The sequence below is a fragment of the Paenibacillus sp. Y859 genome, from assembly GCF_056786405.1.
In genome coordinates this window covers 57,672-146,477 of sequence record NZ_JBXCIZ010000010.1, presented here as the reverse complement: position 1 = coordinate 146,477, position 88,806 = coordinate 57,672, and the positions used below count along the sequence as shown (strand labels likewise).

Annotated in this window: 78 protein-coding genes, 1 tRNA gene, 1 rRNA gene and 1 pseudogene (1 of these 81 cut by a window edge); 69 read left to right on the top strand and 12 right to left on the bottom strand. The window is 41.4% G+C overall.

Annotated elements, in window-relative coordinates; translation table 11 throughout:
* Nucleotide 1: 1 nt before the first annotated feature.
* From rrf to purD, 18 genes are all read left to right on the top strand, one after another.
* Nucleotides 2–118 (top strand): 5S ribosomal RNA (gene rrf, locus AC1TO8_RS18355).
* Between the two features lie 176 nt (nucleotides 119–294).
* Nucleotides 295–1,518 (top strand): MFS transporter, encoded by a 1,224-nt coding sequence (locus AC1TO8_RS18350; RefSeq protein ID WP_482057073.1) that lies wholly within the window; start codon nucleotides 295–297, stop codon nucleotides 1,516–1,518.
* 12 nt (nucleotides 1,519–1,530) lie between these two features.
* Nucleotides 1,531–2,259 (top strand): acyl-[acyl-carrier-protein] thioesterase, encoded by a 729-nt coding sequence (locus AC1TO8_RS18345; RefSeq protein ID WP_482057072.1) that lies wholly within the window; start codon nucleotides 1,531–1,533, stop codon nucleotides 2,257–2,259.
* Between the two features lie 24 nt (nucleotides 2,260–2,283).
* Nucleotides 2,284–4,416 (top strand): DNA topoisomerase III, encoded by a 2,133-nt coding sequence (locus tag AC1TO8_RS18340; protein WP_482057071.1) that lies wholly within the window; start codon nucleotides 2,284–2,286, stop codon nucleotides 4,414–4,416.
* Nucleotides 4,417–4,530: 114 nt separating this feature from the next.
* Complete coding sequence (locus tag AC1TO8_RS18335) at nucleotides 4,531–4,794, top strand: DUF1294 domain-containing protein (RefSeq protein WP_482057070.1); 264 nt, start codon at nucleotides 4,531–4,533, stop codon at nucleotides 4,792–4,794.
* A 42-nt stretch (nucleotides 4,795–4,836) separates the two neighbouring features.
* Nucleotides 4,837–5,271 carry a universal stress protein gene (locus tag AC1TO8_RS18330; protein WP_482057069.1) on the top strand — a complete coding sequence of 145 codons (435 nt, stop codon included), beginning with the start codon at nucleotides 4,837–4,839 and terminating at the stop codon, nucleotides 5,269–5,271.
* A 255-nt stretch (nucleotides 5,272–5,526) separates the two neighbouring features.
* Nucleotides 5,527–6,012, top strand: a complete 486-nt coding sequence (purE, locus tag AC1TO8_RS18325; protein ID WP_482057068.1) for a 5-(carboxyamino)imidazole ribonucleotide mutase — start codon at nucleotides 5,527–5,529, stop codon at nucleotides 6,010–6,012.
* Nucleotides 6,009–7,196, top strand: a complete 1,188-nt coding sequence (gene purK, locus AC1TO8_RS18320) for a 5-(carboxyamino)imidazole ribonucleotide synthase (protein WP_482057067.1) — start codon at nucleotides 6,009–6,011, stop codon at nucleotides 7,194–7,196. Before purE ends, purK begins: the two co-directional genes overlap by 4 nt.
* A gap of 4 nt (nucleotides 7,197–7,200) precedes the next feature.
* Nucleotides 7,201–8,496, top strand: coding sequence for an adenylosuccinate lyase (gene purB, locus AC1TO8_RS18315; RefSeq protein ID WP_482057066.1), 1,296 nt, complete (start codon nucleotides 7,201–7,203; stop codon nucleotides 8,494–8,496).
* Nucleotides 8,497–8,537: 41 nt separating this feature from the next.
* Nucleotides 8,538–9,425 (top strand): phosphoribosylaminoimidazolesuccinocarboxamide synthase, encoded by an 888-nt coding sequence (locus AC1TO8_RS18310; protein ID WP_482057065.1) that lies wholly within the window; start codon nucleotides 8,538–8,540, stop codon nucleotides 9,423–9,425.
* Between the two features lie 33 nt (nucleotides 9,426–9,458).
* The gene (gene purS, locus AC1TO8_RS18305; protein ID WP_482057064.1) at nucleotides 9,459–9,704 is read left to right on the top strand and encodes a phosphoribosylformylglycinamidine synthase subunit PurS; all 246 of its coding nucleotides are present in this window, start codon (nucleotides 9,459–9,461) and stop codon (nucleotides 9,702–9,704) included.
* A 4-nt stretch (nucleotides 9,705–9,708) separates the two neighbouring features.
* The gene (gene purQ, locus AC1TO8_RS18300) at nucleotides 9,709–10,398 is read left to right on the top strand and encodes a phosphoribosylformylglycinamidine synthase subunit PurQ (RefSeq protein ID WP_482057063.1); all 690 of its coding nucleotides are present in this window, start codon (nucleotides 9,709–9,711) and stop codon (nucleotides 10,396–10,398) included.
* Nucleotides 10,376–12,619, top strand: a complete 2,244-nt coding sequence (gene purL, locus AC1TO8_RS18295; protein WP_482057062.1) for a phosphoribosylformylglycinamidine synthase subunit PurL — start codon at nucleotides 10,376–10,378, stop codon at nucleotides 12,617–12,619. Before purQ ends, purL begins: the two co-directional genes overlap by 23 nt.
* Nucleotides 12,604–14,112 (top strand): amidophosphoribosyltransferase, encoded by a 1,509-nt coding sequence (gene purF / locus AC1TO8_RS18290; protein ID WP_482057061.1) that lies wholly within the window; start codon nucleotides 12,604–12,606, stop codon nucleotides 14,110–14,112. The genes purL and purF overlap by 16 nt, the downstream gene beginning before the upstream one ends.
* Nucleotides 14,113–14,417: 305 nt before the next feature.
* Nucleotides 14,418–15,458 (top strand): phosphoribosylformylglycinamidine cyclo-ligase, encoded by a 1,041-nt coding sequence (gene purM / locus AC1TO8_RS18285; RefSeq protein ID WP_482057060.1) that lies wholly within the window; start codon nucleotides 14,418–14,420, stop codon nucleotides 15,456–15,458.
* Nucleotides 15,458–16,078 (top strand): phosphoribosylglycinamide formyltransferase, encoded by a 621-nt coding sequence (purN, locus tag AC1TO8_RS18280; protein WP_482057059.1) that lies wholly within the window; start codon nucleotides 15,458–15,460, stop codon nucleotides 16,076–16,078. Before purM ends, purN begins: the two co-directional genes overlap by 1 nt.
* Before the next feature lie 93 nt (nucleotides 16,079–16,171).
* Nucleotides 16,172–17,719 (top strand): bifunctional phosphoribosylaminoimidazolecarboxamide formyltransferase/IMP cyclohydrolase, encoded by a 1,548-nt coding sequence (gene purH / locus AC1TO8_RS18275; protein ID WP_482057058.1) that lies wholly within the window; start codon nucleotides 16,172–16,174, stop codon nucleotides 17,717–17,719.
* A gap of 91 nt (nucleotides 17,720–17,810) precedes the next feature.
* Entirely contained in the window at nucleotides 17,811–19,076 is a 1,266-nt protein-coding gene (gene purD / locus AC1TO8_RS18270; protein WP_482057057.1) for a phosphoribosylamine--glycine ligase, read from the top strand.
* An 812-nt stretch (nucleotides 19,077–19,888) separates the two neighbouring features.
* On the opposite strand, the gene AC1TO8_RS18265 is transcribed toward purD, so the two are convergent.
* Nucleotides 19,889–20,725 carry a YitT family protein gene (locus AC1TO8_RS18265; protein WP_482057056.1) on the bottom strand — a complete coding sequence of 279 codons (837 nt, stop codon included), beginning with the start codon at nucleotides 20,723–20,725 and terminating at the stop codon, nucleotides 19,889–19,891.
* A gap of 258 nt (nucleotides 20,726–20,983) precedes the next feature.
* Here AC1TO8_RS18265 and AC1TO8_RS18260 point away from each other — a divergent pair, with 258 nt between their 5' ends.
* Nucleotides 20,984–21,589, top strand: coding sequence for an alpha/beta hydrolase (locus AC1TO8_RS18260; protein WP_482057055.1), 606 nt, complete (start codon nucleotides 20,984–20,986; stop codon nucleotides 21,587–21,589).
* A 117-nt stretch (nucleotides 21,590–21,706) separates the two neighbouring features.
* Nucleotides 21,707–22,981, top strand: coding sequence for a threonine ammonia-lyase IlvA (ilvA, locus tag AC1TO8_RS18255; protein ID WP_482057054.1), 1,275 nt, complete (start codon nucleotides 21,707–21,709; stop codon nucleotides 22,979–22,981).
* A gap of 107 nt (nucleotides 22,982–23,088) precedes the next feature.
* On the opposite strand, the gene AC1TO8_RS18250 is transcribed toward ilvA, so the two are convergent.
* Nucleotides 23,089–24,594, bottom strand: coding sequence for an aminotransferase class V-fold PLP-dependent enzyme (locus AC1TO8_RS18250; protein ID WP_482057053.1), 1,506 nt, complete (start codon nucleotides 24,592–24,594; stop codon nucleotides 23,089–23,091).
* Nucleotides 24,595–24,893: 299 nt separating this feature from the next.
* Between AC1TO8_RS18250 and uxaC the strand changes: the two genes are divergently transcribed.
* The 5 genes from uxaC (at nucleotide 24,894) to AC1TO8_RS18225 (ending at nucleotide 31,535) form a co-directional block, all read left to right on the top strand.
* The gene (gene uxaC / locus AC1TO8_RS18245) at nucleotides 24,894–26,282 is read left to right on the top strand and encodes a glucuronate isomerase (protein ID WP_482057052.1); all 1,389 of its coding nucleotides are present in this window, start codon (nucleotides 24,894–24,896) and stop codon (nucleotides 26,280–26,282) included.
* A 67-nt stretch (nucleotides 26,283–26,349) separates the two neighbouring features.
* The gene (locus AC1TO8_RS18240) at nucleotides 26,350–27,348 is read left to right on the top strand and encodes a LacI family DNA-binding transcriptional regulator (protein WP_482057051.1); all 999 of its coding nucleotides are present in this window, start codon (nucleotides 26,350–26,352) and stop codon (nucleotides 27,346–27,348) included.
* A 223-nt stretch (nucleotides 27,349–27,571) separates the two neighbouring features.
* Nucleotides 27,572–29,035: a tagaturonate reductase gene (locus tag AC1TO8_RS18235; protein WP_482057050.1), complete on the top strand. Its 1,464-nt coding sequence runs from the start codon at nucleotides 27,572–27,574 to the stop codon at nucleotides 29,033–29,035.
* A gap of 13 nt (nucleotides 29,036–29,048) precedes the next feature.
* A complete protein-coding gene (locus AC1TO8_RS18230) occupies nucleotides 29,049–30,539 on the top strand; it encodes a UxaA family hydrolase (RefSeq protein ID WP_482057049.1) in 1,491 nt (496 codons plus the stop codon).
* Nucleotides 30,540–30,641: 102 nt separating this feature from the next.
* A complete protein-coding gene (locus tag AC1TO8_RS18225) occupies nucleotides 30,642–31,535 on the top strand; it encodes a DMT family transporter (protein WP_482057048.1) in 894 nt (297 codons plus the stop codon).
* Between the two features lie 183 nt (nucleotides 31,536–31,718).
* Here AC1TO8_RS18225 and AC1TO8_RS18220 read toward each other — a convergent pair whose 3' ends face one another.
* Both AC1TO8_RS18220 and AC1TO8_RS18215 read right to left on the bottom strand, forming a co-directional pair.
* Nucleotides 31,719–32,684 (bottom strand): hypothetical protein, encoded by a 966-nt coding sequence (locus tag AC1TO8_RS18220; protein ID WP_482057047.1) that lies wholly within the window; start codon nucleotides 32,682–32,684, stop codon nucleotides 31,719–31,721.
* Nucleotides 32,685–32,691: 7 nt separating this feature from the next.
* Nucleotides 32,692–33,354, bottom strand: a complete 663-nt coding sequence (locus AC1TO8_RS18215; RefSeq protein WP_482057046.1) for a DUF1129 family protein — start codon at nucleotides 33,352–33,354, stop codon at nucleotides 32,692–32,694.
* A 177-nt stretch (nucleotides 33,355–33,531) separates the two neighbouring features.
* Here AC1TO8_RS18215 and mgtE point away from each other — a divergent pair, with 177 nt between their 5' ends.
* From mgtE to AC1TO8_RS18200, 3 genes are all read left to right on the top strand, one after another.
* Nucleotides 33,532–34,866: a magnesium transporter gene (gene mgtE, locus AC1TO8_RS18210; RefSeq protein ID WP_482057045.1), complete on the top strand. Its 1,335-nt coding sequence runs from the start codon at nucleotides 33,532–33,534 to the stop codon at nucleotides 34,864–34,866.
* 98 nt (nucleotides 34,867–34,964) lie between these two features.
* Nucleotides 34,965–35,795 (top strand): alpha/beta hydrolase, encoded by an 831-nt coding sequence (locus AC1TO8_RS18205; RefSeq protein ID WP_482057044.1) that lies wholly within the window; start codon nucleotides 34,965–34,967, stop codon nucleotides 35,793–35,795.
* A 91-nt stretch (nucleotides 35,796–35,886) separates the two neighbouring features.
* Entirely contained in the window at nucleotides 35,887–36,678 is a 792-nt protein-coding gene (locus tag AC1TO8_RS18200; protein ID WP_482057043.1) for a DODA-type extradiol aromatic ring-opening family dioxygenase, read from the top strand.
* Between the two features lie 83 nt (nucleotides 36,679–36,761).
* On the opposite strand, the gene AC1TO8_RS18195 is transcribed toward AC1TO8_RS18200, so the two are convergent.
* Nucleotides 36,762–37,292, bottom strand: a complete 531-nt coding sequence (locus tag AC1TO8_RS18195; RefSeq protein ID WP_482057042.1) for a DoxX family protein — start codon at nucleotides 37,290–37,292, stop codon at nucleotides 36,762–36,764.
* A 248-nt stretch (nucleotides 37,293–37,540) separates the two neighbouring features.
* On the opposite strand from AC1TO8_RS18195, the gene AC1TO8_RS18190 reads away from it, so the two are divergent.
* The 4 genes from AC1TO8_RS18190 (at nucleotide 37,541) to corA (ending at nucleotide 41,466) form a co-directional block, all read left to right on the top strand.
* Nucleotides 37,541–38,614 (top strand): DUF3048 domain-containing protein, encoded by a 1,074-nt coding sequence (locus tag AC1TO8_RS18190; RefSeq protein WP_482057041.1) that lies wholly within the window; start codon nucleotides 37,541–37,543, stop codon nucleotides 38,612–38,614.
* A gap of 198 nt (nucleotides 38,615–38,812) precedes the next feature.
* Nucleotides 38,813–39,427: a DUF47 domain-containing protein gene (locus AC1TO8_RS18185; protein ID WP_482057040.1), complete on the top strand. Its 615-nt coding sequence runs from the start codon at nucleotides 38,813–38,815 to the stop codon at nucleotides 39,425–39,427.
* 13 nt (nucleotides 39,428–39,440) lie between these two features.
* Nucleotides 39,441–40,430, top strand: a complete 990-nt coding sequence (locus AC1TO8_RS18180; protein ID WP_482057039.1) for an inorganic phosphate transporter — start codon at nucleotides 39,441–39,443, stop codon at nucleotides 40,428–40,430.
* 76 nt (nucleotides 40,431–40,506) lie between these two features.
* Complete coding sequence (corA, locus tag AC1TO8_RS18175; RefSeq protein ID WP_482057079.1) at nucleotides 40,507–41,466, top strand: magnesium/cobalt transporter CorA; 960 nt, start codon at nucleotides 40,507–40,509, stop codon at nucleotides 41,464–41,466.
* A 72-nt stretch (nucleotides 41,467–41,538) separates the two neighbouring features.
* Here corA and AC1TO8_RS18170 read toward each other — a convergent pair whose 3' ends face one another.
* On the bottom strand, nucleotides 41,539–42,120 hold the full coding sequence (locus AC1TO8_RS18170) for a tyrosine protein kinase (RefSeq protein WP_482057038.1): 582 nt from the start codon (nucleotides 42,118–42,120) through the stop codon (nucleotides 41,539–41,541).
* Nucleotides 42,121–42,375: 255 nt separating this feature from the next.
* Here AC1TO8_RS18170 and AC1TO8_RS18165 point away from each other — a divergent pair, with 255 nt between their 5' ends.
* The 8 genes from AC1TO8_RS18165 (at nucleotide 42,376) to AC1TO8_RS18130 (ending at nucleotide 51,191) form a co-directional block, all read left to right on the top strand.
* Complete coding sequence (locus AC1TO8_RS18165) at nucleotides 42,376–42,666, top strand: YerC/YecD family TrpR-related protein (RefSeq protein ID WP_482057037.1); 291 nt, start codon at nucleotides 42,376–42,378, stop codon at nucleotides 42,664–42,666.
* A gap of 4 nt (nucleotides 42,667–42,670) precedes the next feature.
* On the top strand, nucleotides 42,671–43,441 hold the full coding sequence (locus tag AC1TO8_RS18160; protein WP_482057036.1) for a sirohydrochlorin chelatase: 771 nt from the start codon (nucleotides 42,671–42,673) through the stop codon (nucleotides 43,439–43,441).
* An 18-nt stretch (nucleotides 43,442–43,459) separates the two neighbouring features.
* Entirely contained in the window at nucleotides 43,460–44,347 is an 888-nt protein-coding gene (locus tag AC1TO8_RS18155; protein WP_482057035.1) for a diacylglycerol kinase, read from the top strand.
* A 27-nt stretch (nucleotides 44,348–44,374) separates the two neighbouring features.
* Entirely contained in the window at nucleotides 44,375–45,874 is a 1,500-nt protein-coding gene (gene rlmD / locus AC1TO8_RS18150; protein WP_482057034.1) for a 23S rRNA (uracil(1939)-C(5))-methyltransferase RlmD, read from the top strand.
* Between the two features lie 155 nt (nucleotides 45,875–46,029).
* On the top strand, nucleotides 46,030–46,449 hold the full coding sequence (locus AC1TO8_RS18145; protein ID WP_482057033.1) for a hypothetical protein: 420 nt from the start codon (nucleotides 46,030–46,032) through the stop codon (nucleotides 46,447–46,449).
* 219 nt (nucleotides 46,450–46,668) lie between these two features.
* Nucleotides 46,669–47,583 carry a phosphotransferase gene (locus AC1TO8_RS18140; protein ID WP_482057078.1) on the top strand — a complete coding sequence of 305 codons (915 nt, stop codon included), beginning with the start codon at nucleotides 46,669–46,671 and terminating at the stop codon, nucleotides 47,581–47,583.
* 219 nt (nucleotides 47,584–47,802) lie between these two features.
* A complete protein-coding gene (locus tag AC1TO8_RS18135; protein WP_482057032.1) occupies nucleotides 47,803–49,377 on the top strand; it encodes a hypothetical protein in 1,575 nt (524 codons plus the stop codon).
* A gap of 302 nt (nucleotides 49,378–49,679) precedes the next feature.
* Entirely contained in the window at nucleotides 49,680–51,191 is a 1,512-nt protein-coding gene (locus AC1TO8_RS18130; RefSeq protein ID WP_482057031.1) for a serine/threonine protein kinase, read from the top strand.
* Between the two features lie 255 nt (nucleotides 51,192–51,446).
* Here the strand turns inward: AC1TO8_RS18130 and AC1TO8_RS18125 are convergent, their stop codons facing one another.
* The gene (locus AC1TO8_RS18125; protein WP_482057077.1) at nucleotides 51,447–51,908 is read right to left on the bottom strand and encodes a CcdC family protein; all 462 of its coding nucleotides are present in this window, start codon (nucleotides 51,906–51,908) and stop codon (nucleotides 51,447–51,449) included.
* 280 nt (nucleotides 51,909–52,188) lie between these two features.
* Here AC1TO8_RS18125 and AC1TO8_RS18120 point away from each other — a divergent pair.
* Nucleotides 52,189–52,259 (top strand) — tRNA-Ala (locus AC1TO8_RS18120).
* Nucleotides 52,260–52,337: 78 nt separating this feature from the next.
* Here the strand turns inward: AC1TO8_RS18120 and AC1TO8_RS18115 are convergent.
* The 3 genes from AC1TO8_RS18115 to AC1TO8_RS18105 form a co-directional block, all read right to left on the bottom strand.
* The gene (locus AC1TO8_RS18115) at nucleotides 52,338–52,904 is read right to left on the bottom strand and encodes an HXXEE domain-containing protein (RefSeq protein ID WP_482057030.1); all 567 of its coding nucleotides are present in this window, start codon (nucleotides 52,902–52,904) and stop codon (nucleotides 52,338–52,340) included.
* Nucleotides 52,885–53,700: an SDR family NAD(P)-dependent oxidoreductase gene (locus AC1TO8_RS18110; RefSeq protein ID WP_482057029.1), complete on the bottom strand. Its 816-nt coding sequence runs from the start codon at nucleotides 53,698–53,700 to the stop codon at nucleotides 52,885–52,887. Before AC1TO8_RS18110 ends, AC1TO8_RS18115 begins: the two co-directional genes overlap by 20 nt.
* A gap of 112 nt (nucleotides 53,701–53,812) precedes the next feature.
* Nucleotides 53,813–54,415 (bottom strand): TetR/AcrR family transcriptional regulator, encoded by a 603-nt coding sequence (locus tag AC1TO8_RS18105; protein WP_482057028.1) that lies wholly within the window; start codon nucleotides 54,413–54,415, stop codon nucleotides 53,813–53,815.
* 108 nt (nucleotides 54,416–54,523) lie between these two features.
* Between AC1TO8_RS18105 and AC1TO8_RS18100 the strand changes: the two are divergent.
* The 18 genes and pseudogenes from AC1TO8_RS18100 to AC1TO8_RS18015 form a co-directional block, all read left to right on the top strand.
* Nucleotides 54,524–54,876, top strand: a pseudogene (locus AC1TO8_RS18100) (MFS transporter); the annotation flags it as partial.
* A 188-nt stretch (nucleotides 54,877–55,064) separates the two neighbouring features.
* The gene (locus AC1TO8_RS18095) at nucleotides 55,065–55,247 is read left to right on the top strand and encodes a hypothetical protein (protein WP_482057027.1); all 183 of its coding nucleotides are present in this window, start codon (nucleotides 55,065–55,067) and stop codon (nucleotides 55,245–55,247) included.
* A 1,709-nt stretch (nucleotides 55,248–56,956) separates the two neighbouring features.
* Nucleotides 56,957–57,301, top strand: a complete 345-nt coding sequence (locus tag AC1TO8_RS18090) for an LbetaH domain-containing protein (RefSeq protein WP_482057026.1) — start codon at nucleotides 56,957–56,959, stop codon at nucleotides 57,299–57,301.
* A 17-nt stretch (nucleotides 57,302–57,318) separates the two neighbouring features.
* Entirely contained in the window at nucleotides 57,319–58,056 is a 738-nt protein-coding gene (locus AC1TO8_RS18085) for a GntR family transcriptional regulator (RefSeq protein ID WP_482057025.1), read from the top strand.
* Nucleotides 58,057–58,132: 76 nt separating this feature from the next.
* On the top strand, nucleotides 58,133–58,576 hold the full coding sequence (gene phnG / locus AC1TO8_RS18080; protein ID WP_482057024.1) for a phosphonate C-P lyase system protein PhnG: 444 nt from the start codon (nucleotides 58,133–58,135) through the stop codon (nucleotides 58,574–58,576).
* Nucleotides 58,557–59,207, top strand: a complete 651-nt coding sequence (gene phnH, locus AC1TO8_RS18075; RefSeq protein WP_482057023.1) for a phosphonate C-P lyase system protein PhnH — start codon at nucleotides 58,557–58,559, stop codon at nucleotides 59,205–59,207. The genes phnG and phnH overlap by 20 nt, the downstream gene beginning before the upstream one ends.
* Nucleotides 59,195–60,352, top strand: coding sequence for a carbon-phosphorus lyase complex subunit PhnI (locus AC1TO8_RS18070; RefSeq protein ID WP_482057022.1), 1,158 nt, complete (start codon nucleotides 59,195–59,197; stop codon nucleotides 60,350–60,352). Before phnH ends, AC1TO8_RS18070 begins: the two co-directional genes overlap by 13 nt.
* Complete coding sequence (locus tag AC1TO8_RS18065; protein ID WP_482057021.1) at nucleotides 60,309–61,187, top strand: alpha-D-ribose 1-methylphosphonate 5-phosphate C-P-lyase PhnJ; 879 nt, start codon at nucleotides 60,309–60,311, stop codon at nucleotides 61,185–61,187. Before AC1TO8_RS18070 ends, AC1TO8_RS18065 begins: the two co-directional genes overlap by 44 nt.
* A complete protein-coding gene (locus AC1TO8_RS18060) occupies nucleotides 61,187–62,068 on the top strand; it encodes an ATP-binding cassette domain-containing protein (RefSeq protein WP_482057020.1) in 882 nt (293 codons plus the stop codon). Before AC1TO8_RS18065 ends, AC1TO8_RS18060 begins: the two co-directional genes overlap by 1 nt.
* Nucleotides 62,069–62,094: 26 nt before the next feature.
* The gene (phnL, locus tag AC1TO8_RS18055) at nucleotides 62,095–62,790 is read left to right on the top strand and encodes a phosphonate C-P lyase system protein PhnL (protein WP_482057019.1); all 696 of its coding nucleotides are present in this window, start codon (nucleotides 62,095–62,097) and stop codon (nucleotides 62,788–62,790) included.
* A gap of 29 nt (nucleotides 62,791–62,819) precedes the next feature.
* Entirely contained in the window at nucleotides 62,820–63,746 is a 927-nt protein-coding gene (locus AC1TO8_RS18050; RefSeq protein ID WP_482057018.1) for a sugar phosphate isomerase/epimerase family protein, read from the top strand.
* 32 nt (nucleotides 63,747–63,778) lie between these two features.
* Nucleotides 63,779–64,981: an alpha-D-ribose 1-methylphosphonate 5-triphosphate diphosphatase gene (locus AC1TO8_RS18045; RefSeq protein WP_482057017.1), complete on the top strand. Its 1,203-nt coding sequence runs from the start codon at nucleotides 63,779–63,781 to the stop codon at nucleotides 64,979–64,981.
* A complete protein-coding gene (locus AC1TO8_RS18040; protein WP_482057016.1) occupies nucleotides 64,974–65,825 on the top strand; it encodes a PHP domain-containing protein in 852 nt (283 codons plus the stop codon). Before AC1TO8_RS18045 ends, AC1TO8_RS18040 begins: the two co-directional genes overlap by 8 nt.
* 89 nt (nucleotides 65,826–65,914) lie before the next feature.
* Nucleotides 65,915–66,940: a PhnD/SsuA/transferrin family substrate-binding protein gene (locus tag AC1TO8_RS18035; RefSeq protein WP_482057015.1), complete on the top strand. Its 1,026-nt coding sequence runs from the start codon at nucleotides 65,915–65,917 to the stop codon at nucleotides 66,938–66,940.
* Between the two features lie 86 nt (nucleotides 66,941–67,026).
* Nucleotides 67,027–67,815 (top strand): phosphonate ABC transporter ATP-binding protein, encoded by a 789-nt coding sequence (gene phnC / locus AC1TO8_RS18030; RefSeq protein ID WP_482057014.1) that lies wholly within the window; start codon nucleotides 67,027–67,029, stop codon nucleotides 67,813–67,815.
* Nucleotides 67,805–68,590 carry a PhnE/PtxC family ABC transporter permease gene (locus AC1TO8_RS18025; RefSeq protein WP_482057013.1) on the top strand — a complete coding sequence of 262 codons (786 nt, stop codon included), beginning with the start codon at nucleotides 67,805–67,807 and terminating at the stop codon, nucleotides 68,588–68,590. Before phnC ends, AC1TO8_RS18025 begins: the two co-directional genes overlap by 11 nt.
* Complete coding sequence (locus AC1TO8_RS18020) at nucleotides 68,590–69,432, top strand: PhnE/PtxC family ABC transporter permease (protein WP_482057012.1); 843 nt, start codon at nucleotides 68,590–68,592, stop codon at nucleotides 69,430–69,432. The genes AC1TO8_RS18025 and AC1TO8_RS18020 overlap by 1 nt, the downstream gene beginning before the upstream one ends.
* 360 nt (nucleotides 69,433–69,792) lie before the next feature.
* Nucleotides 69,793–75,456, top strand: coding sequence for a choice-of-anchor I family protein (locus AC1TO8_RS18015; RefSeq protein ID WP_482057011.1), 5,664 nt, complete (start codon nucleotides 69,793–69,795; stop codon nucleotides 75,454–75,456).
* Between the two features lie 285 nt (nucleotides 75,457–75,741).
* Here AC1TO8_RS18015 and AC1TO8_RS18010 read toward each other — a convergent pair whose 3' ends face one another.
* A complete protein-coding gene (locus AC1TO8_RS18010; protein ID WP_482057010.1) occupies nucleotides 75,742–76,293 on the bottom strand; it encodes a TetR/AcrR family transcriptional regulator in 552 nt (183 codons plus the stop codon).
* 149 nt (nucleotides 76,294–76,442) lie between these two features.
* On the opposite strand from AC1TO8_RS18010, the gene AC1TO8_RS18005 reads away from it, so the two are divergent.
* The 5 genes from AC1TO8_RS18005 (at nucleotide 76,443) to AC1TO8_RS17985 (ending at nucleotide 82,446) form a co-directional block, all read left to right on the top strand.
* Nucleotides 76,443–77,366: a ketopantoate reductase family protein gene (locus AC1TO8_RS18005; protein WP_482057009.1), complete on the top strand. Its 924-nt coding sequence runs from the start codon at nucleotides 76,443–76,445 to the stop codon at nucleotides 77,364–77,366.
* 852 nt (nucleotides 77,367–78,218) lie between these two features.
* Nucleotides 78,219–78,455: a CD3324 family protein gene (locus AC1TO8_RS18000; RefSeq protein ID WP_482057008.1), complete on the top strand. Its 237-nt coding sequence runs from the start codon at nucleotides 78,219–78,221 to the stop codon at nucleotides 78,453–78,455.
* A 34-nt stretch (nucleotides 78,456–78,489) separates the two neighbouring features.
* Entirely contained in the window at nucleotides 78,490–79,422 is a 933-nt protein-coding gene (locus AC1TO8_RS17995; protein ID WP_482057007.1) for a GNAT family N-acetyltransferase, read from the top strand.
* Between the two features lie 567 nt (nucleotides 79,423–79,989).
* Nucleotides 79,990–81,072: an SAVED domain-containing protein gene (locus AC1TO8_RS17990; RefSeq protein WP_482057006.1), complete on the top strand. Its 1,083-nt coding sequence runs from the start codon at nucleotides 79,990–79,992 to the stop codon at nucleotides 81,070–81,072.
* Nucleotides 81,073–81,090: 18 nt separating this feature from the next.
* A complete protein-coding gene (locus tag AC1TO8_RS17985; protein WP_482057005.1) occupies nucleotides 81,091–82,446 on the top strand; it encodes a nucleotide-binding domain-containing protein in 1,356 nt (451 codons plus the stop codon).
* 364 nt (nucleotides 82,447–82,810) lie between these two features.
* On the opposite strand, the gene AC1TO8_RS17980 is transcribed toward AC1TO8_RS17985, so the two are convergent.
* Complete coding sequence (locus AC1TO8_RS17980) at nucleotides 82,811–83,293, bottom strand: VanZ family protein (protein WP_482057004.1); 483 nt, start codon at nucleotides 83,291–83,293, stop codon at nucleotides 82,811–82,813.
* A gap of 275 nt (nucleotides 83,294–83,568) precedes the next feature.
* On the opposite strand from AC1TO8_RS17980, the gene AC1TO8_RS17975 reads away from it, so the two are divergent.
* From AC1TO8_RS17975 to yaaA, 5 genes are all read left to right on the top strand, one after another.
* Nucleotides 83,569–84,537 carry a tRNA dihydrouridine synthase gene (locus AC1TO8_RS17975; RefSeq protein WP_482057003.1) on the top strand — a complete coding sequence of 323 codons (969 nt, stop codon included), beginning with the start codon at nucleotides 83,569–83,571 and terminating at the stop codon, nucleotides 84,535–84,537.
* 244 nt (nucleotides 84,538–84,781) lie between these two features.
* Nucleotides 84,782–85,945, top strand: a complete 1,164-nt coding sequence (locus AC1TO8_RS17970) for a cobalamin-independent methionine synthase II family protein (protein ID WP_482057002.1) — start codon at nucleotides 84,782–84,784, stop codon at nucleotides 85,943–85,945.
* A 183-nt stretch (nucleotides 85,946–86,128) separates the two neighbouring features.
* A complete protein-coding gene (locus tag AC1TO8_RS17965; protein WP_482057001.1) occupies nucleotides 86,129–87,298 on the top strand; it encodes a DUF4317 domain-containing protein in 1,170 nt (389 codons plus the stop codon).
* Nucleotides 87,299–87,463: 165 nt separating this feature from the next.
* Nucleotides 87,464–88,033 carry an SF0329 family protein gene (locus AC1TO8_RS17960; protein ID WP_482057000.1) on the top strand — a complete coding sequence of 190 codons (570 nt, stop codon included), beginning with the start codon at nucleotides 87,464–87,466 and terminating at the stop codon, nucleotides 88,031–88,033.
* A gap of 128 nt (nucleotides 88,034–88,161) precedes the next feature.
* A protein-coding gene (gene yaaA / locus AC1TO8_RS17955) for a peroxide stress protein YaaA (RefSeq protein WP_482056999.1) crosses the window boundary here: on the top strand, nucleotides 88,162–88,806 show its 5' portion. It continues 108 nt past the right edge of the window; 645 of the gene's 753 nt are visible here — the first part of the coding sequence; it begins with the start codon at nucleotides 88,162–88,164; the stop codon falls past the right edge of the window.

The window sequence follows — 88,806 nt, the reverse complement described above, 5'->3', positions numbered from 1 at the left end:
GTTTGGTGGCGATAGCGGAGGGGTTCCACACGTACCCATCCCGAACACGACCGTTAAGCCCTCCAGCGCCGATGGTACTTGGACCGCAGGGTCCTGGGAGAGTAGGACGTCGCCAAGCAACAATAATAACACTACCAATCATTTGGTAGTGTTATTTTGATATTTATAGATATAATCATATAATCAGTGTGTGTTCAACCTGTTGAATTTTCGTTGTTGAATACGCTTCTTGATATACTTTGTGATCATAAGATGATTTTTTTAATAACTCCTGACAGTAGGGTAGGTGGTACATTGACGACTAGATCATACATACAGAAGATGGAGGATACGTCTGTTAAGCGGAAAAATAAACAGGGTGCTAACGGACAACAAAGGTTTTTCTTCATCATCATCGTATTTCTATATTGGTTCTCTTCATACATATATGTCCCGATATTATCGCCTTATATTGAACATTTGGGCGCATCCTATACTCTCTTAGGCATGATTCTAGGTGTATATGGTCTAGTACAGATTGTATGTAGGCTGCCTTTGGGAATAGGCTCTGATTATTTGAAGAAACGTAAACCGTTTATCATGCTTGGTATTGTGGCCAGTGGGGTTAGTTGCTTTGGTTTCGCTCTAACGGATCAACTGGGATGGACATTTGCAGCTAGAGCAGTCGCAGGAGTTGCAGCTTCTACATGGGTTGTATTCACTGTGGGATTCTCAACCTTTTATCCTAAAAATGAAGTGACCAAGGCAATGAGTATTATGCAATTCACGACGGTTATTGCTCAGCTTTCTAGTATGATGGTTAGTGGGTACTTAGTGGAAACGTATAGTTGGAAGGTCCCTTTTATGCTTGGAGGAGTAGTAGCGCTGATCGCTTTAGTGCTGTCATTTTTTCTCAAAGAAATTCAAGAGGATGAAACTCGTGCACCGATGTCGGTAAAGGATATAGTGCCTGTGATGCGGGATTCTATGCTGTTTAAGGTATCCTTTTTGTCCATATTAGCGCACTGTGTATTGTTTATTACGATGTTCGGATATACACCTAATCAGGCATTGGGTTTGGGAGCTAGTAAGAATGATCTGGCTTGGTTAACACTTTCGTTCATGGTTCCACATGCATTGGCAACACTTTTTGCAGGAAGGTACTTTTTAACTCGTTTTGGTGAAAAGATAACATTAGTCATCGGTTTTATAGGAAGTGCGGTATTTACGTTGTGTATTCCTATGGCGGATAGTTTCCTGTGGTTATGTATCACACAGATCTTTAATGGGTTTGCCCAAGGGTTGATATTTCCGCTTTTACTTGGGAAGGCTGTAGCTACAATTGAGTATTCAAAGCGTGCGACTGCTATGGGATTTTACCAAGCGGTCTATGCTATTGGTATGTTTATAGGGCCGTTTGTTGCTGGGTGGGCGAATTCGATGTGGGGTTTAGAAGGTGGATTTAGATTGGCGGGAATAGTCGCCCTCTGTGCGAGTGGACTAGCTTTTTATTGGATGGAGAAGAAAGGGAAGGTGTAACGGATGGGATATATGAGGACGGAAGAACATTTGATTTATTCGAATGAAATTGATTATAAAGCCAATTGTCGCTTATCCATCTTATTAAGTCTGATGCAACGTGCTGCAGATGGTGATGTTGAGAATATGGGTGGTTCGCGGGATGACATGGTCGCTTGTAACATGGGCTGGATGTTGACTACGATTAATCTTACATGTGAACGGACACCTATATTTAATGAGCATATTAAAATTACGACATGGAATAAAGGGACAAAGGGTGCTTTATGGTTAAGGGATTTTAGAATATGTGATGGGAATAATCAAGAGATTGCGAAGGCATGTACGTCGTGGGTTTTGGTGGATAGTGTTAAGCGTAAAGTGCTAAGACCATCAGCGTATCCGTTTGATATCCAGTCTAATGAAGAAGATTCGGTTGGACCGGTTCCTGACAAAATAAATATATTAGACGAAATTGAGTTACATGAATCCTATTCTATGACCGTACGTTACAGCGGTATTGATAGCAATGGACATTTGAATAACGCTCGTTATGCCGATTTATGTATGGATGCCTTAACCGTGGACGAATTGGATAGTATGTCTATTCAAGGTTTCAAGATTACGTATCATCATGAAGCACGAATGGGAGAAGTTATTCATATTCTACGTTCAGATGTAACGGATGGGATTATCTATTTCAGAGGGCGGTCACCAGAGGGAATACGTTATTACGATGCTTGTCTGAGATTGATGGAATAGAGGAACATACAAAGGAGTGTCATTATGAAATCTTTAATATTAGCGGAGAAACCTTCCGTTGCTCGTGAAATTGCTCGAGTGATGGGAAGTAAAGAGAAGCATAAAGGTTATTTCGAAGGACCTAAATATATCGTAACTTGGGCACTTGGGCATCTTGTTGGATTGGCGGAGCCTGAGGATTATGATCATAAATTTGCGTCTTGGAATTTGGAAGATCTACCGATTCTTCCGGACAAGATGAAATTGAAAGTGTTGAGAGAGACAAGCCAACAATTCAAAATTGTTCAACATCAGGCTAGACGTCAGGATGTTAGCGGCTTGATTATCGCAACGGATGCTGCGCGTGAAGGTGAATTGCTGGCACGTTGGATCCTACAAATGATGAAGTGGAACAAGCCATTTCAGCGGCTATGGATTTCTTCACAGACGGATAAAGCGATTAAGGAAGGTTTTGCAACATTAAAGCCAGGGAACCAGTATGACAGACTGTATGAATCTGCCCGTTGCCGCGCTGAAGCGGATTGGATGATTGGTTTGAATATTACGCGAGCGTTGACATGTAAATTCGGAGCACAGTTGTCGGCAGGTCGAGTACAGACGCCATCACTCGGTATGATTATGGATCGAGAGAAGGAAATTATTAATTTCCGTTCAGAGGAATATGACACACTTACGGTAGAACTAGGCAACTTCACAGCAACATGGAGGGGCGGTAATGGTGATGCCCGTATGTTTGATCGGAAGCAAGCTGAAGCATTACAGAATAAGCTACAGGGTAAGACTGGGGTTATGGATAAGGTTAAAAAGTCAGAAAAGGTAGAGCCTCATCCTCTTGCGTATGATCTTACTGAACTTCAGCGAGATGCGAACCGACGTTTTGGGTTTTCGGCCAAGCAGACATCTAATGTACTGCAACGTCTCTATGAGCAGTATAAGCTAGTTACTTATCCAAGAACAGATAGTAGACATCTAACCTCAGATATGACAGGAACGTTCAAGGAACGCTTAGAAAGTGTAGCGGTGGGGCCATATGCAACACTTGCTCGCCCATTATTGCGCAAAAATCTAAGTATCACGAAACGAATTGTAGATGATAGTATGGTAAGTGATCATCATGCTATTATTCCTACTGAAGAGACTGTACTACTGAATTTACTTAATACAGAGGAACGGAAGCTGTATGATCTTATCGTTCGTCGTTTCATAAGCTTGTTCTATCCACCTGCTCGTTATGATGATGTTGCCGTTACGGTAAAAGTGGAGAATGAATTTCTTCATGCAAAAGGTACGACTGTGAAGGATATCGGTTGGCGAGAAGTATACGGTGGAGATGTGGAAGATGATACAGATGAAGATGAGTCATCAGACCGGCAAGAGAAAAGATCGGTTCTGCCTGAATTAAAAGAAGGTGATTCTGTTAAAGTACAGCGTTGTAGCGTTCGTCCTGGTCGGACGCTACCACCGAAACGATATACTGAAGCGTTACTACTCTCACAAATGGAGAAGCATGGATTAGGCACGCCAGCTACTCGTGCGGATATTATTGAGAAGCTAGTGTCATCAGATACGATTGAGCGCAAGGATAACATATTGCATCCCACAGGTAAAGGGAAACAATTGATTGAATTAGTATCACCACAGTTACGATCACCTGAGCTGACGGCTAAATGGGAATCGGAGCTTGAGAAGATTGCGAAAGGTCAAGGAAGTTCAGATTTATTCCTAAAAGGAATTCGCAGTATGTCAAAAGAACTGGTGGCAGGGGTTAAGGGGAGCTCAGTTGAGTACAAGCCTCATAACGTGTCTAACAGTCATTGCCCGGAATGCAACACTAGGCTTCTTGAGAAGAAGAATAAACGAGGTACAATGCTTGTCTGCCCGAAAGAAGATTGTGGCTATCGCCGTTCTGATGAGAAAAGAGTATCGAATCGTCGTTGCCCACAATGTCATAAGAAAATGGACATGAAGGAAGGCAAGGCTGGATTATATGTGCAGTGCTTGACATGTGGGATTACCGAGACTGTAAACAAAGACAATAAACATATTAATAAACGTGAAGAACGGAAATTGGTTGATAAATACTCCCAACAGGAGACTGTTGGATCGAATCTAGGCGAGCTTCTAAAAGCGGCATTAGAGCAGAAAAACAAAGGGTAGATGATTTCGTGAATAGTATGAAGGAAGTTTGCTTAATTGTATCCTAAGCCAGATAGACTTATAATAGAGGTGTAAGGAAAATGAAATGTGGATAAAGAGGAGGACATATAACAGATGGGGACTGCACTATGGATTTGGTTTATGTTTATAAACATGGTGGGCTATCTGGTTATGTCTGAAGACAAGAAGAGAGCCCAGAGGAGGCGAGATCGAGTACCGGAGAGAACACTATTCCTACTAGCTGTTATTGGAGGATCATTAGGTGTTATCATTGCGATGTATCGCAAACGGCACAAGACGAAACATGCAAGCTTCCGAATAGGCATACCGATTCTACTCTTTATCAATGCTATAATGTACGGATATTTCATGGTTTAGCTAGTTCATTTTATTCTGATTCTTCAGAAAGAGGTGTAGAACATGCTATTTTCCAATATATTAGTAGCTTATGATGGTTCTAAAGCGTCCAAGAAGGCATTGAATCACGCGATCGCATTATCGAAATTGAGCGTCGATGCCAAGATAACGGTGATTCATGTATTTGGTTTTCCACGTGCATATTTTGGAGAAGCCTATGCTGCGATTCCAGCCTCAGTTTCGAAGGAATACTATGCTTTATCGGAAGAGACGGTTGAGGAAGCCAAGCTAACTCTTGCAGCAGCCAATGTAACGGGAACAGTAGAAATGATTCAAGGTGCTCCTGCTGAAGTCGTTCTTGAGTATACCAAAAAGAATAACATCGATGTTATCGTTATTGGTAGTCGTGGTCTTGGAGGAATTCGTGAATTTGTACTTGGAAGTGTAAGTCATAATGTTGTCCAACACGCTCGAATTCCTGTACTTGTTGTCAAATAAATAATTAACCTATAAAGCCAGCAAACCTTAATGATTAGGGTGAGCTGGCTTTATAGGTTTTAATAAAGAGTGCAAAACGAAAAAACACGAACAATTAAATTTTGAATCCCATAAATGTTCGTGTTTAAGTTGACATTGTGGGAGATACATTGTTAAACTAAGCATGAGTAATAAGAAATCAGAATATCAAAGATTAATTATCTAGTCTGAATATAGAAGAGAAGAAATGATTCCTATGGAAAGTGGGTTGAATGAATGTTACCAGAGGTCGCTGTTATTATGGGCAGTAAATCGGATTGGGAAACGATGCAATTCGCTTGTCAAATGCTAGAGGAACTTCAAATTAGTTATGAGAAAAAAGTAGTCTCGGCTCATCGTACACCTGATCTAATGTTCACCTATGCAGAAGAAGCTGCTGGGCGCGGGATTCGGGTTATTATTGCTGGGGCAGGAGGCGCGGCCCATCTTCCAGGTATGGTGGCTGCGAAGACGATCCTTCCGGTGATTGGGGTTCCAGTTCAATCGAAAGCGTTGAATGGGTTAGATTCATTACTCTCCATTGTACAAATGCCTGGTGGTGTACCTGTGGCAACCGTGGCTATTGGTAAAGCAGGAGCGACTAATGCAGGATTACTCGCCGCTCAGATCATTGGGATATTTCATCCAGAGGTTCAGAAGCGTGTGCAACTCCGTAGGGATGCTATACGGGATGAAGTGTTAGAAAGCAGTGATGATCTATGAGTAAGGAGTTAGAGAAAGGTCATTCTAACGAAATGTCCAAAACTTTGCTACCAGGAAGCACAATTGGTATTCTAGGCGGGGGACAGTTGGGTCGGATGATATCTCTTGCAGGTACAGCGATGGGATATCGATTCGTAACACTGGATCCAACACCACAATCACCAAGTAGTGATGTGGCTCAGCAGATTGTAGCCGAGTATGATGATGTGAATGCCGCGCGCAAATTGGCTCATGCTTCGGATGTGATCACGTATGAGTTCGAGAACGTGGACGCAGGCGTTGCAGAAATACTAGTGAAGGAATCCTATGTTCCTCAAGGAAGTGAGCTATTGTACACGACACAGCATCGTGTACGTGAGAAGAGGGCTATTGAAGCGGCTGGAGTTCCCGTAGCACCCTATCGCGTCATTGAAGGAATGGATAGTCTACGGCAAGCGATAGGAGACTTAGGTTATCCATCCGTGTTGAAGACAACGACAGGCGGGTATGATGGTAAAGGGCAAGTCGTCATTAGAAGTGAGGATCAATTGGAAGGTGCTTATAATGAACTTGCCGCATCTGGCAGAGAATTGGTACTTGAGAAATTCATTGCCTTCCAGTGTGAAATATCAGTCATTGTAGCACGTAGCCCAAATGGTGAAGTAAAGAGCTTTCCGATTTCAGAAAATATTCATATTAACAATATACTGCATGTATCCATTGTGCCTGGTAGAATAACTGCACAGGTACAGAAGGAAGCTAAGCGTCTTGCTGAAGCAGTAGCAATGAACATGGGTGTTGTTGGGCTTCTAGCTGTTGAATTGTTCGTCACAGAGGACGGAACACTGTATGTGAATGAATTAGCCCCACGTCCGCATAACTCAGGACACTATACAATGGAAGCAAGTATGACTTCGCAGTTCGAGCAGCATGTACGTGCTGTATGTAATCTTCCATTGGGAGACACTACGTTAGTGAGTCCGGTAGTCATGGTAAATATTCTCGGTCAACATTTGGACTCGGTTATCGGGAGAGTGGGAGTACGAGATGAGGTAGCGATGGAATTAGGCATTATTCCAAAGCTTCATCTGTATGGTAAGACGGAAAGTAAGGATAATCGTAAAATGGGTCATATCAATTTATTGTGCAAGGATGTACAGGACGGGCTTGATTGGGTGGAACAAACGAATATTTGGGGGAACTAATAACATGATCGAACGTTACAGTAGACCGGAAATGCGAGCCATATGGACCGAAGAGAATAAATTTAAATCTTGGTTAGAAGTAGAACTTTGTGCTTGTGAAGCATGGGCTGAACTGGGAGTTATTCCAAAGGAAGATACTGTACTACTTCGCCAGAATGCAAAGTTTGATATCGAGCGTATCTATGAAATTGAACAGGAAACACGCCATGATGTCATCGCCTTCACCCGCTCTGTGTCTGAAAGTCTTGGACAAGAACGTAAATGGGTCCATTACGGGCTAACTTCTACTGATGTTGTTGATACTGCTCTCGGATATGTGTTACTCCAAGCCAATGAGATACTCGAAAAGGATATAATGAATTTCATAGAAATTCTGAAAGATAAAGCTATAGCTTATAAGGATACGGCGATGATGGGTAGAACCCATGGTGTGCATGCAGAACCAACGACATTTGGTCTGAAGATAGCCTTATGGTACGAGGAAATGAAACGTAATTTAGAACGATTCAAGCATGCGGCTAATGGGGTACAATTTGGTAAGATGTCTGGTGCAGTTGGAACATACGCCAATATTGACCCTTTTGTAGAACAATTTGTATGTGAGAAGCTAGGAACGACTGCAGCGCCGATATCGACGCAAACTTTACAACGTGATCGTCACGCTGAATATATGGCAACACTAGCACTGATCGCTACGTCATTGGACAAGTTCGCTACGGAGATTCGTGCGTTGCAAAAAAGTGAAGTTCGCGAGGTTGAAGAAGCTTTCGCTAAAGGGCAAAAGGGTTCCTCTGCGATGCCACATAAGCGAAATCCGATTGGGTGTGAGAATATTTCAGGTCTTTCCCGTGTTATTCGCGGTCATATGGTGACTGCGTACGAAGATGTAACGCTTTGGCATGAACGAGATATCTCTCACTCCTCAGTAGAACGAATCATTCTTCCGGATGCTACGATGTTGTTGAACTATATGTTGAATCGTTTCGGTAATATAGTGAAGAACTTGACGGTATACCCTGACAATATGAAACGTAATATGGCTCGTACCTTCGGGGTGCCATTCTCAGGGAGAGTGCTAACGAAGCTAATTGACAAAGGCTTTAGCCGGGAACAAGCATATGATACAGTTCAGCCTCGTGCAATGCAGGCATGGGAAGAACAGCGTCAATTCCGTGATATTATCGAATCTACACCAGAAATTACAGAAGTGCTCAGCGTAGAAGATATCGAAGATGCATTCAATCCGAGCTGGCATTTGAAGCATGTAGATACTATTTTCACAAAGCTAGGTTTAGCTTGATTTGATAGATAGGTTAAAGGCTGGAAGTGAGGTGAAAGGACATGACATCAAGGGCTGTATCCACTGCGGTGGAACTTGTTGACGCTCCACTGTTGTATAAAGGCAAGGTGCGTGAACTTTATGATTTGGGGGAACATGTTCTAATCGTAGTGACAGATCGTATATCTGCTTTTGACTATGTTCTTGATCCGCCAATACCTGGCAAAGGGAATATCTTGAATCAGTTAAGTGCTTTCTGGTTTGATCAGACGGCTGAACTTATGAAGAATCATGTCATTCATACGGATGTTGAACAACTTGGTGATATTATCAAGGATAAGGAACAGCTGAGAGATCGTATCATGGTTGTTCGTAAAGCAAAGCGTATCGATATTGAATGCGTTGTGCGTGGATATATTACGGGTGGCGGTTGGCGACAGTATCAAGAGTCTGGTGAGGTTAATGGAATTAAACTTCGGGATGGAATGCGCAAGAATGAAATGCTTGATCAGCCTATCTTCTCACCAGCAGCTAAGAATGATGTCGGTCATGATGAGGATATTTCATTCGATACGATGAAACAATTGGTAGGAGAAGAAATTGCACTTGAATTGCAAGTACAGAGCTTGAAACTATATAATTTCGCTCATGAGTATTGTGATCAACGGGGAATTATTCTAGTAGATTGTAAGTTCGAGTTCGGGCTGTTAGATGGTGAGGTAATCCTTATTGACGAGATCTTTACCCCAGACTGTTCCCGTTTCTGGGCTAAAGACAAGTATGAACTAGATAGTGAGATTGACAGTATGGATAAAGAGCCTGTCCGATCGTATCTAGCATCCTCGTCTTGGGACAAGAATAGTAAGCCTGATCCGCTTCCACACGAAGTGGTTGAAGAGACTACCAGAAGGTATTTGGACATTTATCGCAGATTAACAGAACCACAATAATAGATAAGACATTCTGAGGAGGAATTTTGAATCATGATTAAAGCTACGGTGTATGTGACTGTTAAAAAAGGTGTATTGGATCCGCAAGGGGTTGCTGTTCAAGGGGCACTTCATTCGATCGGCTTCCAAGAAGTCGAAAGTTTACGTATTGGTAAATATATGGAAGTTAATTTAGATACGGATGACCGTGCTGAAGCTGAAGTACGCTTAAAGGCTATGTGCGAGAAGTTACTAGCCAATACGGTAGTCGAGGATTACCGTTACGAATTGGAGGGTTAATATCATGAAATTTGCTGTCTTAGTATTTCCGGGTTCTAACTGTGACATTGACTGTTATAAAGCGGTGGAAGATACAGTTGGTATGTCTGTTGAGTATGTATGGCACACGGCTACAGATCTTTCTGCGTACGATTGTATCATTGTTCCTGGTGGTTTCTCATATGGAGATTACTTACGTTGTGGTGCAATTTCGCGTTTCGCACCTGTTATGGCTGAGGTTGCTAAAGCGGCTGAGCAAGGAAAGTTCATTCTTGGGATATGCAATGGATTCCAGATTCTAACGGAAGCTGGGTTGTTACCAGGCGCACTTCTTCGCAATAAGTCGATGAAATTCCGTTGCCATGATACAGTATTGAAGGTAGTTAATAACGAGACCCCTTTTACACATGGATATAGTAAGAATGAGGACATAGTCGTTCCAATTGCCCATGGTGAAGGGAATTATTACTGTGATGAAGAAACTCTTGAAAAGTTGAAGTTAAATAATCAAATCGTATTTACGTATGGTGATAACCCGAATGGTTCCTTAGCAGATATTGCTGGAATCTGTAATGAACGCGGTAACGTGGTTGGAATGATGCCCCATCCAGAGCGGGCTATAGATACTCTATTAGGTTCAGAGGACGGAAAGCGTATGTTTACATCAATATTAACGTCATGGAGGGATACACATGGTACAGCAAGTGTCCGCTAAGGAACCAACCGTAGAACAAATTGCGGAGCAACAAATATATCATCAAATGGGTGTGTCGGATAGCGAATACGAATTGATCTGTGGATTCATGGGTCGCAAACCGAACTATACCGAAATTGGTGTATTCAGTGTGATGTGGTCAGAGCATTGCGCATATAAGAATTCAAAGCCATTGCTACGTCGTTTCCCAACGACTGGACCACGTGTTCTAATGGGTCCTGGTGAAGGTGCAGGGATCGTAGATATTGGCGATAACCAAGCAGTTGTATTCAAAATTGAGAGCCATAATCACCCTTCAGCCATTGAACCCTATCAAGGAGCTGCAACAGGCGTAGGTGGAATTATACGTGATATATTCTCAATGGGTGCTAGACCAGTAGCTTTGTTGAACTCATTACGTTTCGGAAAATTAGAAAGTGATCGTGTGAAGTATTTATTCGAACATGTCGTTTCGGGAATTGCTGGATATGGTAACTGTATCGGTATTCCAACGGTAGGTGGCGAAGTTGTATTCGATGAGAGTTACGAGGGCAATCCACTTGTAAATGCGATGTGTATTGGACTTATTGATCATGATAAAATCCAGCGTGGCGTGGCAAAGGGTGTAGGTAACCCAGTATTCTACGTAGGTCCTCCAACGGGCCGCGATGGAATTCATGGAGCTACATTCGCATCGATTGAACTTAGTGAAGAATCAGAAGCGAACCGTACGGCAGTTCAAGTAGGCGATCCATTCATGGAGAAGCTGGTGATGGAGTCATGTCTAGAATTGATTAATAGCGGCATCGTGGTCGGTATTCAAGATATGGGAGCTGCAGGATTAACATGTTCAAGTGCGGAGATGGCGAGTAAAGCGGGTAATGGATTAGAACTGTACTTGGATGAAGTGCCACAACGTGAAGAGGGTATGACTCCTTACGAAATGATGCTATCAGAATCACAAGAACGTATGCTATTCGTTGTTGAGCCAAAGGATGAAGCGCAAGCTCTAGAGATATTTGAACGTTGGGGCGTTATTTGTGCCAAAGTGGGGAAGGTAACGGATGATGGACGTCTGAAGCTTATACATCAAGATCAAGTAGTGGGTGATATGCCTGTTACAGCATTGGTAGATGAATGCCCAGTGTATAACAAGCCATCGACTGTACCTGATTATTATGTAAATAGTGATAAAATTGATACCCTTCGATATGACGAAGTCACAGATCTTAGTGGGGCACTGAGCAAGATTCTATCCTCACCAAGTGTGGCAAGCAAAGCGTGGGTATATGAACAATATGATTATATGGTGCGTACGAATACTGCGGTTCGCCCAGGTTCGGATGCTGCAGTTATAACGATTCGCGGTACTCGTAAAGGTCTAGCGATGACAACGGACTGCAATGGTCGATATGTCTATCTTGACCCTGAAGTGGGAGGTAAGATTGCGGTTAGTGAGGCAGCAAGAAATATCGTATGTTCAGGGGCAGAGCCAATCGCAATTACAGATAACTTGAACTTCGGTAACCCAGAGAAACCGGAAATTTTCTGGCAGATGGAACGTGCGGTAGATGGTATTGCAGAAGCTTGCCGTGAATTGAGTACGCCAGTTATCGGTGGGAATGTGAGTCTATATAATGAGAATGCCAATGGATCTATCTATCCAACACCTGTTGTAGGTATGGTTGGTCTAGTGCATGATACCGATCACATTACGACACAAGGATTTAAGAAAGAAGGAGATGTTATTCTACTTCTTGGGGATACTCATGCTGAACTTGGAGGCAGTGAATTCCAAACTATTCTACATGGCGTAGCAGAGGGACGTCCTCCAGCACTTGATCTACAAGTGGAGAAGAAACTACTTGCTTCTGTACTCGGGGGAATTCAGAGTGGATTAGTCCAATCTGCACATGATTTATCCGAAGGTGGATTTGCTGTAGCTATTGCTGAGTCTTGTATTAGTGGAGGACTAGGTGCTCAAGTGAATATCACGACGGACCTTCGATCTGATTTCGCATTATTCAGTGAGAGCCAATCACGTATTCTGTTATCTGCATCTCCTGATAAGGCAGAGCAATTACAGGCTTATATCGAAGGCCACGGTGTTCCAGTGGTGAAGATTGGTACGGTAGAAGGTAGCAACCTAAGTATTGATATTAACGGAGTATCCGCTGTGAATGAATCTGTACAATCCTTTAAGCAGGTTTGGAAGGACGCGATTCCATGTCTCATGAAATAACATCTGCTAAGTTATTGTCCGCACCATCCACTTCCCATCCTCTTTGGACGGGAGACTTTTATAATGAAGGCACGGGCAAGGATGATATTTTTGACACGTTAAAAGAGGAATGTGGGGTCTTCGGAGTATTTAATCATCCGGAGGCTGCTTCACTCTCCTATTATGGTTTACACGCACTACAACATCGTGGGGAAGAAAGTTGCGGAATGTGTGTGGCTGATGGGGAAGAGTTCAACTATCATCGTGGCATGGGACTTGTGAAGGAAGTATTTGATAAAGATAGAATGGCTACATTGACTGGGAAAATGTCAATTGGACATGTGCGTTACGCTACTAGCGGTGATAGTCATTTAACGAATGCACAGCCGCTTGTATTTAAGTACCGTGATGGTGATTTAGCTATAGCAACGAATGGTAATATCGTGAATGCACCACAAATCCGTCATGAGTTAGAACAGAGTGGTTCTATATTTCAGACGACCAGTGATACAGAGGTAGTAGCCCATCTGATTGCACGTTCATCTAAGGATGTAGTCGAGGCTGCTAAAGAAGCATTACAACGTATCGTTGGTGGATACGCATTCCTCATTATGACAAATGACAAACTGATTGTAGCTTCAGATCCGCATGGGCTTCGCCCTGTTACTATGGGACGACTAGGTGAATCTTATATATTTGCTTCGGAGACATGTGCACTTGAGACGATAGGCGCTGAGCTTGTCCGTGATATACAACCGGGTGAATTATTGGTGCTGGATAAGGAAGGGCTTAAGGAAGATCGTTATACTGAACCACAGCGTAAAGCACTATGTGCGATGGAGTATATTTATTTTGCTCGTCCTGACAGTGACCTCAACGGTTCGAATCTACATGCTGCACGTAAAAGAATGGGAAGCCAGATGGCTTTAGAGGCTTTCGTTGATGCTGATCTTGTAACTGGAGTACCAGATTCGAGCATTTCAGCCGCTATTGGATATGCTGAACAGACCGGAATCCCATATGAACTTGGTCTAATCAAGAATAAATATACAGGTCGTACGTTCATTCAGCCGAGTCAAGAACTACGTGAACAAGGCGTCAAGATGAAACTTAGTGCCGTTCGCCGAGTAGTCGAGGGGAAACGCGTCGTTATGATCGATGATTCTATCGTCAGAGGTACGACTTGCCTTCGTATCGTGAACCTGTTGCGTGAAGCGGGGGCTACTGAAGTTCATGTACGGATTACTTCACCACCGTTTAAGAATCCATGCTACTACGGAATAGATACACCTGATCGTAAGGAACTTATTGCTCACGGGAAGACGGTTGAGGAAATCTGTCGTGAAATCAATGCAGATTCATTGGCCTTTTTAAGTGCAGAGAGACTCATTAGCGCCGTAGGCGGAGATAATGCAAGTGATCCGAGTGGTGGGTTATGTCTCGCGTGCTTCAATAACGATTATCCAACGACGTTGGATTTCGGTGGTGAGGAAAAAGGCGGATGTGGATGTTGAATATAAAATGGAGTTCAAAAAGTCGGATTTTCAGCACTAAAGTATAGGCTTACGATGCTGCGTTTCTTCGAAACGCCTCAGAAGATTGGATGAAGCAAGGGAATGAGGAGCGGAGCGTAGGCAGTACCTACGTGAGCACCTGAAATGTTTCCGAAGGAAACATACCTCGAAAGCATATGCTAGGACCGGCTGAATTCAATATTCGATGTCGAATACGCTTCTTGGTATGCTTCGTGATCAAGAGGTGACTTTTTGAACAACCTCTATAAAATGGATTGCTAATTTGGGAAGGAGTGTTATTACAAGTGTCTGAAGCTTACAAAAAAGCAGGGGTAGATATCGCGGCAGGGAACGAAGCGGTAGAACGAATGAAGAAGCATGTGAAGCGCACAATGCGTCCAGAAGTGATGACGGATCTTGGAGGATTCGGCGCTTTATTCAGTCTGAATAAGGATAAATACGAAGAGCCTGTATTAGTATCAGGTACGGATGGTGTCGGTACAAAGTTGAAGATTGCTTTTGCCATGGATAAACATGACACGATTGGGATTGATGCTGTAGCGATGTGTGTGAATGATATCGTTGTACAAGGAGCAGAACCGCTATTCTTCCTCGACTATCTTGCGTGCGATAAAGTGGTGCCTGAGAAGATTGAAGCCATCGTAGCTGGAATCGCTGAAGGATGTCATCAAGCAGGATGTGCATTAACAGGTGGTGAAACTGCAGAAATGCCTGGTATGTATTCAGAAGGTGAATATGACATTGCTGGATTTACAGTAGGTATTGTCGATAAGAAGAATATCATTAATGGTTCTACTATCGCTCCTGGGGACACTGTCATTGGGCTTGCTTCCAGTGGTGTACACAGCAATGGATTCTCCTTAGTACGGAAGCTTCTTCTAGAAGAAGCAGGATATGATCTACATGATGAAATCACTGAACTTGGTGGAAAATTAGGAGATACATTGCTGATACCAACCAAGATTTATGTGAAGTCTTTGCTTGCTTTGATAGAGAAGCTGAAAGTCAAAGGTATGGCTCATATTACGGGTGGTGGATTTATTGAGAACATCCCACGTATGCTACCAGATAACGTAAACGTTGATGTTGACTATGGTTCATGGCCGATCCTACCGATATTTGAATTAATGCAGAATAAAGGAAATATTACGAATCGCGATATGTTTACTACCTTCAATATGGGAATCGGTATGGTAATTATCGTACGCGAAGAAGATGCAGCTGAAGCACTTACTATTTTGAAGAGTAATGGAGAAGACGCATATATTATTGGCCGTGTGAACGAAGGAGAATCCATCGTAACTTTCACTGGGGCTGAGGTGTAATGGATCACTACCGGATTGCTGTATTTGCTTCAGGAGAAGGAAGTAATTTTCAGACGCTTGTAGATGCTAGTAAAGCAGGATTGCTCGGCGGTGCTAAGGTGGAATTGTTAGTGTGCGATAAGCCTGAGGTAAGGGTTGTTAAGCGTGCACGTGATGCGGGGATACCTGTTCACTTATTCATGCCTAAGTCTTATTCTTCACGTGAAGCGTATGAAGCAGAGATCGTGGAGCAGTTAGAAGCGCTGAATATAGAGTTAGTCGTGTTAGCTGGCTATATGCGTCTGTTGACATCTATCATGGTAGACAAATATGCTGGGCGTATTATTAACATTCATCCATCATTACTGCCATCTTTTCCTGGGACGAATGCCATTCAACAAGCACTCACCTATGGTGTAAAAGTGACAGGAGCTACTGTTCATTTCGTAGATGGTGGAATGGATACAGGTTCTATTATCGCTCAACAAAGTGTCGAAATTATGCCAGAGGCAAGTGTGGATTCACTTGCTAAAGAGATACATTCGATAGAGCAGGAGTTGTATCCGCGAGTTGTGTCATGGTTTGCAGAGGGACGTGTACTGCTAAACGACAGACAGGTAACGATATTACCGTATAAATAACGTCGATTCATCAACAGATATGAGTGTGCAAGGCATGTCGATATTTCTCGGGAAATATTACAATCCATCACATATATAAGGAGGATCCAATTCGTGAGTATAAAAAGAGCGTTAGTCAGCGTGTCGGATAAACAGGGCATCGTGGATTTTTGCCGCGAACTGTCTGCATTAGGAGTGGAGATTATTTCGACTGGGGGAACAAGCAGTCTACTTGCAAAAGAAGGCGTTCCAGTCATCGGAATTTCAGAAGTTACGGGGTTCCCGGAAGTTATGGATGGTCGAGTTAAAACATTGCATCCAGCCGTACACAGCGGATTATTGGCTGTACGTGATAACGTGGAACATCAACAACAGATGAAGGAATTGGATCTTGGGTATATCGACCTTGTTGTCGTGAACCTGTATCCTTTTCAAGAAACCATTGCTAAACCAGGCGTATCGTATGAAGAAGCTATTGAGAACATTGACATTGGCGGACCAACTATGCTCCGTTCAGGTGCTAAGAACCATGCCTTTGTTAGTGTAGTTGTCGACTCTAGCGATTATAGTTCAGTGCTTGAGGAAATCCGCAAGGATGGAGATACGACACTGGAAACACGCAAACGGCTTGCGGCAAAAGTGTTCCGCCACACGGCGGCTTACGACGCCCTAATCTCCGATTATTTGTCGAATGTAACTGGAGATCCACTACCAGAACGTCTAACAGTGACATATGAGAAAATACAAGATTTACGCTACGGTGAGAATCCGCATCAAAAAGCAGCGTTTTACCGTAAACCATTAGCTCCACAAGGTACGCTCACGACGGCTGAACAGCTTCATGGTAAGGAATTATCTTATAATAATATTAATGATGCCAATGCTGCCTTGCAAATCGTGAAGGAATTCGATGAGCCAACAGTTGTAGCGGTTAAGCATATGAACCCATGTGGTGTTGGAACGGGAAGTAATGTGTATGAGGCTTATCAAAAAGCTTACAATGCAGATCCGACTTCCATCTTCGGTGGGATTGTAGCAGCGAATCGTACGATTGATGCAGATACAGCGGAACTTCTGAAAGAGATTTTCTTAGAAATTATTATTGCACCTGACTTCACGCCTGAAGCTCTTGAAATTCTAACGAAGAAGAAAAATATTCGTCTGTTAAAAATGGGTGAATTCGGCGCATCTAAAGAGCGTACTGGACAATTCCTATTCACTTCTATTGATGGTGGAATGGTCGTTCAAGAGAGCGATATTCATTCTGTTGATGTATCAGATTTGAAGGTCGTTACAGATCGTCAACCAACCGAGGATGAATTAAAGCAACTGTTGTTCGGATGGAAAATAGTTAAGCATGTGAAGTCTAATGCCATTGTACTTGCAGCGGATAATATGACCGTTGGTGTAGGTGCAGGACAGATGAATCGTGTCGGTTCAGCGAAGATAGCGATTGAGCAGGCTGGAGATAAGGCTAAAGGCTCGGCGCTCGCTTCTGATGCCTTCTTCCCAATGGGAGATACGGTTGAATTTGCGGCTAAAGCCGGAATTACAGCTATTATTCAACCAGGTGGATCGATCAAAGACGAAGAGTCGATTAAAGTTGCGAATGAGTATGGCATTGCGATGGTATTCACAGGAGTACGTCACTTTAAACACTAGATAGTGTGAGTTCAAAAAGTCACTTCTTGATCAAAAGGTGACTTTTTGAATAACCTCTAAATACAAAAAGGTAATCAAAAGGAGTGCGAACATGGATATATTAGTCGTTGGCGGTGGGGGCCGTGAGCATGCCATCATATGGGCGCTTGCGAAGAGCCCGCAGGCTGGACGCATATACTGCGCGCCGGGGAATGCTGGAATAGGAACGTTAGCTGAATGCGTACCTATTGCTGTAAATGAGTTCGACGCTCTGACTGCTTTTGCGAAAGAGAAGAACATTGGATTCGTTGTCATTGGTCCTGATGATCCATTAGTTGATGGTATTGTGGATGCATTTGAAGCGGAGAGTATTCCGGTATTTGGACCACGTAAAAATGCAGCAGCGATTGAAGGAAGTAAAACATTTATGAAGGATTTAATGCATAAATATCATATTCCGACAGCGGCTTATGAGAAGTTCGACAACTACGAGGATGCTAAGGCATACTTACTGACTCAGCAGGTTCCTATCGTGATTAAGGCAGATGGATTGGCAGCAGGCAAAGGTGTTACGGTTGCCTTTGATATGGAGCAAGCCGAAACTGCACTATATGACATTATGGTGAGTAAAGTATTTGGCGATGCAGGAAGTCATGTGGTGATCGAAGAGTTTCTTGCGGGTCAAGAAATGTCGATTCTCGCATTTGTAGATGGAGAAACGGTTCGACCGATGGTTGCCGCTCAAGATCATAAGCAGGTATTCGATAATGATCAAGGGCCTAATACAGGTGGAATGGGAACATATTCTCCACTTCCACATATTGATTCGGCAATTATCGAAGAAGCCATCGAAAAGATCATCAAGCCAACGGCTAAGGCAATGGTTGCCGAAGGACGTTCTTTCCGCGGAATATTGTTCGCGGGGTTGATGATTTCTCCAGATGGAACACCGAAGACGATTGAATTCAATGCTCGTTTTGGAGATCCTGAGACGCAGGTCGTACTACCAAGGTTGAAGAGTGATCTTCTTGCGATCATGATGGCTGCTGTGAACGGAACACTGGCAGACATCGAGATACAATGGAGCGACGAAGCCGCGGTATGTGTGGTGCTTGCATCAGGTGGTTACCCTGCATCATATCCTAAAGGTATCGCTATTCATGGACTAGACGATGTGAAGGATGCACTCGTATTCCATGCGGGTACTGCTAAGAATGCCGCAGGCGAGTGGGTAACGAATGGGGGGCGTGTTCTAGGCGTTGTCGGTCTAGGACAAGACATTGCCAGTGCTCGTGCTAAGGCGTACGAAGAAGCGGCTTATATTGAGTTTGAAGGCAAGCAACTACGTTCGGACATTGCAGCCAAAGCACTTCTGTAGTTGAGAAGGATTAGATAGAGTAACATGTGATGTAATATCGGGGGAACAAGAGCGGATTACCAATATATATAGATCTAATGAATAGATCATAAAAAAAAGAGGCCTTCCTGGTAATAGGAAGGCCTCTTTAGATTTACTTGCGTAGGCATAGCTATGATGACGGATAGTTATTACGATGTCATCGCATGCATCCCATTGAAGTCCATTCATGCGATAGAAAAGCATATAATGGTGAAAGTAGACTCCAAAAATAGGCTTACCTATGACGGAAGACAGAAGTGAGTGGAGCAGTTGTACGAAGTACACTTATTTAGAGAAAAGAGGGAGAGTAGAGAGAAATAGACGCATATATGCAGTTAAAATATGGGGAATAGTTAAAAGTAGGGGATTCACAGTAACTAGATGTCCTTTTTACAACTAAACTGAGGTTAAATGAAAATTGGTCAAATTTAAGTGTACAATTGGCATCTATTAGCGATCCGTTATTTGGTTAATCAACAGGTATGGTTAAGAAGTCCCACCGAAAGCAGGAAGGCCTCTTTAGATATAGAGATTGAGCAAATAGTATAGCTGAAAAACTAGTGATTATTAAACTTGTAATACTTAGCGGAGAGGACGGAATCGTTCTGTAGAAGCGAAGCGCTCGCCTACAAGCTTTCCGTAGGAAAGCTACTTCGAAAGAGTATGCTCAAAATAGGATTTCTACCGCTGATGGTGTATATAATCAAGAAATCCTATTTCAACAGCGATCGTAAGAATGAGCCGTCATCGTAGCGCTTAAGTATACAATTTTATAAGTGCTTTTTCAGTATTTATTTCGAAAGATCAACAAAACCCTCCCCGAATACATCACGTACATCATGAATCGTTACAAAAGCGTTGATATCAATTGCTTTAACAATCTTCTTGAGAGTGGAAACTTCCTGCTTGCTGATAACAATATAAAGAACTTCTTTAGCAGCTTTGGTGTAGTAGCCATGACCCGAGAGAACAGTAACTCCGCGTTCCATGAACAGAGTAACTCTCTCAGCAATTTGGTCTTGTTCTTCTGAGATGATCATAACGGCTTTCTTCGGATTGAGACCTTCAATGATAAAGTCCATGACCTTTGTCGCCACATATAGCATGATAATCGTGAACATCAGACTTTCTGCTCCAATAATGAAGTAAGAAGAGAAAACAACAATTAAATCGAAAAATAATAAAGAGTAGCTTATATTCCAGTCGAGATATTTATTGGTCATTCTTGCAAGAATCGCCGTTCCAGCAGTTGTGCCCCCAACACGTATAATGATTCCGATCCCAGCGCCTGTAAAGATACCTCCGAAGATTGCGTTAACGATTAATTCACTGGAGGAGATATTCCAGCTCTCGGTTAAATGTAGAAAGAGGGAATTGAATAGTACTGCAATAATAGTATAGATCGTCGTTTGTTTGTCCAAAAATTTATAACCAGCGATGAGTAAGAAAGAATTGATAATCAAGTTGACTAATCCAGGGGACCATTGGAAAAGGTAGTAAAAGATAATGGTTAAACCTGTAACCCCACCCTCTCCCAATTCATTCGGGATAACGAACAGATTAACTGCTAACGCGAACAGAAAAGTTCCTAACATAATAAATGCGATATCGATAATTTTCTTTTTCATGTAATAGCCGCCTTTGTTGTATTCAATGTGACTTTCATGTAATAATATTATATTTTACAAGTTGCAAAGAATAAATCGTAACTCTCTATGATACATATGTCAATAATATTTATTGCCTAAGAAGAAGTGAAAAGGGGATCCTCAAATAGTGGTCATGATGGTTGCATTGTATCTCCAACTGATATATTATTAAATTAATAGTCTTAATATTGAAATAATAAAACTAGTGATATGAATATATAATTGGAGGGGTATATAATGAAGCATATTTTTAAACAAGGAAGCGATACATCTGCACCTACACTCGTTTTATTTCATGGTACGGGAGGGACGGAACAGGATTTATTACCGATAGGTGAAATGATATCACCTAAATCATCTATACTCAGTCTTCGTGGTAATGTGTTGGAGAACGGAATGCCACGATTCTTCCGTCGATTGGCGGAAGGAGTATTCGATCTAGAAGATCTCGTCTTACGAACGCGAGAAGTGTATGAATTCTTAAATGAAGCAGCAGAGAAATATGAAGTGGATCGACATAACATGGTAGCTGTGGGCTATTCTAACGGTGCAAACATCGCCGCTAGCTTATTGTTCCATTATGAGGATGCTTTTAAAGGGGCTATTCTGCATCATCCGATGGTTCCTTTGCGTGGTAAGTCACTTCCTAATTTATCAGGGATACCTGTATTCATTGGAGCAGGACGGAATGATCAGATGTGCTCTGCACAAGAGTCTGAAGATCTTCATGCATTATTAACCGAAGCAGGGGCGATCATGGAACTTCACTGGGAGAATAACGGACATCAACTAACCCGAACAGAGATACTTGCCGCTGGCGAATGGTTCGGGGAACATTTCTAATTCTAATGGGTTAAGGTTCGCTTGAGAAATACGTCTGAAAAGAGTACGCTAGAAAGATAAGAAATAGAAAAAGACAGCGTCGGACGTTGCCATATAACCATTGGAGTGAGGAAAAGGATGACAGAATTAATAAATAAGACTAAGCCAAGCCAAGTGATGATGGAAGATATCGTTCGGGCACATCATGTTCTGCGGGAAGTTATTGTTCGTACACCGCTACAGTGGGATGCTGTACTTTCGGCTAAGTATAACTGTAAAGTATATCTGAAAAGAGAGGACTTGCAGGTGGTACGCTCCTTCAAAATTCGTGGTGCTTATAATATGATTCGTAATCTATCAGAGGAAGAATTAGCGAAAGGGATTGTCTGTGCAAGTGCTGGGAATCACGCTCAGGGTGTGGCCTTTTCTTGCAAGACATTAGGCATTCAAGGGAAGATTTATATGCCGAGTACGACACCTAACCAGAAAGTGAAACAGGTGAGACGATTCGGTGGTGAGAATGTTCAAGTAGTACTCACGGGTGATACGTATGATGATGCTTATGCTGCAGCGATGAAGGTATGTGAAGAACATGAGATGACGTTCATACATCCTTTTGACGAACCTCGTATTATTGCAGGAAACGGGACGATTGCTATGGAAGTGATGGAGGACTTAGATACCGCTGCTGACTTTATTTTTGTGACCATAGGTGGTGGTGGACTGGCTGCGGGTATAAGTTCGTATATGAAGGCGGTTAGTCCTCAGACGAAGCTGATTGGGGTAGAGCCACTTGGGGCGGCATCGATGAGTGAGGCACTATTACGTAAGGAAGTTGTGACTTTAGATGAGATTGATAAATTTGTGGATGGTGCTGCGGTTAAACGTGTAGGGGATCTACCCTATGAGATATGTGCTAATTCGCTTGATGATATAGTGAAGGTGCCTGAAGGTAAAGTATGTACAACGATATTAGAACTGTATAATGAGAACGCGATCGTCGTAGAACCAGCAGGAGCATTGACGGTTTCAGCATTAGAGTTATATCGTGAACAAATTATAGGCAAAACAGTTGTCTGTATTATTAGTGGTGGGAATAATGATATTGCTCGAATGCAGGAAATTAAGGAAAGATCGCTTATTTATGAAGGGCTTAAGCATTATTTCATGATTAACTTTCCGCAACGTGCTGGTGCACTTCGAGAATTTCTTGAAGATGTGTTAGGCCCCGGAGATGATATTACAAACTTCGAGTACACGAAGAAGCATAATAAAGAGAATGGTCCAGCGCTTGTAGGGATTGAATTGGATTCTAAAGAAGATTATGGTGCTTTGGTTGAACGCTTAGACCGTAAAGGTTTTGATTATAAGGAACTTAATAAAGATGCGAACTTATTTAATCTATTATTCTAGAGGAAGTTCAAAAAGACGACTTTGTGAACTTGTATTTCTAGTTTTCAATAATCGAATCAATAGCGTGTATGCGGGAAATCCGTGTGCACGCTATTTGGTTATCCTCTCTACAAAGTAAATAGTTCACTCACATCTACTGGAGGGGATGAATATTTATAGTTCCATTCATTGGTGGAGGGGTCATACTGGTAATCTTCTTTCCAACTTGTGATATTGGCAACAATGGAGCGAATGGCAGCGATAATGAGATAAATTTCACGATGGGTCATAATAGGATGAATGGATAATCGAACCCAACCAGGCTTGTAGGTTAGATCGCCCTGATCTAGTAGATTTGAAATGATCTTAGAGGTGTTTTGGCTAATATGAAGTAAGTAGTGTCCATAAGGACCCGCACAGGAGCAACCTCCACGAGCCTGTATTCCAAAACGATCATTAAGTAGCTTAGTGAACAAGTTATAGTGAATGTTAAGGGCAATAAAAGACACAATACCGATACGTTCCATCTGAGAGCTCTCCAATACCAATATTCCAGATATTTGGATTAATTCGTTCATAAGGCGAGAGGTTAAATCACGTTCACGCTGGATAAGTTGTTTATAACCCATACGTTCTTTCAGACGAATACATAATGCCGCTCTAATGGTTTGTAGAATGGGAGGTGTACCTCCATCTTCGCGTGTCTCAATATCCTCAAAAAATTGATGAGCACCCCAAGCATTAGTGAAAGATACAGTCCCACCTCCGGGATGATCAGGAATTCGGTTCTTATACAATGTTGAATTAAAAATGAGGACGCCGCTACTCCCGGGGCCACCCAGAAACTTATGAGGAGAGAAAAATATGCCATCCAATTGATCAGTTGGTAAGGAAGGGTGCATGTTCATTTCGACGTAAGGAGCACTTGCTGAGAAATCAACAAAACATACTCCGCCGAACTCATGCATCTTTCGTGCCAACTCATGATAAGGTGTTTGGATTCCAGTCACATTGGAACATGCTGTGAAGGAACCTATTTTACAAGTACGATGGCGATACTTTAATAATGCTTGTTCTAACTTCATTGGATCCACGTCCCCGTGATCTCCTGGGTCAATACTTACGACATCCCCAATGGTTTCGGACCATGAAAGTTGATTGGAATGATGCTCCATATGACTAACAAAGATAACCGGACGGTTCTCCTCAGATAAGGTGAAATGACCATGAAGCCATTCAGGAGTTTTTAGCCCTAATATGCGTTGTAATTTGTTTACGGCTGATGTCATACCTGCGTCGGTCATGATAAGAATATCATGTTCTCTAGCATTCACGTGTCGTTTAATTATATTCCGTGCTTCCGTGTAGGCACTAGTCATGGTTGTGCTTGTAATATTAGACTTCGTATGTGTATTAGCCATATAGGGTCCGAAACGCTCTGTGATACATGATTCAATAGGTCCGTATAGACGTCCACTTGCAGCCCAATCCGCATAGATGAGTTGCTTTTTCCCATAAGGGGATTGGAAAGAAAGGTCTATCCCTATCATATGATTACGAAATGAATTGAAATGTTGTTCTAATGAGCATGATCTGAATTCCTCGTGGAGATCATTGATATCTAGATTGGGCACTAGTCTTACCTCCATCATATCTTGACATGAATTATTATCAGTATATGTTAGAGGGAAGGTATGGGTTAAAGCCCATCATTACATCCATATCAATATCGCATACAGTATTTGGGAATATGAGTAGTATGACACAAGAAGGATTAACATATGCGAAAATACATATTGAATTTACCTAGTGAAATACGATACACTGTAATTATAAAATGTTAACGTTAACATTTCTGGTATTCAATCTAATCTGTTCATCTTTATGTACACAAATTCATTAAGAAGAGATGGTGAATGTATTGAAAAAGTTTATGGGAGAAGATTTTCTATTAACGACAGAGACTGCGGTCCAATTGTATGAGGATTATGCAAAGGATATGCCGATTATCGACTATCATTGCCATTTAAGCCCACAAGAAATCTATGAGAATAAGAAATTTAGAAATATTACGGAAGCATGGTTGTACGGTGATCACTATAAGTGGAGAGCCATGAGAGCAAACGGCGTTCCAGAACAATATATTACGGGTAACGCTAGTGATTATGACAAGTTTATCTCTTGGGCAAAGACAGTACCAATGCTCATCGGAAATCCACTCTATAACTGGACACATTTAGAATTACAACGTTTCTTTGGAGTTCATGAGGTACTGAACGAACAGAGCGCACCTGCAATATGGGAAAAGGTGAATGCCCAACTGACGGGTGATGGATTTAGTGCTAGAGATTTGATTGTGAAATCGAATGTTACTGTTATCTGTACAACAGATGACCCAGCCGATACATTAGAATATCATCAGCAAATTAAGCAACTAGATGATTTCAATGTAAGCGTTCTACCTAGCTTTAGACCCGATAAGGGACTTGAAATTTGCCGAGAAGGCTTTCTACCATGGGTGGATAAATTGTCTACTACCTACGGATCAGCTATTAGAGATTATGAGACGCTGTTGCAGGCGTTGGAAGCTCGGGTTAGATTCTTCCATTCCACAGGAGGTCGAGTATCTGACCATGCGTTAGATACCGTAGTGTATGAAGAGTCTACGAGAGAAGAAGCTGGTACTATTTTTGCCAAGGCTCTAAAGGGTGAAGTCTTGACACTGGAAGATGAGAGTAAATATAAGACCTATACACTTACGTTCCTCGGTAAGTTATACGCTGAACTCGGTTGGGTAATGCAGTTGCATATGAACGCGCTGAGAAACAATAATACGCGTATGTTAAATGAATTAGGACCTGATACGGGCTATGATTCCATGAATGATAACGATATTGCGAAACCGTTGGCGAAATTCCTAGATGGATTAGAGCAAGCGAATGCATTGCCGAAGACGATTCTATATTCACTGAATCCAAGAGATAACTACGTTATTGCTGGTATTATTGGAAACTTCCAAGGTGGTGGAGTTGCTGGGAAAATTCAATTCGGAACAGCATGGTGGTTCAATGATAATAAAGAAGGTATGCTTGATCAAATGAAAGTATTATCTAACTTGGGCTTATTGAGTCGTTTCGTAGGTATGTTGACGGATTCGCGAAGCTTCCTATCCTATACGCGACATGAATACTTCAGACGTCTAGTATGTCGTTTGATCGGAGAATGGGTCGAAGAAGGAGAAGTACCACATGATATGGCACTATTAGGCTCCATTGTAGAAGGGATTTCATACAAGAACGCGAAGGATTACTTTGCATTCTAATTGTTCTAATAGTGCGTGTTCAAAAAGTCGACTTTTTGAATAACCTCTAATAAAGGAAGGTACTCATATGTCCGTAACGATTAAAGATATAGCCAAACTGGCCAATGTATCGCACACTACTGTATCACGCGCACTCAACGATAGCCCGCTTATTAAAGCAGAAACCAAAAGGAAGATCGTGGACCTTGCGGAGCAGTTGAACTATATTCCCGATTACAATGCCAGAAGTTTGGTTATGCAGAAATCGTACACCGTGGGCGTATTTTTCACCAGTATTACGACGGGGACATCCTCCAGCTTCTTCGCAGATGTAATTCGTGGAGTGAACAGTGTCATCAGTGAGAATTACAATTTGTTCGTACGAGGGATCGATAACTATAAGGATTTCCATTCCATTAACAAAAAAAGATTTGATGGTATTATTCTGATGAGTCAAAGTGAAGTGGATAACGCATTTGTATATCATGTGATGCAGAGTGGAATTCCTTTTGTCGTCCTGAATCGCCAGGTGGAGGACCCTTCGATTATTAATATTGTGCCAAATGATAAAGTAGGCGCGTATGAGGCGGTATCGTATCTGATTACACAGGGACATGAACGGATCGCGATGATTGAAGGGATAGAAGGTTTTAAATCAACTCAGGTTCGGAAAGATGGATATCTGAGTGCTCTCATTGAGCACCGAATTCCGATTCGTCATGAGTATCTGCTACAGGGTAGCTATGATATGGAGAGTGGATATCAAGCACTGGAGCGGTTAATCGAACTAGAGTCACGTCCTACGGCGGTATTCTGTTCTAACGATGATATGGCTATTGGTGCTATGAGGGCAGCTTTTGATCATGGCATTAACATTCCTAATGAACTTTCTATCGTTGGATTCGATGATATTGGATTTGCGCACTATATGACACCTGCATTAACGACAGTGAAGAGACCTATAGAGCAGATTAGCATTGAAGGTGCGAAGAAAATACTTCAGTTGATCAATGAACCGAATAAGCTAGGAGAGCTCATATTTGTCGAGACGGAACTGAAAATCCGCGATTCAGTTAAGAAGAGGTAATCATAGGTGATATCGTGTTAAGGATTAGCAAAAGATAAGTTTTAGTGTGCAGTTTGTAGGAGAGACATCAATTCTGCAAACTGCACCAAGATTGGTTCGAAATGTGAAATAAATCACAACTACGATTGGAGTACAGATCATTGTTAGCTTGATTACAAAAATTGTTAACGTGTGCACATAACTATAAATATATGCAGGTAAATAATTGAATGGAGGAATGAATATGCAAACTATCAATCGAAATACATGGTCTCATAGCGATGGTGCAACTTATCCAACGAAAGTAGTACAGTTCGGCGAAGGTAATTTTCTTAGAGCATTTGTGGATTGGATGGTGGATGTTATGAATCGAGAGGCTGGATTCAATGGAAGCGTCGTTGTCGTCCAGCCATTAGCGGAAGGACTTGTCGATAAGCTGAATGAGCAGGATGGGCTTTATACGCTTTACTTACAAGGGATGAAGGATGGAATAGCTGTGAAGGAATACGATGTTATCAATAGCATCAGTAGGGGAATCAATCCATACACGGATCATTCAGCATATATGGCATTGGCCTCTAGCCCTGAACTTCGATTCATCGTCTCCAATACGACGGAAGCGGGGATTGCCTATGATCCTAACGATAAGCTTACGGATCAACCACAGAACAGTTTTCCTGGAAAGCTGACGGCATTCCTTTATCAACGATATGTTGAATTCAAAGGGAATGAGAGTAAAGGTCTGATCATTATCCCCTGTGAATTGATTGATCGTAACGGAGATAAGCTGAAGAAGATTGTTCTGCAATATGCAGCACTATGGAAGCTTGAGCAAAAGTTCGTGGATTGGATCGAAGAATGCAACACATTCTGTTCAAGTCTAGTGGATCGAATTGTACCTGGATACCCGAAAGATTCAATTGCTGAAATTACGGAAGAGTTAGGGTATGAAGACAGTCTCGTTGTCGTTGGTGAACAATTTCATCTATGGGTTATTGAAGGACCGCAATGGATAAAGGAAGAATTCCCGGCAGAGGCTGCAGGACTAAATGTGCTTGTTGTTGATGATATGGCGCCATATCGGACACGGAAGGTGAGAATACTGAATGGTGCACATACAGGGATGATGCCTGTAGCTTATCTATATGGACTGGACACCGTAGGGGAGTCTATCGATCATGAGGTTGTTGGAGAGTACGTAAGGCAAATGCTTGAGAAGGAGATCATACCGACACTTGATCTACCACGAGAAGAGTTAGAGTCTTTTGCCGAAGCTGTTATTGAAAGATTCCGTAATCCTTTTGTCCAACATTATCTGATGAGTATATCACTTAATTCGATATCTAAATTCAAAACAAGAAACCTACCATCACTTTTAGAGTACGTGAATAGAACCTCTGAAATTCCAGCTAAATTAGCATTCTCGCTCGCAGCTCTCATCATGTTTTATCAAGGAAAAAGAGGGGAAGAGACATATGAAGTGTCAGATGATGCCCCTATTCTAGAATTTTATGAAGCTCTGTGGGGTGCATGGGATGGTTCGATTGTTGGCCTTGAGCAAGTTGTAATGAGCGCACTTGGAAATAAGACACACTGGGAAATGGACCTGAACACCGTTCCTGGATTAAGTCATGCAGTGTGGAGATATGTTGTAAATATGAACCAATTAGGGATGAAAGAATCGTTACTATTACTAATGCAGGAATAAGGGGTGGCCATAGATGAAGGAAACTATGAGAATTAATGTGAATGATAATGTGGCGGTGGCATTGAGAGAATTGCATGAAGGTGAACAGGTTGAGGTCGGCGATCAGATGATTGTTGTGAAAGAAAAAGTTGTTCGTGGCCATAAATTTGCGATTACCTCGATCGAACCACGTCAAGACGTCGTAAAATATGGTTCCCCCATTGGACATGCGACAGCGATGATCGAAGTCGGCGAATGGGTTCATACTCATAACACGAAGACGAATCTTCAGGGGATCGAGGAATATGAATATTCCCCACGTTGGAATGAGAATCCTTTTGAAATGAGGAACCTGACCTTCAAAGGATATCGGCGCCTCAATGGTAAGGTGGGTATTCGGAATGAACTGTGGATTGTACCGACAGTCGGTTGTGTAAACGGCGTGGCTGAGGGGATTCTGAAAAGGTTCATGAAGGAGGTTGGCGACATATCTCCTTTCGATAATACGTTGGTCCTTAAGCATAATTATGGTTGTTCTCAGCTTGGTGATGATCATGTTAATACAAGTACTATACTCCAAAATGCAGTTCAACATCCGAATGCGGGTGGTGTATTAGTTCTTGGCCTAGGCTGTGAGAATAATGAGATGCAATCATTCAAAGAGTCATTAGGCCAGGTTGATACGGATCGTGTGAAGTTTCTAGTATCCCAAGATGTATCGAATGAGATTGAGGAAGGGGTTAAGCTACTTCATGAAATCTATATGGCAGCTAAGGCAGATCTAAGGGAGGATGTTCCATTATCGGAGCTTGCGATTGGCTTGAAATGTGGAGGTTCTGATGGCTTCTCTGGTATTACAGCGAATCCATTACTAGGTCAGTTGTCAGATTTTCTTGTGGCACAGGGAGGAACGACGGTCTTAACTGAAGTGCCAGAAATGTTCGGGGCAGAGACTTTGTTGATGGAGCGAGCAGCGAACGAGCCGGTGTTTCATAAAATTGTGGCACTAATTAATGACTTTAAAGAATACTTCATGGAGTATAAGCAGCCAGTCTATGAGAATCCTTCCCCGGGAAATAAAGCGGGCGGGATTACGACTTTGGAAGATAAGTCACTGGGGTGCACACAAAAAGCGGGAACTTCCATGGTTATGGATGTATTGAAATACGGTGAGACTCTGCAGACGAAAGGGCTAAACCTTCTGAGTGCTCCAGGTAATGATCTCGTTGCATCTTCAGCATTAGCCTCAGCAGGATGTCAGCTCGTATTGTTCACGACGGGAAGAGGAACCCCATTTGGTACTTTCGTTCCCACCGTCAAAATATCCACCAATACAGCGATATATCATCAGAAGAGTCATTGGATCGATTTCAATGCGGGAACACTTGTCGAGGATGCTACACCTGATGAAGTATTGGAAGACTTCGTACAGTATATTATTTCGATTGCAAGTGGCGAATTGGTGAATAATGAGAAGAATGATTTCAGGGAAATTGCTATTTTTAAATCGGGAGTAACATTGTAAGTATCGGCTAGGTGTCTCTTATGCATGTTATCTGTATCGAAGTATGTGGTATATTGAGATGCAGAGTTTCATATTTCAGCATGAGAGAAAGAAGGAGTAAGGGTGTCACGTCTTGTATATTTAGCACTTATAGTACTTAGTCTCATATGGGGCGGTTCGTTCTATTTCATCAAAATGCTTCTTCAGGATTTCGGTCCCTGGGGTATTGCCTTTCTGAGATCTGGAGCGGGCTTGCTCACCATCGTATTCATAATGCTCCTGTTAAAGAAGCCATTTGGCTTGCGTAGCATCTCATGGATTCCCATGACAGTAATGGCCTTGATCAATACAGCCTTTCCATGGGCACTCATTGGATTGGGTGAGACACGCTTACCAAGTAGCATGGCATCGGTATTGAATACTACGACTCCGGTGTGGACTATTATTGTGGGTGTTTTATTTTTCGGGTCTGTATCTAATAGGAGACAGTGGCTAGGAGTAGGGATCGCAACGCTAGGAATTATTGTATTACTGGATATCAATCCTACAACGCTCATTTCGATGGATGTGTTTGGATTAGCATGTATGGTTGCAGCAGCAATTTGTTATGCGATTGGATCGCAGCTATCTAAGAATATTCTTACAAAAGGGTATTCGATGTATCAGGTGACCTTTGGAACTTTGCTATGCACGATGATAGCAAGTGGAAGTATGGCTTTCGCTACGGAGGGAATTTCTTTATCTAAGCTTGCTTCGGGTTCAAATATTCTAATGATTATTGGGTTAGGTGTGTTTGGATCAGGGATCGCGTATATCCTATTCTATTTCATGATTCAAAAAGGAAGCCCTGAGTTTGCAATGATGGTGACGTATCTCGTTCCTTGCACGGCTATTATCTGGGGTTATACTTTATTGAATGAACATATAAAATGGACGTTATTGGTCGGATTAATGATTATTCTCTTTGGAGTTTTCATAGCGAGTCGTAAACCGAAGGGACTAAACACATTGATGTAGGATGCCGCTATGATGACGGTTCGTCCTTCCGATCGCTGTTGCCCTCCGATTTCTTGATTATATACCGCACAGCGGTTGAAATCAGAGGGCAAAGCTTGTGGGCGAGCGCTATCGCTTCTTCAGGACAATTCCGTCATCGTAGCTATATCCCACGCATATTTTTATCAAGAACTTATCTTGGAGTTAGAAATCCAACAATGGAAAGCTATCCTTACGAAATTTCTCAACGGTAGCATTTAGCTTATAGTTGTTATCTTTCAGAACATCCATGTAGGTTTGAAGTTTCCTTAAATAACCGATATTTGTAGGTCCCTGCTTAGTGAGCAGAGATAAATAGGCAGCTTTGGCTTCGGGATTCATTGTTTTGGATTCATAATCAAATAGTGGCGTATTGTTCTGTCCATAGACTGTATTGATGACATATTGCTGATATAAGTCCTCAACCTGTTTTGTTCGATTAGAGTTGGGATACAAATTTACAAATGTTTCTTGTGACAAAGCACGCTGACTGATCTCATTCCAGCTAATGATAAGAGCAGCATCCTTGGCTGGTGGATTAGCAGACTCGACCGCCATGATATCGATGTAGCTCTTAATATCCTTCATGACATAGGGATGGTATTTCGCGAATCCTTCATAGTCAATGACTGGAAAGAAGTTTCCTTCTGCGGTCTCAAGTTTAAATCCGCTATCTTGTGCACCTTGAAATAGTGTACGTAAGGTTGAATCTGTAGTTCGTGCCATTAGTGTGGCGAAAGTGTCATTCTGCTTATACAACTTTGCAATGTTCTCCTGGATGGATCCTACAAAGAATTTATCACTCCATGCTTCAAGTCCTGCCCGTTGAGCATTCTCAAGTCGAAGCGTCATCAGAGTCGCCTGATAAGAGTTAACTTCATAAATATGAGACTTGAGAAAAGTATGGGACGCCTTGAGTTTATTAGGTTGTTGTACTAACTTCAAAAACGTATTGTATACATGATCGGCACGGTTCGTAACAATCGAAGATGGCGCGATGGCAACGGTATTGTTAGATGCGTTGGCGGTTGATAGCTCACTTGAAGCATTCACAGCTACGGTTCCCGAGGCTTGTGTGGTAACTAGTAGAGCAAGAATAGCAGCAGAAATTGTAAAGGATTTAATTTGCATTAGGTTATTACCTCCTTTTAAATAGAACAATCCATCCCAGTAAACCTATGAAAGCAATAAGAAGACTAGCCCATGGCTGAACAGTGAAGACTGGCAAGAGATTTCCAACCAGGTAACCAATCATCAAGATCACTACCATGACAGCAACGAATATACCGATGGTCTTCACATTTATTGTTGGCTTCGCATTTGATTCCTCTGCATTCCCTCTATTCAGTAAGTTTGTAACCGCTTCGATTAACAGAATGGAACCAAGGGCAATAATAATGAGTGAAAAGAGACTGATTTGATTAAAGGTAGTCATCGTTCCCCCAAGCCATTGTGCAGTAAAGCCTACTAAAGCTTCCATGAAGAAGAACATCGTCAATGCTACCCAAGGAATCATTATATAGTATCGAATGCCGGTGATCGTCTTTCTTTTAACAAGAGTAGCGACTTGGGTACGGCTATAATCCTCCGCATCATCTCCTAATAACTGACGTGCGGTTATGCCTTTTTGTTGCGCATCTAGCACTTGATGTGCTAATTTCAACAGCAATTGTTCGCTTTGAGTCCGATCTGCCTGGCTACTTCGGAAGTAGACCACGATGTCTTCGTAGTAATCTCTATTGTCAGCTGTCATTTGTTCTCTTAATTTATTGTTTTCTTTAATCATATTTTTAATTGTCATTGTAAACTCCCCCATCTAGTTCAAGTATAGGAATTCTGAAGATCGTTTGCAATATAATGAGTCGATATGGATGTAAGTAATTGCTGTATGATCCTCGATGCTTTGCCAGGTATGGGTAATAGAGATATCATTATAAGAATGATAAGGTATCATCATCACCATAAAGGGGTACGTTATATGATCAATTTACAGGAAATGCGGAATATGATTACGGGGTCTAATAAACATTCAGTATTAGCATTCGTGGGAATGTTCAGACCGATTGATTTGGCAGAGTGTTTAGAACAATTGAATAGAGAAGAACAACTCAAATTAGTGAAGCTACTTCCACCAGGAGTGTCTGCTGAAATACTGGAGTATTTGGAGCCTTTACTCCAATATCAAATTCTATATCATCTGGAGGGAAGTTTGACTTCTGAGGTGCTGAACGAGATGTCTGGCGACGTAGTAGTGGATATGATGTTGGCTATACATCGATATCAGGCAGTGAAGTTACTCGATTTACTTCCAGAGGATTATCGTCAGAAAGTTCAGACATTAATGACATATCCCGAGCAGACTGCGGGAAGTTTGGCTACGATTGATTATATTGCAGCGAGTAATATTTGGACCATTGAATCGACATTGGCGCATATCCGAAAAGTTGGGAACCAAGCTGAAATTATGGCTTATATTTATGTGACAGGGGTTAAAGGTGAGCTTCTAGGTGTAGTTTCATTGAAAAAAATCATCTTAGCAGAACCTAAAACGCAATTGTTGGAAGTTATGGATGATGCCATTTCTGTACCTGCTACGATGGAGCAAGAGGAAGCGGCAGAACTTTTATCGCGATATGATTTGGTTGCGCTCCCAGTTGTGGACACCCAAAACCGGCTTATTGGAGCAATCACAGTGGATGACTTAATTGATGTTATGCAAGAAGAAGCAACGGAAGATATTCAAAAATTAGGTGGAAGCCAGCCATTAGAAAATGCTTACCTAAAAACTTCGGTGTTTCATTTATACAAGAAGCGGATTGTATGGCTATTGATATTGTTTGTTGCTGAAGCCTATACGGGTTCTGTATTAAGGCACTATGAAGCAACGCTATCGGAAGTCATATCATTGGCATTCTTTATTCCATTGTTAATTGGTACAGGAGGAAATACGGGAACTCAGACGGTATCCACATTGGTACGAGCGCTCGCTGTTGGAGAAGTAGCCTTCCGGGATATGTTTAAAGTAATCAGGAAGGAATTTAGCGCTGCATTCATGACTGGGGCCACCATTTCAATTATTGCATTTCTGCGGGCATCGATGCTCGGGGTAGAATCGAATATTGGGTATGTTGTGGGTATAACAGCCATGCTGATCGTATTATGGGCCTCGTTGGTCGCAGCTATTCTACCACTCATCTTACACAAATTGAAGGCGGATCCTGCAGTCATTTCCGGACCACTAATTACTACGTTAGTGGATGGAACAGGTCTAGTCATCTACTTCACTGTTGCTAAACTAATATTAAATCTATAGATTGACATTCCCTTTTTCGCGATGTTACAATAAATCAACTAATACACACTAAACTTATCGGATTTGTTGATATATATAGAGTTGAGGGGGAATACGATATGGAACGTCACATTATTATTAAGCATAAAGAAGAGGAGTTAACAGCGAATATTCATTATCCATCTTCAATATCGAAGACAGAAGGACGAGGCAAAGAACGAGTACCTCTTATTGTCATATGCCATGGATTCGTAGGGAATCGTATCGGTGTGGATCGTTTATTCGTGAAGACTGCACGTGATATGGCAGGAGAAGGATATATGGTTGTTCGATTTGATTATATCGGTTGCGGAGAAAGCACGGGCGATTATGGTGAAGAAGGCTTAGAATCCATGATTGATCAGACTCGTACCGTACTTGATTATGCTCTGGCTTGTGCTGATGTTGACCCAACACGTGTTACCTTAATTGGACATAGCTTAGGTGGGGCAGTTGCGATACTGACTGCGGGACGTGATCGTAGAGTTAACAATCTCGTTTTATGGGCGGCTGTTGGTTACCCTTTCAATGATATTGTCAAAATAACGGGTCGAGAAGTGTATGATACAGCGGTTAAGACAGGTAAATCTGACTATTTAGGATATGAATTGAGCCCTGACTTTTTTGAATCACTTGCGCCGTTCCAACCTTTTCAACAGGCAAGTAACTTTAATGGAAATGTGTTAATTATACATGGGACTTCGGATGATTCGATTCCTGTAGATTATGCATTCCTATTTCAGAAAATATTCTGGATGCGATCAGAAGGTAGCTGTGATAAAGAAATTATTTTTCAAGCGGATCATACCTTCTCCTCAGGATCACATCGTGAAATATTACTTCAGCGGACGAAAGATTGGTTAAATCAACAAGAGAAAAATCAACAAGAATGGCATAATTGGACGATTTAGCATTTTATAGGTAATAAATATTGTCAAGATACCCCCATAAGCTGTAAAATAGTGAGTAGCAACGTATACTAGTGTATGGAGGTTGACATCGATGACATTACCTTCTCTATTTGTAGCTCACGGCTCACCAATGCTAGCATTGGAAGAGCACGAATATACCCACTTTTTGCAAGAACTAAGTCGCCAATTGATGACACCAAAGGCTATCGTGCTATTCTCAGCACATTGGGATACACCAGATCAGTCTATGACTGTAGATGACAAGCACAGTACGATGCATGATTTCTACGGATTTCCAGAGGAAATGTACAAGCTTACTTATCCTGTAGCTGGGGATCTCGAACTGAACAAAGAAATCGTTAATATTTTCAAGAGAAATAATTTGAATTATGTACCTGTACAAGGGCGTGGACTTGACCATGGAGCTTGGGTTATTCTGCAGAAGATGTATCCAGATGCTAATATTCCAGTCGTAGAACTATCTGTAGATTCAAAGCGATCACCGAAGGAACAATATCATATTGGCGCGATGCTTACGGAACTTCGCAAGGAAGGTGTACTAATCATCGCAAGTGGTGGGCTTGTCCATAACTTAAGGAAACTCAATAAAGCGGAACAGCCAGATGATTGGGCCGTTGAGTTTGATAATTGGATCGCTGAACAGCTAGAACAATGGAACTTGAAGTCTTTATTCGAATATCAACATAAGGCACCTCATGTTGATCAAGCCGTTCCTCATTATGGTGTAGAGCATTTCATTCCGCTCTTTTATGCGATGGGTGCAGCAGATGATGAACGTAAGGCCAGACGACTATTTCAAGACTATCAATACGGGAATCTCAGTCTAAACTGCTGGATGTTCGGCTCTGTATCAGATTCGTAATGACTTAACTCAGACCGATAGATGCATAACATTAAATAGAAGAAGAGCAGGACTTATGATAAGTCCTGCTCTTCTTCTATCATTTACATAGCACTTTTGGATCTTAGATGAGGAATCTGTGTTGATGGTGTCTTATTCTCATTGTGGAATAAGCTACGGATATACGGGATTACCCAACGGTCTAGCCCGATACGCCCACCATTAGCGGCGGAAACGACGATGAACATTTCCATTAATAACATTTGAACGTTGGTGCTTACTGTTCCCGATAATAAGAAGGCCGAATTCATGACCATGGCCATTAGTGCAGCGAATGTAGTGAACATTCCAAGAATTAGCCCCAGTCCTACTAATGTTTCACCTAATGGAATAAGTATATTGAAGAAATTTACACCTGGTAATGCGGCATGTTCCAAGAATGCGCCCCACCAAGCTTGAACGCTAGGGTTATCACCAGTACTCTTTGCAATAGCACCTTGTAGGAAGCCGCCCGAGTCGAAGCCACTGATTAATTTATGAATACCACCGGTAAACCATTGATAACCTAGATAAATACGGACGAATGTAAGGATCCATGCAACAAATTTATTAGTTCTTAGTGTATGATTAAACATTTGATACTCACTCCTCAGTGTATAGTTATGTGTCTGTGAAAGATAATCATCTTTGATATCCTTAGTATAAGTGAAACGATTCACATATAGTTGTGATTTAAATCACAAATTTAAACTATATTTTAAGAATATTAAATATAAGATTAAATGATTCATCAATATTAGAAGATGTTGACAGACAAGTAGCATTTAATATGATTAAATAGTAGGAACGATAGACTTATTATACAAGGAGGAATAATCATCACATGAACCAATTGAAAATTAAGCAAATTCTAAGCATCGTACTCATGCTATTTATTCTTTCATCCTGTTCGAATTCGAAAGAGGAAGTAGAGATGCTATTACCTGATCCATCTCCAGTAGTAGAAGAAGTTGAACCAATAGTGGAAGTTGGGCCTATCAATCAACACACAGCTCTGCTTACGGGGCTACCTATAGAGGAACCCTCCAACGCACGACCGATTGCGGTGATGATTAACAATGCTCCGGCAGCTAGACCACAATCTGGATTGAGTAAAGCGGATATCGTCTATGAAGTGCTTGCAGAAGGAGGAATCACAAGACTCGTTGCTATCTTCCAGAGTAACAATGATGCCGTTACGGTTGGTCCAATACGAAGTATCAGACCTTATCTTATTGAAATAGGGGAGCTATATAATGGATTACTTGTGCATGCAGGTGGAAGTCCTGAAGCCTATTCGATCTTACAGAAGCAAAAGAAAGATGATCTAGATGAGATCGGGAAAGCAGGTTCCTTTTTTTGGAGAGATAAAAGCCGTAAAGCACCGCATAATTTATACTCGGATACGGACAAGCTACGAGCAGGCGGAGAGAAATTGAATTATGCTCAAGATGTAACGATACCAACCTATCCATTTAGGGCAGAGGATGAGGTTATAGCAGGTGAGAACGCAGAAAAAGTGGATGTTACCTTCCTACAGAAAAGCTATATGGTTTCCTATGAATACGATGTGGATGGTAAAGTCTACAAACGATTCATAAATAGTAAATCACATATAGACCTAACGACCAATTTGCAACTTGAAGCGACTAATGTGATCGTAATGGGGGCGGATCATCGTGTGCTTGATGATGTCGGAAGGATTTCAGTTGATATCAATCAAGGTGGCGAAGCGCTAATATTCCAACGTGGGCAGATGATAAAGGCGAATTGGATTCATCGCAAAGATGATGTTATTCGATTCGTGCAGGGTGAGCAAGAGATTCCATTGGTTCCGGGAACGACTTACATAAATATTGTACCTAATGATCCTTCGTTTGAGGGTCATGTGACGGTGTCGAATCCTTCTTTAGAATGATGTGAAATATTCAAAATTTGTCATAATAAATTTCATTTCATCACAAAAAATATACTTTTGTAAAATATAATGATGAACTATGTAAAAAGAACCTAATTTGATTACACAAAAGAGATTCAGATTGTGGTAGAATAACAAGGTTGTCAATTGAATTGGGCAGATGAAATTATGACAATATTTCTGTAAAGGGGTAATCAAATGAGATTGAAGAAGAAGGACATTTTTTTTGAAACGATGGAGAACATGGCAGATAAGATTGTACAAGCTGCTGATTATTTTGCTGAGAATGTTGCGAATTTCAAAGATGTCAATGCATTTGCAACTCAAATGAAAAAGTATGAGTCGGAGTGTGATGAGTTTACACATATCATTATAATAGAACTCAACAAAACATTTATTACACCGATTGATCGAGATGATATCTTGGCGCTCACATCTAGCCTAGACGATGTAATAGATGGATTAGAAGCTACAGCTTCCCGATTCTATATGTATAATCTTGATGCGCCGGACGAGTATATTGTGCAGTTTGCAGAGATATTACGTCAGTGCGCTTATGAAATACAGAAGGCTATTCACTTGCTATCTCACAAGAAGTTGCTTGCTATTCGAGAATACACCATTCGTTTGAACGATCTAGAGAATCAAGGGGATGACCTCCTTCGAATTTGTATCAAGAACTTGTTCGCAACCGTTAGTGATCCTATTCAACTGATTAAGAAGAAAGAAATTTATGAACGTCTAGAGCAAACTACAGATACTTGTGAAGACGTGGCTAATATGTTGGAATCAATTATTATGAGCAATTCTTAAGGGGTTTACGAACATGGAAACATCATTATTTGTGTTAGGTATCGTCATTTTTCTCGCTCTAGCATTTGACTTTATTAATGGGTTCCATGATACAGCCAACGCTATTGCAACATCTGTATCCACCCGTGCATTGAAACCAAGAGTTGCTATTATTATGGCTGCGTGTATGAACTTCGTCGGAGCAATGATGTTTACCGGTGTAGCCAAGACTATTGGGGGGAGCGTAGCTGACCCTGCAATGCTCGATAACGGGCTACAGGTAATCATTGCGACTCTACTTGCCGCTATCATCTGGAATTTGGTGACGTGGTGGTTCGGTATTCCATCATCCTCGTCACATGCGTTAATTGGTGCATTAGCAGGGGCAGTACTCGTAGGAGCTGGATCTAGCCAAGTGAATTGGGAAGGATTTATTGGTATCGTAATGGTACTCATCTTCTCCCCATTAATTGCATTCGTTGTTGGTTATATCTTTATGACAGTCTTGAAATGGATATTTGCGAATAGGAGTCCGCACACGGTGAATAAGGGATTCCGCACAATGCAGATAATGACAGCAGCCCTGCAATCATTTACACACGGAACGAATGATGCGCAGAAGGCGATGGGGATTATCACATTTGCTCTAGTCACATCAGGAAGGCTTGACACATTTGAGGTACCGCTATGGGTTAAGATATCTGCAGCAACCGCCATGGCGTTAGGTACTTCCGTTGGTGGATGGAAAATTATTAAGACGATGGGAACTAAAATCTTCAAAATCGAACCGATTAATGGTTTTGCCGCGGATATGACTGGAGCTTCTGTCATATTAACAGCGACGGTCCTTCACATGCCTGTTAGTACAACACATGCCATTACATCAGCTTTATTAGGTGTTGGAAGTGCGAAGCGGGTATCTGAAGTGAAATGGTCACTTGCGGGAAGGATCGTTATAACTTGGTTTATTACGATTCCAATTTCGGGTCTGCTCGCTGGTTTGATATTTAAAATCTTATTCTAAATGATGAAGGCCAATCGCCGAAGGTTGGCTTTTTTTCTATTTAAATACACGGGGATTGTACCAGAAAGGATAAATGATGATTAGGACACTTGCCATTACACACTCACATGAAGTAAAGATTGGGATACCATTAGAAGAAATCCATATGGATGATTATCTATGGATCTGGACGGATTTCAGTTCTCCTACACCAAAGGAAGCGTTACTACTAGATACGTATTTTCATTTCCATCCACTAGCTATCGAGGATTGTATGCATGTACTGCAACGGCCGAAGCTGGACTTTTATGATGATTTACAATTTCTTGTTCTCCATGCGCTGAATCCAGATACGTTAAAGGTTGAGGAGGTGGACCTATTTCTAGATCATAATCTACTGGTTTCCTTTCACCATCGACAGCTGTCTGAAATTGACGATGCATGGTCCCAAGTTATTGAGCATGCCCATGAGCGTATAATATGGTCCCGTGGCCCGGTTGGTTGCGCATATACCCTGATTGATATGATGGTAGATCGTTATTTTCCATCGCTCTACAGTATAGAAGATGAGTTGGCTGAGCTTGAGAATCAAGGAAGTAATGAATCTGTTGAAGAATTGATGAAGCAAGTGTTTGACTTACGAGGAAGATTATTAAAGCTTCGACGGACCATAGTTCCGATGCGGGACCTGATGTATCGAATTATTAATTCTCAGCATATAAAGAATAGTGGAGAGCACACGGTGTATTTTGCCGATATTTATGATCATTTGATCAAGCTAACCGACATGATTGAGGCTGATCGCGAAATGACGGCTGATTTGCGTGATAGCTATATCTCGCTCAATTCCAATCGAATGAATGCTATTATGAAGACACTCACCGTCATTACGGTCATCTTCATGCCTTTGACTTTAATTGCAGGGATTTACGGAATGAATTTCATTAATATGCCGGAACTTAACTGGAAATATGGTTATGCTATCGTGATGGCGATGATGTTCTTGCTTGGCGGTGGCATGGTGATGTGGTTCATTCGACGTGGCTGGTTTAAATAGGAAGAGTGCTGTTGTATAAATGCGGCACCCTTCCTGGAATATATGATGGAGTGTATATAAGACAGGATGACTTTATTTCTTTTTGTAGGTTGAACGTTTCTTGATCTGCGTGGGCTTGGTGGTGTTTGTGGATTTACGGCGTGATATCTGTTTCTGTTTATTAGTAGAAGATGACTTCTTGCGTCGACGTTTGGGGGGAGTGTAGTATAAGTCATCGCCCTCTAAGGAAGTACTTTTGGACTTCCCTTTTCCGAAGGAGCCCATCATGAGTTTGATCATAGGAGCCATTTGTTGGACACCAGCCATGACTTTCTGGAACTTTCCCATGGAGCTGACAATCCCGTCAACACCTCCCATTCTATCGATCACACCTTTGAGTTCACCTAAACTAGCAAGAGAGAATCCACCTGCTTTGGCAGCAGTTTCCGCAACAGGTAATAATGTCGTAGTTGCCGTTGCCACGGGATCAATCAATTCAGCCGCACCTAATTCGTTCAGCCCACCCCCTTGATATGGTGTTAACCCGGAGGATCCAAGCTGTGGAACATCTCCTGAGGAATTAATTCCAGGGTATGAATTGTTAGATGAAGGCGAAGAGAAAGGACCGAGTGAACGCTGGTTGTTCGGAGAATTACGATGGTAGTGCTCTGCCATGATTATCACTATCCTTTTCAGATTGGTTTACAACACTGTATGTGATAGGCGAACATAAAGTATGGACGAATGCCTGGGTAATACGGGATAGGAGCGGAAACGGGCGTAAGCCTATAGAAGGAAAATGCTTAGATAAATCATGTTATGTGATGAAATTGTCAATTTACTTTAATACGTGAAATCGTTAATGCTTGAAAAGATCGTACCGACTAAAGTACAATGGGATTACATAGTAATAGTAGGGGATGATTAGTGGTGCAATTAAAGAAGCTCAATGACAAGAACGTGGATCAATTATTTGAAGCAATATTAACTCTTAAAAATATAGAAGAATGTTATGTCTTCTTCGATGATCTGTGCACAGTGAATGAAATGCAATCACTTTCTCAGCGACTGGAAGTGGCACGTATGTTAGGAAAAGGATCGACATATAATCAAATAGAGGCAGAGACGGGTGCTAGTACAGCTACAATCTCCCGTGTGAAGCGTTGTTTGAATTATGGTAATGATGGTTATAAAATGTCATTGGAACGTTTAGGGCGGTAACAACATGAAGAGTCCTGGTATATTAATTATTAGCCATGGTTCGAGGGAATCATCCTGGGTAGAACTAGTGGATGAAGCAGTGAATCAATTACCGCTACAGGATCCTATTCCTGTGGCGGTTTCGTTCTTGGAGTTAGTAGACGGTAGGTTGATTCAGGATGGAATAAATCACCTTGAAGAACAAGGTGTGACTGACATCGTGGTCATTCCACTATTTGTATCTTCGGGAAGTACCCATGTTGATGAAATTGCTTACGCACTAGGGGCGAAAGAGATGGCAGATTGCGATACCGACCTTGCTCCTTTTCATATTCAAGCGAATATACATTATGGTATTCCGATGGATGATGATGACGATGTTGCTCAGATGATATGGGATAAGGTACAATATCAATTCACAGAACATGATCAGAAAGTGATTCTCCTCATAGGACATGGAAGTATTTATGATCAATTTCGCCAACGCTGGGAACTGGGAATATCATCACTAACTGCTAAATTACAACGAATTAGTGATGCAGCTGCCGTAGATTACGCGCTGTTGAACCCGGATTCTGTAAAGGAAAGAATGGCGTATTGGCAAAATGAACGAGGATATGAAGTGATTGTATTTCCACTCTTTTTAAGTGAAGGATATTTCACTCAAAATGTGATACCGAAGCGACTTGATGGATTTCAATATCGCTATTCTGGTGAAGCGCTATTGCCACATCCATTATTAACTCATTGGATAGGTAAACAGATTTATGCTATGTTACAAATGATTAAATATTGAAAACAGGTGGTTTCTTGTATGAAGAGAGCAAGGTTGATTTATAATCCGACCTCTGGACGAGAGGAAATGAAAAGAAGACTGGCTGATATACTAGAACGGCTTGACCAAGGTGGTATTGAGACTTCGGTCCATGCTACGACGGGTGAGGGAGATGCTACTCGTGAAGCTGCGGACTCCATAGAACGAGGGTATGATCTGATCATTGCCGCAGGTGGTGATGGTACGTTGTATGAAGTGGTCAATGGTATGGCGGGAAAAGAGAATCTTCCACCGCTTGGTTTATTTCCGCTCGGAACGACGAACGATTTCGCTCGAGGTCTTGGAATTTCTAAGAACTGGGAAGAATATTGTGATCTGATTATTAAACAAGAGACAAGACCAATCGATGTAGGTAAAGCAAATGATCGTTATTTCATTAATATTGCAGGTGGAGGAACACTTACAGAATTAACATATGATGTACCAAGCAAGCTGAAGACATTAATCGGACAACTGGCTTATTATCTTAAAGGGATTGAGAAGATGGTACGTTTGTCCCCCCAGGAACTCATCATTAAAGCGAATGGGCAAGACAATCTTCATGATGAATTCATGCTGTTCTTGATTGCTAATACGAATTCTGTAGGTGGCTTTGAGTTGCTAGCACCTAGTGCTCGTATTGATGATGGTCTTTTTGATGTGATTGCACTAAAGAACTGTACGTTGCCTGAATTCGTTCGTGTCGTCAGTATGGCGATCCGTGGAGAACATCTTAAAGACAAGAAAGTGATTCATTTCCAAACGGATTATATGGAAGTTACTTCACCTGGTGAAGTGTTGCTCAATCTTGATGGAGAACTCGGTGGTACTCTACCTGGAACATTTGAAAATCTCAAACATCACTTACAGATTTTCGCGAAATCGTAAGTTAAGGAAAGAAGTGAATATAGCATCATGAGAAGAAACCGTGGCGGTCGGCAATCTGATCGTCGGAGCAATCCAGTTCCATTGATCGGATTACCGGTATCCAAGAATGATGAAGTCTTGATTGACATCATTGGTATGAACCATGACGGGGAAGGGGTAGGCCGGACAGAAGGCTATACCCTTTTTGTGCAGGGTGCGCTCCCAGGAGAAAAAGTTCGTGTGAAAGTGTTGAAGACGAAGAAGCAATATGGCTATGCCAAGCTTGTGGAAATCGTTGTTCAGAGCCCAGATCGCATGGAGGCGCCTTGTCCGATCTATGACCAATGTGGCGGCTGTCAGCTGCAACATATGGACTATACAGCACAATTGGCGTGGAAGCGCCAGTTAGTAATGGACAACCTAGTGCGCATTGGAAAATTGGATGTGCTAGGTGAAGGGGAGAGTAGGGAAAGTGCCGGGCAGGGAATTAGTGGGGAAAACGCTGAGCAAGGGATTACAGTGTTACCTACGCTTGGAATGGATGATCCTTGGCGTTACCGTAATAAAGCCCAAGTGCCTATCGGAGAATTCGAGGGAGGGCTTGTAGGTGGTTTCTATGCACGAGGAAGTCACCGAATTGTCGACATGGAAGCATGTCTTATACAGCATGAGAACAATGATGAGATCGTCTCCCATATTAAAGCTATCGGCCGTAAGCTCGGCATCACAGCGTACGATGAAGAAACAGGGCAAGGCCTGCTTCGCCACGTCGTTGTCAGAGTAGCCTTTCGTACCGGAGAAATGATGGTCGTATTAGTGACAAATGGTGCGAAAATTCCAAACGTAGAGTCTTGGATTACTGAGATTACAAAGGCTATGCCAGCTGTAACTAGTATCTGTCATAATATCAATTCCAAACAGACGAACGTCATTTTCGGTGATAAGACAAGCGTGCTGTGGGGAAATGAAGTCATCTATGATTATATCGGTGATGTTAAATTTGCCATCTCTGCACGCTCTTTCTATCAAGTGAACCCAGCGCAGACCGAAGTGTTGTACGGAAAGACCTTAGAGTATGCAGGATTAACTGGCGCAGAAACCGTGATAGATGCTTACTGTGGAATTGGTACGATATCACTATTCTTAGCTCAGCATGCGAAGCAAGTCTATGGGGTAGAGATTGTTCCTGAAGCCATCGAAGATGCTCGGGCCAATGCTGAATTGAACGGCATGAGCAATGTGGAGTTTGAAGTGGGTGCATCCGAGGACGTTATTCCACGCTGGAAAGAGCAAGGCATCACGCCTGACGTGATCGTCGTCGATCCACCGCGCAAGGGCTGCGATCCACGATTATTGGAGACGATCCTAGCGATGCAGCCGGAGCGAGTTGTATATGTGAGTTGTAATCCCTCGACGTTAGCGAGGGATTTGAGAGTGCTTGAGGATGGCGGCTACCGCACAGTTGAGGTGCAGCCGGTGGATATGTTCCCGCATACGGTGCATGTGGAGTCGGTGGCGCTGCTGATAAAGAATAATACAGAATGTTGAGCCCCTTATAAATGCTGGGTTTTAGTCTGTAGAACAGTATCATCAATATCGGTAGTACAGACGACTAAAAAGTGCATTGATGTAAAAATTGATCGGAGAACAACCTAAAAGAACATAAAGATGACGCCAGGAATTGTTGATCCTGTGCGTCATCTTTGTTGTCAGGAGGTTTTATTTTCCCTGAACATGATGTAATTGCAGTTAAAGCCGACAATGAAAATGCTGGCTTAGTAACTAATATCTCTGGTTATCTAATCTATGTACTACACGATGAAGACGGGAAATCCCATTATCCCAAGATTGAAAATCAACAAGTTAACCAAATCAAAATATTTAGGGGTAATTTGTTACTACGTGAACTGATTGGAGAGGATTTAAACTCTTTTCGCCTCTTATTCAACCAGCAAGGACCACACAATGAATTTCAATTCGAAAAGGGACCTGAGTACACAGTTCTGTTTATAGGTGATAATTCGTTAGGGTATAACTATGGGGTTATGGAAAAGGATGGGCACTTTGGACTTCCTCATATTGAGAGCAAACTGCCAGATGAGATCATAGACTATTTTAAGTAGTTAGTTATCATTGTGCTAACGAAGTACGATAGCACAACGGTGGATGCGATCCATCGCTTGTGTTGCATTGCTGGAAATCCGCTCAGCTAACTGGCAGGATAGAGGAACAGACGGTAAGGTTGTTCTCGAACAGAAGAACAAATTAATGATATGATGTTGTAAATGGAACAGGCTAGTCGAGCCTATTTTCTATTTTCGTGAGGGAGTCGATAAATGGGTATGGGAAGTACGAATCAATGGGATGCGGAATGGGAAGTATCAGAAGAATTGGCTCATAAATTAATAAGCAGTCAGTTTCCGCAGTTAGTTTCACAAAGCGTACAACAACTAGGATACGGCTGGGATAATACTGTTTTTCTTGTCGGGGCCGAATATGTATTTCGCTTTCCAAGAAGAGAAGTTGCAATTAATTGTTTAAGGATGGAAGGAAAGATACTACCTAAGCTTAAAGATTATTGTTCCATTGCATATTCGTTACCGCTATTTTTTGGGGAAGGGGATTATAATTATCCTGCACCTTTCCTAGGCTACCCCTATTTATCAGGAGAGTTTCCAATCGGATTAACTGATAAGCAACGTGCGTTATCAGCAACAACGCTCGCGCAATTTTTAAAAAGCTTACATGCATTCCCTGTGCAAATTGCCCAAGAAAATGGAGTTCAACATGACCATAGAAATTTGATTGATATTGCAATGCGTAAAGAAAAGTTGCATAAATTCATTTCCGACCTTGCCCTTCATTTTAGTGAAGAAGAGTATCGTGAAATATCGAACTATTTGGAACAGCTTGGAATTGAAAAAGTGAAACCCAAAAACGTATTCCTCCATGGAGACCTTCATTTTAAAAATATGCTGGTAGACGAGAATGGAATAGTTTCAGGGATTATCGACTGGGGGGATATCAATATCGGACATCCTGCTTGCGACTTGAATGTCGCGTATAGCTTTTTGCCTCCCGATGCGCGTTCAGACTTTTTCAAAGAATATGGGGATGTCGATGAAGAAACGAAGATATTAGCTCGATTGATAGCCATATACATTCCCATTTTGATCATGATGCAGGCAATTGATTATAAAGATGAAAAGTTGGTTGCTGAAGCAAAAGCGATCATAAAACGTGCTCTCGCTGATTAATAAATGTCATTCAGCTAACGGGACACGAGAGTTAAACAAATAAGGAGTAGACCTGCCGAGGTATCTGCTCCTCTTTTCTATTGAAGTAACGGGCAGTTTACAATAATGATCAATGCATATTGGAAAGAGGCTATCATAATTAAACATCTTCATTGTTAGGACTTAGTAATCATGTGAAGGAGAAATAAAATGAAATCAAATCGACTGTTATGGATTGCTTTGCTATTAGGAATAGCTGTGCCAGCTATAGTTACAATAGTTGTTGCCTATTTAATTTTTGGTGACTTAACTGAGGCTGTTAAAGCGATGTACAGCTTTCGTGGTCAACCCAACAGAACAAAAGACGCTGTAGCTTCGTTATTTTTGGTAATCTCCTCTTTGCTCGGCATCTATTCATTAATTAGTACGATTGTTTTTAGCTATTTAATTTGGAAAGTAAGTGATAGTACTTTAAAAGTCACAGAAAGGTCGGAGAAGTTAGAAATTCAAAGGGATCAAACAGTTATTCAAGAGCACGCATTAATTGTATACTATGATGTTCAACGACAAATTACTAATCTAGTTGATTTATATAAAAGTTTGGTTATAAGTAATAAGGAACCGAATCCATCTCGACTATACCTAAGTACTGATTGGATGAAGAATGTTGCTTCCCTCAGGAATGAACTCTCAGAGCAAGAAATGAAATATCTTTTTCGGTTTTATGAGGAGTTTCTGACCTTACAATCTATTCTTGAAATACATAAGGAACCAGTCGAAATAACAAAACATGTGAAAAAGCTTTCTGAGAAGTATCTTGTAGAGGGAGTACCAATGCAAATAATAATTCAATATTCACATTGGTTAAGTACAGAGAGTAAGATGTCACTGAAACTCCTTGTTATTATCCGAAAGGTTCACAAAGCTACTTTTCCCTCGAATAAAATTAAAGAGGATTTGATCAAATTTGACGGTGAAGGGGATGTAATGAATATAGATGTCGATAAGTATCCCTATTTTAGAGAGGGGAGCACTTCAACGCTATTTGATGCTCTTGGTAATAAAATTCTTGTTGGTTCTTTTACATATGGCGGAGCTGAATTTCGGGGAGGTGAAAGGATTTATGGATCACCGTCAAGTGTTGCATACAATATTGTAATTCAAAAAGCAGAGTCGGACGAAGGCCCCCCAGTAATAACTAATGTAATAATCCATGACTTTAAAGCAGAAAAAGATATCTATAACGCTGAAATAGAGAATAATGAACCTGTTAATGGTTTGGTTATTAAATATAATGCCGAAGACGAGAAGATGTACGAGGGTTATCTAATGGATGGTAAAAGAGAAGGTGAGGGTACATCTTATCGAAAGGAAAAAAAGTGTTTTTCAGGTATCTGGGAGAAGGACTACCCGAAGAATGGTGAGTTAAGAGAAAACGGGAAGCTAGTTTTTAAAGGGGAGATTAAAAACGGTATTAAACCATGGGAAGGGGAGGCATTCGAACTTACAAGGGATTCCTTTTATGAATTTACGGGTATTCTGAAAAATGGTCTTCCTTATCATGGGTCGGGTTATAATTTTAGACAGAATCAGTACGGGTTAAGCTATGACGAGGAACTTGAGCATGAATACATTGATCCCGAGTATGAGCAGGAGATGCATAGACAAATGTTCGAAGACGATCACGCTCGACAAAACGAGAAGGCTCGTAAAGCACATAGGTGGGAGGAGTATATTAAGGCAGATTGGACTACTGGTGAGGCTACAGATAAAGATCCAATAGAATCTAATATTAGAGTATTATATTATAAATAATTTATTGGATAATCAGCTCATTTGAAAAAAACTGCTTTTGGCGTGACGGTTAAACATTTTTATAATTTGAGTATTGGGTCTGTCAGTCGGTCTCAATAAATAGCTTTAATTGCCATGATGATGCCGTCGAATTATTCAACTAACGGGACACGATTGTACTTGCTGCCGCAAACCATGCGTTAAACGAATGGTTTATTTATAGACTTTTGAAGGACAAGCCTGCTAGACTTTTGTTATTCTGTTATAGTGAGCTTAATTGTTATTGAGACTGTCAAAATATTAATCAGGGGTGTCAAATTAGGATGGAAATTGATCTGAAACAAAGATGGACACTTGGATATTCACTCGGAAGTGGTGGCTTTGGAAGAGTTTTTGAAGCTAAAAATGAAAACGGTGACGTAAAAGCAGCAATTAAACTCATTCCAAAGACGCCTGGCGCAGATCGTGAGCTTTTGTTTGAAGATCTTAGTGGTGTTCGTAACATAATCCCCATAATTGATTCCGGTGAATTTGAGGATAACTGGGTTCTTTTGATGCCACGGGGAGAAAAGTCTTTACGTGACCATCTTAATGAGAAGGGGAGTTTATCTGTTTCTGAAGCTGTGAATGTCTTATCAGACATTGCTACAGCATTGTCTGATATTAAGGGTACGGTTGTTCACAGAGATCTTAAACCGGAGAATATCCTGCTTCTTAATGGACAATGGTGTATATCCGATTTTGGGATAGCACGGTATGCAGAAGCTTCGACTGCAGCAGACACTCATAAGTTCTCTTGGACGGGTGCCTATAACGCACCGGAAAGATGGCAATATTACCGTGCTACTGCAGCCTCGGATATGTATTCGTTGGGCGTTATTGGTTTCGAACTAATCACAGGTCGACGACCGTTTCTCGGTATTGATCCTAGGCAAGAACATCTAACGCAGAATCCTCCTCCGTTGACTGGTTGCCCGCCGCTTTTAACAGCTTTAGTAGCTCAATGTCTGATGAAGGCTCCAGAAGTACGGCCGTTAGCCGAAAACTTCTTGGCTCGCCTTACTCCAATCCTTCGCCCATCATCTGGAGGTGCTTCACTTCTACAGTCAGCTAATTTAGCTCAGTCTCAACAATTAGCCAGTGAAATGGCAGCACGGTCAGCAACTGAGGATGAGGATCAGCGAAAGAAAGAGATTGTAAAATCCGCAAGTCAAATTTTTTCTATGGTTCTCAACCAACTAGAACAATCAATCCGTGATAATGCTCCGAGCGCAACGATAGAACAAATAAGAAACAAGTGGATTGGGACGACACGGAAAGTCCAGATCCTTGATAATGGTGGGGATTACTCACATGGTTTGTCCGCCAAATTAGGACCTTCCACACTAACAGTTCAGCCTGTTGAAGAGACCAATAACAACAATTGGGGGCATTCCAAGCCAGCCTTTCAGGTGCTGGCACATACTTCAATTGAAGTTCGAATTCCACCAAACAGCTATGAATACGAGGGAAGAGGGCATTCACTCTGGTACTGCGACGCTGAAGAAGAAGGGGTATTCCATTGGTACGAAACCGCATATATGTTTACGCCAATAATCAATAGGAGAGGGCGCCAAAATCCATTTTCTCTCTCACCCGGTGAAGAGTCCGGAAAAGCTCTTAGTCGAGCATTGACGGAATTTCAAGTGTCTTGGCCATTCATTCGGATCGAAATTGGCAATGAAAATGAATTTCTTGATAGATGGATGACTTGGTTCGCACAGGGAGCAGTGAACCGATTGTCTTCCCCTTCATCCATGCCAGAAAGAGATACAAGCGGAACGTGGCGTCAGTAATAAAGTAAAGCTGGTCAAAATTCCAACCGAGTGTTTTTAGTTCAATCTGTTGGGTGTCAAGAACATTAATAAATTTTAGGTGTTGTCGGACGCATAGAACTTCTATACACTGCCGTGGGCCAAAAAGTACTCCGAGTTATTAAGCTAACGGGACACGATAGTGGAATAGCGGTTGCTTCGGCAGCCGTTTTTTATTTGCTAAACTAACGGGCAGTTTAGCAAAATAATCACAACCGTATTCTGGTAATATAATTTTTAGGAGGAAGTCACTTCGCCAAGAGCCTGTAACAGTTTTACCTTTCTAAATTTAATAAAGGAAGCAATTCTCCAAGGTACTACATAGCTAAAAGCAACTATAAAGAAAAGCATACCTAGACTTGTTGGATCCATGCCAGAAAAATATTGTCTTGCTACGAATCGAATCACCACAACTGCAATCAAAACGATAAAAAAGGATTTATTTTTTTGTGCATAAATCTGTCCGTCCTGACGAATTTCATAGTTGGTAGTCAACATAAGAGGAACTGCCAGTAATACCCCGATCAAAGATGCTACGCCAATTTCCCGAATTTTCAAGTGGAATGGAAGTTGTGAAAACATAGAAATCACCGGAAATAAATAGAGTATCGGGAGCAAAATTTTGATCCCCGACCCTTGAATCGGGCGAAACATCGCCCTAGTGCGCCTCCAAAATACTAACCCTAAAATCACAACCATGAATCCATAAATGGTTAATCCGTTCACTTTTCATTCTCCTTGTTCGCTTATTGTTAGACGATTAAGTCTTGTTTTTCGTTTGCACCCTGATAATATCGCCCTTTATTAGGAGAGAAATAGTAACCTTTGTCAACAATTCCATGTTACTATAGTCACTCACTAGTATGAGATGTGACAGGTTCGCTCAGTTGCTAGAAGGAGGGGCTTAGCTCAGCTTGGAGCACACCTCTTGTTGGTTACACACTCGAAAAAACTATTCAAAAAGTAAGACAATTTGCACGGGGTCATTGCTCAGCTGGCAGAGCGCTACACTGGCAGTATAGAGGTTAGGGGTTTGATCCCCCTTTCCTAAATGGTTTTGGATATTATCTCTACGATATGGCAGGGTTATAAGATAAGTTTACATTTAAGAATGATCTCAATATTTGGTCAAATTACACGCTTAGACTCTTGTTGACGTGGTGCAACCATTCTTCCAAGTGTAAGACCGAACCATACCAAGAAAAGGATGAGTAGTAGCGCGATAACAGTACCTATCAGAAACGTCACTACATCTATCACAGCTGCGTCGAATAATCTATAAAGGGTATACGTGGAATAGGGGATTTCAAGTAACGATGCTGTGATGACACCTGGAGAGTACATTTTTAATGCAATGGTCACCCCAACATGTTTAATACCATCCAGCAAAATCACGGCAACGATTCCAACAAACAGCATATTTAGTTTGCCGTTACTGTCGAAATCTTTTATAGCCAAGTATGTTATTAAACTAAGAAACGAACCGAGCAGCAATACCGCAAACGTAAATTGAAATATGATGCGCTTTTCCCAATTAATCAGGCGGTTTCCCATAGCTAAAAAAGGATGGTCCTTATTTACCCTCAGACACTTCTCTAACGTCACAATTTCTTCTCCGTCATGGATGAAAAATATGATCGGCAGCAACCATATCAAGGTTTTTGTGCTGATAAGTTCATTTATGTACCATAACATTATCATCGCCTTCCTTTCGTTGCATTGTACGGATAACGTAGGCGAAGAAACGTAGCTTCAACCTCTTGGGCAGAAGCTTACTGACGCCTGCATATAAGAATCGATTATGCCATCCTGGGACAATAAGTGATTTTTTCCCAAGGTTACGTATGGCTGCTGTGACGACGGATGACGCACTCATTGCTCCAACGTCACTAATGCCTGCAACCTCTTGAAATTCCGTCTTCGTTGCCCCAGGACATACGGTTAGCACATCGATTCCCTCATGTTTCAATTCATATGACAAACCTTCTCCAAAATAAGCGTTGTGAACTTTCGTAGCGGAATAATGTGTCCAGTAAGGCACAGGACTGAAAGCGACACTGGATGAAACGAAAACAATACCTCCGCGCTTGCGAACGGCCATTTGCTTGCCGAACGTATAGGCCAATAGAATAGGCGCTAAACAATTGACATGCAGCATATCCAATTCTTTCTGTATATCGTTCTTCAAAAATGCACCCGTGATGCTGAATCCTGCGCAATTGACTAATAAGCCAATTTCAATCGTATCTGTTATAGCAAGGATCCCAGTTAAAAAATCTGGCCGAGTTAAGTCAACGGCGGCTACTTTTATCTCTACTCCATGCTCCTTAACTAAAGTCTGTGCCAATTCATTCAGCTTGTCTTCACGGCGTGCAACCAATACCAGATTCATCCCGCGACTTGCAAGTTGCTTGGCAAATTCGGCGCCAATACCGGAGGATGCTCCAGTTATTAAGGCCCATGAGCCATATGATTCGATAAATGTACCCATATCATTTCACTCCTAAATAATAATTAATTGAGTACTCACTTAAATTAGAGGAAAAAAGAATGGCTGCCGTGGACTGTTTCATTATAGACAACTGCAATCAGCTATATTTTAGCTATTGTTGTACGATCAGGCCATGCAACAGCAAATGCACAAGATGGCGAATGTATGGCTCTTCTTCGAGCATGAAAACGTTGTGTCCAAAGCGGGAACGGATAATAACGTATACGAGAATAGATGACGTGAGCGACATCATGGCAACTTCATAAGAACCTTCATCCCATTGCTCACTTGAAGTTCCATTGTTAAGTGTGATACTGCCAATTGTACCGATATTCTTGATCAGATGAAGCACCCCTTGGGATACCGTTTCATCCTGAATCATTTCTGGAGACCAAATAAGCATAATGTAATCTAAATTTTCCTTCAGAAAATGTAGGTATCTCATCCCGTAATGAACGAGCGCTTCCTCCAGCGGCAGTTGCGCAAGCTTTTCTTTCTCCTCCTGTATTCGCAACGCAAAAGAAAAATTGTTCACAAGATCGAGTAAAAGTTTCCGTTTATCGCCGAAATAGTAGAAAATAAGTCCTTCCGCAACGCCGCACTCATTCGCGATTTCTTTGGTCGTGGTAGCATGAAAGCCTTTTTGCGAGAAAAGCTTCAGTGCTGCCTTAAGAATAAGCTCCTTCTTGGATTCCTTGTCCTCTTTTATTGGCAAAATAATATGTCCTCCCTTTGAATACGAATATCATTTTATTTGAGTATATACTCAAATTTTGTCTTATGTTCAGTCCTTTGTCAAGAGGGGGTCAGAATGGGTGTGTTTCGCATCAGAGGTGTCAAACTAACCCTTATCACGTTTTTTTGTATTGTGGGGTTGAAGCAACGGTAGGGTTATGGGGAGCCAGTTATTTGGTTGGTGCAAGAGATGTTACGGCTGAGACGGTAGCCTGGTGGATATCTTTATAATATGGGAGGAATTACAGTGTGAAGGTTTATTACTGGCTTTATAACGCTGAAGGTTCTAAACTGTGTGTTAATCCGCTTAGGTCAGCTCGTTTTCATTGTAGGCGGAATTATCATCTTGCTTCCAGTGCCTACTCCGCTATTACTGATTGGATTCATTCTGGTAGGTCTGGTCTTGCACCCATCTATACTGGGCTGCTCCATGAAGGGCCACAACCCGGTAAGCTTTACGCTAACGGGACACGATAGTGCAGGGGCTTACTTGACTGTGGCTCCTCTTTTGTTTACTTAAGTAACGGGCAGGATAGTGCAGAAAGTACTAGCACTTGACAGGGTATAATATCGTCATATAGGTTTATATGGAATTATGTGGACAAAATATTTGACGAGGGGTTGATATAATGTTAGATGAAAAGAAACCGTTCTCTCATTCAGCAGATCCTCATGGGGCTAAAGCTAACTTTGATGTGAACGAAAAGAAACTTCATTCCCAAGGTGCTCCTGGTCTCTGGCGGCAAGTGACAAATTTACTCATTTTGATTGGAATCATAGCTCTTATTGCTATTTTAGTTAGAGTATTTTGAATAAATGTATGATCTTGAAAGCGAGCGGTATTTTCCCGAGATGGTGTTATTACCAGAGATCAGTATCCTGATTGGTTTGTAATTTTTAAGTCACCGATTCAACTAACGGGACACGATAGTTCGATTAGAAGTGGGGACGTGATAAACTCAGGTCCCCACTTGCGTTTTAGTGTGCTTGTTCTTGTAATTCTTTTTGCTCTTTCATTAAAGCTTCGTTTTTTTATTAATTTGGAGATAATCAGAATGGGGAGTATAAAATCATATCCAAATGGAGATATCTGTTATGGATATTCATATTAAGGAGTGATTTCTTTGGAGTTTATACTACATAACACGGTTATTTTTAACGAAAATATCGATGAAAAATTTAACGATGTGATATTGACTTACATGAATGACTTTATTGAAGAAAAGGTGTATAAATTAACTATTAGTTTTCATGTAAACCTCTTGAATGAACACGAATCACTTAGTAATTAGTCGAATTTACACTGCATCTAAACCCTCATTCCCTACTATGTAAAGAATTAATAAACCCGTGATATTACAAATAAAGCCGTGCTAAATATCAAATAAAGTCGTGATAAAACCATTAAATCGCTAAATAGAGCACGGTGCAACCCTAGATCCATGCGATTCCGTAGAGCCGACCGATTTTCAGGATTTCCTCCTGCTTTTCGCTCGACTCTTTCCTCCAGCTTTTAATCTTATCTCAAGATTTTTCTCGTTTTTTAATCGATCATTTACTCTGATTAATTTCTTCCTAAATCCAGCGCTTACCTATGTTATCTACTGCTCTGACGGTAGATTGTTAGCTATTTAACGTGGGGAAGAAAAAGACGAGAGAAGGGCTGAGATGCCATGCTGGGCGTGGGATTGTGGAGATTGGAGAGGGAGCGGAATCTGCAAATCTTAGGCTTTACCTGTGTTTGTGGCAAGATATTATTCAGATTTCAATAAAGTTGTGATAGAAAAAGTTGGGTAAAAAATTGAGGAAATCACTCTTTTGTAGCAAGTGTTTATTCATACGGGCAACGGTGGAATGCGGGTTTGAGGGGTGCTTTTTAGCAGATGTATATTAAGTTTTAACATAAGGGTTTTGAGTGAGTGAATAGAGGAGTTGGGGACGAAATGGGGACGTGAGCTATTCACGTCCCTATTTGAGTCTGATCAAGGTGTTTTTGAAAAGTGTATTCGTCTCCACCGCCAGTATCAACCACTAAATTGTCGATTGTTAAAGAGCGACCGTTGTAACAAATCGTCATGGACGTTTGGAGTAAATCATGAGTGAGGATAACTTCGTAGTCCGATTGCTATTTTCTCTTGACCGGTATGATACACAACATTATTGTGTTTACACTTTAGTAGTTCTCTAGTTGCTTCGTTAGGATCTTGGATTACTCTTCATCTTCTTTATTTGTAAAAAGGTAATTAAAAACAACCGTTACTCACTTTTGAGTAGCGGTTGTTTTTTTGAAAAGATAGTAAACTTTACGCCGCTTTAAATCAAGCTAAGCCGCGACAGCGGGATAGTTTTCTTTTGGTTAAGGAAATTTAACACCGATATTTACACTACCTTCACACCAAGTTAATACAGCCATGTTGTCGCCAAGTTAAGCTTCAATTAACAAGTAAGCGATACTCAAGAAATTAAAAAGCTTTCAGAGCAGCCTACAGTTCATGAATCAGCGAATATATATAACAGCTATTTGGGTGCTTGGACAGAAGTTGGACATAGAGTGCTGCTTGTCGATTCGAGTATTGGAGATTACACCTATTTAATGGACGAGGTCAATATTCATTATACGGAGATGGGCAAGTTTTGCTCGATAGCTTCTCATGCCTGCATTAATCCAGGAAATCACCCGATGTGGCGAGTGACGCAGCATCACATTACTTATCGCAGCGGTTCTTATGAGATAGATACGGGCTCTGAGCAGGATGTGGTTCGTAAGCTAGAAGCGATTGCTTGGTGGGATTGGTCTAGAGAGGCAATTGCGGCTGGTATAGAGGATATGAAGAACATGGATTTATTTTTAGAAAAATACAGCTAATGAGTGGAGGTAATCAATTGCATACAATCCATAAGCCAGAGCTAGCGGTTTCTCCTTACTTAGCTATTGCAGATACGCTTCAAAAGGAAATTGATAATGGCCTTTATGTAATTGGTGGACCGTTGCCGTCGGAGGCGGATTTAAGTCGCCGCTTTAAAGTCAATCGGTATACGATTCGACATTCGTTAGATTTTATGAATAAAAAAGGGATTATCCGCTCACAGCAGGGCAAAGGACATTATGTCTGTGAGAAGCCGATGGATATCCAATATACGATTACTCAAGCCATGTGTTTTACGGATGTAATGATACAGCTGGGTTGCAAGCCAAGTGCCAAGGTTTTAAAAAGCGAGGTGAACCTTCCGCCTAAACGGATAGCGGAGTTATTGAAAATGGCACCTGACGAAAAGGGAATCCGACTTGAGATTCTACGTTACGCCGATGGAATCCCGCTTGCTTGGAATGAGACCTGGTTACCTGAGCGATACTTCCCTCATTTCCCAGATCAGTCCACTGCATTTACATCGCTTTATGCTTTGCTACGAGAGGATTATCAAGTGGAGCTTGCTCGGATCTGGTCTACATTTGAAGCTATCTACCCAAACTCAGCAGAAGCGACTCATTTGAAAATCTCACCCAGCACTACGCTGCTGCACATCGAAAGTGTGATGAGGGATCAGAACCAACGTCTAGTTGAATATACCTCAGCCAAATATCGTGGTGATCTTTGTCGTGTATCTATACAGTTTGAATAGCTAATTCTTACGATGCTGGCTTGCGAACGTAAGCCGAGTTAATCCGTTTTCTAAAGAAAACTCTAAGGAGGCCCCAATGAAAAAATCACGCTTAACGCATATTTTAGTCGAAGGTGATCCGAAATTATTAGAAAAGCTCGCATTGCAGGTTTTGCAGAACGACACCGTAACCATTGTAAGAGAGCCTGAAAAAAGTCTGGTGATGAACAAAGCGCGAGATTCTGTTTCAGGTAATCCATTTTATATGGGCGAAATACTGATTACAGAATGTACGGTTGCAGTGGGTTCGATTTATGGATTTGGAGCGATCATGGGTGAAGATCCGAATCGGGCTTATCAGCTAGCGATTATCGATTATGCCTATAATGCTAATCTGCCAGAGACATTGGAGTGGGAAAAGCTGCTAGTGGAAGAAGAATTACGAATCGACTACGAAAAACGTCTGGAGCACTCGCGGATTATGAAGTCCAAGGTTAATTTCGATACGATGGGAGAATATCATGCCAAATCCAAATCTTAAAGAACTAAGCTTTGATCGGGTACATGATACACAAGAGGTTTACCGTGTTATATTGCACGCCATGTCAAGACCTGGTTTGGTATGTGAGCTCGGAGACAGAGTCCGTGGAATCGATATTCCCGAAGGAACCTCCAAGCCTGCGGCTGCAATGGCACTTGCTTTGCTCGATGGAGAGGTTACATTCGCTGTCCATATGCAGGGTCATGATGGCTGGACGGAAACGATTCGCCGATTGACCTATTGCAAATTAGTTGATTATGTTCCTGCGGATTATGTATTCGTAGAGGGTACTGAAGATTTGAGCTTTATCAACCAAATCCAATCCCAATTAAAAATAGGGACACTATCTTCTCCAGAGAAATCAGCAACTGTTTTCATCCGAGTACAAGGCTTAAACGAATCTACCACTCAAGATCAAGGCTACTCACTAAAGCTAACAGGACCAGGAATCCAAACGGAAACCATCTGTACTATAAATGGCTTGTCCCTTATATGGATTGAGATTAGAGCTCGGTTGGTGGAGGAATACCCACTTGGAATCGATCTTATCCTCTATACAGAGCAGGGTGAATTAATTGCCATTCCGAGAACTACGCTTGTGAAAGGAGTGACTGGAGCATGGCATATGTAGCAGTGACTGGGGGTCAAGAAGCGATTCAGCAAGCAGAGCAACTTGTTAAATTTTATCGCTCTAAGGATTCAGACGCGGTTCTTAACATCGCGATGATTGAAAAACAGCTTCGCTTGCTAGTGGATCGGATTATGGGCGAAGGCGGGATGTATGCCCCTGAGTATGCGGCGATTGCACTTAAACAAGCGGAAGGCGATCCAGCGGAAGCGGCTTTCTTGGTTCGCGCTTATCGTTCTACGCTACCGCGTAATCACTATTCTTTAGTGTCTGAGCCAGCGAACATGCGAGTGATTCGACGGATTTCATCCTCCTTCCGCGATATGCCGGGCGGACAAGTCTTAGGCCCAACTAACGATTACACCCATCGCATGCTGAACTTCTCTTTAAAAAATGAAACCACTGAAGATCTCCAGGCTTTTGTAGAGGAATATTTAAGTGATTTGCCTTGGGATGAGAGCAGTATGAATTTCAAGAAAATTGCCGACCTGCTGAGAGAGCAAGCTTTAATGGCGAATGTTATAAACTCGAATGACGAGGAGCCCTACGATATTACACGCCAGAAGCTAACCTTTCCGTGCAGTAGATCTGCTAGATTACAGACCCTCTCTAGAGGCGAAACCGGGGCAATGACAGCTTTGGCTTACTCCTCGATGCGTGGTTATGGCGCAGTCCATCCTACCATCGGCGAGCTGCGAGTTGGCTACACACCGATTCATATCCCCCATCCGTTCGGCAACGATGAGGATGGAGAAGGCATCTATATTGGCGAGGCTTTAATGACGGAAGTCGAATCGATTAACTCCTTTACGCAAGACAAAGAATCAGGCAACGTACAATTCTTGCTGGGCTATGGGCTTACCTTTGGACAAAACGAGCTGAAGGCCATATCGATGTCAATTCTCGAGCGAAGCTTGGAAACCAATGGAACAGCACCTGCACAGAATGAAGAATTTGTATTAACTCATATCGATAGTGTCGAATCAGGCGGTTTTGTATCCCATTTGAAATTACCGCATTATGTGACATTCCAAACCTACTTGGATCAAATCCGTAAGACACAAGCACGGAAGAACAAGCCAGCTTCAGAGGAGGTTGCCGTTGATGAAAGTAATAGAACAGATGAAGTTCAACACAGCGGAGTATAACTTTGCTTTTTTGGATGAGGGCTCGAAGCGTGAGATACGTCGAAAAACACTAAAAGCTGTTGCAATCCCAGGCTATCAGGTACCTTTTGGCTCAAGAGAATTACCAATTGGCAGAGGCTGGGGAACAGGCGGCTTGCAGCTTACCTTATCCCTAATTGGAAAAACCGATATCGTTAAAGTCATTGATCAAGGCAGTGATGATAGTGTAAATGCGGTAAGTATTCGGCGATTGATTGAAGAAACCAGCCATATTGTCACAACGGAGGATACCACGCAGGCAACCATTATCCAATCGCGCCATCGGATTCCAGAGGATCGGATGCGTGCTAATCAAATCTTAGTGCTTCAAGTTCCAGAGCCAGAACCCTTGCGACATGTTGAGCCAAGCGAGGAAGTAACCAAAATTCAGCATGGCGAGATGGACTATAGCGGAATTTGGTTGACGCTTTATGAAAGCATCGTTAAATGGGGAGCGATAACGCAAGGTGCAGATTATCCTGTTATCGTGCATAACCGTTATGTAATGGCACCAAGTCCAATTCCACGATGGGATAATCCCAAGCTTCATCAAGCGGACCATTTAACCTTATTGGGTGCGGGTAGAGAGAAGAAGCTTTATGCAGTTCCCCCTTATACGAATGTAGTCTCCTTGCAGTTTGAGGATTATCCGTTTGAAGTCGAATCTTTTACTGGCTCAGCTTGTCGGATTTGTGGAAGTGAAACAACCTTCTTAGATGAAGTCATCGATAATGAGTCGGGTCAAATTATTTACCAATGCTCAGACACAGACTACTGCAATCGAAGCAGTGAGCAGCAAGAAGAGGAGACCTCCTAATGGCGATATCGAGTTTGAAAGAGGCAAGTATACCTGATGTAAACAATAGTAAAGAGGATCTACCGCTTCTAAGCGTTCGCAATCTAACTAAGAAATATGGTGAAGGCTGCACCTCCTGTCTGCTAGATTCTGCACTAGGCGGTCGCTGTCCAGAGTGCGGAACGGTCTGGGCTTGTCGCGATCTTAGCTTTGATCTTTATCCAGGAGAAATTCTAGGTGTAGTAGGGGAAAGCGGCTCAGGCAAAAGCACGATGGTCAAATGCCTTTATTATGATCAGGAAATTACGAGTGGGCATATGTCGATCTCGACCTTTAAGGATGGGGTTTCCAATTTGTTTGACGAATCAGCCCAGCAAAAAAGATACATTCGCAACCATCTGATGGGTATGGTTTATCAGAATCCTTACTTAGGACTGCGAATGGGCTTTTCCAGCTCAGGCAATATCGCTGAGAAGCTAATCGCAGCGGATCATTATCATGTCGGTAAGATTCGCAGTCGCGCATCGGAGCTGCTGGATAAAGTCGAAATCCCTTTGCAGCGCATGGATGAGCCGCCAAAGAATTTCAGTGGGGGTATGCAGCAAAGGGTGCAAATCTCGAAGGCTTTAGCGAATAATCCGCCATTACTGCTGTTAGATGAAGTCACAACGGGCTTGGATTTATCGGTCCAAGCCAAGGTACTGGATTTAATTCGCAGCATTCAACGGGAGTTAGGCGTAGCGATGATTGTGGTTTCCCATGATCTTGGCGTCATCCGAATGCTGTCGGATCGTACAATTGTATTAAGACAAGGACAAATTGTTGAGCATGGCCTAACGGATCAGATTCTCGAGGATCCACAGCATCCCTATACCCAGCTTCTGGTTCATTCCTTGTTATAAGTGAAAGTAGAAAGAAGGGATTCTCAATGCTAAAAGTAACCGGTCTATCAAAACTGTTTCAGCTGTCACTCAGTCATGATATGAAAGTAAATCCATTTCAAAATCTCAGCTTTGAGATTGCTAAAGGTCAGTTTATGGGGATAGCTGGACCGAGTGGGATTGGTAAATCCTCGATTCTTAAATGCATTTATCGTACGTACCTCCCAACCTCGGGAGAAATTATATATGACTCATCCTATTATGGTGCGATTGATTTGGCTCAGGCAACGGAACGCGAAATCTCGCATTTACGGAAAAATGAAATTAGCTATGTCTCGCAATTTCTCAAGGTTATTCCGCGAGTATCGGCTGTCGATATTGTCGCGGAGAAGCTGCTGCCCTCAGGAATTCCTATTGAAGCAGCAAGATGGCAAGCCGAGGAAATGCTGGAACGGCTGCGGATTCCACGTAAGCTGATCCATGCTTTTCCGGCTACCTTCAGTGGAGGCGAGCAGCAGCGTGTTAATCTGGCTCGCGCCTTTATCGTGCGACCGCGTTTACTCATACTGGATGAACCAACGGCATCCTTGGATAAAGAAACCAAGCAAAGTGTTTTGGAGCTTTTAGATGAAATGAAAGCCCAGGGTACAACGATGATAGGTGTGTTTCATGATTGGGACGTAATGGAACGGATAGCGGATCACATTCTTGATCTTCAAGCCTTTGTTTTGGAGCGAGTGTAGAGCATTAACTCGGAGAAGGGAGCATTGAGATGAACACTAGAGGTATGGGAGTTAGCTTACCGCCTAATGACACCATGGGCAATTTAGAAAAGCTGAAAAGCAAGCTGATTAAAATCGAAAGTCTTGGCTTAGAAGCTGTCGAATTGTCACTGCATGGCATGGATGTAATTCGTAATGGCGTGATTGATCAGCAGCGTTTGGAGGAGTATCGCAAGCTGCTTAGCAGCTTCAGCCTTAGCTACACAACACATGCTCCCTATGCCATCAACTTATTTCGTAAAGGCGATATTAGTATTGAGCGTGCTTCATTAATTGCCTCATTGGAGGTTAGCGGAGTACTCGGTGCGGAAACGATGGTTTATCATGTGGGCCGCTATATTGGAGAAGAAGAATTCTTATATCCTCATACTTGGCTTGATTATACCAAAGAGCATAAGCAAGAGCTGCTTATTGAGGAACAAAGCTTTATGCGGCAGCTTGGACAGCTTGGACAGCAATTAAATGTACGAATTGCCATGGAGAATATGCGTCCTTATCTTGATTGTCCTTATTATTGCTACGCTGTGATCCCGAGCTCCTTGGTAGATCAGGTTGAAGCGATTAATCATCCCTTTGTTGGAATTACACTGGATATTGGACATCTCTACTTATCACATAAAATGTATGGGCTCGATTTAATGGCTGAGCTTAGACGAATGGTCCCTCATGTTATCCATCTGCATGTACACGACAATTATGGCAAAGCCTGCTTTTCCGCTGAGAAAAATCAATATGAGCTAACACCGATTGGTCGTGGAGATATGCACATGCCGATTGGCGATGGTGAGATTCCGATGGGAGCTATTTTTAAAGAGCTGCCGACGGAATTCCCAGGTTATCTGATTCATGAGGTTAGAGATAAATATGAGGGTGAATGGCCTGAGCTGCGTCAGCGTTATCAAACAGCCATTCAATAAACACAAAAAGTGCATGTGAGGAGAGGGTAAGCTTGAGTTCAAATCGTTTGCAAATTTATAATGCTCAAATCGTTACTTTGACTGGAGTACAAGCAGGCTCGCTGATTATTGAAGACGGTGTAATAGTTGAAATTCTTGCAAACAGTTCCCGAGAAGCAGCTTTTATTGGGGAAACAATCGATGCAGAGGGCTGTTATGTGATCCCAGGTTTAGTGGATATGCACAGTGATGCTTTGGAAAAAGAAATCCAGCCTCGGCCCAATACATTTTTTCCGCTGCACATGTCGTTCTTTGAATTAGAGAAAAAGCTTGCAGGCTGTGGTGTGACGACGATTTATCATTCCTTATCGCTGGCTGATGGAGTTGGCGTTCGTGATGACGCAATGGTCGTGGATGTAATCGAGCATATTGTTAAGCTGCGCGAAGAGAGATCGATGATTCATCACCGTGTGCATTTACGCTATGAAGTAACGAATCTGATTGGCATGGGTACCGTGAAAAACCTGATTAATACCCAGAAAATCGACTTGCTGTCGCTTATGGATCATACCCCCGGACAAGGTCAGTTTACGGAGAAAGACACCTATGAGAATTATCTAGTTAAAACCTATGGTGTGCGCGATGAAGAGCTAAGATTAATGGTGGATACACTGAAAAGTAACTCCAAATTAATCGCTTGGGATCAGATTAAGGATATGGCTCAGCATGCAATACAGCGTAATATCGTTGTTGCTTCGCATGATGATGATACCATCGCCAAAGTGGACGAAATGATTGATTATGGTGTGACAATTAGTGAATTTCCAATTAATCTGATTGCTGCTCAGCATAGTCATGAGCACAATCTTTTGGTTGTTGTCGGGTCGCCTAACCTGGTAAGAGGTACCTCCCATAGCAATAACATGAGAGCCATCGACGCCATTAAAGCGGGTTACTCCGATGCCATCTGCTCTGATTATCTGCCATCCTCCATGCTTCCGGCCGTATTCATGCTGCATTTGAAAGAAAATATGCCGCTGCATCAAGCTATTGCTATGGTCACCGCCAATCCAGCAGCTAAGCTTGGCATCAGTGATCGTGTAGGCTCAATTGCAACAGGCAAAATGGCGGATCTCGTGTTCGTCAAGCTGCATAATGATTATCCACTCGTCCATCGCACGTTAGTCAATGGCGAAACGATCTATTATGCCAAGCCGTTTCATTCCCAAGCGGATAAAGCGATTAGCTATGCTTAAAGCAGATCTGCATTGTCACACCGATGTATCGGATAATTCCTACGGTATTGAAGAAGTAATCCAGCAGGCAAAGGCGGCTCAGCTGACACATCTTGCTATTACAGATCATGATACTACGGCAGGTATTGAAGAGGCATTATTATATGGCGAGCAATACCAGCTGCAAATTATCTCAGGAATTGAGATTTCTGCCTCGGATCCGCAACGTGATCGTCGAGCGCACATTCTGGGTTTATATATCGATCCGCATCATCCGGCGCTGGATGATGTATGCAAGGCAACCTTGCTTTCACGACATGAGGCTTCAAAACAGATGGTGGAAATCGTAGCTAAGATGGGCTACAGCATTAGCTGGGAGCTAGTCAGCAGCTATAGCAAGCAAGGAACTATCGTTTACAAACAGCACATTATGCATGCTTTGATGGATTTAGGCTACTGCGACGAGATCAACGGCGAACTGCAGAAGCAGCTGTTTTCACGGTCCGCGAAGGAAGCAGGTAAAGCATTAATTCCACTTGCTTATCCAAGTGCTGAGGCTGCGATTCGTGCGATTCGTTCCGCAGGAGGGGTAGCCGTGCTAGCCCATCCAGGTCAGTTGGGGAATTTTGAAGCTATTGAAGAATGGGTCAGCTTTGGACTGCAGGGTATAGAAGCTTATCATCCCAGTCATTCATCTGCGGATACCCAGCGATCACTTCAGCTTGCTGCTCAGTTTAATCTCGCGGTCACAGGTGGTTCTGATTATCATGGGCTTTATGGCAGTGCAGATTATCCTATTGGCAGTGTTTCTGTAAATTCTATCTCATCTTTAGAAAATCTATACATCAGGATAACAGTCCGATAACAATTGAACTTTATAGTTAGAATATCTTGAGCATAGTCATTATGCCAGGTGGGTTAACCATTTTATTCAGAGACGAGAGGAGCTTTACAATGAAAAAGGTAGGGATTCTGTTATTAGCTATTGCTTTATTCTCAGTATTCGCAGCATGCTCCAACTCGGCAAAAGAAAGTAAGACGATTACAATCGGTTGGTTGCCGAATGAATCAGGGGAAGACAGTAAAGCAGCTCGCGAAGAAATCGGTAAGCTGGTTGAAGCGGCAACAGGAAAAACAGTAGAGCATAAAACGACGACAGATTATATTATTGCCATTGAGTCTGTAGCTAATGGTAATGTAGACCTTGCTTACTTGGGCGCACAGGGGTATATAGAAGCTAAGAATAAGAATAAAAAAGTAGAGCCATTGGTAATCCCAAGTGGTAAATCAGGAACAGCGGAGGATGCCGTTTATTACAGCTGGTTGGCCGTTAAAAAAGGGAATGAAGCTCCTTACATGGATGGCGATAAATTTAAAATAGATAATATTGCCGGGAAGAAGTTTTCTTTTGTTTCCAACAGCTCGACTTCAGGCTTCAAAGTACCATCGGATAACATCGTCACTTATTTTAATAAAATCGATAAATATAAGGATTTAAAGATGGACGATTTACTTGAAGGCGGCAAGGATAAATTTTTCAGTGATGTGCTTTATGGTGGTTCACACCAAGGCTCAGCCGTTAATCTATTAGCGGATAAAGTCGATGCTGCTGCATTCTGTGACACCTGTGTAGCGAATTATGTAAGCTTAGAATCAGGGACTGAGAACCGTGTAGGCGCGGTTTACAAGGTAAAAGACGACGCAGCCGAACCTTTTGATACGGTTAAAGATGGAGAGTTTTCATTGGTTTCCGTCACACCCGTGCTTAATGCTCCATTCGTTGTGAATACAGATAAAGTCAGTGCTGAGACGATCAAGAAGATAGTTGAAGCCTTAACATCACCAGAAACAGCAGCAAACCCTAATATCTTTGTTACTAAGGAATCTGGTAAAAAAGGCATCTTCGCCAAAACAGATAAAGAAGCTTTTGTAGTCGTGGATGATGCGTTTTTTAATCCAGTTAGAGAATTGTCCAACTAATCAAACGGTTAACGAGCAACAATTAACAATTTCATTGTCCCTTTAACAGTCTAACAATACCGAAAATTGAATTAGAGGAGTTAGCTATGAAAACGTTATTAGATGTAAGACATTTATCCAAGGAATATGGTCAGGATACAATGGCGTTATCTGACGTTAACTTCTCTGTGCAGGAAGGAGAGTTCGTTTCCATTATTGGCCCCTCAGGGGCAGGGAAATCCACTCTTCTTCGTTGCATCAATCGGATGATTGATGCAAGCAGCGGAGAGATTAATTTTGATGGCGAGCAGGTTTTGGATTTGAAAAAAGCTGCACTACGTAAACTTAGAACGAAAATTGGGATGATTTTTCAGCATTATAATTTAGTGAACCGCTTGACGGTTATTGAGAATGTTTTGCATGGCAGATTGGGCTACAAATCAACTTTAATGGGATCGCTTGGCTGGTATACGACCGAAGAGAAACAACAAGCCCTGCAAATCCTCGAATTACTTGGGCTCACCAAGCATATTTACAAACGATGCGACCAGTTAAGTGGTGGGCAGAAGCAACGAGTTGGTATTGCCAGAGCACTGCTGCAGAATCCCAAGCTGTTATTATGTGATGAGCCGATTGCTTCCTTGGATCCGAATGCATCCAAAGTCATCATGGATCATCTGCGCAATATTTGTAAAGTTATGGGCATTACCGTACTAATTAATTTACATCAGGTTGATGTTGCATTAAGCTACTCTGACCGTATTATTGGGGTCAATAAAGGGACGGTTATCTTTGATGGATCACCACAGAAAATTTCCTCCGAAGAAATCTACAAGATTTACGGCTCTGAGGCTGGCGACCTCATCATGGATGTCGGAGGGCGACATGTCGGTTGACTTTTTTGCCAAGAAAAGATGGCAAGCCCTTGGAGTCTTCTGTATTATCCTTGCGCTGACAGTTATATTCATTGTGATAACGGAGTTTAGTATCCTCGATGGATTTGCTTCGTTTCCGAAAGCGATTAGCTGGGCAGTGACTAATTTCTATCCCAATGCCAAGTCCTTGGAAAAGCTCCCGAGCATTGTGGATAAGCTGATTGAAACAGTACTGATTTCGCTTGCTTCAACTACGGTTGCCTCGATCTTTGCTGGGTTTTTCGCGATTATGGGTGCTAACACTACGCGAGTGAATCGGCTTATTGCAGTCATCTGCAGAGGCTTTGGGACTCTTTTTAGAAATATTGATGTAGCTGCTTGGGCTTTGATCCTATTATTCTCCTTCGGACAAAGTGCGTTAACTGGCTGGCTGGCTTTATTCTTTGTTAGCTTTGGTTTCCTCACTCGTGTGTTTATCGAAACCATTGATGAATCAAGCACAGAATCAGTGGAGGCGCTGCGTGCTACAGGTGCAGGATATTTTACAATAATCTTCCAATCAGTCATTCCAGCCTGTATTCCGCAATTCATTAGCTGGATCTTATTTATGGTAGAAACGAATATTCGCAGCGCGACCTTAATTGGAATTCTCACAGGAACTGGCATTGGCTTCTCCTTCAATCTTTATTACAAAAGCTTGAATTATCATGCGGCAAGCCTGGTTGTAGTCGCACTTATTGTTGCCATTTTTACAATTGAAATGATCTCGAATTATATCAGAAGGGTGATCATCTAATGGATCTGCTTAAATCCATCCCAGCTAATTACTCTGGTGCTCCAATACCTGCAAAACCGTTCAATAAAGCCGCTTTTATGATTAGGGTCACCTTACTAGGTTTGGTGCTTTTATCGTTATATGGTTTTATTACATTTGACTATCGTGGTGTTAATACTATGGATGGACTCCTAGCTTCGTTCAAAAACCTCAAAACGATGTTTACCGAAGCGCATTTCAAACATTTTACCTTTGGTGAAGCGCTCTATGGCATTGTAGTAACCGTAGGATTGGCCTTTCTCACAACTCTGTTTGGTGGAATCATTGCTTTATTTCTTGGACTGTTCGCAGCCCGTAATCTCTCCAACAATAAGGTTTCGAATATAATTAAAAGCATTGCTGCTTTCATTAGGGCGGTTCCAACTGTGCTGTGGGTACTTATTTTCGCAGTTGCTGCGGGTCTTGGAAGTGTGGCTGCTGTGGTTGGCATGACCTTTCATTCGGTTAGCTACCTAATTAAAGCCTACTCTGAATCCTTTGAGGAATTGGATGAGGGTGTGATTGAAGCATTAAAAGGAAGCGGGGCTAATTGGTGGCAGATTGTTTTTCAGGCTGTGCTGCCCTCCGCATTGACCTCGATTCTATCCTGGACCTTTTTCCGCTTTGAAATAAACTTTGGTGTGGCTGTCGCAATGGGCGCTGCAGCTGGAGCTGGCGGAATTGGCTACGATATGTTTATGGCTAGCTCCTTCTACTTGGATCTCCGTGAAATCGGGATGATTACCTACTTCGTGCTTGCCTTTGCAATCCTTCTTGAGCTCTTCGCTACGAAATTGAAAGCTAAGCTGCATAATAAGGCTTAGTATCTGTGTGTCAGGACAATTGAAAAAAGCCATCCTTTAATGATACGCTCCCATCATAGTAGACGGTAGAAAAAACAAAAACTTCTACTACCACAATGATGGGAGTTTTTCTGCTGGCAAGAAATAATCCAAACACACCGATATTATGGGATAAAAATTCTTGATATGCTAGTTGTTTGTATATTCTATTCATTTATTAAGGATAAATGATAAAACAGACTCTTATCTAGTAACTTATCCCTATCTTTTTACAAAACACTCAAATAGAAAGACACTTCCGTTAACAATTGACTCATACAATGGATGAGATATTAATAACAAGGGAGTGATAGTCACTTGAAACAAAGAGGAAAAAAAATTATGTCATTACTGTTGGCATCCCAAATGCTTATTACCGGCGTATTTGCTGGGGGGATAGCCCAAGCGGCTGATACACTAATCGCAGGAACGCCCTATAATGCTGGAGGCTATGATGTTACTGCACCTCATATCATCATTAATCAAGTTTATGGCGGTGGGACAAAAACTGCTACAGACACTTATGCTAGCCATGGATTCATAGAGTTGTATAACCCGACGGATAACGATGTAAATCTATTAGGCTGGTCGCTTCATTATGCTTATGCGCCCAAAACTGGCATTTCTGATCCTTGGGTACAATTAAATCTCACAGGTACAATCAAAGCGCATTCATCCTATCTTATTATCGGTAAAGCAACTGGAGCAATCAGTCCGATTATTGACTTGACTACTAAATATGATCAGAAGTTAGTTGATGCAGGCGGTAACGATATTTTCATTAATAACAAAGGGTTAAAGGCTGTATTAGTCAATAGTACCAACACACTAACTGGTGTTGCTAATCCATTCCTCACTCCTATGGCCAATGGCTATGTGGATATGCTCGGAACGGCTGGAAATGATGATGGAAATCTGATTGACGGCTACGAGACAGAATTCCCTGTAGGAAGCGGTGGCAACTCTAAGAAGATTGGACTTCGTCGTGTAGATTTCAAAGACACCGATAACAATAAAATTGACTTTCAACCGGTTGACTATTCAGCCACATCGTTAAATGGAAAAGAGCCTCGCTACAGCGGAGACGGTGAGTGGGGCAATGAGCTTAGCATCACTACAACTTCACTTCCCGATGCGTATGTTGATTCAGCCTACTCCGTAACGGTAGCTGTGTATGCCGGTAAGTTACCTTATACTTTTGCTGCGACTGGACTGCCTGAAGGTCTAAATATCGACGATTCGAGCGGCACTATTACAGGAACTCCTACAACGGAAGGTTCTGCATCAGTGAATATCACTGTGACCGACAGTACCTACACTCCTGCTATCGCTAATACAACACTTGCACTTAACGTCCAGAAAGCTCAGATTGCTGACCAGCTGAACGTAGAGAAAATCAGTCAATATAATGTTGGGGAATCCAACGAAGATGGCGGCGTGGCGGAAATTGTCAAATATAACAAGGACAATGGCAAAATGTATGTCGTGAATGGCGCCGGTACTCCGCCTAGCGTGGATATTGTAGCCCTCACGAATAGCGCAACATTAACGAAGGAAAAATCTATTCTCGTTAAACAATTGTCCGAGGTAGATGGTTTTGTCTACGGCGACCTGACCAGTGTTGACATTAACACGGCGACGAAGCGCGTAGCCATAGCCATCCAAGAAGCTGACCATATGAAGAATGGTAAAATTCTTGTTCTTGATTATGAAGGAAATTTACTTAAAACGTACGAAACGGGTGTGCAGCCAGATATGGTCTTATTCACTTCTGACGGTAAATATTTACTGACAGCAGACGAAGCTGAACCACGTAACGGTACTGATGACCCTGAAGGCAGCGTGACGATCGTAGATACTACAACAGACGTCTCTACGAAAGTCAAATTCGATAATCAGGCAGTGATTGACGATAGCGTTCATATTCGTGGATCATCTGATCCAACAACTGGTTTAATTACAGGAAGCGGCACCAAGGAGGATGCCATCTTCGACTTAGAGCCGGAGTATATTGCACTTAACGATGACCAATCGAAAGCATATATTGCGCTGCAAGAAAATAACGCGATTGCCGTGGTGGACATTGCGAGCAAGAACGTTGATTCCGTCAAGGGTCTCGGTTACAAAGATTATAATGACCTTAATAATTCACTCGATTTAGTGAAGAATAGCACCATTAATCTAGAGAATGTCCCTTTCTTCGGAATGTATATGCCAGATGGTATCGCAAGCTATAACGTTAATGGAACGCAATACCTGTTCACAGCCAATGAAGGAGATGCCACAGAGTGGTCTTCTGACTCCGATGACCCTACCAGAACTAATGTAACGAAAATAGGAGACATCAAAGGTGGCTTAAACTCTAGCTCTGCCGCAGCAGCTTTTCTGAATGGAAAAACAGCTTACGACAAAGTCGAAGTCGTCAGCGACATGGGCAAAGACGGCATCTATTTGTACGGAGGACGTTCCTTCTCCATCTGGAATGCGAGCACAATGCAACAAGTCTTCGACAGTGGCAACGACTTCGAGACTATTACCTCGCAACGGTTGCCGAAATATTTCAACAGTAATCACAGCGAGGTAGCCTTGGATGGCAGAAGCTCCAAAAAAGGACCTGAGCCGGAATATGTTACGGTTGGTCAAGTTGGAAATAAAGCATTAGCCTTCGTAGGATTGGAGCGAATCGGGGGTATCATGACCTACGATGTAACAGATCCAAATCAACCTGTATTCGCTAATTATATTAACACTCGCGACTTCACCAAAGGAATAGATACGGATACCGGACCAGAGGGTCTGGAATTCATCCCGGCGACTAGCAGCCCAACTGGATTACCACTCTTGCTTGTAGCCAATGAAGTTAGCGGAACGATCTCTGTTCTGCAATTGAATGTGACGAAGGTAACGCTCGATAAATCTGCACTAGAGTTGCTACCAAATGGTGCTTCCGCTCAGCTTACGGCTACTGTAACACCAGATAGCGGCGGTGCCGCAACAGTATCCTGGACATCCTCAGATAAGGATATTGCAACTGTTGATGCAAATGGCGTTGTAACATCAGGTTCAGTAGAAGGCACAACAGTTATCACGGCACTTAGCGCAGATGGCTATGGTGTAGCAGAAGCAACTGTGACTGTCAGCAATTCATGGAGCCTGACAGTAATGCATACGAATGATACCCATGCTCACTTGGCTGATGTGGCTAGACGCGCAACACTGACTAAGCAAGTACGTAATGAAGTTGCCAACAGCCTTCTATTTGATGCAGGAGACGTATTCTCCGGAGACCTCTATTTCACCAAGTGGGCCGGTCAAGCCGATCTTGAATTTATGAATTATCTTGGTTACGACGCTATGACATTCGGAAATCATGAATTTGATTCTGGAACCAAGGTTTTGGCAGATTTCGTAAGCAAGGCGAAGTTCCCATTACTCACCTCCAACGTCGATTTCAGTAAGGATGTCAACATCAGTCCGCTGCTGAAAGCACCGAATACGATTGACGCAAGTAAGCCAAAAACACTTGATAATGCGGGAGTATATCCATACATCATTCTGGATGTGAATGGCCATAAGGTAGGTGTATTCGGTTTAACGACCGAGGATACTTTCGAAACCTCAAGCCCCGGCAAGAATGTTAAGTTCAATGATGCAACAACCTCTGCTAAAGCTACGGTGGCTGCGATCGAAGCCGAAAGCGTAAATGTCATCATCGCATTGTCCCACATAGGCTACAACCGGGACAAACAACTGGCAAAGGACGTTGAAGGCATCGACTTAATCGTCGGTGGTCATACTCATACGCAGCTTAATGCACCTGAAATCATAACAGATTCATATAATACACCGACAGTTATCGTACAAGCGAACGATTGGAGCAAATTCCTTGGTCGGGTTAATCTAAATTTTGATGCACAAGGTGTTGTCATAGCAGATCAGCTTACTGGAAATCTGATTCCTGTAACCAGTGCAGTTGAAGAGGATGCAATAGTTAAAGCTATGCTTGCTCCATACAACGCAGATCTTGAAGAACTTAAAAAACAAGTTATCGGTAATACAACTGTTGTACTAAACGGTGCACGGAATAATGTCCGTTCCAAAGAAACCAACCTAGGAAATTTCATTGCAGACGGTATGCTATATAAGGCGAAGATTCTCAAGAACGCCGATATAGCTCTTATCAACGGTGGCGGTATCCGTGGACCCATTGATCCGGGACCAATCACGATGGGTGAACTCCGAACTGTAATGCCTTTTGGGAATACCTTGTATCTGCTTGATGTAACAGGTCAAGAGCTTATTGCCGGACTGGAAAATGGGATTAGCGGCGCTAAGCTGACTGACCTTCCCGGTAAATTCCCACAAGTAGCAGGCATGCGCTTCAAGTGGGATCCAAGTCAAGTAACAGGAAGTAAGGTTTACGATGTTGAAATAAAAACCGATTCGGGCTTCACACCGCTTAATCTGAAGAGCACATATCGTATGGCTACCAACAGCTTCGTCGCTCTTGGCGGAGATGGCTATACGTCCTTCGCTAAGGCGATTGAGAACGGAGCTTATCATGAGGATCTTGGTTATCCAGATTATGAAATCTTCATGGAATACCTTACATCACTCGGAGGTACGATCGCACCAGTTGTTGATGGTCGTATTACCGAAAGTGCGAAGCCAACTAAACCTAATGGGGACAGCACTCCACCAACGAATCCTAATCAAACATCACCGAATACTGTTCAAATACCAACACCTTCTGTAAAGCCACCAGCAGTAGAAATCGGCATTCTCTCTGGAGATTCACTGCAGATAACTCGAGGAACAAATGCGGCTGGTGATATTGTAAATCAAGTCACGGTTAAAGCAGCAGATCTACAAGCTGCTCTAACGAAAGTTCTATCTGTAGCTGGAACAGATAAGAATGTAGAATTAACAATCAATGTGCAGAATCTGAACGGTGCAACGGAAGTTACCCTGCCGGCAGTAGCATTAATTAGTGGCAAGGCTAACCAAGTAATCATCCGAATTGAAACAGGAGATGCCAGCTACTCACTGCCATTGCAAGTCCTTAATCTCTCTACCATCGACTCATTGAGTAATGTTAGTGTTCGTATATCCATTGCCCCTGTAAGTGATGCAACACTTGAAGCTCTGCAGAGCAAGGCGAAATCCTTCGGTGCGCAATTAGCAAGCAATACGGCGCTAGAATTCGAAGTATTCCTTGTTACAGGTACTCAAGAGCAAGCAGTGAGCAACTTTGGTAGTACCTATGTATCGCGGACCATCTATATGCCTGCCGCAACAAATGTAACAAATGCAACGGCAGTTATGGTAGATCCAATTACCGGCGAGCTCATTTTCATACCGAATGTAATAACCACCTCGAATGGTAAGCCGTCGATTGTGGTGAAACGTCCAGGGAATAGTGTCTACACCGTGATTCAGTACAAGAAGAATTTCGCGGATCTGAATGGGCACTGGGCGAAGAATGATATTGAAGCAATGGCGTCTAAGCTGATCGTCAAAGGTGTTAACGATAATCAATTTGCACCAAGCACTGCTATTACAAGAGCAGAATTCACTGCCCTTCTCGTTCGCAGCATGGGTCTTACAACCAGTAATGGCTTGAGTTCATTCAAGGATGTCAGGACTGATGCGTGGTATGCTGGAACGGTTGAGACGGCAACACAATTCGGCCTTGTTAACGGAAATGGGCCAGGAACGTTTGCACCGAACGCAACCATTACCAGAGCAGAAATGGCGGTTATGATTGCCCGTGCAATGGAGATCGTGGATGCAGCAAACGTATCGAACACCACTACTTCACTGAACAAATTCTCAGATAAGGCATCGATCCCGCAATGGGCAACTACCCAAGCGGCGCTACTTGTGGACAAAGGCATCATGCAGGGTAATGACAAGGGTGCTTTCGCCCCTTCAAACAAATCAACTCGCGCTGAAGCCGCAGTAATCCTACAACGGACATTGAAGAATCTTAATTTCTCAAATTAATCTACTCTTCCAAGCGGTAAAGTAGAAACAGCTATGCCGTCCTACGGACTGGAAACTTTAAGTTGATAGATCAACAAACAGCAGGTCTAGGATAATCTGATATGCTCCCATCATAGTAGACAGTAGAAAAAAACAAAACTTCTACTACTACAATGATGGGAGTTTTTCTAATGTCTAAAAGAAGTCCTACTTCTTTAGAAGTGAAATTACACGCCGTTCAGCGGTGTCATGGGCGTAAGTCAAATTATTGTTATACAACATATGGATTTGGTTTGAATGACAGACTCATTCTTTAAAATAGGGCGTAATCCCTCTTGAATATAGGTTCTCCACTAACTTGAAAAATTCTTCTGACGATAAATCCTTTTGACGTTGGAGCCAAAGACGAAATAAAGAAAGGGAAGTTGTCAGGTAAAACTCAATTAAGTATGGCGTTAAGGAATGGTTTTGCGGAACGTTTATTTCTAATTGATCCAAAGTGATTTCTTTTTTTAAGCGTTTTAAAAAACGGGCACTTCCGTAATCACCCAAAAGGGCATTAAGAACCAGGAGATGTTCTCTTTTGTCCAGACAATAGAGCGTATCTTGAACCGTATGCATCGATAGCTCTTTATTCGTCAATTCTTTTTTCATGTCATTCAATAAGTCATTTTCAACAAAGTCTAACAATTCGTAAATGTCAGCAAAGTATTGATAAAAGGTGCTGCGGTTATATCCTGACTTATTCGCAATTTCCTGAACCGAAATTTTCTCAATCGGCTTTTGGCTATATAACACACAAAAAACTTCTACAAAATTTTGTCTTGTTTTCTCCGTTATTTGGGGTTGCTTTTTCATGTTTCCCTCCTACTAGCGAATAAGAATATCATCCGACAAATCATAAAAAACTGATGGTTGATCAAGGAATGATAAAGATTTACAATCACATCATACAACAAGTTGTCGGATGATCAAACGGAAATGTTAAATAAGTAGGGGTGATTTAAATGTCAGCAAAACAAGATAGAATTTTAATTTTTGGTGCAGGTGTTATTGGGAGCATGTACGCAATTAAGCTTATTGAAGCAGGGTTTGATGTTAGCCTGTTTGCACATTGTAATAGATTTAACTCATTAAGAGAAAATGGCCTGCAATATATAGAAAAAGGTACAGTTAGATCGATACAAGTGAATGTCATTGATACGCTCGAAAAAGACGATGTATACGATTTTATTTTCGTTACTGTTCGTTATGATCGGTCCGAATCAGCATTGTTAGCGCTAAGAGATAATCAAAGCAAAAATATAGTTACGATGACTAGTAATTCAATTGGATTTTCTTCGTGGCTGAATATCGTAGGGGATAGACTTTTACCCGCTTTTCCCGGCTTCGGCGGACAGATTAAAGATGGAGTATTGCATGCTCGATTTCTACCAAAGTTTATAGCGGCAACTGCATTTGGAGAAATTAATGGTGTATTGACAGAACGCATAGAAAACCTCGCAAGATTATTTAAAACAGCAAAGCTTCCCTACGTTATTAAAAAGGATATGCAAGCGTATCTAATCACACATTCCGTATCAGACATTGCCATGTTGAGCGTTTTGTATTCTGAGAATAAGATAATTGACAAAAAAACAGCCAGAACCAGAAAGACGGCACGCAGAATAACAGTCACTTTAAAAGCGTATCTAAGGGCAATACAAAAAGCTGGCGTTTCAATTGATCCACCAATGCTTAAAATGGTGCTTAAATTTCCAAACTTATTTTTGGATCTATTCTTTATGACATGGCTACGTACTAAAATGGTTAGGGATATGATGTTGCCGGATTATGCGAATAATGCTAACAATGAGATTGTGCAGCTGAGTAATGATTTACTGAAATTTTTAAGTCAAAATGATATCAAATCGGAAACACATGTTCAGTAATTTTTTTATTAAAATATTATGGTGATTTTTAATTTATTTTCATTAAATCCTTCAAATGGGCATTAATCTGAATATGAAAATCGAAATATACAGATGTAAACGTTATGGTCAAATCGTACATTGTGCTTAGATACTATACGGAGAAATCTATCACAAGTGATGGTAAAGCAAAAGATAGAATTAAAAGTAGATGCCTGTGTGGCAATATTTTCGGATAAGGGTTCAATCTCCTCGCCTTCACTATAGTACACCAGTCCGCTTGAGGGCTGGTGTGTTTTTTAGTGCGCCCACCATGGGCGCTATCTATAGGGTGTGAGTCCCGAATGGTGAAGGCAGTAGTAGCCATAGCTTAAGGCAAGTTGCTTCGTCAGGATCTTGAATCGCTCGTACTCAAGCAACTTCATCAACGAACTGAATGTTATCTTCAGAAATCTAAGGATGCTAGTATGTCCTTAGATTGAATTACTTGGAGTGCGGGATATGACCCCCTTGTCTTGGGGAGCATCGGAAGGGTAAGAATAAATTAGAAATCACTTTTGACTTTACAGTCTTGCTAGGGAAGAAAATGAATGCTCATAGAACCAATATAATTATTCACTAGATAAGTGAAATAACGTACAGCAAATAGAAATTGAATTATGATTGAATGGATGTATATATATTATATAAATGGAAAGGAAGTGAATGGATATGATGAGAAGAATAAGATTAAGAAATAGTCTCGATCAAGATTTATCCCATGCAGAATAGTGATAATGTAATCTGGTTCTGTATGGGATGAACAAGGCATTACATTATCTACTGATTCTGCACTTTATTTAGAAGCAAATGCTAAATAAGGAGTAGATAATTATGAAATATATAAATGCAGCAGAAGTGCTACCGGAAAAGTTATTAGTAGAAATCCAAAACTATATAAAAGGTGAAATGATTTATATTCCTAATAACGGTCTGCAGAAGAACTGGGGAGAAAAAAGCGGCTCCAGAAAATATTATGCAAAGCGTAATAATAATATAAAAGAACAATATAAAATGGGAGAGTCCATTGATAAACTATCAGATGTTTATGGGTTAGAGAGTAGTCAATGATGAAATGAAAGTAAGGTAAAGATGGGGGGCAATTATGAAGTATACCTTTAGATATTTTACGGAAGAGGATTTTTATAAGGTGGAAGAACTCGTTTTGAAAGCATATCAGTGGGAAGTGCCGTCTTATGGACTAAGTCGCCATGAATTTTCAAAAGGATTCCATCCGAGTTTTGTTGATTGTGGAAACTGCTGGAGGCATACAGTGGGCATTTTCGAGAATAATGGTGAAATAGCTTCTGGTGTTATTAGTGAGGGGAATTATGAAGGAGATGCCTTCTTTATATTTGACTCACAGGACAGAGCACTAGATAGAGAACTGCTTGATCAAATGTTTGCTCATGCAGAAACTCATTTGTCAGCCATAAATAATGAATCGAAAGAAATGACTTTGTATTTGCGAATTCCTAAATGGAATAAGGCAATGACGGATATTGCGTTAAATCGTGGGTATATAAAGGAGGAATGGACAGAGAAAGTACATATACTGCCTTTTCGAGAGGAACCCTTTGAAGTGGAAATTCCTGAAGGATATAAGATCGTAGATGGTAGAACTACGCCTGACTTTTTCCTTTCTAATGTACATATGTTTGCTTTCCTTAACGGGAAACCGTTGGCTGAGATGGGAGAACAAGGCTTTCATGAATTAAGACAAATGAAGCATTATAATCCGGAGTTGGATTTATGTATGCTCAATCCTGATGGGAAGCCAGTTGGTATGTCCATCATTTGGTATGATGAAAAAATGCCATATGCAGAGTTAGAACCTTTAGGAGTTGCATGGTGGGAACGAAGAAAAGGTATTGCATCTGCGCTAATACATGAAGCAGCAAATAGGGTGAGAAAGTTGGGGAATTGTAATGGTATGACAGGTGGAAGCCAGCAATTTTATTATGACTTAGGATTTGAACTTAAAGGTGAGGACTACATTTACAAATGGAGTAAGAGAATCAAACAGTCATGGGAATAGGAAAACACCTAGATCCATCATTCCCAGCCCTATTTTATTATCAAAATATTATATTGCTATGTTAAGCACTCGGAGTTTATGGTGAATCATGTGGAATGCGGGTTCGCGGGGTGTGAAGTAGTAGTGAGTTTATTATTTCTGGACATAGAAGGAATGAAAGAGGACATTACATATGACTAATATGTAATGTCCTTTATTTTTTTATTTTATCGATACCTGTTGTGTAAGTTGTATCTGCATGAAGTTTTCGAATGAAAATACGTTCTATTTTTCTTGCTTTAATGTCGAAGGAATTCAAATTTATTCACTCCATTCCATATAATTCCTTTGACTATAACATGAATACCTCAGATTTGCTTATATAGAAACTATGAAATTACGTTGTTTATAAAAGATGTATTTTTTATATATTTAACATAGGTAAACAAAGTTCTATTTGGAATGACATTTTAAGGGGAATCGGATTGATATATGCAAATATCGGTGTTAAAATATGGATTCACGTCTCAGAAATATTGCAGTACAGAGGCGGTTAATATAGAAAACAACGAAAGGAAGTGTGTCATTTTGTGGAAAAAAGTTAGTAAAAAGATTACATCGATGTTTCGAGATTGGCATGACAAAAAAATAACGTTCATCTTGATAAGTACTGGATGTACTTCTATTTTAGGAGCGACTTCTCCATGGTGGTCAGCACCATTGATTGAACTTATCAACAATGTATTTAGAATGAACATTGAAATACCTGATCAAAAACCTGATTATGTTCTGGTAGTAATCTTTGTAATTGTAGGATTGATATTAATTAGTTGGGGAATCAAATATAGACTACGTATAAGAAGTAAAAATAAACGCATGGTTCAAATACGTCACGCTTCGGTTGAAACAGTAAGCTACACAAGTATCGATGATGATTTGGATGATTACGATATTATTCCAATCACAATTAACCAATTCCAGGAGCTAAGTTCAGTTACGGAATTCAATCTACAAATGGCATGGAAAAAGCAAGATCAACTTGTTAAAGATGTAAATGTACATATTAATGAACCATCTACAAATGAAATTTCTTACATGGGAATGGCTCATATCCCGTTTCAATTTTTATTAGGTTATCAAATAGCGGATAAGACGGATGTTCAATTTTACGAATGGAATCGAACGGGTAAATCATGGAAACCGTTAACCGAGAAAATTACACCATTTCCTTCTTTACATTTGACTCGTGATGAAATGAGACAAGATGCGAATCAAGTAAGGGAAATTGTGATTAAAGTAAGTATTAGTTTCAAAGTATTTGATTCTCAATTAGAAGGTCATGAAGTTCAAAATCTAAATTCGTACACTTTAGAATTAGAAACTCCTCAATTAGAAGTGATTACGTCAATACAACAACTTAACACCTATAAAGAACAATTTAGAGACTTGTTAACTGAGATCCATCATAAATATGAACATCTTAAAAAGGTTCATATCTTCATGTCGGCATCACCTTCTGTCTCATATAGTTTTGGAAGTTGTATTTCGGCTCGAATGGATTCAAGTAAAGAGTTCTGGATTTACAATTATACGGGATCATCTAATATCCCCTATGCTTGGGGAATGAAAATCGCAAAAGAATTGAAAGATGGCAAAATCAAAATTATCTAAGGAATGCGGGGGATCTCTATGTATGATTTAAGTATCATGTTTCACAGCTTTTATAAAAAAGAAGTTGTTCTACCTAAAGTGGAAAAAACGAAACTCTTTGATAAGAAAGATCTAAACCTGAAACGTTTGAAAGATGGTTTAGTCGAATACAACACGGAAAAGGGAACCGATTACAAAATTGCCGAGTCGATGGTTCAGGGTAGTGTTGCTATGTCTACGGTGATTAAAAATGAGAAAAATGATTACGACATTGATGTAGCTGTTGTATTTGAAAAGGATAAGATTCCAACGGGAACAACAGCAGTGAAAAATTTCGTGGTTAATGCCTTAAATCGAAAATGTACGGGGTTTAAGGTTTCACCATATGCTAAAACGAACTGTGTAACGATTGAGTATACTGATGGATACCATATTGATCTCGCTATATATCGAAGGTTTAAAGATGAAAATGGCAATTATCAATACGAGCATTGCGGTTCTCAGTGGAACAAGAGAGATCCAAAAGCAATTACAGCATGGTTCATTAAAGAAAACAAAGAGCATAATTATCAACTTCGAGAGATTGTTCGAATGCTAAAAATGTTTTCAAGATCAAGAGATTATTGGTCAATGCCTGGTGGTCTTATTCAGAGTGTGTTGGTAGCGGAACAATTTCAATCTTATGATCGAATAGATGAGAGATTCTACTATACATTAAAAAATTTACAAGATAGATTGTTGGATAATAAAGATGTTCAAAACCCGACAGACACAGATCTAACACTGCTATTGAAAGATAATGATACGACAAAAGTAACAAATCTGCACAATAGGTTAAAGACTTACTTGGATAAGCTGGATATATTGTTTGATACCACATGTACAAAGCAACAAGCTATAGATGCTTGGAAAGATTTCTTCAATCATAATTTTTGGAATCAAGAGGTTCAAGAAAATGTATCAAAATCAATGGCTTCTCTATCTGAAAATGAAGATGATCAAGAATATCGAGAAACCGAAGAGTTTATGGAATACATGTTCCCAATCGATTTAAAATACAACGTCAGTTTGGATTGCACCGTTACGCAAGATGGCTGGAGAACCTCAAAGTTGAGTGAATTCATACGAAATAATACGTTTTTACTTCCGCAAAAAAAGTTAGATTTCTTTGCTGAAACAAATACACCAGGATTCTATGATGTCTATTGGAAAGTGAAAAATAAAGGTGTCGTAGCGAAGAGAAAAAATCAAGTACGTGGCGAAATCATAAAAGACAAGTTAACTCATACCGAACACACGCAATTCAAGGGTGAACATTTCGTAGAGGTTTTTATTGTTCAAAACGAAGTATGCGTAGCAAGGTCGAAGATAAAGGTTCCAATAACAACACAATAGTTACGAATTAATCATTAGCCACCTTTTTAGGTGGTTTTTTTATTATGCACCACGAATTTTCTGAATGTTAAATATGAATTTGGAGGTAATAATAAAAACGAGTGATCCTGACATCTCAGATGTGACACTTGGTATTATTGAAGATGATGGTATTTTAAGTTGGATTCCAGCAGGAGCAAGTTAATAGATAAAAAAGAGTTACCTTATGGGTGACTTTTTTGATGTACTCTAACTAATACATATTCGTCATCCATAAGTCGTACTTTTTGACGATGGAATGTCTCAAATTCTGCAACCAGTATATTGAAAATCTTATCAACCCTATAACCATCTTTGGTTATATAGTGAGAAGGAGGAATCCTTTTCAACTATTAACTATAATAAGTAATGTAAATAATGCTATAAAACAAGCTGTACCAATCGAAGCTAATATATTTACAATTTTATTAGTCTTCGTTTCAGTTTTGAATATTTTGCGCAGTATGAAATAAACACCAATCCCAAGACTCCCACCTAATGTATTTCCTATGAAATCTGTAATATCGGTAGCGCCAATCGCAAATATGAACTGGAATACTTCAAACAACAAACTTACACTTGCAATTGGAGTAATCTTTTTTAAAAATGTCGAATTCGGCTTCAACATACTCATATAAATTCCGAATGGAACAAAAATAAGAATATTATTAATAATTTCTTCAAAATTAATCTGATTGTTAACAATAGCTGAGCCAGCAAAAGGAATTAAATTAACTCCTCTTAAATCAGGTAATGCTTTGAACGAATAAGTCATTTTAAATAATATGATCCATGTTAGTACTAACAAGTATATAATCAATAAACTCATAGTGAATATCTTTTGATTTCTCTCTAATTTTTTCAGAAAAAACGTCTCCTTCTTATCAATCAATAATTTCTCGAATCATCTTAGGATAATACGAATGGATTGTATGTGTTAGTGCTAATGGGATCAGTATATCTGTCTAACATGACTATCAAGTGACTCCATAGTGACATTCTAGTCACTTACCGAGATAAATTAATAAAGCTAGGTTATACTTTAAAAATGACTTAATCTATTGAGTATTTATGGACCTATAATGAAAGGACTTGAATTTATATATGAAAGAAAATTTTTGGAATGATTTACCCAAACCGTTTTTTGTACTGGCACCAATGGAAGATGTGACGGATGTTGTTTTTCGACATGTCGTGAGTGAAGCGGGTAAACCTGATGTATTCTTTACAGAGTTTACAAATTCGGATAGCTATTGTCATCCTGAGGGACGAAAAAGTATGCGCGGACGTTTGCTTTTTACAGAAGATGAACAGCCAATGGTTGCACATATTTGGGGGGACAATCCTGAGAATTTCCGTCAAATGAGTATTGGAATGGCAGAGTTAGGCTTTAAAGGCATCGATATTAATATGGGCTGCCCTGTACCCAATGTGGCCATGAGAGGTAAGGGGAGTGGCCTTATACTTCGCCCAGAGGTTGCTGCAGAGTTAATCGAAGCAGCAAAAGCGGGAGGACTGCCTGTAAGTGTGAAAACAAGGGTTGGGTACACGGATTTAGACGAGTGGCAGGATTGGCTAACGCATATATTAAAACAGGATATTGCGAATCTTTCTATCCATTTGCGTACAAGAAAAGAAATGAGCCAAGTAGATGCACACTGGGAATTGATTCCGGAAATCAAGAAGTTACGAGATCGTATGGCACCACATACGTTGCTCACAATTAATGGAGATATTCCCGACCGTCAAACGGGTCTGAAGCTCGTTGAACAGTATGGTGTGGATGGCGTGATGATTGGACGCGGTATTTTCAAAAATCCGTTTGCCTTTGAAAAAGAACCAAAAGAGCATAGTAGTAAGGAGCACCTTGATCTCCTAAGATTGCATCTCGATCTTCAAGATCAATATAAAGAAGAATTGCCACGTTCAGTCGCAGCGATCAATCGCTTCTTCAAAATATATGTCAAAGGTTTCAGCGGCGCAAGCGAATTAAGAAATCAATTGATGAACGCGAAATCGACAGATGAAGTGCGTACATTACTTGATCATTTTGAAGCTAACAATGTTGATTAATATCGGACGATTACGAGCCGAGTGAAATTCAGAAGCACAAAACCTGAACTTATCTAAGTTCGGGTTTTTGTTTATATAGTACTCCTTTAAAAAAGCTATTATAGCTATCTGGTAATCTTTGATATCTAGTTATAGCTTTTAGCTATAACTAGATATTACTTTTAAGTGTTACGCAGTTCGTATTCGTCCATGCTAGAATCAAAGCATTACAGAAAGACAGTTGTTAAATTGAGGAGGATTTTTCATGTGCAATAATAAATTTCAAATCGTAGGTAGCCTGTTGCGTCCGACGAATTTATTAGAATATAAACATCAAATTGAACATCGTGATGATATCAGTTATCCCTTTTACGAATATTTTCAAGGGTATGAGCAATGTGAATCTGATGCGATTCAGGCTGTAGTCGATAAAGAAATTAGTAATGGTTTGTCCATTCTTACGGATGGAGAATATTCCAAATCTATGTGGCATCTGGATTTTGTCTGGGGCTTCCAAGGGATTAGCCGCTATATAGCGGATCATGGATATTTTTTCAGAGATACCGATGGAACTTCAAAATATGAGACTCGAAAAGATATTGGTTTGCGTATTACAGATGAATTAAGTGGAAAAAACCATCATTTCATTCATGTATATAAAAAACTTCAAGTCCTTGCTGGCGACAGTGAAACAAAGCTGTGCGTACCTTCTCCATCACATATTTTCGGTGAGTTATCATGGTCAGATAACATTGGTGGCAAAGATGCAGTTTATAAGGATAAACAAGAGCTTAGAAACGGTCTTGTTAAGGCTTATAAAGAATTTGTCGAGGAATTTGCTGCTGCTGGAGGAAAAATCCTTCAATTCGATGATTGCTTATGGGAGCTATTCGCAGATGATAACCCGAACTCTCCATATACTGGCGAGAGTATCAATCAAGAGGAAGTACAGGCTCTTGCTACAGAATTTATTGACATTAACAATACAATAATTGATTTCGGTCATAGCTTAGGCTTGAAAATGTGGACTCATAACTGTCGTGGTAACTATGATTCCCGTAATATGGGTGGCGGCTCATATGCCAAAATTTCTAATCTGTTCTTGAAGCAGCTTAAATACGATCGCTTCTTCCTTGAATGGGATGATGAACGTGCAGGCTCACTTGAGGCACTTGCGGTTTTCAAAGAAAAGCCTGAAACGGAAATTGTACTTGGATTGTTGTCTTCTAAAACCAATACGCTTGATGACGAGGCTCGTGTAGTTAGAATGCTTGATGAAGCATCGAAAATTATTGATAAGGATAGATTATTACTCTCTCATCAATGCGGTTTTGCATCCTGTGATGGTGGCAATGAATTAACGGAAGATGAACAGTGGGCGAAAATTAAACAAGGACAACGTATTGCCCAGCAATATTGGGGTAAGTAATAGTAAATTAATTAAAGGGGGAGTAGATTCCCTCCCTCAGACTGTCGAAGGTACTTGTCGACAGTCTTTTTGTGGAATGCAGAATTTACTCAAGAAGGAAAAATAAAAAAGGTTTAAGTAAATTGAACTGAATAGTTTATACTAATAAGACCAATTTACTTCATAGGAGTTGTATAACGAATCATGATAAAGAAAGAAGTCGCGCATATACGCAAGCAGTTTAAGCTGGATCACGATATGATGAATATAAACGACATTCTCAACGTGTATATTATGAAGGATAGTAACGAGGTCTATCATTGGGAGCGCCAGGCGTTTGCTCTGGTGGATCGAGAGAAGCAAGAGCTACATATGGGGAATTTCAAAAAACTGCTGACCGGCGAATTGGATCAGAAGTTGTTCGAATTGAAATTTCAGGAGGAAGAAGCAGTGGAGCCAACGCGGGTGCTGCTTCACCAAGGTTTGACGACAGGCGATCCTGAAGAATGGAAGGACCTGATGCTGCTGTTGGTGGATAAAATGTTGGTGGATGTTAAGTATGAACAGGATACAGTAGTCACGTTCGTTCGCGGACAGTATTTCCGGCAGACCAAGGGCAGAAATGAAGAAGCCGAAGAGACCGGGAAAGACGAACTGTTCGCGCATCCGTTCATTCTATGCAGCGTGAATACCACGGAGAAGCAAAAGAAAACGCTCTTGTTCGATTATGTCGAGCGGGAATTTAAGTACAATGTCATTGTAGATCCGATTATCAAGTTAAGTACGCCGGAGCAAGGGTTCTTTTACCCTAGCGTGACTGATAACTATTCGGATGTGAACCGCATTCTGTATTGTACGGCCAAATCGAATTATCCAGATCCGCACTTCATCGGACAGGTTTTAAATGCCGAAAGATCTATGACGGCAATGGAAGAGAGGGCTATTTTCGAAGACATTGTGAAGGAAGTGGCGGGTGAACAACTCGACGTAGCCACTCTCGCACAGGTGTACGAGGAGATCCACCAAGTAATCGAAACCAACAAAGATGAGGAAGAACCTCCGAAGTTGGATTATAAAGATGTGGAACGCGTGCTGACAGTAAGCGGCGTAGAGAACGTGACTCCGGAAAAAGTGGAACTCGCATTCCAAACGATCGTCGACGATCGGAACTATGAAATGAAGGCAAGCAGCGTTATGCCGAAATTCACTTCAAAATCAATTAAAATCGATACCAAGGTAGCCTCGATTTCGGTTAGCCCGCAGGATTTAAAGTATGTAAGACAGGTAAATTATCAAGGGAAACGCTGCATCATGATTGAGATCGACGAAGATGCAGTAATCGAAGGATTTACGCTCAGTACAGAGACATTATAGATTTGTTTGATCGTGCTAAAAAAGGAATAAAGACGTGATCAATTTGAGGAGAAGGCTTGATGGATATTGGGACAAGCCCAGATCCATCAAGCCTTCTCCTCTGTTTTTATATCAAGAGGGTTTAAGTATATTTAGGTATTTATAATATAAACAATAGGAGGATATATGTCCTGGAGCAAATTGAAGCAACAAATGGAGAGTTTTCTTTGTCCAGCGTTAAATGGAAGGGTCGAATACCGTTCAACTAGCTACCGTTATTTATCTGATAAAGCAGGAATTTGTTATATTGCGGTAGATAAAAAGAACGTACTTAATATGAGTGATATAACTAACTTAATCAGATGGTATCAGACGGAACTAGAGATTAAGAATGATTCAGATATCCAAATTCCTATCAGCAATGAAGAAATTGAAGCGGTTAGAATAGATACCAATGGGAAAGTTCCGGAGGATCGTCTAAAAGTAATGGCAAGAAGTCGGAAAATATCAGAACATGCCAAGGAGCTTATATCAGCACAGTCAGCATTAAGTAGATCAAACTTTAACGTGGTCGCTACCAAGTATTTATCCACTCCAATAGAGGAAAGTTTAGAGAGCAATGATATTTTATTAAATATTCTGGCTTTGGTGGACAGACGAGTTGGCAAAAAACGAATTCTAAACATGACCGAGAGGATGAAGTTAAAGCATCCAATTGTGCAGTATTTCTATGAACTACGACTTAGTACGTTATGATAATAAATGTCGGGTGAAGTGACGACGGTGGGATCGCTCGTTTCATCATATTCAACGCCTGCGATGCTTAAGTGTGATAGGATAAGGGTACATTTAATTTCCCCGCGGGGGTAAGAAAAGGGTGCATCATGAGAATCATTATTTCGCCTGCTAAGAAGATGAAGAGGGACACGGATTCCTTCGATTGCCGCCAGATGCCGCAATTCATCAGTGAGACGCAGACTCTTCTGGCCTTATTACAAAAGTTGAATTATGAAGAATCCAAATCGTTATGGAAATGCAATGACGCCATCGCCACGCTGAATGTGGAGCGGATTCGGGATATGGATGTCACGCGGAATCTTACACCGGCTATCTTTTCTTATGAGGGTATCCAGTACCAATACATGGCACCTGGGATACTTCAAATGGAGGAGCTGGAATATCTTCAGCAGCATTTACGCATATTGTCCGGATTCTATGGAATCGTCCGACCATTTGACGGAGTTGTTTCGTACAGGCTGGAGATGCAGGCAAAGCTTAGCGGACCTGGTTTCGGCAATATCTACGAGTTATGGAACAGAAAGCTAGCGGATCAGCTATGTTCAGAGAGTGAGATCATTCTGAATCTGGCCTCTAAGGAATACAGCAAGTGCATCTCCCCGTATGTTGGTGGAAACGTTCGAATGATTAGCTGTGTATTCGGACAGGAAATCGGCGGTAAGGTGGTTGAGAGATCGACACTGGTCAAGATGGCCAGAGGTGAAATGGTACGCTTCATGGCCGAGCGGCAA

What these genes read in the sequence shown, in the direction of transcription:
- ilvA (WP_482057054.1), top strand. Translation starts at nt 21,707, where the DNA reads ATGACAGAATTAATAAATAAGACTAAGCCAAGCCAAGTGATGATGGAA.
- AC1TO8_RS17960 (WP_482057000.1), top strand. Translation starts at nt 87,464, where the DNA reads ATGTCCTGGAGCAAATTGAAGCAACAAATGGAGAGTTTTCTTTGTCCA.
- mgtE (WP_482057045.1), top strand. Translation starts at nt 33,532, where the DNA reads ATGATCAATTTACAGGAAATGCGGAATATGATTACGGGGTCTAATAAA.
- AC1TO8_RS18140 (WP_482057078.1), top strand. Translation starts at nt 46,669, where the DNA reads ATGGGAAGTACGAATCAATGGGATGCGGAATGGGAAGTATCAGAAGAA.
- purN (WP_482057059.1), top strand. Translation starts at nt 15,458, where the DNA reads ATGGATCACTACCGGATTGCTGTATTTGCTTCAGGAGAAGGAAGTAAT.
- purQ (WP_482057063.1), top strand. Translation starts at nt 9,709, where the DNA reads ATGAAATTTGCTGTCTTAGTATTTCCGGGTTCTAACTGTGACATTGAC.
- phnG (WP_482057024.1), top strand. Translation starts at nt 58,133, where the DNA reads ATGAAAAAATCACGCTTAACGCATATTTTAGTCGAAGGTGATCCGAAA.
- AC1TO8_RS18065 (WP_482057021.1), top strand. Translation starts at nt 60,309, where the DNA reads ATGAAAGTAATAGAACAGATGAAGTTCAACACAGCGGAGTATAACTTT.
- AC1TO8_RS18050 (WP_482057018.1), top strand. Translation starts at nt 62,820, where the DNA reads ATGAACACTAGAGGTATGGGAGTTAGCTTACCGCCTAATGACACCATG.
- AC1TO8_RS18070 (WP_482057022.1), top strand. Translation starts at nt 59,195, where the DNA reads ATGGCATATGTAGCAGTGACTGGGGGTCAAGAAGCGATTCAGCAAGCA.
- AC1TO8_RS18115 (WP_482057030.1), bottom strand. Translation starts at nt 52,904, where the DNA reads ATGTTATGGTACATAAATGAACTTATCAGCACAAAAACCTTGATATGG.
- AC1TO8_RS18195 (WP_482057042.1), bottom strand. Translation starts at nt 37,292, where the DNA reads ATGTTTAATCATACACTAAGAACTAATAAATTTGTTGCATGGATCCTT.
- AC1TO8_RS18235 (WP_482057050.1), top strand. Translation starts at nt 27,572, where the DNA reads ATGCAAACTATCAATCGAAATACATGGTCTCATAGCGATGGTGCAACT.
- AC1TO8_RS18330 (WP_482057069.1), top strand. Translation starts at nt 4,837, where the DNA reads ATGCTATTTTCCAATATATTAGTAGCTTATGATGGTTCTAAAGCGTCC.
- AC1TO8_RS17995 (WP_482057007.1), top strand. Translation starts at nt 78,490, where the DNA reads ATGAAGTATACCTTTAGATATTTTACGGAAGAGGATTTTTATAAGGTG.
- phnL (WP_482057019.1), top strand. Translation starts at nt 62,095, where the DNA reads ATGCTAAAAGTAACCGGTCTATCAAAACTGTTTCAGCTGTCACTCAGT.
- AC1TO8_RS18220 (WP_482057047.1), bottom strand. Translation starts at nt 32,684, where the DNA reads ATGCAAATTAAATCCTTTACAATTTCTGCTGCTATTCTTGCTCTACTA.
- AC1TO8_RS18180 (WP_482057039.1), top strand. Translation starts at nt 39,441, where the DNA reads ATGGAAACATCATTATTTGTGTTAGGTATCGTCATTTTTCTCGCTCTA.
- AC1TO8_RS18335 (WP_482057070.1), top strand. Translation starts at nt 4,531, where the DNA reads ATGGGGACTGCACTATGGATTTGGTTTATGTTTATAAACATGGTGGGC.
- AC1TO8_RS18170 (WP_482057038.1), bottom strand. Translation starts at nt 42,120, where the DNA reads ATGGCAGAGCACTACCATCGTAATTCTCCGAACAACCAGCGTTCACTC.
- purL (WP_482057062.1), top strand. Translation starts at nt 10,376, where the DNA reads ATGGTACAGCAAGTGTCCGCTAAGGAACCAACCGTAGAACAAATTGCG.
- AC1TO8_RS17980 (WP_482057004.1), bottom strand. Translation starts at nt 83,293, where the DNA reads ATGAGTTTATTGATTATATACTTGTTAGTACTAACATGGATCATATTA.
- AC1TO8_RS18190 (WP_482057041.1), top strand. Translation starts at nt 37,541, where the DNA reads ATGAACCAATTGAAAATTAAGCAAATTCTAAGCATCGTACTCATGCTA.
- AC1TO8_RS18155 (WP_482057035.1), top strand. Translation starts at nt 43,460, where the DNA reads ATGAAGAGAGCAAGGTTGATTTATAATCCGACCTCTGGACGAGAGGAA.
- AC1TO8_RS18265 (WP_482057056.1), bottom strand. Translation starts at nt 20,725, where the DNA reads ATGAAAAAGAAAATTATCGATATCGCATTTATTATGTTAGGAACTTTT.
- purK (WP_482057067.1), top strand. Translation starts at nt 6,009, where the DNA reads ATGAGTAAGGAGTTAGAGAAAGGTCATTCTAACGAAATGTCCAAAACT.
- AC1TO8_RS18340 (WP_482057071.1), top strand. Translation starts at nt 2,284, where the DNA reads ATGAAATCTTTAATATTAGCGGAGAAACCTTCCGTTGCTCGTGAAATT.
- AC1TO8_RS18160 (WP_482057036.1), top strand. Translation starts at nt 42,671, where the DNA reads ATGAAGAGTCCTGGTATATTAATTATTAGCCATGGTTCGAGGGAATCA.
- AC1TO8_RS17970 (WP_482057002.1), top strand. Translation starts at nt 84,782, where the DNA reads ATGTGCAATAATAAATTTCAAATCGTAGGTAGCCTGTTGCGTCCGACG.
- AC1TO8_RS18345 (WP_482057072.1), top strand. Translation starts at nt 1,531, where the DNA reads ATGAGGACGGAAGAACATTTGATTTATTCGAATGAAATTGATTATAAA.
- AC1TO8_RS18000 (WP_482057008.1), top strand. Translation starts at nt 78,219, where the DNA reads ATGAAATATATAAATGCAGCAGAAGTGCTACCGGAAAAGTTATTAGTA.
- purD (WP_482057057.1), top strand. Translation starts at nt 17,811, where the DNA reads ATGGATATATTAGTCGTTGGCGGTGGGGGCCGTGAGCATGCCATCATA.
- AC1TO8_RS17985 (WP_482057005.1), top strand. Translation starts at nt 81,091, where the DNA reads ATGTATGATTTAAGTATCATGTTTCACAGCTTTTATAAAAAAGAAGTT.
- AC1TO8_RS17965 (WP_482057001.1), top strand. Translation starts at nt 86,129, where the DNA reads ATGATAAAGAAAGAAGTCGCGCATATACGCAAGCAGTTTAAGCTGGAT.
- phnC (WP_482057014.1), top strand. Translation starts at nt 67,027, where the DNA reads ATGAAAACGTTATTAGATGTAAGACATTTATCCAAGGAATATGGTCAG.
- AC1TO8_RS18215 (WP_482057046.1), bottom strand. Translation starts at nt 33,354, where the DNA reads ATGACAATTAAAAATATGATTAAAGAAAACAATAAATTAAGAGAACAA.
- AC1TO8_RS18025 (WP_482057013.1), top strand. Translation starts at nt 67,805, where the DNA reads ATGTCGGTTGACTTTTTTGCCAAGAAAAGATGGCAAGCCCTTGGAGTC.
- AC1TO8_RS18005 (WP_482057009.1), top strand. Translation starts at nt 76,443, where the DNA reads ATGTCAGCAAAACAAGATAGAATTTTAATTTTTGGTGCAGGTGTTATT.
- AC1TO8_RS18310 (WP_482057065.1), top strand. Translation starts at nt 8,538, where the DNA reads ATGACATCAAGGGCTGTATCCACTGCGGTGGAACTTGTTGACGCTCCA.
- AC1TO8_RS18260 (WP_482057055.1), top strand. Translation starts at nt 20,984, where the DNA reads ATGAAGCATATTTTTAAACAAGGAAGCGATACATCTGCACCTACACTC.
- AC1TO8_RS18185 (WP_482057040.1), top strand. Translation starts at nt 38,813, where the DNA reads ATGAGATTGAAGAAGAAGGACATTTTTTTTGAAACGATGGAGAACATG.
- uxaC (WP_482057052.1), top strand. Translation starts at nt 24,894, where the DNA reads ATGGGAGAAGATTTTCTATTAACGACAGAGACTGCGGTCCAATTGTAT.
- AC1TO8_RS18200 (WP_482057043.1), top strand. Translation starts at nt 35,887, where the DNA reads ATGACATTACCTTCTCTATTTGTAGCTCACGGCTCACCAATGCTAGCA.
- AC1TO8_RS18010 (WP_482057010.1), bottom strand. Translation starts at nt 76,293, where the DNA reads ATGAAAAAGCAACCCCAAATAACGGAGAAAACAAGACAAAATTTTGTA.
- AC1TO8_RS18110 (WP_482057029.1), bottom strand. Translation starts at nt 53,700, where the DNA reads ATGGGTACATTTATCGAATCATATGGCTCATGGGCCTTAATAACTGGA.
- purF (WP_482057061.1), top strand. Translation starts at nt 12,604, where the DNA reads ATGTCTCATGAAATAACATCTGCTAAGTTATTGTCCGCACCATCCACT.
- AC1TO8_RS18060 (WP_482057020.1), top strand. Translation starts at nt 61,187, where the DNA reads ATGGCGATATCGAGTTTGAAAGAGGCAAGTATACCTGATGTAAACAAT.
- AC1TO8_RS18020 (WP_482057012.1), top strand. Translation starts at nt 68,590, where the DNA reads ATGGATCTGCTTAAATCCATCCCAGCTAATTACTCTGGTGCTCCAATA.
- AC1TO8_RS18125 (WP_482057077.1), bottom strand. Translation starts at nt 51,908, where the DNA reads ATGGTTGTGATTTTAGGGTTAGTATTTTGGAGGCGCACTAGGGCGATG.
- purB (WP_482057066.1), top strand. Translation starts at nt 7,201, where the DNA reads ATGATCGAACGTTACAGTAGACCGGAAATGCGAGCCATATGGACCGAA.
- corA (WP_482057079.1), top strand. Translation starts at nt 40,507, where the DNA reads ATGATTAGGACACTTGCCATTACACACTCACATGAAGTAAAGATTGGG.
- AC1TO8_RS18040 (WP_482057016.1), top strand. Translation starts at nt 64,974, where the DNA reads ATGCTTAAAGCAGATCTGCATTGTCACACCGATGTATCGGATAATTCC.
- AC1TO8_RS18230 (WP_482057049.1), top strand. Translation starts at nt 29,049, where the DNA reads ATGAAGGAAACTATGAGAATTAATGTGAATGATAATGTGGCGGTGGCA.
- AC1TO8_RS18205 (WP_482057044.1), top strand. Translation starts at nt 34,965, where the DNA reads ATGGAACGTCACATTATTATTAAGCATAAAGAAGAGGAGTTAACAGCG.
- rlmD (WP_482057034.1), top strand. Translation starts at nt 44,375, where the DNA reads ATGAGAAGAAACCGTGGCGGTCGGCAATCTGATCGTCGGAGCAATCCA.
- purE (WP_482057068.1), top strand. Translation starts at nt 5,527, where the DNA reads ATGTTACCAGAGGTCGCTGTTATTATGGGCAGTAAATCGGATTGGGAA.
- AC1TO8_RS17975 (WP_482057003.1), top strand. Translation starts at nt 83,569, where the DNA reads ATGAAAGAAAATTTTTGGAATGATTTACCCAAACCGTTTTTTGTACTG.
- AC1TO8_RS18130 (WP_482057031.1), top strand. Translation starts at nt 49,680, where the DNA reads ATGGAAATTGATCTGAAACAAAGATGGACACTTGGATATTCACTCGGA.
- AC1TO8_RS18035 (WP_482057015.1), top strand. Translation starts at nt 65,915, where the DNA reads ATGAAAAAGGTAGGGATTCTGTTATTAGCTATTGCTTTATTCTCAGTA.
- phnH (WP_482057023.1), top strand. Translation starts at nt 58,557, where the DNA reads ATGCCAAATCCAAATCTTAAAGAACTAAGCTTTGATCGGGTACATGAT.
- AC1TO8_RS18015 (WP_482057011.1), top strand. Translation starts at nt 69,793, where the DNA reads ATGTCATTACTGTTGGCATCCCAAATGCTTATTACCGGCGTATTTGCT.
- AC1TO8_RS18095 (WP_482057027.1), top strand. Translation starts at nt 55,065, where the DNA reads ATGTTAGATGAAAAGAAACCGTTCTCTCATTCAGCAGATCCTCATGGG.
- AC1TO8_RS18240 (WP_482057051.1), top strand. Translation starts at nt 26,350, where the DNA reads ATGTCCGTAACGATTAAAGATATAGCCAAACTGGCCAATGTATCGCAC.
- purS (WP_482057064.1), top strand. Translation starts at nt 9,459, where the DNA reads ATGATTAAAGCTACGGTGTATGTGACTGTTAAAAAAGGTGTATTGGAT.